Below are 112,476 nucleotides of genomic sequence, written 5' to 3' on the forward strand. Positions count from 1 at the left end.
AGGACGATCGTGCCGGTTACCGCGATCCCGAGCGCTGCCGTCGTCAACACGCCCTCCGCCGCGTCGAGTTCGGCCACCGACAGCGGTGGCTCGTCCCGCAGTACCGTCCATCCGCCGCCCTCGGGAAGCAGCCCGGCCGGGAAGCCGTCCGGGACGACGAGGGTGCGCAGGCCGCGCGCGGCCAGGCGGGCGGCGACGGTCACGCGGGCGTCGGCGTCGGTCGTACGCGTCACCGTCGCCCGGTAGTCCGCGACGCGCGCGGCGAACTGCGCCACCGCGTCCGGCTCGGCGTGCGAGCGGCGGTAGTCGCGCGGTACGGGTACGTCGTCGGGGCCCTCGGACGCCGGTACGTCGGCGAGGGCCGCCCGGATCCTGCCCAGAACGGTGTCGCGCGTGGTCACTTGGAACCTTCCCTTCCGCCGCGCGTCCGGCGCCACCACGCCCGCAGCGATTCCTTCGGCGGCACGGCTGTGTCACGGGTCCGCGTCCAGCGGCCGAGTGGCCCGGGCAGGTTGCCGATGGTTCCGCGCCGGGAGACCAGGCGGGCGGCGGGGTGCGCGAGGCGCTGGACGGCGGACAGTTTGACGGGCGAGGAGAGCACGGACGCGGCGGCCTTCATGACCAGGGCTTCCGGGGTCGGGACCCGGCCCTTGGCACGCTTGGCCTCCACCACCTCCGCCCGCAGATGCACCAGCACCTCCGGGATATTGATCTTCACCGGGCAGGCGTCGTAGCAGGCTCCGCACAGCGTCGAGGCGAACGGCAGCGACTCGGCGTGCTCGACGCCGACGAGCTGCGGGGTCAGGACGGCGCCGATCGGGCCGGGGTAGACCGATCCGTAGGCGTGGCCGCCGGTCCGCTCGTACACCGGGCAGACATTGAGGCAGGCCGAGCAGCGGATGCAGGCGAGTGCCTGGCGGCCGACGGTGTCCTTCAGCGTGGCCGTACGGCCGTTGTCGAGCAGGACGAGGTGGAAGTCCTGCGGCCCGTCGCCTTCGGTCGTGCCCGTCCACATGCTGGTGTACGGGTTCATGCGCTCGCCCGTCGACGAGCGCGGCAGCAACTGGAGAAAGACCTCCAGATCCTCGAAGGACGGCAGCACCTTCTCGATCCCCATGACGGTGATCAGCGTCTCGGGCAGCGTGAGGCACATCCGGCCGTTGCCCTCGGACTCGACGACGCCGACCGTGCCGGTGTCGGCGGCGGCGAAATTGGCGCCGGAGACGGCGACCTTGGCGCGCAGGAACTTCTCGCGCAGATGAAGGCGCGCGGCCTCTGCGAGGTCGCGGGGGCGGTCGGTGAGGCCTTCGGGGGCGGGTCGCCCCCACTTCCCCATTTCGCGCCGGAAGATGTCGCGGATCTCGGCCCGGTTGCGGTGGATGGCGGGGACGAGGATGTGGGAGGGGCGGTCGTCGCCGAGCTGCACGATGAGCTCGGCGAGATCGGTCTCGTACGCGGAGACGCCTTCCTCGGCGAGGGCTTCGTTGAGTGCGATCTCCTGGGTGACCATGGACTTGACCTTGACGACCTCGGTCTGGCCCGTCGCTTTGACCAGGGCGGTGACGATGCGGTTCGCCTCGGCGGCGTCGGCCGCCCAGTGGACCTGGCCGCCCGCTTTCGTGACGGCCTCCTCCAGACGCACGAGGTGGTGGTCGAGGTGGCGGAGGGTGCGGCGCTTGAGGGCCTTGCCCGCAGTGCGCAGCTGCTCCCAGTCGTCGAGTTCGGCGGTGACGGCGAGCCGTTTGTCGCGGATGGTGCCGGTGGCCTTGCGCAGGTTGGTGCGCAGCTGGGTGTCGGCGAGGGCCTCGCGGGCGGCGTCCGGGAAGGACGGGGCGCCGAGCCAGACGACGTTGTTGCTGTCGGTCACGGTCCGGTCGTCCCTTCCGTCGAGGCGAGGATTTCGGCGAGGTGGCGGGTGCCTACGCCCGTACGCAGCCGGTTCAGGCCGCCGCCGATGTGCATGAGGCAGGAGTTGTCGCCTGCCGTCAGGACGTCGGCGCGGGTGTCGAGTACGGCGCGCATCTTGTCGGCGAGCATGGCGTTCGAGGTGTCGGCGTTCTTGAGCGCGAACGTACCGCCGAAGCCGCAGCAGCTGTCGGCGGCGGGCAGCTCGACCAGGTCGATGCCGCTGACCGCGCGCAGGAGCTGGAGCGGGCGGTCACCGACGCGGAGCATGCGCAGGCTGTGGCAGGTGGGGTGGTAGGTGACGCGGTGCGGGAAGTGTGCGCCGACGTCGGTGACGCCGAGTACGTCGACGAGCAGCTCGGACAGCTCGTACACCTTGGGGGTCACCGCTTCCACTTGCTCGACGAGCGCGCTGTCGCCGTACTGCTCCGCGACGACGCGGTGGTAGTCGCGAACCATCCCGACGCACGATCCGGAGGGGGCGACCACGGCGTCGTACTCGCCCTGCGCGAAGACGTCGGCGAAGCGGCGGACCATCGGGAGCGTCTCGGGGCGGTAGCCGGTGTTGAAGTGCATCTGGCCGCAGCAGGCCTGGGCCTGCGGGAACTCGACGGTGTGGCCCAGGCGCTCAAGGAGCGAGACCACCGCCTTTCCCGTATCCGGAAACATCGTGTCGTTGAAGCAGGTGATGAACAGAGCGATTCTCATGCGTGTCCGTCTCATGCTTGTCCGTCCTCCGCCAGGACCGGGTATGCCCGCGCCCAGCAACCATCAGCGCGCTGTTCCTCCCACCCTGCGCAGGCACGCGTCACGCAAACATGGCGCCCTCGTCGACGGCATCGCGACGGAGGGGTGAATCCGGAATCGATCGGCTCAGCCGGGCGACGACCGGAGACGGCGGCATCCTCAACGCCGGGACACCTCCTCAACACGAGCGTCACCGCCAACACCGGCGGAAACTGCCGTCCGCCCGGAAGCGTCCCGGGCTGCACCGGCTGACGGCCCCGTACCGCAGCAGAAAGGCCCCCACGAGAGTGGGGGCCTTCGACGTTCCCGCAGCCCGTCCACGGCGCGTTCACGCAGCGTGAAACGTTTCTGCAGGGACTGCAGGGAGTGGGGCGGGTGGGACTCGAACCCACGGCCGACGGATTATGAGTCCTTTGGTGATTGTGTCGGCCCTTGTCGCTGTTGCCTGATCTTCGCCGTTTTCCCAGGTCAGAGGGCATTCCTGTGATTGGCCTTTGTAGATCCTTCGCGGTCTAAGTCGGTCCTTGTGTCCCCTCGCTGTCCCCTGAGTGGGCCCACGGGGGGACGCTGGAGCTGCCATCCCATCAGTCATGCCAGCTCACCGGGGTGGATAGCGACTCGTGCGCAGCGGAGTGCCTTACCGACGCGAAGAGGCTCCGACCCCTTGACCGGGGCGGAGCCTCTTGGCCGTTTGCGCAGGCCAGACGTGTGTTCCTCAGACTATCGGGTCCCTCCGTTCGACGGCAGCTCAGCTGCTCCGCGCGGGGCGCCCCGGTTATGCCCACGCCCGTGCCTGGGAGGCGCGCATGGGTGCACTCCCCGCAGCCGCTGGCGCTCCCCCTCGCAGCTGCGCCCTTCCGGCAGCGACGGCCGACGGCAAAAACGCTCTCCTCACGCCGCCGCTTCTTGCGATGCTTATGTGTATTGGAACTGCACGTGGAGCCGACCTTGATCATTCTCGATACCTGCACTATCCGGAGCGCCGGCCTGCGCTCCAGCAGCGCCGACCTCCTGCGCACCATCCGTCGGTCAGGCGTCGAACGCGTCGCTGTCCCCTGGATCGCGATGGAGGAACTGGCTGCACAGAAGTCCATCGAGTACCTCGCGGCGTCAGAGACGGCCATCCGGGCCCTGGAGGCCCTGGAGAAAGCCAGTCCCTGGGACGTGCCCAAGGTTGGGGCCCTTGACCCGGAGGGCGTCCGGGAGCACTGGCGCCAGCAGTGGGGTGAAATCGTGACGGTCCTCCCGACCAGCCTCGCCGCCATGCAAAAGGCGATGATGCGGGAGGCCAACGTCCTTCCGCCGTGCAAGCTGAAGACCGACGGGTCCAAGAACGCCAAGCCGGTGAAGATCGGCGGCCGGGACGCGGCGATCTGGCTCACAGCCGTTGAGTACGCCCGGGAGCACCCGGACGAGACGGTGTACTTCGTCAGCGAGAACCACAAGGACTTCACCGACGGTGTCTCTGGCTACCCGTACCCCATGGATCAGGACCTCGACGGCATCGAGGGCCGGTTCGTACACCTGACGAGCCTCAACGACCTCGTCGCCCGCTTCGCTAAGCCGACAGACGTCGACGAGGCACGTGTGGCGGCGGCGTGCGACCTGCCCGACGTGCAAGAAGTCGTCGCGGACGATGCTTACAGCCGCTGGACCATGCTCTTCGATCCCTACGCTCCCGGATTCGAATGCACGTGGGCCAGCCCGGAGGGCAGCCACACGGGATGGGCCAGCGGCTGGTTGGACCTAAGCGGGGTGAAGGTTCGGCGCACGTCCCTCACCGACGTGAACGCCTACCGGATCGGCGATCACGTGTGGGCGACCGCCAACGTCGGCTGGGAACTGGGCGGGTTCACGCTGCTCGACGAGGACGAGTTCGTCCATGCCGTCACCCACTACGACACACGCGTCCTGGTGTCTCTCCAGGACGGGGACACGGCCCTGACGGTCATCCGCGGTGACAAGCCGCGCGCTGTCGACTACGACATCAGCACGCGCGGGGAGGGGGAGCCCATCGACGGCGGGCGGATGAAGAGGGCGCTCAACAGGCTCCAGTCCCACATAGAGGAGAGTCTGATGCTGACGCTGGACCAACTGGTGCGTGACTATCGGGACCAGCCCAGCACAGCCCGGCTCCGCAACCTTCTGATCCGCGCCCTGAACGAGCGCGGCCCGGGTGTCACGCGCCTGGATGCTGACGGCTAGCGCATCCTCGACACCGATCGGCAGCCTCCTCGTCAGCGGCTGATACGCCGTCCGTACGCCGCCGCTGCGCCCCTCGGCGCAGCGGCGGCTGGGGGTGCTGGTGGGCCACTGTGCTATTTCGGCTCCGGGGCAGACTGTTGCGCTTCCTGGGCCGGGGTAGCGGGGGTGTCCGTTGCCTTGTCGTCGCTGCGGTCGCTCTGGTGGTCGCCGTCTTCGTCGCTCACCGGCGCGTTAGCTTCGCTGTCCTGGTCGTCGGCGGGGTCGTCTTCGTGTGCCTCGGTTCTGAGTTCGGCGGGTGTGGCGTTCCGCTCGGCTGTGATGTCGGCCATGGCTTCGTCGAAGGCGGTGATCCAGGGGCGGTGTCCGACGTAGAAGGGCTTCTGCTCGAAGGCGGGAAGCAGCTTGTCGTCGAGGGCCTCGGTGATGAGGTCGGCGGGTTCTCTGCCGTTGGCCTCGTCGTCGTTGGCCTCGTCCGCGTCTTCTACGAGGGATATGGCGGCGTGGTAGTGCCTGCCTTCGGCGAGCCGTCCGGCGAGGTAGGTCTCGTGGGCGGCCTTGTCGGCGTCGTCGGCGGGGGGCGGGGCGGCGTTGCCGGTGATCCAGAGTTGGACGGTGGTTCCGCCGAAGATGGGGCGCAGGCCGATGCGGCGGCCGTCGGGGTGGAGGAGGTGTGCTGCGCCGTCTGCGGGGGCGTCGGGGTCGATGGCCCATCCGCAGGCGAGGGTGTTGGCGACGGTGTGGCCGGTCTCCTGGACGGCGGCGTCGGTGATGAGCATGGGGTCTCCAAGAGGTCGTTGTGGTGCGCTGCCCGCCCCTTGTCGGGGCGGGCAGCTGGGGTTGGCTATCGGCCGCCGCAGCCGGCGTGTCCGCAGCCGCCGCAGAAGCCGCGGCGGTTGCAGGCGCAGGGGCAGGGGCCGGTGGTGTGCTTCATGGGTGTTCCTCTCGTCGTGGGGGACTTCCCCGTCCCTCCTGTGCTTTAATTCTATATGCGTTAGGGGTGGAGTCAAGATCGCCAGCGAAGAATCTCCCCCACCCGGCGAACTATTTACGCAGGTCAGGTGGCATGCTCGACCGTCTCCAGCAGCGCCTCGGCCTTGCGTATCGCTGCCAGGACGGCGGCTTGCCCGCGCAGCTCGTCCCGGCGTTCGTACGCCTCGCGCCGTTCCTTCAGGGCCTGGCCGGTGGGGTTGGCCTGGTGCAGCACGTCTCCGCCTGCGACGACCACGTTCGGCCCAAGTCCCCACAGGATGGCGTTGACCGCAGCTCCGGCGGCAGCCAAAGGGTCGATGTCGGTCATGCTCCAGACGAAGTCGGCGGGGTCCAGGTTGCTGTGGCGCAGCACCTGCGCCGCCGCGCGGAACATCCCGCCGGTACCGCTTGTCGGCTCATCGAAGGTCATTCCCGGCTTGACGTCCATGTCGTCGAGGAGGAGGTGAGCCATCATCTCGCTGACTTCGGGAGGCGTGTGGTACTCAGCGAGGGCGTTGGCTGCTCCGGCTGATCGCATGACGGTGATGAGCGTGCCGAGTATGTCGGAGGTGGCGTTGAAGTACGGGTTCTCACTGCCGGTCAGGTGGAGCAGCCCGTTCTTGATCGCCGCCTCCACGACGGCGCGGATCGCTTGTGCTCGGCGACGTGGAGGGTGCTCGTCCTGGAGCCACGCGTGGAGCGGCATGGCCCTGTCGATGAGGTCCGGCCTCGTGATCCACCAGTACGACCAGCATTCGCTGAATGCGGTGATGAGGTCGGCGTCGCCGAGGGCGAGCCACCAGTCGGCAAGGAGCGGCGCGTCCGGCCCTTTGAGAGGCCACAGGGCGATGGCCGCGACGGTACCGATGGGGATCTTGATGTCTTCTCCCCCGTGTGCTCCGTGCCATGCCGCGCTGACCGCTTCCGCCAGGGCGACGGCGGCGGCGTGATCATTTCGCTCGGTCGGCACGTACCTGCGTGGTTTGGCTTTACGCGAGGTCTCTTCGGTGGGCTTGGGTTCCGGGCGGCGAGGTTCGGAGACCACCGGCTTGATGGTGACGGGCGGGGGCGCCGGCGGGAGGTCGGCGATGCGACTGGTCGGGCGGGCGGCGAATGTGGCGGGGATCTTGGGTTGTTCGGCCGCGCCGAACAGGTCGAGTTGTTCCACGACTGGGCTCCGTTCGGATATGCACTGGGACAGGCGGCCCCGGGTGGTGAGCCGGGGCCGCGGCGGTCAGTTCTGGGCGCGGCGCCTGCCGCGCAGCAGGCCGGTCAGTTCGTCGGGGTGGTGTGCGTCGATGTGGGCGGCCTGGCGGAGCATGTCGCGGAGTTCGTCGACTGTGGCGCTGGTAAGCACGTCGGTCAGGGTGTGGTCGCGCTGCCAGTCCGGCCGGTAGGGGTAGCCGACGCCGAGCATGTATGCGACCCGGAGTACGGCGCGGTCGGCTCGCTCTCGACTGAGGCCGTAGGGGGCGGTGAGGGCGTACATGAGGGCCTGGTTGCCCATGGGAGCGGATTCGGGGACGGCCGCCAGGGCTTCGGCGACGGTGATCAGTTCTTTGCGCAACTGCTCATGCCAGCCCTGTATGGCCTCGCTCACGCGTCCGGCGTGAGTGAGGGCGGAGTAGAGGTAGAGCGCACGGAAGTGGTCGGTGGCGACGGTGATTTCGAGGTACCTGGTGCGGCTGATACCTGCGGCCGTAATGGCGCGGTGGTTGGACTGCCGCACGACGTGGCGGACGGCCTGGGCGAGGCCGTGGGACGCCTGGGCTGCGCTGAGGCCGTGCTGCTGGCGGGCGTTGTCGAAGAACGCGTTCCATCGGGGGTTCATGACCGGCTCCAAGAGGTCGTGTGTGGTCGGGTTGGCCGCTGTTGTGGCAGCAGTTCAGGCCAGGTAGATGGCGGTGAAGTCGTCCATGTGCTGGGTCGCGTGGTCCATGAGGGTGCGGATCTTCTTCGTGTCGCCACGCAGGAACAGGGCGACGTCCAGCAGGTCGGCGTAGGCCACGTAGTGGAGGAGTTGGCGGTAGTGGTCGAGGCTGACCGGTTCGAGGGCGTCAGGGCGCAGCGCCCATGCGGCCGTGACGGCGTTGTCGACGAGGTAGTGGGCGGCGTGGAGCTCGTCTTCGTCCGGCGCGCGGGTGAGCAGGATGAGGATGACGTCGCTGGTGTGATGTGCGGGGATGGTCAGGTGGACGGGGCCTCGGCGTCTGGACATGTGCGCGCTCCTTGGGTGTGGGTGGGGAAGGTGACCCTCCCCTCTGCTTTAATTTTATATGCATTTAGGGGAAGGGCAAGATCGCCAGCGAAAGAAATCCCTGGCGAGCGAGGGTTTTTCAGCGACTAGTCGAGACCGACGACCAACGGCCAACATCCACGGCGCCAGCACTGGGCGCCGTGACGGCACCGTCGCCGAGCAGAGCGGTCACTGGAGCTCCCCGACGGTGCGCGGGGCGGGGCCGCGCGGGTTGCGGGGCAGGAGGATGGCGCGATCGCGCTCGTCGACCAGGGGGTGGACGTAGTAGAAACCGGGCGGGTGGCGCCGGTCGTTGGCCAGCATGGCCAGCTCGTTCGCATAACGCTCCACGGACTTCCACAGCGGGCCGATCCGACCATAGAGGCTGCTGAAGTCGTGAATACGCCGCCCCTCCAGGTCGTGCAGGTACCAGAGTTGAAAGATCTCCGGCCCGTCGTCACGGCCCCAGATGCCACTGGCGCTCGTCATCGTGATGGTCTGCACGCGCGGGTCGACCTCCGCGACGACGGCCGCCAGCCTGACGAGACAGGCACGGGCAAGTTGCCGCCTCGCCTTGCAGACCGCTTGGTCACGTGGGGCGCAAGGGTCGCCATGAGGCTCACCCATCGAAGGATCCTTCCTATTGATTGTTCCGCTGCCAGGCCGCCTCCGCTGGCGGCCCATGGCCGAGCCGGACCGCTCGATCCCTCGGCGGCCGGTCACGGTGTCGACCGGCGGCCGAGGGGGCTCGCGGGGTCAGGCCGGGCGGAGGTGCTCGTGGAGGTTGAGGAAGATGTTGATGACGGAGGCGAGTTCGACTCCGGAGTGGGGGCGGCTGCCGAGGGAGTCGGCGACCGGCGCGAGAAGCGCGATCAACACATCCAGCACGGCATCCGGGACCAGGCTGCTCCAGGAGTCGAAGTCCATGCCCTCGACGGAGCGCAGCCATGCGGTCTGCATGACGTCGTTGATCACCCGGGTGACCGCCTCCACCTCGCCGGGCAGAAGGTGAGCAACCTGGAGAGTGCGGTCGAGGATGGTCGTGCTGGCGAACGTTCCGGCCACGGTGACTCCTTCGCGATCGGGCGGGCTTCCCCCTCCCTGATGCTTTAATTCTATATGCACGAGGCAGAGGGTCAAGATCGCCAGGGAAATTCTTCGAGCTATTTCCGCAGGTCAGTGGCTGTATCCGGCTCAAGCTCCCGAATGTGGAGCACAAGCCTGCTGCCGTCCACGATGTGACCGATGCGCATGTCCGGTCCGAGCAGCCGCGTGTGGTCGTCGTCGGGAAGGATCCCGCGGTCCACCAGCCCGTCGACGCAGGCTTTGAAGCTGGGATACCAATTGGCTGCGTCGCGCCGCTGGTTGTTCGTGGGGTGCAGGACTCCGATGATGTGGGCGCGCTGCATGTGCGGTATGCGCTGGGCTGAGGCCCAAGCTGCCCGGCGCAGCACCTTCGTGCGGTCCGCTGTTTGGAAGCGGTTGAGACGCTGGTTGGCGTTCAGCAGCAACAGCCTGGGCGGCAGCGCGACAGTGAAGCGGCGGCCGGGCATGGCTCCTGGTGCTGTCGCCATGGCGTCGAACCAGTCCGCCGGCGGCTGCTCTCCGCCGACAGCCTTCATGAGGTGTTGTGTGACTTCTTCGTGTGTCACTTGCGTGGTTCTTCCTGTGTGGGGGCCGCCCCGGAGTCCGGGGCGGCCGTTTCACGTGGTTCCTCGAGGCGGGGTCAGAAGGGTGGTTCGTCGCTGTACTGGGTGGGTCGTCTCCGGCCGAGCGGGATGACCAGTCGCCGAAGGCGGGCGGTGCACGGGCAGAGCCCCCAGCAGCCGTCTTCGGAGCCGTAGCCGTCGGCCTCGTACCAGGCGCCCTTGCCGCTGCACTCCCGGCAGGAGGGAGCTGCCTGCTGCTCCACGACGAGCGACCGGTCGTCGAAGTACAGAAGCCAGCGGCCGAGCAGCCACCCGGAACCTGTCAGCCCCGTCACGCGTCGCGCCCGGCGGGCGGGTAGCCGGTGAGCTCGATGGGTGTGGTGCCGTAGAAGCCGTACGTCTTGCGGCGCCTGACCTCACCCTCGGCGGTGTGCCGCGTGTGGGAGTCCGGATCGTCGCTGCCGATGATGTTCGCCCAGCGTTCGTAGACGCCGTCAGCGGGTTCGTGCAGGTGGAGTCGGACCCCGAGGCCGTGGTCGCCGCTGTCGGTGAAGACGGTCGCGAGTTCGACCGACGGTGCGGGAAGAGTGGGGTGGGTCTGGGATATGAGCGCGACGGCGGCCAGCGGGCCGAGCAGTTCACGCGTGGTCCGTTCCTCGGAGCGGGCGGGCATGTGTCCTCCGGTGGTCATGTCAGGTCGCCGAACGAGAGCTGTTCGCCGCCGATGAGCGCGGGTGTGTCCGAGATGGATGCGAGGTAGCGGGCGTGGAAGGAGGCGCAGTTGTCGCACTGCTGCTCCACGGCTCTGCGGTGGGCGCGCGCTCCGGCTGCGCTTCCGCACGCCTTCCGGTTGACCGGGGCGGGCAGCTCGCTGTGGTGGGCGGTGGCGAGTTGGCCGATGATCTGGCCGTCGAACCACAGTCGGCCTCCGCACACACCGGTGAACCCGCACTTGTGTGGTCGTACGTGGGCGATGCACTGCGCGCGCAGAGGGCAGGCGGCGCACAGGCGCAGCGCCGGGCCGCACTTCTCGCGTGTGAGGCGCGGGGTGGGCGGTTCGTCTCCGGCGCCCGGTGCCAGTTCGGGCCGGTCGCGGCAGGGGGCATTGGTGAGGTCGAGCATGGTTCTCCTTGACCCCGGTCACAGGACCGGCTTGAGGCGCTCGCCGATCCACCGCGCGACGTTGCAACTGACGGCGTTTCCGGCCTGCATGGTCTGTTCGGCCTGGTTGCCGTAGACGACGTACTTCTCCGGGAACCTCTGGCCGAGCAGCTGCTCGCGGGGCTTGAGCATCCGGAAGTAGCAGTCCTCGATGGCGGGCGCGCTGCGCACGAGGGCGGCCGAGTCGCGGGTCGACAAGGTGTGTACGGATTCGGCGGCGGTCTTGGGGGATGACTTGCGGTAGGGGATGACGAGGGTGTTGCGGCCGGTCTCCTGTGACGGCGCGGTGTCGGGCACGACCAGGCCGTGGTGGTTGCCCTTGGCGGTGATGCCGGCCATGGGGTTGGTTACCGGGTTGGAGGTGGAGTTCCTGCGGAACTCGACGATGAACGGCTTGGTGGTGACGAGGGCTTCGCTCTCGCGAGTGAGGCGCGTGCGCAGTGGCACGTCGACCGGCGCCGGTTCGGTGTTCCAGCTACCGCCGGTGGGCACGAGTAGTGCGTCACCCTGCTTCGCGGTCCGGGTGGGCAGGGGGCGGTCCTCGACTGCGTAGGCGCGGTCGGTGCCGTCCCTGCCGTGCGTGAGTGTGATGGAGCTGGGACGGTGGGGGAACTTCACGAGCCCTGCCGCGATGCGCGCCATGGTGGTCGGCACGAGGGGCTTCTTGCGGTCGCCGATGCGGGTGCCGATGTCCTGCCAGTTGATGATGTCGGCAGCTGGTCTTACGTACGGCTCGACGACGGTCCTGCCGCACCGGCTCTGCGGGCATCGGTAGTCATAGTCGCGGCGGTACTTACCGACGCGGACATTGCTCTGGAACCAGCTCTGGACGGCGGGCACATCCTCGCCGCAGGAGGGGCAGTACGCGGGGGGACGCGGCTCCAGATCGGGCTTGCGCATGGACTTGCGGGTGAAGACGCAGTACAGGCGGTCGCGCCACTGCGGGGCTCGCAGGTTGACCTCGTCGCCGACGTGCGCGCTGCTGACGGACACGATCTGGACCCGGTAGCCGAGCTTCTCCATGGCGTCGAGCCACACCGGGAAGAGGAGCCAGTCGCTCGCGAACTCGATGACGTTCTCGACGATGACTGCCTTGAACCGCTTCGCTTCGGCGGCGCGTACAACGCACCATGCGGTCACCCGCGTGCGTTCGAACGCTTCCTTGGTGAGAGCGTCCCAGTCGTGCTTCTGCTCGTCGTCGAGCTGGTCGAGGAGATCGAGCTGCTTGCTCTCGCGTCGGCGGCCGCCCGCGGGGCTGATCTCGGTGCAGATGACGGAGGCCCACAGCACGTCCGCCTTCGGCAGATGCCGCATGGGCAGGCCGGATATGTCGATGGTGAGGTGGTCGGCGTTGGGGTGGTTGGCAGCGTGGGTGTCGATGGCGAGCTGCCAGTGGTTGATGCCGAGGATGAGTTCGTAACCGGCTTCAACGAGGCCGGTGCTGCTGCCGCCGGCGCCGCACAGCATGTCGATGACTCTGTTCACGGGTGGTGCTCCAAGAGGTCTACGGCTGGTCCCGGCCCCGCGTGCGGGGGCCGGGACGGTGAGGGTCGGTCAGTGGACGCGGAGGCCGCCGAGGTCTCGGGCGCGGCGCAGGAAGGCGGTCCACCGGCCCCACGTGAGGTCGCCGACCGGCATCTCTGCGATGGCGTAGTTCGGGTGGACCTCGTACGCGGCAAGGGCAGCCGAGAGTTCCTGCGGGGTGATGAGACGTCCCTCGTTGAAGTGGAGCTTGAACGACGGGATGCCGGTCGGCTCGGGCTCGGCCCAGTCGCGGACGGCGAACCAGTCCTCCCGGTACTTCGCGATGGCCTGCTTGGTCGCCTCACTGGCGTCGTTGCCGAGGGCGAAGTCCCCCTTGGTCAGGCCGTACGCGGTCAGCTGCGGCCATGCGGGCATCGGGGTGTCGGTGACCATCCCGAAGTTGGCCATCACTTCGAAGGCGTGGTGCCCCGTGGTCCAGCCGAAGCGGAAGTAGTGCTCGTCGCCTTCGCGGGGGGTGCCGTCGGGGTTCTGGATGTAGGTGTCGTAGCCCATGGGTGGCTCCAAGAGGTCGAGGGGCCCGGCCTCCTCTTCGGAGGCCGGGCGGGGAGGTCAGTGGTGGGGTGCGTGCTGGCCGTGGTGCTGGCCGCAGTGCGTGCAGCGCGGTCGCCGGTTGCGCATGTCGATGCGGACCTCGTGAAGGAGGAAGGCGCCGAAGGCGACGGCCCAGGCGCAGGCACCGGCCAGGACCCACGCCACGGCGGTCACCGCTTGCTCTCGTTGCGGCGAGCGGGGCAGGGTTGGGTCAACTGAGCGATCGCGAGCACGACGCCGTTGGCGTCGTTGGTGGCGCGTGCGTTCTCCAGGGCCGCTTGGACGCGCGCTCGCTCCTCGTCTGTCTGCGGGTGAGCGATGACGCACCAGCACGTGGCTGTGGCCTCGGCGGGCTGCTCGCTCGGGTTGGTCTGCTCGGTCATGCCGGGACCAGACCGTCGAAGCGGAGGTAAACGGTGCGAACGGCGTCTCCGCGCTTCCACACCGTCAACGGCCAGTCCGTGCCGCCCTGTTCGTGGATGCACTGCCAGTCGTTCTCGGACAGGGCGTGGGTCTCGTAGCCGTACTGCTTCACAGCCTCGTGGCGGTCGGTGAGGGCGAGGCACAGCACGCGGTGCTCCGGGCGGTGATGGGCAGTCACGCCCATCAGGCAGACGGACATGCAGTCGCGCAGCGTCGGCGCGAGCTTTCGTTCCGCGACGTACGCGGTGATGGCGAGGAGCATCGGGGCGACGTGGTTGCCGTTGGTGGCTTGGTCGCCGTCCTGGGTCGAGTCGTAGACGACTTCGTGGAATGTCGGGTTGTCCTGGTGCTGCCGGACAACTTGGAAGCCCTCCAACTCGGTCGGGTCCAAGGGCAGGTCCGTGACGGACGCGATCCACAGGTGCGAGCCGTCTGCAAGGTCCACGGTGATCCCGAACTCGCCGCCAGCGGCCTCCACGTTCGCCACGAGGGGCAGGCGGCGCAGGGGCGTAATGACGGGCTCGTAGGCGTGCCACAGCTTGAGCCACAGCGGGTCGTTGGTGTTGTTGTGGTCAGGCATGGGCGCGAGTCGGTTGATGTCGTGCGTCACGTGTCTCTCCAAGAGGTCGTGTGCCGTAAAACTCTACAGAGTTACGGCCTATCTCGACAGATGCGTCTGCTCGATGCGGGCCCAGGTCAGGGCAGGATGCGGCCGTTCTCCCTTTCGCGCTCACCTCGGGCGATGGCCGCAAGGCGGGTCACCTCGGCGGCGCGGCTCGTCAGCTGGGTCGCGAGGTGCTGCGCTTCGTGGGCGACCCTGCGCGCCTGCATCACGGCGTAGTGGTTGGCGCGGTGGTCGAAGTGGAGTTCAGCACCGCCGAGTTCATCCAGAAGCTGGTTTACGAGGTCGTCCCGAGCGTGCTCGCTGCTGCCGAGACCATCGAGGTCACGTTCACATTCGGCCGCCTTGTCGAGGTCGGCGATCGCGACCAGCACGTCCCCGATCCCCTCGGGGTCCTCGTAGTACAGGTCAGCGAGCGCCCGCAGGATCGGGTACACCTGCTCGCTGCCATCGAGGATCACGCGACCCCCGCGTCGCCGCCTGAGCTTGGGCAGTTGACTCATGCCGAATCTCCTTTCAGGAGAGGAGCTCTTCCCCCTCTCTCATGCTTCAATTCTATATGCAGCCGTAGGGGTGATCAAGCTTTCTGGCAACTTAATAAAGTTGTGATCTATCTTTTGGGTTTGACTATGCCCTCACGAGCCCGCCGGACCGCCTCCGCTTTGGCCTCGGCTCGCTCCTCAACTTGCTGAAGCCGCTGCTCCCGTTCGGCATGCCAGTTGAGCCACCACTGCCCGTTCTCCTGGTTCTCCTCTACCTTGCGCGCAGCCACCTCCCGTTCGCGCTCCGAGCGCGGATTCGTGCCGCAGCCCCGGCATGACGCGGCGGGCTTGCCTCGATGCCGTGAGCACCCGCCTGCCTTCTTCGGCTGCTGCTCAGATGGTGCTGGTGGTGAGGCGGCAGCGGGCTCCCCTGCGGCGTCAGCCGCGGGGGTAGGGGGGAAAGGAAGGGAAGAGGAAGGAACAGGGAAGGAAGGGGTTCCATCGGTGAAACCCTCTGGGTTCCCCGCATGAAACCCACTGGGTTCCAACGGTGGAACCCACTCTTCGGGCTCCTCAGGGTTCCCCGCGTGGAACCCAGGTGCTTCTTGGGGGCCTTCGCGCTCGCGCCGGCGGGCAGCATCCCTCTCCTCGACGTCCTCGTGGGTCATGGCAGGCGGGGTGGGAGCCGCCCGCTTCACGTCGGTGCGCGCCTTCCGGGGGTTCTTGGGCGCTGCCTCCCTGGCCGCCAGTCGTTCCTTGAGTTCGGGCGTGGTGGGCGTCTTGGGCACGGCTATGGGGAACACGCGGTAGACAGCGGACCGACCCGCTTTGCCGGTGTGCACACGCTCCACCAAGCCCTTGCCCACGAGTTCGGTGACGATGGTGATGGCTCGCTTGGTGGTGACGCCCACCCATGCCGCCAGTCTCGTCAGGCCGGGACGAGCGAGCCGCGTCTCGTCGTCGGCCGAGTCGCAGAGCTTCATCATGGCCAGCTTCTGGCTAGCGGTGACTACGTCGTGGGGCAGGTAGGCGGCGGCGATCATGAGCTGGATGGACATGCGGTCCCCTGGAGCAGCGTTCGGGCAGGTTGGAGCGCCCCGCCCGGTGGCAGCCGAGCAGGGCGATTGAGAGGCAGGGACTTAGGCGGTGGGCGAGACGCGGATGATGGCTGGTGTCTTTTTGTTCGTCTTCCGAACGGGGACGGCCAGTCCCGCAGCCTTGAGGTTGCGGATCATCTTCTCGGTGTCCGGCGCCATGGGGACGGGGATGTCAGCCAGTTCGTGCAGGTCGACCATGGCCTCAACGTCCGTCTCGTCCTTCGGATTACCACCGCCCCACGACAGCTCGTTGAGGCCGTAGATACCGGCGGGTGACTGGTCCAGTCTCTTGCGGGCGAACTTCTTGATCTTGTCGCCCTGAGCGACCAGCTCATGCCCGCGCACATAGTCGGCAAGAGCCTGCTCGGTGTCCTTGTCGTTGTGGATGAGCGCGGTCTGCGGCGGGGCGCCCGGATTGGTGCCCGGCCAGCAAGCCGTGCGAAAGGGGCAGTAGTCGCAGATGGCATCCAGCCCAGGGCCGTCGAAGTCACGACGCATCTCCTCCGGGTGGCTGGTCTCCCTTACCCGCTCGACCCACCATCGGGCCTCTGCGGCTCGCTGGGGGTCGTAGTCGATCTCCTGGATGTGCTCCGCACCGTTGTCCCGGTTGATGAAACGGAAGCGGATACGGCGGACGTCGAGCGGGCCCATCCGTGCCAGGTATCGCTGGCCGGGGACGTCCTGGAAGCCGACCATGGCCAGAAGTCCGGCGTACAGGTAGACCTGGCGCAGCTCCGCTTCGGTGGCGCCGTACCTGAGGACTCGGTCCCAGAGGTAGGTGGACTTTGTCTTGATGTCCTCCACGGTCACCACGTCGGCGGCCACCTTCGGTCGGTGGCGCCGAGGCAGGCGCGCGGCTGTGGCCTCATCCAGCTGGACGACGTCGATGTGCCCTCGGATCGTTTCGTCCTGGACGCTGCGCTCGACGAGCCATCCGTACTCGGTACGAGCGGACTCCAGCAGGCCCGTGTGGATGTAGGTGCCGAGGATCGCCGCCTTGGTGTCCGGCTGGTCAGTACGAGGGGTGCTGTGCAGGATGTACGCGGCGCGGCGGCCGCACACAGTGTCGGACGCGCCGAGTTGCGTCTGCTGGGAGCGTGGGCGGCGTGCGTCGACGTCGTGCGCGGCGTCCCATATGGACGGTGAACGCTCAAGGGTTGTGGTCATGCGTCGTGCTCCAAGAGGTCTGACGGGTCGGGCCGTCGGCATGACCGACGGCCCGAGGGGGTCACTGTTCGGCGTCGGCGTCCTGCTGCGCCTTACGGGCTGCGGCGGCGCGCAGTTTGTCGGCGTCGGTGGGTGGCCTATCGCCCATCTGCTTGGGCTCCGCGTTGAGTTCGGCCGCCCTCCGCTCGGCGGCTCCGCGAACGGTCAGGATCTCCTCGTGGGTCAGCCTGTTCGCCGGGTCGGGGACTGCGCGCCACAGGGCCTCCAGGGCCGCTGTGTCCGTCTCGCCTTCGATACGCTTGAGCCATGGCCCAACACGGTCACCTGCCAGTTCGGGCATGATCCGGGGCTGGCTGTCGACGGAGCAGCCCAAGCCGTTGAAGACCAGGTCCTCGATCGAGAAGTCCTTCAGCTTCATCGGCTTCTTTGGCTCGACGCGGAGCCTCAGCGAGCGAACCTTGATGACCTGAGGGTCCTCGTCGCGCTTCAGACGCACCCAGACGGTGGAGTCGAACCCCAAGTCCTTGTGGGCGGCGACCTTCCACTCGGTGCGCTTCGGGATCGGGTTACCGTTGTCATCCAGCGCCGAGACCTGCTTACCGCGCGCCAGGATGATCGCGATGCCTGGCAGTGTGCGCAGCAGGTACATCACCCGCTGCCACCGCTCCACCGAGTCGTTCCACAGGTTCATCGTCGGATCGACCGGCGCGTCCGGGTCTTCCTGGAGCATGGCCCGGTTCTTGCGCGTGCGTCGGGCCCGCTCGTGGGTCCAGTTGGTGAGCATGCGCCACAGCGCGGATCCGGAGTCGATGGTCAGCACCACGGGGGGCTCGCCGGCGGCGGCCGCGCGGCGGGCCTCGGCATGGACGGCCTCGATCTGCTCCAGGATGTCGCGGTAGGTGCCGTCGTGCTCGATGATCAGGTAGTGCGCGCCTTCGATGGCTGCGTACTCATCGGCCGAGCCCTCGTCGAGGTCGATCCAGTACATCTGGCCGATCTTCTCGCTGGCGCTGAACTCGGCTGCGCTGTAGGTCTTCCCCGCCCCCTCCTCTCCCTCGATGAGGATGAGAGGCCAGGGCACCGCGCCGGTTGGCTTGCGGAGCTTCAGCTTCGGGGCGGACGGCCCGTTGCCGTTCGCTGCTTTCGTCACGGTCGTGCTCCAAGAGGTCGTGTCAGTCCGTACGCAGTGCACGGACCTCGAACAGGGGCGACCACTCCGGGTGTTCGTCGACGAGGAGTCGCACGTACCGGGAGCGGTAGCTGTTGTTCAGGCGGAACTCGTCACCGCGGGTGGCCTCGCCATAGCGGTAGCGGAGGAGTTCGAAGAGCATTCCGATGCCGACGCGCTTCCAGCCGTGCTGGGCGCATTCAGCCGTCATCCGCTCCAGCGCCCGGTAGACCCATGGGTTGAGGGCGTGGAAGCCCTCGAACCGCTGCTGGATCGACTGGGTGTCTCCGCCTGCGGGCTGCCTGACTCGCGGGATGTCTCCGATGCCGAACAACGGCGGCTGGTCCAGAACCGACATGCACGCCCCCTCATATTCTCAACTCTTTAGAGTTGGAACCTATCTTCGGGGATGGCGGTATGTCGACCTCGAAGAGGACGAAGGGGGCGCCCGAGCGGACAAACGGCGGGCAGAGCGCGAAACGGCGACCCCGTGAACGACCAGCCGCATCAACACCCCCTCCGCCAGGACCAGCAACCCGCCTTGCGCTCTAATTCTATATGCATATAGGGCATAGGTCAAACGTAACAACGCTCTGACCTGTGGTTATTCGACCTTCCTGGCGGCAGGACCACGTGGGACGATCACCGCACCGGGGCCCGCGTACGTCCCGGCTCGGAGGGCCTCAAGGACCTGCTCATCGATCTGCCACGCAACTGACCGCGCACCCGCCTGGAGTGCGGGGGCGTCCTCTACGATGCCGTCGAGCAGCCAGATGGGCGTGCCGGACAAGGTGTAGTCGGCGGGCCGGAACCGTCCACTGTCCTGCGCCTTGTTCAGCAGCTGCCGGGACGAAAGGCCGAAGAGGCTTACGACCTCCGCAGGCCCTACGAGAGGCGGGAGTTCGCTGACGTTGTGCACCCAATAGCCGGGGTCCTGGGACCTGATCACTTCGGCCAGGGCTTGTTCGTTGATGTGCTTGGGGCGTGGGGTCATCTCGCCGAACCTCTTGACGAAGTCCAGGAGCCAGTAGGGGGATCCGCTGATGATCTTGGCGTGGCTGTAGTCCAGCACATGGTCGCGGCTGATCCACTGGCTGACCTGCAACCGCTTGACGCCGTAGATGTCGGCGAACTCCTTGCCGCCTGCCAGGTACGGCTTCTTCCCCGCCGGCCTGTCCGTGCTCGTCACCCTTGCCGTCCCCTCAGTCCGCAGCCTTTGCATATAGATAGTAACCGGGGCGGGCGGCGGCTCTAGCATGCTGGGCAGTTGCTACAGTATGTGGTCCAAGAGGTCGGAGGCCCCCATCGTGAGATGGGGGCCTTCTTCCTTTCTGGGGTAGCGAGGTCAGTTGCGCGCGTACTCCGGCGGCCGCGCGAAGCCGAGGAGCCATCCGAAGCGCGGCGACAGGTACTTCTCAGCGAGCCGGAACACGGCGTAGTAGACGAAGATGCACAGCGGCGTCAGGACGCCCGTCAGCGCCGTAGCGTCGAGTTCGAGCCCGTAGCGGGTCGACAGGGCGAGCAGCCAGCCGCCGAGGGCGGGGATCGCTGTGCGGAGCAGCGAAGCGTACAAGTTCATGTCCGTGCCTTTCGGTTGGGGGATCAGGAGAAGAGGCGTCGCCAGGTCTCCGGGCCGGGATAGCCGTCGGCATCCGAACCGGACCACTTCTGTGCGCGCTGGAACGCCCGGACGTTCAACCGGTCGGCCTCGCCCCAATCGCGGGACGGTCCGACCTTGTAGTGGGAGCCGAAGCCGCGCTTCACAAGCTGTCGACCGAGCGCGAGGATGCTGTCGTTGCTCTTACCGGGCCCGAACGCTCCCTTGCCGGGGAACGGCGGAGCGGTGGGGGTGGGTTTCGGCTTCCCGCCGCCGGGCCAGTCCGGCATCGGACCAGGGTCGTTGTGGCTGTTCTCCGGCACTTGGCCGTGGCCGTAGTGACCACCACGGGACGCCCATATCCGGCCGCTGCGGTTCGCCGTCCAGGTCGGCTTGCCCATCGGCCAGTCGTCGGGGACGCCCCAACTGCGCGCCCAGGCGAGGATCTTGTCGAGCCCCTTTGCGGGGGTGTCGCGGACGGTGGCGTACGCCTTCCCGTTGACCCGGCAGTGAGGGAAGAAGAGCGTCTCCACCTGAAGGACGACTCGCCCCGCCCGGTTGGTACGCGTACCGCCCGGCGCATCCACGACGCTCTTACTGCGCGAGTTCGCCGGATAGAACTGGGCGATCCGGCCGGTGAACGGATCCCACAGCAGGTGCGGCGCGGACGCCCGCCCGGCGCCGGTGAAGTAGCGGACGAGCGTGTCGAACGGCACAAGGTCGGCCGGCTTGGCCGCAGATGCGTTTCGGTCCCAGGTGATGTGCCAGAGCACCTTCGGGGCGTACTGGGTATCGGTCGGTGCCGTGTCACCAAGCGGATGCCGCTCGGCGCCGGGCAGCCACAGATCGGGCATGGCGCGTCCTGCTTCTCCCCCGCGCCAAGATGACGTTCTACAGACCGAGCGTTGCCAACAGCGCGGCGACCACCACAGCCACCACGATGGGCGCGATCAGCGCCGACACCGCCAACCGGCGGTTTGTCCGCGCTTCTTGCTGCTCGTCTTCATGCTGCTGTTTGAGGGCTCGTACCTCGCCTTCCAGTCCTTCGATGCGCAGGTCAGCCGCCCGCTGGTCCGCGGCGTACACGTCCTTCGTGACTGTCTGATCCATGCGCGTATTGAAGGCCGCGAAGTCCGACCGCAGGTCATCGCGAAGCTGCTGGATGGCGCGCAGCAGCTCCCACGGTGTGGGGTCCTGGGTGGGCGCGGTCACGTCGAGCCTCCACGTAGTGTTCCCGCACCGTTGATCAGTGTATGGCGACCCATGCGACGCCGGAGCCGGCTTACTTGCGATTGATCGCCTACGAGTGGGGGCACATGGCGTTGATAGGGATCCGCGATTTTGGCTCTGCCCGGAGATCCGTGAATCTCCCGTGAGAAGTCGTCTCACTGGGCGAACCGGAGGCAGGGGGCAATGCCGTCGCGGTGGGTCGCTGCTCCCAAAGCAAGGCTGCGTCACTGGGCAGTCTGCGCGCCATCCATGCAGGCCGGTCTGCTGGTCTGACAAGGCTGCACGTTGGGTAGGCAGGGTTGCGTGGCGCCACACCGACCGATCATGATCATTCCCGTGTGGGCGCCCCGGGCACCACATCGGTCCTACGAAACATGGAGAAGCTATGGCGACCGGCATCGTGAAGTGGTTCAACGACGCGAAGGGGTTCGGTTTCATCACCCCGGACGAGGGGGGCGAGGACCTCTACGCCCACTTCTCCGCGATCAACATGCCAGGCTTCAAGTCCTTGAAGGAAGGGCAGCTGGTGTCATTCGACATTGTGAACGGCCCGAAGGGGAAGCAGGCATCCAACATCCAGTCCGCCTGACTCTCCAGCGGTCCGGCCTGCTTGGTAATGAGGTGTACGCCCGCTTCCCCCTGGCTCACGAAGGATCTGTCCGCTGGCGTCCGTGAGCTGTAAGCGAACGCCGAGGCGTGCCTGCTGAGCATCATGCTCGGCAGCTCGCCACGATCGGCTGAGCAACGGCAACGTCAAAATTCGTCGCTATGCGCCTTTGACCTCAGTAGGGAACGAAGGCAGCCCAGGTCACCGCGTGCAGCACGGTTCACTTGTTGGCCTGCCACAGTTGCCGACCGAGGTCGTTCACGAAACCGCGGACAGAGCCAATTCCAAAGAGCCCTATCAGCGTGTAGGCCCCGCCGCGTATCCCCCGTCGCAGCGGGGTCTTCTCGTGCACGAGGGTTACGTTCCGGCCAGCGGCAAGCGTAATCTCAGCCACCCGGCAGAGGCCCTCCCCGCATCGGACCAACTGCCGTGGCAGCACGCCGCGCCTCTCCCGAAGATCCGCGTGCCGATTCGAGGCCCCGCCCGTCCCCACCCCCTCCGGCGGGGCCTCTTCGCGCCTGACCACCAGCTACGCAAGGCGCGTCACCTGCATGTAGGAGCCGATAGCCAGACGCGCTGCTGTTGCGTTTGAGACGTTCTGGGCCCACGACAGCGCGAGCGTTCCGGCGGTGGTCGTGGTGATGATGCCGCTTTCTACCGCATGAGCCAGGTTCGTGGCGTGGTTGCGGGTGCCGTACACGACTGTCGTGGTGGGCGCGTGGACGCCACTACGCATGGACAAGTTGTCGGCGTTGGCTTCCGTCGCGGTGCTGCCCGGACCGAGGACGCTGCGGTTGCCTGTCGCTCCCGTCGGCACTACCCAAGCCGTCTTGAACGCGGCTGCGGACAAGGCGGCGTAGTGCAAATGGAACTCCACCAGGTATCGAGCGTTCGCCTGGAGCTGCACCGTCAGGTGTGGGTCGGCAACCAGTGCCACTGAAGATGCCCGGTCGGTGTTGGTGGGCTTGTAGATGGGGACCGGCACGTTCATGCCAGTCACCGGTCCGGCTGCAGCTACCCCGCCGGCGGCTGACACGTGCCCGGCCGCAGAGACTGCGAAGCGGTCCTCTCCCCCGACGGCAAAGCGGGCGAGCGCCCCGGTGTGGGTGGTCCTGGCGGCCACCAACAGAGCAGTGAACGCCGAAGCGGGCGGCTCGATAAGTACCCGTCCCTCGTCAAGGAAGAAGAGACCGGGGTCTATCTGGAAGAGGGTGGGAGGCCCGGCAGCTTCCGTGTCCACGATGCCTGTCACGACCCGTGCCGGCTCAAGTGCGAGATAGCCGCCCTTGCTGACCGTAGTGTCGCTCTCACGCACGCGCAGGGCAACCCACCTGTTAGCCGCTCCGTCGGCGCCCATGCGATTGGCCCATCGCCAGTCGGAGACCTCTCCGTCGGAGAAGGGACCGCTGGAGACAACCAGTCCTGGCCGGTTGTCGTTGCCCATGGCGTTCACGCTTCCAGCGGTGGCGCCTGCGCTGTTGAGGAAGTCGAGAACGGGCAGTTGCTGCGTGGGGTCGACGAGGATGGCGTAGCCGCTGGCAGCTGTCGCCTTGACGGTTCCGTTCTGGATGTCGACGGTGCTGCCTTGCTCGTTGTAACTGTGAAGGCTGCCGCCCGTGATGACCTTTCCGGTGATCGCATCTGCTGCGAGGGCGTCCGCAGTGACGCTGCCCGCGACGAGGTTGTCCGGCCCGACAGCGCCGGTTCGCACCGCTTCGATCTGCACGGCGTCCACCTCCATGACGGCAAGGGAAGCTGCCGCCTGGGAGGTGTAGTTCAGCCAGAGATACGGGACGACATAGCGCACATCCGCATGCAGTCTGCCCGGCGTTCTCAGATCGGGGTTGGTGCCAGCGTCACCGTTCTCACCCAAGGCAGCCCTGCCCTGGACGTAGCCGACGTAGGTCGTCCAACCGTCGGCTACCGGAAGGGGCGCGTAGGAGGCTGCCGGGTAGCAGTGCGAGATAGGCGAATCCTCACCGTTCCGATTCACCAGGCGGATGCCGTCGGATGCGATGCCAAGGACGCCGACGTACACGCTGTCCGGGCCGGTTGTCGGCTGCGCCATGGCGCGGATGCGTGCGCTGACCCGGTACAGCGCGGTGGGATCGTAAGGCAGTGGGGTGTTTCCCCGGATGCGTACGAACCCCGACGCGCGGCCGACGGTCCCTCCGGTTGCGGCGTCACTCACTCCAGAGACGTGCGTCCACTCCGCGCCAGGTCCCTTTCCGGTCACCGTCCAGGAAGCAGGATCACCGAGGGTGTCGGTGAATCGCTGCAAGGTGGAGTCCGCGAGGGCTCCTGCCACCTTGTCCAGCCCTACGGAGCCAGCTGCGAGGTCACCGCCTTGAGTCTTCCTGGGCGCAGCCGCGACGGCATCGGAGGCAGCGCCGGGGATGCCGGAGGTGTTCAGGGCGACCAGACGCACCCACAGCCCGTCGTAGCTCTGCCGGGCTATGGTCACCGAAGCCCCGGAGCCCGCTTCAATCGTTGCAGCAGGCTTACGCACGTCCGGCGACACGTCGGCAGAGGCGAGCAGGTGCACTTGGACGCGGGCCAGGTCCAAGGGTGCGGCCATCGCATCGGCGAACTCGCCGTCCCAAGTGATCTTGAGGCCAGCCAGTGCCGGTTCGACGACGGGTGCCGTCGGCATTGGCGGCGGCGCCCCGTTGACGATGACCACTCCGGTGGTGCCGTCGGGCTGCTGCCCAATCACACCTCGGATACCGCCGTCGTCGTCGTGCACATTGATGGCGCCGCCTTCGATGCTGCTGTAGGCGAGTTGCGCGGTGCGTGAAGTGCGGGCCAGCTGCCGCTCGACCTGTGCAAGACGGGCGGCGAACTGACTGATGGTGTCGGTCAATTTCAAGCTCCGTATGTGAATCGGTCAGCGCGCTGGAGCTGCACCACGGCCTGCTCCTGGTTCTCGCCGTTGGACGGCTTGATCTGCCATCCCACGATGCGCGCCCAGCCGTCGAAGTCATGCCACTGGTCGTGCAGACGTAGCCGCACCTCGTCGCCGATTTGGAAGGAGCCGATCGGGGCGGCCGGGTGATCGCGTAGCACCACCTCGGTCACCTCGCCGATCACCTGTCGGCCGGTGCGCTCAGTTCGGGCGCGGGCGGCGAGCCGGTCGTTGCCCTTCTCCGAGGGAAATTCGGCGACGTGCTCCAGGCGAAGCCGCCCGTCTCGAACGGCGTCGATTGCGCGCCGCCGGCTGCGGCCCTCGCCAGCGCCGAGCGCGATGACGACCTGGGCGTAGGAGTCGGCGTCGTATTCGACCGGCACGGACGAGGCGATGTTGATCCCGCTGGTGAACGCGATGTCGGTGCGTCTCGTGCCCAGGCGCGGCCACCCGAGGCGGATGCGAGCTGTCGGCAGCCCTCCTGGGCCCCAACTGACGGTCTCGGTCCACTCGGGGGCCGACTCGACCGCGGTCATGTCATCGATAACGGAGCCGAGGGTGGGCGCCTCCCACCAGTCGACGGCGTACGGCTCGGCGGGCGTGCCGACCCTGGCCTTCGAGGTGGTGGCATCAACGGCGACACGCAGGTTGCCGTCCGGCTGCTCCTGGCCGTAGGCCCACACGTCTCGTATGACCTTGCATGGGTCAGCGTGTACGTACGGCCCGCGGCCGCCCAGATTCCCGTGGAGATCATGGCGCCGATGCGGGTAGGACCCGAACCCTGCTGCTTCGATGCGTAGCTGTTGGCCCTCCGGGTCGGCCCGCCACACGATGCCGCCCCACAGCAGGCTCTTGTCCCGTTCGGCGAAGATCAGGGACGTGCCCGGATCGACATGGGCTCGCGCCAGGTGGGCAAGTCGTGGCTCGACGACAGCAGTCAGACTGCCTGGTCCGGACAGCTCCGGACCGAACTCGACCTGAGACAGAGGAAGGTCCGGTGCGAGCAATGAGCCTGTGAGCGCGTGCTGCGTCAGGTAGCGGTAGGAGGGCATCACACAACGCCCTCAGTGAATTCCACATCCAAAACGAAAGTGGTGGCCCCGTCGACCCCCAGGTCACCGGTCTCGCTCTTGTACATGTAGGTGTCGAGGTAGACCGGCAGGACTGTGCCACGCAAGCCCGTCGGCAGGAGCAGGGTGTCGGCCATCACTACGGTGTTCCTTCGGGTGTTGTTGCCCTGGTCGTCATCGATGGCGATGTGCTGGCCGGTGACTCCGCCGATGACGTTACGCATGAGGGCGAACACATCAGCGCGCCGAAGGGCAAGACCAGCGATCATGGTGATGAGCTTCACCTGTGTCGCCCACGGCGGCACAGTGACGTACCACCGCGCAGCGGTGGGCCATGTGTGCCACTTGTTATCGGAGTAGCCCAGCGTCGACGAGGCGCTGGGGAAGGCCGTGAAGAGCTGACGACTACGCCGAGGGTTGGCGATAGTCCGCAGATCCTTGATCATCGCAGCGGTGATGGTGCCGGTGTTGCCAGGGATGTCGAGCCGTGCCAGGGGTATTGCGGTAACCCCAGCCGGTGGGGCGGTCGCGTTCGCGGACACGCCACTGATCACGTGGAAGTAGCCGATGTCCTGAGTCGCCGGGTTGCGTGTCCCCTCATACTCGGGATCCTCGACTCTCAGCGTGATGAGGTCGGAGCGCGCGGAGGCACCAGTCGGAACGATCGGGACCACGGCGTCCCCAACGTTGTACTGGGTGTAGCTGCCCTGGCCCCAGCTCGCTCCTCGCACGACGGCTGAGCCGTCGCCGACACGAACGCCGGCGCCAGGAGTCGTGAGAGGGCTGACCTTGAGGTCGTTGCCCTCGGTCACGCCGGAACTGCCGCGTGCGAGGTCTTGGATCATCATGCGCATCGCGCGGGCGGGGTGCGTTCCGCCGTGAACCATCATCGGGGGCTGGATCAGCGCCATGGGGTACTCCTCTTCACAGTGCGGTGTAGGCGTTGCGCCACGAGACAGTGAGGCGGCAAGTGTTCGTGTAGTCGGTGGCGGTCCACCGGAGTTCTGAGCGGCCGGTGGGAATCTGGAACAGGTCCAGTCGGCTGGTTGTGGACAGGGCTGACTGCGCACTGCCAGAGCCATTGCGCAGCACCCAGCGGCGCCCCGGCCGGGTATCGATGTCGACGTACTCCCCCTCGCTGAGGGTCATCGACAGCTCCAGAGCGCGCCCGGTCTCGACGATCCACAGCCGCGGGTTGGTGACCGGCCCGGTGATGCGGATGGTCGGATGGGCGGGCAAATCACCGCTGTTCGTCACCCAGCCGGGCCGCGCTGCCGGGTTGGCGACCCCGGTACTGATCGGGGCTACCAGCGGTGCCTTGAACCCAGGGACGTTCTGAGAGATGTCCAGCGGCATGATCAGCGACTGCTGCACGTCGTCGTGGAAACGCGGATCGGTGGCGGCGAACTCCAGCTCCAGTGGGATCCAGCCGAAGATCGTCTTAGCGGTCGAGATGGCGTCTGCGCGTCGAACCCGTCCGTACAAACGACGGACGTCCCGGCCGGGCCACTTCAGGCGTAGCACCGCCAAGGCTCCAGCGGCCTTACGCACCGAAGTGGTGGCCGCCGCCTCGTGCAACCGGGCCAGCGCATCCGCCGCTGCTGCCGGATCACCGGGCGTGCGAATCGCGGCTTCGATGCGCACCGTCCGCCGACCGTAGAAGTCGACACCCGGATACGCGCCGTCGTCGACCGGACTGTCGACGTCCTGGGTGCGCAGTTCGGGCGCCCCGAGGCCGGTGACATCGGAAACCGCATAAGGGGTGTCCGGGCCGAGGAGTAGCCCAGCAAAGTCGATCTGCCAGTCCTTGGTGGGGTTCGCCATCAGATCCGACCTCCTCGCTGCGCGTTGCGCAGCCGACGCATGATCTCCGCGCCGAACTCACCCGCACTGTCTCTGTCGCTGCGGGCGTTCACGGTGACCGGCATGTGCTCGATGAGCGCCTTCGGCTGCTCGCGGACAACGACGACCTGCACTCCCGCCGGCCGCGCTTCCACCAGACGTCTGGGGCCTGCCTCCGTAGCGGGCGTGAGCCGGTAACCGAACCTCCGGGCGACATCAGCGAGAACCGTGGTCGCCGAGCCCCGGGTCCCGGCCCCGAGCGGGATGAACGCCTCGCCCTTCGTGGAGGGCTCGGCGAAGCGCACGATGCCGTTGCTCGTGGCGTACAGGCCCGGGGTGAGAATGCCGCCCGAGGCATACGCCAAGCCCTTGTTGGCCTTAGCCAGGTCGGACAGGAACGTAGTGCCCTTGCCGCCGAGGGCATTGCGGATGCGGTCCAGGGCGAGGTTGGAGATCTCGATGACGCGGTCTTCGGTCAGCCCGGTGGTTTCAGCAACCTTGTGCAGGCCGGTCTTGCTGTTCTTGACGGCCGCGACGATCGCCACGAGGTCTGGAAGGTCAGCATCTGGGACGGTGCGGTTTGCCGCACGGGCCTGGTCGTTGGCGGCCTTGGCCTTCTTCCTGTCCCGGACCGCCTGTGATGCCAGCGCCTCCGCGTCTCCGTCTCCCTGTTCAGCGAGCATCTTGGCCAAGTCGCCGTAACCTGAGGCGGCCAGCTTCGACAAGTTCTTCTCAAATGTCGTCTGGTCCTTTACCGCAGCGCGCAGTTGGGTGGTGAAGTCACCGAGCGACGCTCGGGCGATCCCTGCCAGCCGCTCAAGATCCTTGGCCATGGTGTTGATGTACTTCGAACTGCCATTGGCCATCTTCCGGGTGAGCTCCACGCCGTCCTCGCCCATGGCTTCAAGGGCGTCGGCGACCTCCTGACCAGCACGGCGCGCGACCGTCGCAAGGTCAATGCGCCACGCAGCGGCCCTCCGGGAAGCTTTGCGAAGGTTCTGCTCGAACAGGGCTAGGTCGAAGACTTCCTTGTCCTTCGCCTTTCCCTTGCCCTTGACCTTCCGTACGGACCGGGAGCGGATCGACGACGCTGATTCCAACTCCGGAACGTCACCGGGGCTGTATGACCAGTCCGTCAAGCCGCCGTTGGCGTACCAAGTGACGTCGCCGCCGAAGCGCCTGACGACCTCTTCCACGATCGCTTTGGAGCGTGGCCGCTTGGTCTGGCTTAGGGGTACATATGCCTCTCCACCTGTGGAGGGCTCCGCCCACACCCGCCAGGCTCCAGCGGGTGCGATCTGCGCAACGTGCTGTTCCCGCCGCACCCCTCCATTGGCGTAGAACTCCAGCACGCTACCTTTCGCCTGCCTCGTCGGTGCCTGCACAAGGTCGGGGACGCCGTTGCCATCCTTGTCGTGAGGCAGCGACTTGCGCCTGTACAAGATCGGGATAACAACGGGCGGCGGTTGGTTGGTGGTGACGCTCACGGTGATCGACTTCGATCCGGGGATCTCCTGGACCGAAAGACCGATGGCGTCGAGGCTCGCCTTCACCGCAGCCATGTCGCCGGACAGCAGAGCGGAAGTGAGTGCCTGGGCGGCAGCGGTTCCCTTGGTGGATGCCGCAAGTTGAATCAGCGACAGCGCACCCGACCACTCCATGTTGGCCGAAGCACCGGCTTGCTTGAACGCGGTGACGACGTTGGACAGGTCCGGCGCCTCGATGGGCATGTCGGCGCCGAAGGTGTACTGAAGCTGGGTGCGGACCGCGTCCAGGTCGCCTTTGAGGAGGTTGCTCTTCAGGGCTTCCGCCGCCTCCTTGCCACCGCGGGCCGCCACGTCGGCGAGGAGCTTCATGCCCTGCTGCATGGTGGAGCGGGCCTCTTGGGGCAGCTGCTTGGCCGCTCGTCCCATGTCGGCCAGTGCCATCTGCTGCATGGCGGCGGACAGCTTGCCGGGGTTGTTCGTCGCGGAGGCATCCGCCCACGCCCGCGCGATGTCCTTGCCGTACTTCTCCGCGATGGCAGGCAGCTGCTCCAGGCCCGCGCGGAACGCGGGAGTGGAGCGGGCCGTGCCCTCCTGGATGATGCTTTCGAGCTCGTCGGCGACCTTCGTGCCGCCCTTGTCGAGTTGCCGGACCAGCTCGTCCAGCATGGGGGCCGCATCGACTCCCAGCTTGGCGAAGTGGTCCACCAAGTCCAGTCGGCCGGCGGCTGCGAGCTGGCCAAGATTCTTCTGCCAGTCCCGCTGCGCGGAGAGCTGCTTGCTCAGTTGCTCGAGGTAGTCCTTCAAGCTGGCTTTGGCCGAGTCGGCGGAACGCCCTGCCTTCCGGTTGGCCTCCGCAACCTGCTCCTGTGCGGCCTTCCATGCCTTCGCGGGATCGACGACGTCCGCCAGGGCCTTGCCCATGGCTTCCATCTCTTCGGTGAACTTCGGCGCACCGTTCTTGTCCGTCGGAAGCTGGACCGTGAGGTCCCACAGACCGGCCATCTCCAGCCGATTGTTCTTGATCTTGGAGTTGACTATCTCCATGTTCGCGGCGAGCTCGGCTTCCTTCTTCACCGCGTTGCTCCACACGCCGTGCTGCTTCTCCAGCACCTTGCGGGCGCGGTCGAAGGAGATGTCGTAGGTGTAGGTCCTGCCGGACACTTCCCAGGAGCCCGCCTTACGCGCCTTGAGCTCGTCCAGGAGGTCCTGATACTTCTTGCCACCGCTGGTCAGAGCATCAATGGCCTGCTCGACGCTGACTCCGGCATCCTTGAGTTTCTGCACGTCGCCGCTGTCGGTGAGCTGCTCGGTCAGCTTGCGCAAGCCTGCGCCCTGCTCGCCTTCCTCACGCTCGGCTCGTAGCGCCGTAACAAGCTCCTCGGTCGCCGCCTTGGCCTCTTGCTTGGACGCCGAGTACGCCGCGTATGCGGCGACACCGATCGTGAGGATGGCAGCCAGACCGCTAACGGCAAGTCCGGCACCAGACAGAACGGCGGGAAGAACGGCACCGCCGGTGCGAGCCGCCGCCAGCTGGGTGCGGAATGTGGCCAGTTGCAGGCCGAGCTTGGTGAACGCCGCGCGAGCCAGGAGGCCAGCGGCGGCGAGCGCCAGCAGTCCACCAGCGAAGGACTTAACGGGGCCCGGAAGGTCGTTGATGGCCCCGGCCAGGACGCTCAGGTACTGGCCGATCGTCTGTAGTACGGGCAGCAGAGCGCGGCCCATGTCGATGCCGAGCGCGGTGACTTGGTTTCGGAAGAGGGACCACTGTCCGGCAGTGGTGTCCATCTGGATCTCGTATGCCTTGTGTGCGGCGCCCGCCCGCTGGACCTCGATCGCAATGCCCTTGTATGTCGAGGCGTAGTTTTCGCCATCGGCTGCCGACAGTGCGAGCATCGCGCGGGTGGCGCGGATGTCCTTGAACATGTTGGCAATGGCGTCGGCGCTGCCCTTCGTGACGCCGCGCAGCTTGTTGACGACGACGTACAAGCCGTCCTGCCGGATGGCTGAGGCGACGGACTCGTAGCCGAGATCCTTGATGGCGTCGCGCATCTCCCGAGTGGGCTTGACCATCCGGGTCATCATCATGTTCAGGGCCGTCGCGGCTTCAGCCGCAGGGATACCAGCAAGGGTGATCGCAGCGAGCGCGGAGCTGAGGTCATCGAACTCCACACCCGCGGCGGCGCCCATGGGAACTACGTCGCCAAGCTGCTGTGCCAGTTCCTCAAACGAGACGACGCCCAGGTTGACCGTCTGGAACATCGTGTCCATAACGTCGGCGGCCGCCGAAGCGGGCATGCCGTACGCCTTCAGGACACCGAGCAGCGCGCGGGACGAGGTCTCCGTCGTCGTCAGGCCGGCAGAGGCACCCTTGGCCGCGACCTCAAGGATGCTCATGGCTTGCGCGCCGTCGAAGCCAGTGGAAACGATCTGGTACAGACCGTCGGCCAGCTGCTCCGCCGTCTGCGGCAGCTCGGTCGACAGCCGGACGATCTGATCGGTGAACTGGGCGACGTTCTCGCTGGTGATCTGCTGCGAGATCGTCATCACGTTGGCCATCGCCCGCTCCAGCTGAATGGCGTTGGCCACGCCGACGCCGAGGACGGCGCCGAGCACGAGTCCTCCCTGAGCAAGCGTCGCGGCGCGGGCGTTTGCCGCCGCCGCAACCTGTGCTTCGGCACGCGCTACCTGGCGCGCGGATGCCTGGGCGCTGCGCGCGGCGGCGCGCTGCGCATCGTCCCTGGCAGTCACAGCGGTCCGGGCGCGTGCTTCGGCGTCGGCCAGCCCGACAGATGCCCGCTGCGCCCGTCCGCTCGCCCGAGTCGCTGCCTGCTGCGCCGTGACTGCCCTGGCTTGGGCGGCTGCGTGAGCCTGGGTCGCGCGATCGGCGGCAGCCTGGGCGGCCGCAGCAGTACGTGCGGCAGCCTGTGCGCCGCGTCCGGCTGTGGCCTGGGCGCGTGCCGCCAGGGTTTGGGAAAGTGCCTGAGCGCGAGCCGCTCGCTCCCCGGCCAATACGGAAGCGGTCTGGGCCTCCTGGGCTCGCGTGGCCAGAGACGTGGCCAGAGCCTGCGCCCGGTGACCACGGGCGACGACCTGCTGCGCGGCGGCGGCTCGCTGCGTGGCCTGCGCAATCCGCCCCTGCGAGCGAATCGTTTCTGCCGAGGCCGCAGCCTGCGCCCGGGCAAGAGCGTCCGTCGCGGTCCGCACTGAGCCAAGGCGGTTGCCCAGCCCAGCCAAGCCCTGGTCGAAGCCACGCAGTTGACCGGCTGCACCACGTAGACCAGCGGTGAGCCCACCCGTGTTGGCCATCAGGTTGACGTAGAGGTTGTATGCGCCAGCCACAGCGTCAGTCCTTCCGGGGCGTGAGCCCGATCCTCATCCCGCGCCCCTCCGGACCCTCCGGAATCTGCTCCCGTTCCATCTCGATCAGCTCGCACCCTGGGCAGCGGTGCGGCTCTGGCACATAGGCGAACCGGTCGCCACCCAGCGCCTCGTCCCACTCGGCCGCCCGCGTACCGCAGCCGTCACACAGGGCCTTCGTGAACGCGGAATAGGCCATCGCCTTGGCTCGGTCGAGTGCCGACCACCGTCCGTCGCCTGCGCCTGAGAATTGGCTGTGCGGGATGCCGTACGCCGCGCACAGCTCCATCTCGGCCCGGAACGCGTGGTCAGTGATCAGCCTTTTCCCAGGTCCGCTCGCATCGTCTGGTTGACCAGAAGGGCGGCCGTGAACAGAGCCTTGGCTTCCGAGTCCGGCCATACGTCCAGGAGCTCTTGGGCGTCGGACTCGGTCATGCCAGCGACTTCAGTGCCTGCCTCATCGCACTCGATGTGGCAGGCAGCGATTAGGGCAGCAGGGAAGGTCTCGACGTTGTACTCCATGCCGGAGTCAGCCTGCGCCTCCGTCGGCGGATGATCCTTGAGCAACTGCTCCCACACCGGGCGGGGCAGGGCTCGGAAGGTGAGAGTCAGCGTCGCCTCTGCGAGAGCACGCTGCGCGTCGTCCAGGGCGCCAGCGGCGGCCAGCACTGCCGGGCGGCCTTGCACCCAGTCTTCGCGCTGATCCTCCGGCACAGCCTGGTCGATCGATACGCTCTGTGCTTCGGTGCGCGACCGTGCCAGTCCGAGGGCTGCTTCCGTGACTGCTGCCTTCAGGGCCAGATCGTCCACGATGGACAGCGTCCGCTCGGGGAGCTTGCGAGCGCGGAGGCGTGCCATTTTGGCGGCCCAGTGCGGATCACGGGCAACGGCAGCCGGCGGCGGGGCGATTGTGGACATGCGGCGCTCCCCGTCAGGCTGCGGCTGCGGCCGGAACGGCAGCGTCGAGGACGGGCTTGTCGGTGATGCCGAAGCTGACTTTGAACTTGGCGGGCTCCGTCGCCGTGGTGTAGCTGGCCGACCGGCTGCCGACTCGCACAGGGAAGATGTCCATCGACTTGCTACCCGCGACGTCACCCTTGCGAAGGATGACCACGAATCCTTCAACACCCTTCGAGAGCAAGGTCTCCAGGGTGTCGTCGACCCGGTCCTCGTAGAACGTGAAGGCGCTGTTGTCGGCCTTGTCCTCGCCAGGAATGTTCGAGGTGAACTCCGAGGCCATGTCCGGGGTGTCGATCGGCGCGTTCTCCAGCGCCCACCCCTCGATGTCGCTGATCGCGCCGGACAGCGTGGTGGCGTTCGTGTCGGACAGCTCGGTGCGGATCGGGATGTTGTTCTGTGCTGCGATCTGCTTGAGGAAGTAGAACTTTGTGACACCGCGGCGCATGAACCGCTGTTGTGTGGTGCTCACTGACTCTCGCTCTCCGGGGACAGCCCCGAGAGCGCGCACCGGAGGCCCGTCCCCAAGTCGTCGCACAGTGCGAACGGTGAAAGGGGAATCGGCCCGTGCCGGCGAACTTGGCCGGGCGTCCGCGAGGGGCCTCCGCGGTGAGGGTGCAGTACGGATCAGGAGTTGAGCGTGGTCACTTCGATCACATACCGCTGTACGTAACTGTATACGCCGCTCGCGACAGTGACGCCCTCCTCCTTTTCCAAGGTGCGCTGCATGACTGCGCATCCAGGAACCGTCAACTCCGAGGAGTAAGCTCCGCTCGTCTTGCGCGCGAGCACGGCTGCCCTGACCTTGTCTGCCATCCATTCAGCCTGCTCAGCCGTCCCGGCAACACAAGTCACCTGCAGTAGCACGCGTGCGTCCGCATCCGGTTCTCCGTACGGCGGCCCACCGGTCGTAACGCCGAGCGGATACAGCACGGTGTAAGGCAACTGGGTGCCAGAGGGGGCACTTGAGGCTGTGGGCGCAGTGCCGTAGCCGCAGCTACGTGCGGTGGCAGCAGCGAGCATGCGCTGCACGGCCGTCGATACTTCACGTCCTGATACCGGCATCTACTCCTCCTCGCTCTCACTGATGCGACTGACGATCACGTTGGCGTCCAGGTCGGACAGGGCATACCGCAACATGCCCGCGCGGTCCCATGTGGCCATGTCCTGTGGCGATGCACCGATCAACAGCCCTATCTCTCCGTCGTCGTCGACGACCTCGGCGCACAGCACCAGCCTGGGACAGCAGGCCCATGCTGTGTTGTTGGCACACGTCGGCCACTGCCTGGTGCAGCGCGTTGCTCAGCGAGCTCACAAGCCATCTCCGACCGAATCGGCGAGAGCCGCGACAAACAGAGGCCGAATCTCCTCGACGGCTGGGCCGACATGGGGAAATGGGGGCTGGTTGTAAATGCGTCCGAGACTGTCCGCGCCAACGAAGCCGTACTCAAGCCGCCGGGCCTGCGGCTTGTTCGTGCCGACCGTGGCCGTCACCGTCACGCCATCAGTGGAGAGCTCGTGCGTCCAGCTCCGGCGGTAGTCCCCGGTAGGGGCGTTCGGCCCCGGCCTCCCGGACGCCTTGGCCTTGATCCTGGTCTCCAACAGCATCGCGTGGTGCTGCACCACTGACGCTGTCTCCGCCAGCGTCCGCACCGCGCGGCCGTCCAGCTCGGCGGCAATCTGCGCCGCGTTGCTGTAGGCGCCGGCACGGGGGTGGGCGTTCGGGTGTGGATTACGGGGCGATGCCACCGGTCGACTCCTCGGGCTCGTCAAACTCCCCCCGCGCCCACTGCTGCAACTGGGCAAGCACCGCTGCCGTGTAGCCGTGCTCCCCACCGCTGAGGTCCACACGATTCATCGCGGCACGCTCCAGCAGCGAGGCGTCGATGGCCGAGAGGAACCGAGCGGCCGCCTCCCCCGGGTCGAACGGCTCACCAATGGCGACGCGCGCACATCCATCGAAGTCGGCTGTCGTCCTCGCCGGCGACAGCTGGAGAACGACCTGAGCGGGCTGCCCGGCAGCCTGGTGCACCGCGTACCCAGAGACGTAGCGCGAGTAGTCGACGTCACCGATCATCAACGAGCCTGTTCTGCCGCTCGTGGATATACGAACGTGCCGGACGTCGGACGGCTGGGTGTCCGTGATCTCCATGCATCGAGCGTATGCGCGGTGCCGGACACCCCCAGCCGCTACGACGGCGCGGTGACCTCATCCAGACGGGTCACGCGCACCAGCTCGACCGTGGACGCCTCGGACGGATCGAGGACCTGCCAGACGCGCCCAATGGTCGCCGAGTTCTCGGACTTGGCGACCGTCACCTCAACTCGGTCGTACCGCGCAGGCACCGGGGCCGCGAGCGGAGTAAGCAGCCGATACCAGGAAACCGTGTCATCGAGCCATTGACGTCCGACGATGCCTTCTGCGGTCACCTGACCGTGCCCAGAGAGCACCGCTCCGGGGCCCTCGTAGATGACGTCGACAGGCACGTTCCCGAGCAGGCCGGTCACCGGATCGAGCGGCGCACTACCTGTGGGTCGGGAGATCTTTACCGTGTCCACGAGCAGCTTGCTCTCCAGCTGCGCGCGTACCTCCTCGGGATCGATGCTGGTCGTCATGCCGTTGCTCCCGTTCGCTGGGTGTTCTGGTCGACCCAGGTGGTCCTGACGACGCTCAGCGTCGAGGTCTCGCTGATGTCGACGACGCGCCAGGTGCGGCCGATCGCCGCTTCGTCGTCGGCCTCGACGACACTGACGCTGTCCTCGCGGGAGGCAACGGGCGCCGCCAGAGGAGTGAGCAGTCGGTAGCGGGACGGTGTGTCGTCCACGTACGCCTGACCGGCCAGGTGCAGGACGACGGACGGTCCACCGGTTGGGAAGACGGCCCCCGGCCCCTCGTACACCATCACCGGCGGGCCAGGCTCGTACTGGCCGGTGTCCGGGTTGAAGACCGGCTCGCCCTTCCGCTCGATGCGGACCTTGTTGGTGAGGATCTTTCTCTCGACGATCGCGCTGACGGCCCCCAGAGTCAGCCCTTCAGACGGCGCGTTCATGCCTTTGAGCCTAAGCGCGATCTCTGACAGCTCAGCCGTGTAGACGATCGAGTAATTCCCCAACTTCAGCTTCTTCGTCCCCACAGGACCCACACGGAGATGACGGTGCCGAGAGCGGGCGCCCGAGGAATAGCAGAAAGCGTCCTTGCCCAAAGAGTTGGACTTGGTTTCGGGGCTCGATCCTGGCAGGGCCCTGGCATCGCCAACGCGAGGCTTTCCCGGAACTGCGGGCTGCCCAGGTGTTCTTGTGCCTTCCAGCCAATTTCGCTACGGACAGTGTCTAGTTCATTGCTTGGTGTATCCGATTGGTGGCGTGCCGGTCTAGGTTCGCTGCGGCATGGGCGGGATGCCCCATGCCGACCGCTGTCGGGAAGGGCTGCATATGCCGAAATCGCACACCACGTCCGCCGAGCGCCTGGACAACCTGCGAGCCACACTGTCAGGGGCCCGCGCAGACACGCGCGCGAGCCGCCGGATGCGGCTCAGCCGTGGCAGCAACCTGCTGACCGGGGTGCTGCTGCACGCCGCCGCCCGCCTGGACGAGGACCTGGAACTGACCGACCTCGAACAGCGCCTGGTCAATTCCCTGCGTAGGGTGCTGCCCGACGAGGAGATCGCCGCCTGGGGCCGGGAGTACAAGGAGCAGGTGGCTGCCCGCGGGTCCGTCGACCTCTTCCCGGCCGCGATCGCCGACCTGCCGGTCAAGACCGGCTTCGCCCTGGCCGACCTGGTCGCCGCCGTTCCCGGTCTGGCCGAGGAGATCCTCGCCCAGCCGAACGTGGCGGTCATCGACGTCAGCCAGCCGCCCGGCCCGGACGGCTACGACACGCAGGAGTTCACCACCGCGCAGGCCGAGTACGGCACCGCCGTCACCATCCTGACCGGCCCGCCGCTGCCCCAGGAACTGCGCGCGGCGCCGATCCCGGCCAGGCTTCGACTGTCTCGCTTCCGCTGCGAGAGGCAGGCCACCGACTCAATCTTCAATCCTGCCAACGAGATCTACTGGGTCACCAGCGCGGGCAGCGACACCGGCGCCAAGACAACCTACGACTCGGGCGTCTTCAACGACATCTACACCGGCTCCCAGCGCACATTCGATGGCGACGCCTACCTGTTCAACGGCAGCGTGCGGCATAACCTGACCTGGCACATCCAGTGCTGGGAGCAAGACGACAGCGACACCGCCTTCTACCGGGACCTGCGCAAGGGCCTGGAAGACATCGCCGAATACTGCATCGACGCCGCCGTCCAGCTCACCGAGGACGGCGACGACGACGCCGAGGGCGGAGCCGGCCTCGGCGCCCTGATCGCGCTGGCCGCCGCGCTGCTGGCCTGGCTGGTCGGGCTGATCACCAACCAAGACGACATGGTCAGGGAACGCACCTACGGCATGGACAAAAGGGCGCTGTACGCCCTGCTCAACCAGCCCGGACGCGAGGACTGGTGGAGCTTCGACGGCGGCGCCAATGGCCGCCACAAGCTGTGGATCCAGTGGGCGGCAACCAAAGGCGGCCAGGTACACGCCGCAGTGCGCCGCAACGCCACCCACACCTACCTCTTCCACGGCGACCAGGTCGTGAAGTACAACACCTCCACCGAGCGGCTCGACCAAGGGCCCCTGCCGATCAGCGACGCCTTCCGCGCACTGCGCGGCACCCCCTTCGCCCGCCCCACGACCGCGGTGGAACTACCCAAGATCCCAGCTCCTTGGGTCACCAAGGGCCTCATCACCGACACCGGAACCGCCGATGACCGCATCTGCCTATTCTCCGGGGCCGACTGCCTGATCTACCGCATCGACAGCAACCGCATCGAAGCCGGCCCACTCCCCATGAGCCAGCTCTTCCCCGCCGCCAAACTCTGGATCTTCGCCTTCGTGCCCGAGGCGGTCTGCCGGATCAACAACGACGAGGTATACCTGTTCTGGGGGGAGCACTACCGGCGCTACAACCAGGCCAACGACACCATCGGCGGCGAGACCAGCATTGCCGCCGGCTGGCCCGGCCTGGCCGCCGCCTCAGTCCCCCCGCACGTGATCGCCGCCGTACAGAAGGACGCCGGCCGCTACTACTTCTTCCAAGGCACGCGGTACGTGCGCTACCGGGCCTCCGGCGAAGCCGTCGAAGCCAAGCACAGCATCCTTGACGGCTGGCCCGGCCTGAAGAACACCGACTGGTGACCCACCCCACGGATCCGTAGAACTCCCCAGAGGCGCCGCCCCTGCAGCGATTGGCATAGGCAAATCTGGGCCCGTGTGACTTCGGCCCTCACGACCTGATTGTGGTCGAGGGGGCCGACGTTGCTGTATCACCGGGCGGCCCGAGAGTTGCGACGTTCCCCTGGCCACTACGGAGTCAACTCCGTGCTCCCCATGGGGACGCTCAAGAAGTTCGGGCTGGGGAATTACACGAACTTCCACCGGCCGCCTATGGTCATGCGCTGGCGCTGTAGGTCTGGCCCGCACCGCGCTGAGGGCGCCAACAAGCCCGGGTCGCAGCCCCGGACCTCCGTAAGGAGCATCGGCGCTCCGGCTGCTTAGGGCCGGATCAAGCCTGTCCCTCTGGACGGGGCCCGAACCCGCGACGACATCGCGGGTGGGAGATCGGCCACTCCGCTGCTTCCTCCACGCTTCGGAGTGTCCGGTTCGCCTTGTCCGGGTCCTGGTGGCTGGTCCAGCCACAGTCAAAGCCGTCGAAGACCTCGACGTAAGCCACCCCTGCCTGACGTGTGCGGTTGAGTGTGCCCGCGTTGTAGGCCACCGCGCTCTTGGCGAGGGTCGCGGCTTCCGCCCAGGCCCGCACCGGAACGTGCGCACCGTTCCGGTAGACGACGTGAGTCAGCTTGTGCTCGGCCGCCAGCCGGTCGGCCAGGTTCTTCGCGGCCTGCCTGGCGGTCATGTTGCCCGCCGCGAGCAGCGGTACCTCGCGGCGGGCTGCCGCTCGGGCGGCGCGGTAGAACTTACTGGCCATGCGCTCCGCCTCCTGGGAGCGGCGCAGGAAGTCGCCGTAGGAGTCGGCGGCCAGGGACAACAGGGCGTCGCGGTGGAACGTGGTCCAGGTGAAGTTCAGGCCGAGCTCGCGTGCGGCGGCAAGCGCCCCTTGCTCATACAGGTGCGGCAACTGGCGCTGCACGAATGCGGCGGCCTCCTGGCCAACTTCGCGACGGAACACTTCGATCGCCCTCTTGAACTCTTCCAGAGTGATCACAACGTGGCGGCCGCGGGGCTGCCGCTCCATGGTCTCCAGTACGCGCCGCTGCCGGGCGGCGAGCCGCTGCCACGCTTCTTCGAGCACCGCGCCGACACGGCGCGCGATCTCGTCCGGATCCCCAGGAGTCAGCGGGGGCCACGCGTAGGCCACGCTCACCGGCTCCGATGGGCGGGGACGATTGGCGCGGTCACCAGGTCGACGCCCGGCTCGCCAGCGGCCGGATCGTCAGGTGCGGGGATGTCGGGGAGCGCGGTGATCTGCCGTTCCAGTCCGGCAAGGTTGTTGCTCTGGTCGATGGTGACCACGCCATCCACGGTCATGCGCAGCGGTTCCGCCAGCAGGCGGGCCCTTCGCTCCGACAGGACCTCGCCGGCCACGAGGCGGGCGCTGCCAAGGCGCGCGTAGCGGGTTGAGAGGTGAGCCTGATCAGTGGACGGGCCGAGCTGTGCGAGCAGCCACGCGAGGACAGGAGTGTTCACGGGTGTCTCCAGCAGGAATGGGAGACCACCGGCCCTAGATGGGGCCGGTGGTCGGGGGTGTCACTCGGCGGCCTGGGCCTTCCGGCGGCGCGGCCGCTCCGGCTCCGGCTCCGGCTCCGGCTCCGGCTCCGGCTCCGGCTCCGGCTCCGGCTCCGGCTCCGGCTCCGGCTCCGAGGCAGCGTCCTCGGTCGCGGCCTGCTCGTCGACGAGCCTGGGATCGTCCAGCGTCAGCGCCTCCGGGTCTTCCCCCGCGAGCGCCGGATCGTCCAGGGTCATGGCCTCGGGCTCCCACGCGTCGGGGTGGGTGATCAGCTCAGCGACCGCCTGGTCCGGCTCGTCGCCTGGCTGAAGGATCACCGGCTCGTGCGTCGCCGGATGGACCAGGTGCACGGCCGCGCGCAGTCGGCGCCCCATCACAGCACCTTCGCCACGAGGTGAGCTCGCGGGTCGTGCATGACCGGCATGGCAGAGGCGTTGACCTTGGTCCAGATGCGGATCGGGTCAGCGTCGACGTCCCGGGTGACGACGATGCCGGGAGCCTCTTCCCGCTCGATCTCCGGGTTCTTGCCGGACGACAGGACGATGGAATCCGCGTTCAGTCCCCACTGCACGTTCGCCCACTTCTGGCGCTGCGGCGGCACGTAGATGTACCGGTCGTCCGGGATCGGCTTGACCCACACGCCATCGACGCGGACCTGCCCCTTGTAAAGGCGGATAGGCGGCAGACCGTACTCGATGCGCACCGAGTTGACCTGATCCGGGGTGAGGGAAGAGGTCGGCGTCGTCGACGGGTTGACCGACTTGTAGTAAGCGGCACGGTAGGCGTTGTTGGCCGCCCACGTGTTCACAACGCGGCGCGAAGTCAGGGCGAACTCCGGGCTCGGAGAGCCGATGTCCTCCAGGTACTGGAGCCAGCCGAGTTCGTCGCGGATCGCGTCCGCCGTCGGGTCCGACCACAGCTTGGGAGCGGTCGGCATGTTCTCGGCGGGGACACCGAAGTCGACCTCGGTGATGTAGTTGTTCTCGTTGACGGTCAGCTTGCCGTCCAGCAGAACGTCCGCGGCCGCGAGCTCGATGCGGCCCTTGGTCGCCTCCACGTGCCGCTCGGTGTCGTTGTAGAGGTTCTTCACCAGCCGCTCGGCATCGGCACCCCGCTGCATCTCGTCGAGGATGATCTCCTGCTCGCTCACCGTGAGCTTCTGCGAGATGACGGGCAGGCCGCCCTTGCGCGTGGTCTCCCACGCTTCGCGGGTCGCGATCGGCGCCGAGGCGTCGTACGCCCGGAACTTCGCTGCGTTTACGTAGCGGCCGGAGTCCGTGATCTCCCACAGGGTGCTCTGGAGCTTGAGGTCAGGGAAGACGGCTCCCTCACCCGTGGTGAGCGTCCACTCCGCCGGCGTCGGCACCGCGCGGGCGAATACCGTCAGATCGCGGGTGGTGACGTCCTTGATCAGGTCTTGAAGGGACATGGTTCAGCAGCTCCTTACACGTACCGGATCAGGGCGTTGGTGGTCGTCACATCGGCAGGGTTGAACCCTCCGGGGACCTTCGCTGCGCGGACGGTGCCGTGCCACAGCAGCGCGATTGGGACCTTCGTCGCGGTCGGCGCGAATAGGGTCTCGGCCATGACGTGACCGGCCAGGACCTGGCGGCCGTCGGTCGCGGCCTTGTCGAACGGCCCGAACAGCCCGCTGGCGGTGATCTTCCCGACCGCTACACCGGACTTGAACAGGCTGTACGGCTGCCCGGTGTCGGTCGACGGCGTGTAGTGGACGCCGCTGGTGAACTTGGAGATGTCGAGCGTGATCGTGTCGGTGTCGTCGGTGCCGTGTCGGCCGCCGAGCCACTCGATGTTCGCCGTGACGCTGCGCTGCGTCGTGATCGGCTGAAGCATGGTGAAGCCCCTCCCAGGGACGCGATGGCGGTATCCGCGCGCTCACCAACAGGTGGCGCCGTCCACGAGATGGGAGGGGCGTGGTCCCCAAGTCCGGCCATATCCCGCCGGTGGGAGAGGCGGATAGGTCAGGCTGTGACGTACCCGCGCCGTCTGGCCATGTCCAGCCCAGCGGATCCAGGCTTGGGCGGCGTACCCCCACGCGAGGGCGGACCGCCGGCGGGCGAGCCACCCGGCGCGGGCGGCACAGTCTCCTGCACCTGCCCGAACAGCTCGGGGCGACGCTCCTTCAACTGCTCGGCGGCCGCGGCAACTGCCTCCTCGTCAGCCTCGGGCTGATCGGCCAGAACCCGCTCGACCAGGACCACGGCGTCGTCCAGGTCCTCACCGCTCGCACCCAGCCCAGCCAGCACAGCGCGTCGTACGGCCGCCCGCTCCCTCGCAACGGCCTCAGCGATGCGCTGCTCGGCCTGCCGCTCCCTCTCGACGGCGGCCTGCTCACGGCGCTCCACGTCGGACAGCGCGGCCTGCTCTGCCTCACGCTGCTGAGTGACGAAGTCGACCAGTGCCTCGGAGTTGTCGAACCCCAGGTCACCCAGGAGCTTCTTCACGGCCGCGCGGCCACCCTGGGTCTTCTCGCGGGCCAACAGCCGCGACAGGTCCTCCTGAGTCACCGTGGCGGCAGGCGGCGTGCCCTCATCACCCGGATCGTTGGAAGGGTCCTCGGCGGAGGCACCGAGCATCGGGTAGATCGGCCGACCATCACGCCGGTACCCAACCGGCACGAGCGGCGAAGGAAGCGAGCGGCGCGTCATGCGTGAACCATCCAGTGGTCTCCAGCGCCCCCGCACCGACGATCAGTCTACCGACCGGGCTGAGTGGGCCGTTCCCTGATCGGGCCGTATCGCTACGCGACACAGGACACCCGCATCCTCGACTGTCAAGGCATGCGCAAGCCTGCTCTGAACCGGCACACTGCCGACATGGATGCAGGGGGAGTCGCGCTTGTGGGCGCCATCGCTGGCGTTGTGGGTGCAGCCGTCGGGGCAGGAGGCGCGGTCACCGCCGCGCGGGCAGCTGGCAGGCAGCAGGGCTTGCAGTGGCGCAGACAGATACGTCGTGACGCATACGTCGCCTACCTAGGAGGAGTACATGATCTGTACCGACGGCTAGATGTCCTGGCCAAGAAGGCTCGCACTGCGGCGGATCAAGAGTTCTGGGAGGAGGTCTCCCAAGCCCGGACGCTGGTGAGCGAATGCGAGAAGTTGCGGCTGGTCGTCGCCTTGGAAGGTACGGGTGACGTCAACGAATCTGCTCTGGAACTGTGGTGCGCCCTCAGCGAGTGGTTCAAGGAGATCCGGCGTGCTGATTACGGCGATCCATCCATCGCTGCCAACTCAGACGGCGTCTTGAGGGGGTGTCGGCGGGCTGCTACTTCCGCATTGGAAGACGTGCACTCTCAATGCCGACAGGTGTTGGACGCTGACATGCGTTGACACGTCGAGTGGTGCCAACTTCACCTTGCGGCAAGGCACCACTCATCGGTCGATCACGCACCGCCAGCGTCACGAGGAAGACTTATCAGCTGCGTTGCCGCTCAAGGGCACCTTGGGTACCTCCGGATCTGCCTCGGGAAGCCCGAGGTAGGCCCGGACGGCGGCGTTGTCACCCGTGGCGTCTGCGAGCCGGGCTGCGGCCTCGAAGGCCCGAGCCTGAATGCGTTCGATCTCCTGCTGCGAGTCCTCAATGGGGTAGCCAGCGTCCTGGAGCATTCGCACGCCGGTCTCCACGGAGAGGATCCCTGCGCCGACGCCCTTGACCACCTCGTCGAGAACGGCGGCCCGGTCGGTTGGCGTGTGCGGTCCCCACATCAGGCGGGCGGGGAAGGATTCCCCCGCGGGCCAGCCTTCGGCCTGCCCTGCCTGGTGGAGGCGCTGCACCATGCGCAGCAAGATCGCGTACTTGTGGTCTCGTGCCAGGCGCATTGAGCCGACGAGTGCGTCCAGCGGCCCAAGCGCGAGCTGGAGGGCGTAGCCGGAGGGCAGGGCGGTGGGGTCGAGGGTTCCCAGGCCGGCGGCGGTGATGCGGCTGTTGGCAGCGATCCGGTCGAGGAGGTGGTCGACGCGGGAGCGGAGCTCGGCGAGCTGGGCGGAGGTGTCGAGGACGTCCATGCGGCCGCCGTCGTTGAGCTGCCATACAGTCCCGGCCTTGACCTTCACGGGGAGCGGCTGTCCGGTGGTGCGGTCGATGGGGAGGCGGGCTCCGGCGAGGCCGATGATCGGGGAGCCGGTGGTGGCGCTGGCGGCGGAGGAATCGGTGTCGGTGGCGGACAGTTCGTCGAGAGCCTGGAGGACGGTGGCCAGTGTCGGCTTGCCCCACTGGTCTCCGGAGTGGGGGATGTTGTTGGTGATGTGGATCAGCGGGATGAAGTCCACGCGCAGGTCGAGGCGGTCCAGCACTTCGCCATCCGAGCGGACCCGGTACGTGGCTTTGTGCATGGGCAGGTCGTACAGCATGTCCGAGTGCTTGAGGTCTTCCAGTAGCCATTCGGCGTCGGTGAGGTAGCAGGTGTACACCGATGGCCTGCCCGGCGCCCACGGGTAAGCGCGCGTGATCACGCCGCTGTCGGAGTGCAGCGAGTCACCGCGGGCGAGGACGGCCGACCCGTCTTCGGCGTAGATCGGCTCGCGGATCGGCTGCCCGCCCTTGGTGGCGCCGCGCTTGGTAGCGGGGCCGATGGGAGCGAGTTCATAGGTGATTCGGCGGAGCCTCGCCTTTGTGCCGCGCCGCACGTCCTCCGGTATCTCCCACACCAGATGAACCCTGGACGGGAAGTCGGCGCTGTCCTGATCGCCGTCGTCGGGCCACTCAGCGAAGTACAGGCCAGGATCCCAGGTGCGCAGCAGTACGCGCCCCTTGGCGGGCTCCCACGCGAGGGTGTAAACGGCGTCTCCGAGGAGGATCGCGGTGCGCTCGGCCTGCTGAAGCCGCAGCGGCAGCAGCTCCTTCTCCGCCCACGCACGCAGCTGCTCCTGAACGGCGGCCGCCGCGGCCTGATCGGCTGTCGGCTCGCCCTCGGCATGCTCCGCACCTGGCACGGTGATGGTCTGCTCGGCACCAAGGAGGTAGCCGAGTGCGGTGTCGACGAGCTTGCCCGCGTCTCCGAGCTCGCGCCGCTCCTCGCCGGCCGTGTCGTCCCCGGTGATCGCGGCGACCTGTCCGGCCTGGTTCGAGTCGTAAGCGGCCAGCAGTCGGTACGCGGACAGCCGCCGCAGATCCTCGTCCGGCACCCAAGACGACGTCAGCTCGGACCAAGCGTTGCTGCCCGGTCGACGCGGATCGGCCATGACCGGCTTGTAGTCCAGCCAGCTCCAGACGTCCGTGATCAGTTGGCGCAGGCCCACAGTGCCCTCCCAGGCAGTCGGCCCCGCGCCTTGATCAGGTTACGTCGATGGCGCCTGTGGGTGCTGTGATCCGTTCAACCGACGCTAGGACGGCTGTCGGACACATCGGCGCGGCATCTGGGCCGTGTCGAGAGGCGATCTCTGCGTCAGGTAGGTCCCGCCCTCGATGGAGGGCAGGCACAGAGTCCGCGCGCAACGCTGGCTGCAACCTTTGGCGTCTCGCCGCCACGATCCTCAAGCGAGCGGCCAAGCACCAGGAGCCGTGAGACTCATTTCACCTCTCCACCATTGGTCACCTGCGGCTGCTCGCTGACAACTTTGAGTGATAGATCGAGGTCATCGTTTTGCCCGGTTTTCGATCACGCTCGGAGCGCCCCAGACCGGGCGTTTCGCACGGCACTGAGGGATAGGGTGGGGGCTTCCCACGACCTGCCTCGGAGGTGCCTGCCCGGTGTCCGACAGCTTTGTTCACCTGCACAATCACACCGAATACTCGATGCTCGACGGTGCGCAGCGGCTCAAGCCGATGTTCGCCGAGGTGGCGCGTCAGGGCATGCCCGCCATCGCGATGAGCGACCACGGCAACATGTTCGGTGCGTACGAGTTCCAACAGGTGGCCAAAGGCTTCGAGGGCGTCAAGCCGATCATCGGCATCGAGGCGTACGTCGCCCCGTCCTCGCGCCGGAACCGCAAGCAGGAGTTCTGGGGCCCCGGCGGCGTCAGGGCGATGTCGGATGACGGCGAGGGCTCGAAGGATGTCAGTGGCGGTGGTCGCTTCACCCATATGACGATGTGGGCGCAGAACGTCAAGGGACTGCAGAACCTGTTCTATCTGTCGACGGAAGCGTCGTACACGGGCCAGTTCCCGGCCGGTAAGCCGCGCATGGACATGGAACTGATCTCCGAGCATGCCGAGGGGATCATCGGGACGACCGGCTGCCCCTCGGGCGCGATCCAGACCAGGCTGCGTCTGAACCAGTACGACGAGGCCCGGGAGATCGCGGGCCAGTACCAGGACATCCTCGGGAAGGAGAACTACTTCCTGGAGCTGATGGACCACGGCCTGGACCTGGAGCGCAACGTCCGCGGGGGCCTGCTGCGCCTGGCGAAGGAACTCGACATCCCGCTGCTGGCCACCAATGACGCGCACTACGTCCTTGAGGAGCATGCCGACGCGCACGACAACCTGCTGTGCATCGGCGTGGGTAAGAACAAGGACGACCCGGGCCGGTTCAAGTTCAACGGCACCGGTTACTACCTCAAGACCGCCGCCCAGATGCGGGATCTCTTCTCCGAGATCCCCGAGGCGTGCGACAACACTCTGCTGATCGCGGAGCGCATCGAGTCGTACGAGTCGGTCTTCGAGAACGTCGACGAGATGCCGAACTTCCCCGGCGTTCCCGAGGGTGAGACGCAGGAATCATGGCTGCGCAAGGAATGTCTCAAGGGCCTCGCCATGCGCTACGGCGACCCGATCCCGGCCGAGGTCCTGGAGCGGTTTGAGACCGAGATGAAGGTCATCGGCCCGATGAACTTCTCCAGCTACTTCCTCGTTGTCGCTGACATCTGCCAGTACGCCCGTGACCAGAAGATCCCCGTCGGCCCTGGCCGTGGATCGGCGACCGGCTCAATCGTCGCGTACGCCACCCGCATCACCGAGCTGTGCCCGCTGGAGCACGGTCTCCTCTTCGAACGGTTCCTGAACCCCGAGCGCATCAACCCGCCGGATGTCGACCTCGACTTCGACGACCGTCACCGCGACCGGATGGTGCGCTACGTCGTCGACAAGTACGGCGACGAGTACACCGCCATGGTGAACACCTTCGGCAAGCTCAAGGCCAAGAACGCGATCAAGGACACGTCGCGGCTCTTGGGCTACCCGTTCTCGCACGGTGAGCGGATCACGAAGGCCCTGCCGGCGGATGTGATGGGCAAGTCCATCCCGATCAGCGGGATCTTCGACGAGAGCCACCCCCGTTACGGGGAGGCCGGCGAGATCCGGGCGCTGTACGAGAACGAGCCGGACGTCAAGAAGGTCATCGACGGAGCCAAGGGCGTCGAGGGCCTGATCCGTAATACCGGTGTCCACGCGGCCGCAGTCATCCTGTCGAAGACTCGACTCACCGACCGTATTCCGCTCCACATGCGCGCCAAGGACGGCGTCAAGATCACCGGCTTTGACTACCCCAGTTGTGAGGACATGGGGCTGGTCAAGATGGACTTCCTGGGGCTTCGGAACCTGGGCGTGATCGACCACGCGATCCAGAACATCCGGGAAAACCGCGGCGTCAACATCACCACCGATACGGTCCCGCAGGACGGCGCCAAGCCGATCCCGCTGGATGACACCACCACCTTCCAGCTGCTGGCCCGCGGCGACACCTTCGGTGTGTTCCAGCTCGACGGCGGCGGCATGCGCACACTGCTGAAGCTTATGGAGCCCACCCGGTTCGAAGACATCGCCGCGGCCCTTGCCCTCTACCGTCCCGGCCCCATGGCGGCGAATGCGCACACGAACTACGCGCACCGCAAGACCGGCCGCCAGGAGATCGAACCGATCCACCCGGAGCTGAAGGACGCCCTGGAGCCGATCCTGGGCAACACCTTCCACCTGCTCGTCTACCAGGAGCAGATCATGGCCATCGCCCGGCAGCTCGCCGGCTACACCCTGGGTGGCGCCGACCTGCTGCGGCGTGCGATGGGTAAGAAGAAGCCCGAGGTGCTGGCCGCGGAGTGGGACAAGTTCTCCGACGGCATGATGAAGCAGAACGGCTATTCCGAAGAAGCCACCAAGGCTCTGTGGGACGTCATGCTCCCGTTCTCGGGCTACGCGTTCAACAAGTCCCACACCGCCGGATACGGGCTCGTCTCGTACTGGACCGCCTACTTGAAGGCGAACTACCCGGCCGAGTACATGGCCGCGCTCCTCACCTCGGTAGGGGACGACAAGGACAAGGCAGCGATCTACCTGGCCGACGCCCGGAAGCTGGGTGTTCAGGTGCTCCAGCCGGACATCAACGAGTCCGTCGCCAACTTCACCGCCATCGGTGACGACGTACGGTTCGGGCTCCGTTCGGTGCGTAACGTCGGTGAAGGCGTCATCGAGTCCCTGGTGGCCTCCCGCAAGTCCAAGGGCAAGTACACCTCGTTCCCCGACTTCCTCGACAAGGCCGACATCGGGGCCCTCAACAAGCGGGCCGTTGAATCGCTGATCAAGGCTGGCGCCTTCGACTCGCTCCAGCACACCCGCAAGGGGCTGTCGGCCGCGCACGAGGATGCCATCGACGCGATCATCCCGGTGAAGAAGCAGGCCGCGATCGGGCAGGACGACCTGTTCGGTGACCTCGGCGGTGATGGCGACGAGCCGGTCTTCGGCCTGGACTTCCCCATCGACGACAGCGAGTGGCCGCGCAAGCTACTGCTGGCCGCAGAGCGCGAGATGCTCGGCCTGTACGTCTCGGCGCACCCGCTGGACGGCACCGAGCACATCCTGTCCCGCAACCGGGACACCACGATCAGCGAACTCCTCGGCTCAGGCCGCACGGAAGGTGTCGTGCAGCTGTCCGGCCTCATCACCAGCGTGGACCGCCGGGTGACCAAGCAGGGCAACCACTGGGCGATCATCAACCTCGCGGACCGTGACGGCGCGATGGAGATCCTCTTCTTCCCAGCCACCTACACCCTCGTCCAGCACGCCCTGATCCCTGACTCCGTCGTCTCCGTCCAAGGACGCCTCAACGACCGTGACGGGGCGGTCAGTATCTTCGGGCAGGAGATTCAGGTGCTTGATGTCTCCTCGGCGGAGAGTGGCGGCCGGCCACCGGTCATGCTGTCGTTCCCCGCCCACAAGATCAACGATCCGACGGTCGCCGAGTTGAAGCGCATCCTCACCGCGCACAAGGGCGAGAGTCCGGTACGGATGCGGGTCCATACGCCCGCGAAGACCGTCTTGTTCGAGCTGGGTTTCCTGGTGGACCCGACCTCGGTGGCCTCCGATATCAAGGGCACTTTCGGTCCGGACGTCTGGATGGGCGTGGCGTGAGCGTCCAGGAAGAAGAGATCGTTCTCCAGCTCGCCGATCCTCCGAACTGTCCGCCGTGTGGAGGGCCGGGGCTGCTCTTGGCCCAGTTCCCGCACTCGTGGAAGAACGCCCGTGGCGAGGACGTGAACGGCCTTCGTGAAGCTGTGCTGTGCCCCGCGTGTGACTGCGGTGAACCGGCCGCTGATGAGCTGTTGGCGTTGTTCGCTGTAGACGACCAGGTCGGGCTGTCCAACTTCGAAGTGTTCGGCGAGCTCGTCGCGGCTTGGGTGCAGTCCGTACGGCATCGCATTGTGGACGAGGAAGCTCTCGGCGCCGAGTACGAACAGTGGAAACGCGGCGAGCTGTAGCCCCGTGTCCCCGGCCCCACAGGGCCGGGGACACGCCTGAAGGTCAGATCAGGGCGTGGTGCAGGCGCAGTACGTGCGCGACCATCTCGTCGCGTGCCGCGGGCTGTTGATGCTCCAGCCGTACGGCAGCCGCCGACAGCTCGTCCGCGTCGACGAACCCGCCGTCGATCAGCGGAGACCCCGAGTCCAGCATCGCGCGGATCGCATCCGGGCCGAAGCGGGCCAGGGCCTTCTGCAGTACCTCGTGGAAGTTCTCCCGCAGCGGGGGATGTGTCACCTCCAGGTCGAAGCCAAGCCGTTGCAGCCGGAAGCGGGCCAAGCGTTTGTTCCGGCGCCATGAGAATGGCAGCCACTGGCCAAATCGCCACATTGCAGGGTCTGCGAGGGGATACAGCGGCCACAGCCCAGCCCGCAGGTACATCGGTGCGCCGCAGGCCAGGGCTCGCAGCGTGGAGTCGGAGATCGGCGGGGCTGGGGGAATTCCGCTCTCCTGGTCCCGTAGCGCCTCGAACGTGCTGGGTGTGAGCCAGCGGGGGACATCGGCGGAGGTCAAGGGCGGGTGTGGTTCTGGCGGAAGGCTCAGCATCTCGTCACCGCCGACTCCGGCTGCCGCCCAAAGCATCCCGTCGGCCTTCCACTTGGCCAGCAGCGTGCCGTGTCCGGCGATGTAGATCTCCTCGTGCGGCCCCAGCGGAATGCCCAGAGCATGTTGGGGGTCCATCGGCAGGTAGTCAGCTGCGCGCAGGGTCGTGTCCCGGAACCCGGCGTAGCGGATCATTGCCTCTCGGCGCTGCTTCTGCTGCTCGCCGGCGGCGCCTTCCTGCAGGAGCGCGCCGCTGACCAAAGTGGGCCCGTGGCGGATGCTGAGAGACATGGCCACGTTGCTGCTGTCCATCCCCCCGGACAGCTCGATCGCGGTCCGCTCGGGCAGGTAGTGATGGTCTGCTAGTACGGCGTCGAGGATCTGTTCGTAGCCATCGAGGACCCGAGCGTCAGGGGCGAGTTCACGGGGCTCGTCGTGGCGGGCTGCTTCGGGCAGGTACACCGTGAGTTCGCCGTCGTGGAAGTGCGCGCTGGAGCGTTCGGAGAGCAGGTGCACCGCTTCCCATGCGGTGTGGGTGCTGTAGTGGCCGGTCAGCGCCAACAGCCGGGTGATCTCGACGGGATCGAGGCGCTGATGCGGCATCACCTTGCGCAGGGCCGTGATGTCCCAGTGCGCGTGCAGCGCGGTGTGGTGTGCCGTCAGGTAGACGGGGGCAGGGCAGTGGGCTCCGGTGCTGACCGTGACGCCCTGCGGAGTGATCTCGATGAGGTGGTGCGATCGTGCCCATGCGCGGGCCTCCACAACGGCCTCGTTGTAGGCCCGCTCGCTAACTGGCCGTGGCGAGGCGGGGCCGTGGGCCTGCTGTCCAGGAAGCCGCTCGCGTACCTGGAAGACCACACGCTGGCTGTCCCGGGCGGCCCAAGTTTCCAGCGCGGGGTGATCGTAGGGGGAGATCCAGGATGAACCGCTACGCCAGCGATCACTGATCCACTCCCATGACGTATCGGGCAACGTGCTGTCTATCCGCATGCTCAGCATCAGCCGCTCCTTGTGTCGGAGAACGGGACGGGGCCCCTCTCACGAGGGGCCCCGTTGAGGACGAGAGGATCAGTCCTCGGAGGTGCGCTGGTCACCGTCGCCCGACGGCTTGCGGTGCCGAGATTCGGCGGTCGGCACGCTGGTGCGGGCCGAGGTGGTGAACAGTTCGTCCAGCTCGCGGAGCTTTGCTTGGGCGTTCATCCCATTCCTCCTTGATGAGTTGTTCTGCGAACGTGCTGGGACTGTGCGCACCCTGCGCAAGGGGCGGAGATCAGGGCTCGTCGTCGTTGACGCGCTGGTCGGCGGTGCCGGAGGGCTTGCGGTTCCGGTTCACAGCGGTCGGCTCGATGGTGCGGACCACCGTCGTGAACATGCCGTCCAGCTCACGGAGCGTCGCTTCGGCGTTCATGGCTACCTCCCTTCTCGCATCTCGTCGGGCAGGAGGCCGGGTGGCTTCCCTGGGCTCGCGGCTGTGGTCCCTCACGGGCACGGTGGCCGCGGCCAGGTGGGAGGCCAGATCGTGCGCCGCATGTACGTGGTAGCCATCACTTCTTTCCTCTCCTTCTGACAGACGGGGCCTCTTATTCCGCCAGGGGCCACGACAGGGTGCTTTCATCCTTCTCGGCAGCGCGCGCCGAGGGCACGGGCATGATCAGAGATGACCGAAACGCGCTGTCACCGTCTCGGCGTTGACCAGAGGTGCAGTTCTTGCCGCTCGATGGCCCGGGCCCGTACCTCCGGCCCACCGAGCGGCCGTCTAGGTGGCTGCGGAGCGCAGCGCGAGGAACGCCACCCGTCCGCGCACGTCGTAGCGCACTGAGTGCGACCACCCGGGAGTGAGGTTGGCGATCTCCCGTTCCGTCATCCCACCGGGTTGCGTGGTGTCCCCTTCGATGACTGGGATCACCACGTACATCTGTCCGCCGGGACGGAGCCAGAGGTCGCGGACACGGCGTATCCATGCGGTCGGCTCGTTGAGGAAGGGCAGGACGAGACGGCACACCACCAGATCTATGCCGTGTCTTGGCAGACCGGGAGGGTCACCCTTGTTGAGATCGTGGTGCAGATAGCGCACTCCCGGTAGAGGGGTGCGGCGGGCAGCGTGCAGCGCCGTGCTGGCAAAGTCAAAGCCGGTGACGTCGTAGCCGAAGCGGTGGAGCTGGCGGCTGAAGGCACCGTTGCCACAGCCGACGTCCACGGCGATGCCACCACTCCGTACGGGGAAGTTGCGGGTGAACTGCATCAGCTCGGTGTCGTTGATCACGTAGTAGCTGCGGCCGTCCGCTTCCCAGGCGTCCCAGACCGCTGCGGATGGGCTGCTGTTCGCGGTGGGCGTCATGCCGCCGTCCTTTCGAGGAGGCCCGTGTCACGGTGCTCGCTGTCGTCGGCCTGGTCCGTCTCTGGTTCGCGGGCATGTCGTCGCCGCACGGCTTCGTGGGCGGTGGCGAAGGGTGGCAGGCCGACGCTGGCGCGGCGGGCGTCGAGGTGTTCCGGCTCTCGGACTGGCAGTACCTCCACGCCGGCGTCCCCGTAGCGGTGCTGGGTGCCATAGACCTGGCGCTGCCCGGCGTTGATGCAGCACCGGTCGTACAGGTGCGCCCACTGCTGGATGGTTGCTTCTCCCCGCTCGACGGCGGTGGCGATGAGCCGGAGGGCCAGACGCTGAAAGTCGGTCTCTTGGTCCGCATGCAGGGCGATCTGCCAGGCCGCATCGGCGGCGTACTCGCCAACCAGGCTTCGGCCGGGCCAGCCGTGCTTCTCCACGACACGTCGCAGAACGGAGGCGTTGGAGTGGTCGCCGTGCCGCCCCATATCGATCTCGAGTTGGCTGAGCTGTCCGCGGGTGAACTTGCTGCGGTATTGGCGTGCCGCTTCGGCACGGGCGAGCAGATCACGAGCGATGTCTGGCCGGTGCGGTTTCGTCGTCATGGTCACGCTCCGAACTGGAGGGCTGTCACGAAGCGGCGCGCTGTCCGCACGTTGAGGTCCCCCAAGGTCATCTCGGCCTCCTTGTTGCAGCGCAGGCAGTCGGGGTGGAAGTAGAGATCCAGGAAGCCCCCGCGGGTGGCGGCCTTGAAGGCACTGCTCAGCCGGTCGAGGACCTGCTGTCCTTCGGGCCATTCGGTGAGGTCCAGGGGCGAGTCCCGCTGGGGCGGTGCGCCCAGGACGCACGCGAGGCGGTCCGCTGTGGCCAGCGAGATGTCACCGAGATGGATCTTGCCTCCGTATACGGCCGGGTCCGGCATGTCGAGGCCGTGAGCGCGGAAAGCGGAACGCAGCGCCTCGGCGGTCTTGAAGGCGCTCTTCATGGCCTTGCGGATCAGCCGGGCAAGCTCCAACGCCGTATTGGCGTGGATGTCGTTCAACCCGATGTACCCCGGCCGCTCGCTGCCCATGGGAATCGGCGAGAGCGCCTTCAGGCCAGCAGCGTGCAAGGCGCGGTCCAGTTCGATGGCGGCTTGTCCGGTCTGTTCACGCCGGGACTGCCTGGTCTCGCTGGAGGTGACGGGCTCGTCGGACTTCGCGGTGGCTTCGGATTCGGTGGTCGTGACAGTCATCGGTTCTCCGAGCAGCGTTGCGTGGGCGGGGGACGAACGGTGCGGCATCGCCGTCACGGCGGCGCACCGATAGCCCCAGCCGGCGCTAACCTCCGCTTGGGCCGAAGAGTGTTGGAGCAGCTGTCTACGACGGGAAGGACGCAGATGGGATAAGCGGTCCAGTTCCAGCGGCCGTCCGGTGTCGGGACGGTGAAGGTGTACGGCCTTCCCTGACGCAGTTCCTGGACGGCGGCTCCGACGGCCTGGTGGTTGCCGAGCCACGCCCAGGCGAGCACGAACGTCGGGCGGTCGTCCAGTTCGGGGAGGGTCTCCCTGACTGATTCGCGCATCCAGTCGATGGCGCGGCCCGGGTAGGGAGTGGTGGCGTTGCGGGGTTCGAGCTGTTCGCGGCGGGGCCCGTCATAGTCGCGTTGACACCAGTAGGTGCGAGGCAGCAGTTGCGTCATGCCGACCACCCGCTCTGAGGGTGGGGCTCACTGAACGCCGCAGGCGGTTCGTCGTCTTCGGCGGTGAGCATCTCCAGAAGATCCAGAGTCGTCAGGGCCAGAAGTCGTAAGTGCGCACGGTCAGCGACGAAGTCTTCAGCTCTTTGCCGACCTCGAAGGCTGTAAGCGCGGTTGATCACAGTGGTCATCTCAGCGTCTGGGTATCCGCTCGTACGCCAGCAGGCGATGTTTACGAGCCGGTCCAGCATTCGGCTCATGCGCTCGGCACGACGGAGCGCGTCGGGGACCTCGTCGTTGGGGAGTTCATCAGGTCGCCCTCGAACGATGCTCACGAGTCGAACCAGCACTCCGCGGCGCGGCGGCTTCTGCCGCCTGGTGCCACTCAGCCCCGTGGGCCCGGCAGCGGCACCGAGGATCACGTCGAGGTCGTCGTCCAGGTCCTCGTCGTTGAGGAAGGCGTCGTGCAGCCTGTACATGACTCTCGCCGTGGTGCTCAGGCTTGAGTCAGCGTGCCCGGCGCGGAGGGGCGGCGCGGTGCTCATGCGGCGGTCCCCTCGGTAGCGGCACGGAACTCGATCCACACGTCCTTGCCTTCGCGCGTTGGGTCAGCTCCCCAGGCATCGACTGTGCTGCTGAGCAGGAACATGCCGCGCCCGCTCTCGGCGAACCAGTCCGGCTCACGAACGACGGGGAGGGCCGGGCTTTCGTCGCTGACGACGATGCGCACACCGGAGGACGAGGTCTGGAGGACAAGGACGCAGGCAGCGGAGCCCGCGTGCCTGTGCACATTGGTGAGCAGCTCCGTTACGCACATCGCGGCGGGCGGGACTAATTCATCCCGGCCCCAGTACCGCAGGTACGCGCCGACGATCCGTCGGATGCGCGCGAAGCCCTGGGGGTCAACGGCGAGTTCTTGTCGGTACTGCTGCGTGCCTGCTTCTGCCATGACGGTCATGGCTCCTCCAGCGCCCTGATCGGCGCATAGCGAACGGGCCGACGCTCTGTGACCCCCCAAGCGCCATCTGTAACGTACAACAGGGTGGACCCGCCTATGTTGGGTCCGCAACCTGTTCGAGCTACAAAGTTGCAGATTCGCATGAAGTTGGTCTAGCACCCTGGCATATGACCTTCATTGGAGGGGCTGTGTACGCCACACTGGTGCCCAACACGTCTGTAAAGGGAGCCAAGTTGCCAAGCCATCCACGACCGACCGTGCGGCGCCGCAGGCTCGGCGGTGAGCTCAAGCGGCTGCGAGAAGCCGCCGGCATCAAGATGGAACAGGCCGCCGAGCGCATCGGCGGAGACAAGTCCAAGATCTCCCGACAGGAGAACGGCCGCCAAGGGGTCAGCAAACTGGAGGTCTAAGCCCTGGCCGACCTTTACGGCGTCGAGGACCAGAAGCTCCGGACCGCTCTGATCACGATGGCTCGGGAAGGCCGCCGCAAGAGCTGGTGGGCCCAGTACAGCGACATCCTTCCCGAGATGTTCCAGGAGCAGTTGAGCATCGAGTCAGACGCGGTCCGCATCCTTCTCTTCCAGCCGCTCCTTGTCCCTGGCCTCCTCCAGACGCGCGAGTACGCCGAGGAATCCATCCGGGGAGTGGAGAAGACCGCCTCCGACGAGCAAATCGAGTCGTATGTCTCCGTACGGATGGGCCGACAGGAAATACTGCGCGAGAACGCTCCGCAGGTCGTCTGCCTCCTGGACGAGGCGGTACTACGCCGCACGGTTGGAGGGCCCAAGACCATGGCCGCCCAGCTCCAGAAGCTGATCGAACTGAACAACCCCCCGAGGCTCTCGATTCAGGTCATTCCGTTCGGGCAAGGCTGGCATGCGGGCCTCGACGGCGCCTTCAGCATCTTCAGTTACCCCGACCCCATGGATCTGGACGTGGTCAGCCTCGGGTACCTCGACGGGTCTCTTTATCTGGAGGAGGATGGTCCTGTCGAGCGGTACCAGCTAGCTTTTGACCAACTCCGAGCTTCAGCTCTACCGTCACGACAATCCATGGATCTGATCTCGCAAACGGCGCGAGATCTGAACAAAACTTGAGGCAGGCACCAGATGATGCGGCACGACCTCCCCGAGGACAAGTGGCACAAGTCCTCCTACAGCAGCGACAACGGGGGGCAATGCGTCGAGAAGCAGATGACTGCGGACCGTCGCGTCGGCGTCCGGGATAGTGCGTTCCCCGCTCTGGGCGCCCATGTGTTCGGTGAAGCCCAGTGGCAGGAGTTCGTCTCAGCCGTGCAGATCGGCGCCGTCTGAGGTGAGCACCGATACCAGCGGGAAGGACGCTCTCTACGCGCTCGACCTGAGCGAAGTCGAGTGGGTAGGTGCGCCTGGGAGCGATCCGCACGACCGCGTTGAGATCGCACACCTGCCCGAAGGTGCCGTGGCCATGCGGAACTCTGCATGCCCGGAGGACCCACCGCTCCGTTACACGGCGGCTGAGTGGAAAGCATTCACCCTCGGCGTTCGCGACGGCGAGTTCGATGTCGAGACGCACCACTGACGACGAGACGAAGGAGAGCCAGTGACCGACCTGCGAGAACTGGAAGGCGCGTTCTGGCACAAGAGCAGCCACAGCGGCACAGACAACGGATGCGTCGAGCGTGGCAAGCTCCGCACCGGCCGCCAGGCCGTACGAGACACGAAGGATCGTGGACGAGGCGCCCTCGTCTTCGACGCGGACATCTGGCAGAACTTCGTCAACGGCGTCCGGAACGACGCGCTCTGACCCCGGTCCTTCGGAACAACGCGGCCGAGTGGAAAGCATTTGCCCTCGGCGCTCGCGAGGGAGAGTTCGACGTATAGCCTTCCGAACCGAGCCCTCTGCCTCTCCGGAGACAGGGGGCTCGTCGCTGCGTAGGGCCAGCTTCGACCTGGGAGTCCGCGCCCCGACTCTCGACATTCACCTCCCCAACAGACGTTGGCATACGTAGAGTTCAGGCCACCGGCTGTAATGCAGCGTGCGGCAGGGCTCGGCCGTTGCGCAACCGACCGCCGATGGACGGCAACGCGGAGGAACGATTCACCATGACCAGGCTTACCAACAGCATCAGCGGCGGCGTCCACCACGGCGTCACCATCCAGGGCGGTGACTTCGCGAACCTCGACTTCGCGTCCGACGGCACGAACGTCTCCATCAATGGCCGCACCGCCACCCCCGACTCTGACCCGCAGGACACGGCAGCGCAGGTGGCCGAACTCCGCGCTGAACTCGACCGGCCCGGACCGCGCCTGGCGGTACTCACCAAAGGTGAGTCGGCAGCCGTCTACGCCCTCCTCGCCCTGGTCGCTGGCACACACCCCGAACTCGACCCCATCGCGGAAGAACTCGCCGGGCGGATCTCCACGAGGGCCAAGGAGTACGAGAGCTGAGCGGCTAGGGCCTGTCCGACGGATCTTGTGACCATCACGGTCTTGGCTCGTTGGCATGCCCATGGGGCGGGGAGATCTCACAGGCAAAGAGTGGGCCAGGCTGAAGCTGCATCTGCCGAAGTCCGGGCAGCGTGGGGGGCGTTGGGGCAGCCATCGCAGGATCATCAACGGGATCCTGTACCGGAACCGGACCGGGGTGCCGTGGCGGGATCTGCCTGCGCGTTTCGGCAAGTGGAAGACCGTGTACGAGCGGCATCGGCGCTGGTCAGCGGATGGCACGTGGGACAGGCTCTTCGCGGCTGTCCTGGCCGATGCTGACGCGGAAGGCCGCATCAACTGGTCGATGGTAAGCGTGGACTCCACCTCCTGCCGGGCCCACCAACACGCCGCCGGAGCACGCAAGAAGCCTCCGCGGCTACTGGGAAAAGACGCGCGCCCCGGCAGCACCGCCCCGACGAGGGACTCGGACGCTCCCGGGGCGGCCTGACCTGCAAGATCCATCTCGCGGGTGAGGGCGGGCGCCGCCCACTGGCCCTGCTGATCACTCCGGGCCAGTGGGGCGACGCCCCGCAGTTCATCCCGGTCATGGAGCGTGTCCGTGTCGCCCGGCTGGACGGTGGGCGTCCCCGGACTCGGCCTGACCATCTCGGCGGAGACAAGGCGTATTCCTCCCTCCGCAATCGTCGCTACCTGCGACGACGCCAGATCAAGCACACAATCCCCGAACCGAAGAACCAGCGGGCCAACCGCCAGCGCAGAGGCAGCAGGGGTGGTCGGCCCGCCGGCTTCGACAAGACGATCTACAAGCGCAGGAACGAAGTTGAGCGAACGATCAACGCACTGAAGAACTCCCGGGCCGTGGCCACGAGATTCGACAAGCGCGCCTACATCTTCCACGGCACCGTCACCCTCGCCTCGATCAGACTCTGGCTCCGCCCATGATCCGCCGTTCGGACGCGTTCTAGAACGTCGCCAGCTTCCGCACCACAACGTCGGCTGCCCTTACATAGCGATCCGGCTCGCCCAACTGGGCCCGCCCCAGTGGTCCTGCGCTCTCGCTATGCGCGACGAGCCTGAAGATCAGTGCACGGACCAGCATTTGCAGCCAGTCAGGGTGACCGCTGCCAGCCGTCAACAGGTCAGACGGGAGGTCGAACCACAACAGGCCGTCTGCAACCACGATGGCCTCGGCAAATACCGGGGGCCGCCAGTATGGGGAAAAGTCGATCACAACCGGCGCTTGATCCACAGCGAACAGCACATTGCCCGTGAGATCGCCGTGGATGAGTTGAGCTGCGTCCTGCTTCACCGGGCGCCTCAGCTCCAGCAGGGTCGAGAACGGTGTGGCGAGGTCGTCAATTACGTCGATGGCCTGCTCGCCCCACGCGACTCGGTCGGCCACTGCCCAGGGATGTACCTGCCGGTCAAGGAAGTCGGGCCGCGGCAACTCTCGCAGAGCGGTGTGGAAGGCGCGGCCGGCGCTGAGCACACCGGTCCAGTGCCCCTGCGGGCCAGGTTGACCGGTCAGGAACTCACTGGCAGTCCAGCCGTCCACGACGCTTCGCCCGTCGGCGGCCCGCAGCGGCAGCGGAACGCGGAAGCCACTGCATGACGCCAGCTCCTCGAACAAAGAAGCCGCCCACTCGACCTCGTTGTCAGGGCCCTCAGCAGGCTTGAATACAAACCCGCCGATGAGAACGCTTCGGCCCTGCCCACCGACCAGCGGGACAGCCGACCCCTTCACACCGAAAGCATCAAGGACGGCAGGGGCTGGGACGGCATTGCTCGGCAGCTCAGTCACGCCGGGCATCCTGCCGACATCACCTTGCCCAGCGCACCTTGTTTTCGCCCAGCTGCCCCATCCTGCACACAGGCGGCCGACAAGATCCGTCGGACAGGCCCTAGGGCTCGGGCATCTCGGCCTCCGCTACGGCGTCCGCGTAGCCGGGGGTGCCTGGCGTAGGGAAGGTCGAGCAGATGCTGATGAAGGTGTCCTGAGCTCCGGGCGTCTCCTCCTTCAGCCCGAGATCGGACCACCGCGTCTTGCACTCGTCCTCGGTCGGTGTCGATGAGGAGCGCGGAATGCCGTACGAGATCTTCTGCCGCTGGATAGACAACGCCTCGCGACTCCCCAGTTGCCCAGCCTCTTTCAGGTGGGCATAGTGCGCGTCGCGCTTCTCCTCGAAGGTCGGCGACGGCGCTGGCTTGGCACAGCCGCTCAGGCTCGTCACCAGCAGTGCGGTCGCGCACAGCGCGACTGGCCATTTCCCCCTGGTCCCCATGATCGGGAGGCTAACAGCGTGCGGGCCGGACCGTTTCTTGATCGGGCCGTTTCGGCAACGCCCGTCCACAGGGCGGTGGATATCCACAACTCCCCGACAGCACGAGGGCGTCTCTCGTAGTGTGAACAGCTGGGTACACCGAACTCCCTCGCCTTCTCGGCAGGTTGTACACAGGCACCGTTTGCCGAGAGAAGGTGCCGTGAAAGTGAGGAGAGTTCGGTGTTACGAGGAACGGGGAAGCGACGTCGTCCCGATCCGCCCAGTGATGGGAAGTACGGTCGGCTGACTCTGTGGGCCTTTGTCCAGATCTTGATCTGGCTCATTGACCGCTAGCCAACCGACCGTCTCCCGGCGACACAGCAGGACCTGCTTCCTACGGCGAGGGTCCTCTGCGTCTCAGTCGGGCTGCCGGTTCGCCGGTGGCCCGACGCCACACTCATCGTTGGGCGTCGCATTCTCGCCCTGGCCATGAAAACCGAAGGCGCTCACGGCACAGTTTTGAAGGTAGCGCAGAAGGTCGCGCGAGGTGACCACTTAGATGACATCTAAGTGGTCACCGTCTGCCGTCGAACCGATCGTCGTGAGTGCTGGCGGGCAGGGTATCCAGCTGGTCGGGGTCGGCGAGTTCCGTCAGGCCGTGTACAGCGGCGTCCATGCGGTCGGGGCTGTCCATGCCTTCGACCCAGGTAACCATCTGGTCTTCGAGCTCGGTGTAGTCGCCGACGTGATGGACGAGCTGCTGTTCGTAGAGCTGAGCGACGGGTGCAGCGCGAAGGCGCTTGCCGACCTTGGCGGTTACCTCGAGGACCATGGGCATGAGCAAGCCGCGGGTGATCCCGTCGCGGCGCAGTTGCTCCCATGCCTGAGTAATGACCTGGCGGGCCATGTCTCCGCCGTAATTCTTCTCGACCACGATGGCGTCGGCTTTGAGCTCCAGCGCAAGACGGCAAGCGGCGAGGCCCCAGTCGTTGGCGCCCATGGAGCCGGAGCGGTCGGCGAGCAGGTAAAGATGGCGGTCGAAGTCGCGGCCGACGCCGATGATGCCGGTTTCGTCACCGACGGTGGACTCTCCGCCGGCGGGGTCGACGGCGACGACGATGCGGGCCATGTCGAGGCCGGAGAACTGGACGGCGTTGATGCGGGCGCTGTCGATCCATGCGCGCTGCCATACGCCGCCCTCCGGCGGGCGGGGCTTTTGCATGTAGAGCGCGCCCCATACGCGTTCGCCGACGCGCTTGCGGGTCTTGGCGTGGTGGGCCGTGTCGAAGCGTTCGGGCCAAAGCGGTTCGCCGGCGGCTCGGCCGAGGGGGTCGTCTGGGGAGTCGGCGAGGGCTGGCAAGTCGATGACTCGCCAGGCGTCGCGTTCGGTGGCGAGGATGCGTCCGGCGAGGTCGTCTTCGTGCCAGCGGGTCTGGATGAGGCAGATCGCTCCCTCTGGTTCGAGTCGGGTCTGCAGGACGGAGGTCCACCAGTCCCAGGCGCGTTTGCGCATGGTCGGGGAGTCGGCGTCGGCCATGTCCTTTACTGGGTCGTCGACGATGGCGATGTGCGCGCCGCGTCCGGTGAGGCCGCCGCCGATGCCTGCTGCGAGGAGTCCGCCTTCGCCGCCGTCGATGTCGAAGCGGTTGGCGGCGCTGCTTCCGGGCTTGAGGTGGATGCTCAGCTCGTCGCCCCAGGTGATGAGGGCGTCTCTGATCCACCGGCCGTGGTCGTCGGCCAGGTCGGAGGAGTAGGAGGCGATCATCATGCGATGGCCTGGGTTGCGCCGCAGGTACCAGAGCGGTGCCCAGCGGCTGGCCCGTCGGCTTTTGCCATGCCGCGGGGGCATGGTGAGCATGACGCGATCGGCTCGCCCCTCCGCCATGTCGATGAACGCTTGGTCGATCAGGTCGAGGTGCGGGGCCTGCATCTCGCGGCCGCCGGTGAGCACGGCCGCGAGCGCACCCGGCGACCGGTCCATGGCTATCTGCTTCTCAACGCGCACAAGCTGGCCCCGCAGCTCGGGTGAAGCCTCGGCGGCGATGGCGCGGCGCTGAGCTGCGGGCAGCGTCCGGTAGTGGGCCAGGAGTTCGCTGTGATCGCGGGCGGGCATTAGGGCGCGTCCGGGGCTGTGAGCGCGATCAGCGCATCGAGCTCGTCCGCCGTGGCGTGCTCAACGTGGACGGGCCCCCCGCCCGGCCCGGACAGCTCGGCCTTGGTCGGCTTGTCGAGGCCGAGGAGCCGCGCCCTGCGCTCCATGATGCGAAGCGTCCGGTCGATGGCGGTGAGGTCCTGGTCGCGGACGGCCTTCTTGTACGCGACGAAGAACAGCCGATCCAGACGATCGGCCTCCAGCTGTCGCATTTCGTCGACGTCGGCGTTCAACTCGGTGCGCCGCTCGTCGAGGGCCTTGCGGACGTCACGACAGGCGGCGTGAATCAACGCCTCGTCTGTGGGCGGCTCTTGGCCCTTCTGGTACCGCTCGATGCCATAGCCCTGGGGGTAGGCGACGCCATCGGAGTTGATCGCGGGGTCGGCGGCCAGCTTGCGCGCGATGGTCAGCCAGTCCACGCCGGCGAGGCGCAGGTCGATGGCGTCCGAGCGGCGGCGTGCGATCGCCGCACGCTTGGCCTTGTCGGGGCGTCCCACGGCGGGGGTCCTCCACAGCTCGGGTGCGCCCCCGCGCCCGGAAACCATGATCGCACTAGCCAAGAGGGCTCGGCCCTGCCCCGAGGCGTCGGCTCGCGTTCTTGAATCCGCCGAACGAGACCTGTGGGTGCGTTATCGTGCTGGCAACAAGTCGGAGTCCAGGGGCAGCCAGCTTTTCAAGCGGAAGGCTGCACTGGACTCGCGTTACTGATGGACCGAGCGGATCCGGTGACCTGCTCAGCCCGTCAGCAACGCATGGACAGAGCGAACCAGGCTTGCCCAACGCTCCGGGGAACCTGCAAGACCTGAGTTTCCAATCGCCGGCACGGAACTCAGTTCAGCCACTCGATGTGGCCGAACTGAGCGTGCCCGCGCAGTTCGGCCTCAGCATGAAAGGGAAGCCGAACGGTGGACTCGACTGTCGTCCTATGGATCTTGGCGTGGGCCGGAGTGCTGTCTGTCCTGCTCTGGGTTGTCCGGGGAGTCTTGGACCAACTGCTGCCCGTGATCGACTCCTGGCGCCGCCTGCGTAATGCGCTTCGTGGGAACGGCGACCCCCCGGACCATCCCGAGAATTCCGCCGACGAAGACTCTGAAGCGCAGGCTACGGCCGGGAGCTCGGAGCCTGAGTCTGGCTCCGAGCCAGAGCGGGCATCACAGCAGTGACATCTGCTCGCCCTCGTCCGGCCGTCGAGGCGGCACGTACTCCGGTGGGGCGTCCGGCGCGTTGCGGTTCTGCCGCAACCACCAGGCGAACTGGTAGTTGCGGCAGGTGCGGTAGCGCATCGATCGGCGCAGCGGCTCGTCTTCGGGGATGGAGTGTTCGCCCCAGCCGGTGATGGGGCGGGCGTTGGTGAGGCTGACGAGGAGGCCCGGTACGAGTGCCGGGCCTTCCCAGTGTTCGCCGGCGGCGGGCTCGAAGGCGAGGTGCGCGTTGGCTGCCCAGTTCCAGGGGATGGGGAGCGCGCACAGGTACCAGGCGAGCGGCGGGTTGGCGACGGAGAGGTTCACCGTCTGGTTGCGGCGGGCGGGGTCGACGCGGGGCCGGTCGGGTTGCCCGAAGGCTCGCAGGCAGTGCTGGTCAAGAGCAATGTCTCGTATCCCTGCCAGCCACATGATTCGGTACTGACTTCTCGCCTGTATGCGCACTTGCATTTGGTCCGACATTCCGCGCCTTTCGCTTTCCGTCAGCCCATTCGGGCCGCATTTCTTTTCAATACCAATTTTATCAAATTTCCCACCAATTCCAGATGTCGCCCATGCCGGAAGTCATTCGGATAAGGCATATTGAATTCCTCTTCGAATGCCTTCCGGTAATCGGCTTCGGGTAGCGGCAGCGGGGCGCGACAAACGGCCTTGATGTTGGAGCCGTGGGGGTCGCTGACCTGGACGTCTCCGAAGTACCGGCGCAGGAGGGCTTCGAGAGTGGCGGGGGTGTGGAAGCGGAGTTTCTGCCACTTCCCCTTCACGAAGTTCATCTCGACGTTGTCCTCGTCGAGGAAGGACATGCGGGTCGTTGCGGCCTGAGAGGTGACGCGCTTGGCTTGCTCGTCGCGGAGTTCGCGCTCCAAGTTACGAGTGCCGAGGCAGACGACTCCGTCGGCGGCGCACAGGGCGTTGACGGTGGTGAGGACGTGGTGCTGGTATTCGAGGCTGGTGGTGGCGTTGATGACGGAGTCGAGGACGACGACTTCGTACAGGCCGTTGGCGCGCAGGTCCCTGTCGATGTCGCGGATCATGCCGACGACGGCTTTGATGTCGACGGCGTACGAGCCGGGGGTGCACCGGTAGGGCTCGTAGTCATGGACGTTAAAGCCCTTGGCGCGGAGGTGCTTGGCGTAGTCGCCGTAGCCAGCGCCGAAGTCGACGACGCGGTGGGTCGGCTTGAGCCAGGGCACGACGAGCTGGTCCCAGGTCTCGGACCCGTAGGACAGCTTGCCCTGCTTGGCCTTGGAGGAGAACTGTCGGAGTCGCTTCGGCTGGACGATGTGCTGGTTCCACACCGGGGCCTTTTCCTCGATCGCGGACCAGTCGTACACGCCGTATTCGCCAGTGAGGTCGGCGTGGAGCTGCGCCGCTTCCGAGGATGGGACAGTCCAGGCGAGGATGTCGAAGCGTGAGGCTGCGGCGACGACGGCGTACTCGGCGTTGAGGACGATGCGGCCCTGGTCGTCGATGACGACGCTGCCCCACGGGCCGTGGCCGGCGGTCATGTGGCCGATGGCGTTGATGAAGGACAGGTTCTTGCGGTCGGCGACGCGAATGGTCTGCCAGGGAATCCATGACCAGGTTCCAAGGTCGCCGGGCTCGGCGTACACGACCGACGCTTCGGTCTCGACGCGGTTGTGCAGAAGGTTGAACTGGATCTCGTCCTGGAGCCGGACTTTGGTGCCGAGCATGACGGCAGGGGTGTGGGTCAGGCCGATGGCCTTGAGGCCCTTGGTTCGCTGGTGGCCCGCGACGAGGGTGCCGTCAGCGTTGAGGATGACCGGCTTGACGACGCCGTGGCGGCGCAGCGATGCCTGGAGGCGCACGAAGGCGTCTTCGCTGAGGCGGCGCGGGTTGTAGTCAGCGGGGCGCAGATCGTCGAGCGGGTACGCCTCGTGGAAGGTGGTGGTCGGTCCACTGTTCATGAGGTCTCGGTCTCCTCGTGGGCCTGCTGGAGGAGGTGCCAGCCGAAGCCGAGGTCGCTGTTGGTGTCGTCGACGAACTGGCTGTAGATGGCGGTGAGCGTCTCAACCTCTTCGGATGTGATCCGTACGCGGGTGGTCGACCACTGGAGGTAGCCCCACTGGAGGTAGTCGACGGTGGCTGCGGCGCCGGTACCGGCGCCGTCGCTGGGAAGCGTGATGGGCTCGGGCAGGCTGTTGTCGTCGAGCAGTTCGTCCAGGGAGTCCTGGTCGTAGCCGGTGCCGTTGAGGTCGGGCAGTTCGGCGAGGATCTCGGCCAGGAGCGCGGTGTCGTATCCGGCGAGGTCCGAGGTTCGGTTGTCGACGATGACGATGCGCGCGGCTGTTTCATCGTCCACGTCGACCCACGTGGCGGCGATGTGCTCCCAGCCGAGTTCGGCGGCGGCCGCGTAGGTGTGATTGCCCGCCAGGATTTCGTTCGGGCGTCCGGTGTGGGTGCCCCGGTTGACGACAATCGCCTTGTACTGGCCGTTGACGGTCAGGCTCTTGGCGATGGCGGGGATGTCGCCGTTTCGGGGGTTGCGGTGGTACGGCTTGAGGTCCTGGGTGGGGACGACGAGCGACTGAAGGTCCTCGGGGATGTTGGCGGGCGTCGCGGTCACGTGGCGGTTCCCTCTGTGTAGGCCGTTCCCCGCGCCCTACCGTCGTCCACAGTAGACGATCACCTGGTGGCCTCCGCTCGTGCGAACCCTGCCTGGTGGAGATGCGTGCTGTCGCCGTCTCTCTCAGGCTGGGGGTATGGCGCAGGCACCGGTGATCGTGTTTCCGCCCCTGGGTGACGGCGGTAGACGCGTCACGATCGGGGGCGAGAAGGTCGGGTTGGCGAAGGGGCGGGGGGACCTGATGGAGTTCCTGCGTCGCGCCGGTCTCGATCCCGACAGCGTCAGCCTTGAGGATCCGGGGCTGATCGAATGGCGTGGAGGCGGCCCTGACGAGTGGGGCCCGGCCGCTGGGCAGGGCTGACCTCGTCCAGAAGCCGGTCCAGGGATGCGCTGTATGCCTCGGCGCGGGATCGCTGGTAGTCGGCATCGGTGGACAGGGCAGTCGGTGTCTCCGTGGCGCCGCCAGTAATGAGGAAGAGGTGCTGCCCCTCAGGCGTGGCGGTGTCGATGGCATCGATGCGGGCGGCGACGGTGGGAGCCGGGGTCGGTATCAGCCACTCGGCTGGCTGTCGCGTTGCCTCCTCAGTACCGGTGGCCGGCTGAGCGGCCTGTATGAGCTGCTCAACCCCTGCACGCAGACGGGCGGCTTCGTCAGCTGTGAGCGCACCGCCCTCCGCCCGGTCGATGAGGTTGCGGATCTGGTCGGCCGTCACAGGGAGGTTGGTCATCGAGTTCTCCTGCGGTGTTGCATTTGCACGATCCCTGCTACGACGCAGGCAGGAACGTGCAGGACGAGGATGGCGTAGAGGAGGGGCCACCCGCCTCCCACGACGATGAGGGCCCATACGGCTACGGCGGTGGCCGCCACAAAGAGGGCGGCCACCGCGAGGCGAACGAGGCTGATCACCGGTTGTTGCACCCGCAGATGCCTGAGGGGAGACACCAGGAGTCGCAAGCTCGGCACCATATGGCACCCGGAACGGGCGGGGTGCGCTCAGGGCTGGGCTGCTCGGGCTTGGTAGTGCTCATGCTGCGCGTCTCCTGCGTGGTCGGCATACGGCTTGCTCGATTTCGGCGATGCGCTTTTGCACCGCTTCCGGGTCCGGCTTCGGCTTCAGGCGCTCGGGCAAGTGCCCGTCGCGCTCTTGGAGCAGCCGGAGGTACAACTCCAGGTCTTCGGGGTCTCCTTGGAAGTCGCCCGCGTCCATCTGGCTCCTTGTGCACGGGAACCCGCCCCCAGGAGAGGGCGGGTTCGGTCGTGGTCGTGAGGTCTGCGGCGTCCGGTGGTCCCGCGTCTGGGTGCGGGACCGGCGCCTGACGGGTAGGGCGCGGGGGATTTGCCACCCGTCAGGCACCGAAGGGATGCCGCATGCCACGGCGTGTTGGCGGGCCGGTGCCTCGGCTAAGGCCGTTCCCGATCAACATCGCGACCGTACCACTCTTCAGAGTTGGGATCTATCTTTCGATGGGATCACCCCCGCGCCCGCCGAACGGACGGGCCTACTCGAGGCTCTCGAAGGGGGGTGTGCCGCAGCTGTCTGTGTCGTCCGGTGCGAACAGTCCGGTCTGCATGGCCGCAGGTCTTGTGCTGAAGTGCTCGGGCCGTGCGCGAGCCCAGTTGCGTGGTGGTCGAGGCGGAGGGAGCTGGTCGCGGACGGGGAGGCGCACGAGCACCGTCCGCATGGACGTTCCCGAGTGCTTGAACGCCTCCTCCGGCAGTTCGTCGATGGTCCCTCGCGCCTCCCTGATGCGGGCTCGGAAATCGGTGCTGACCTTGTCGTTTCGGAACGTGATCCCGGCCGACATGACCGCGACGACTAAGCCGCCCGGCTTCACGAACCGTTCGGCGCGGATGACGTGCCGGATGTCCTGCTGGTTGGCGAAGGGCGGGTTGAGCAGGGCCCGTTCGTAGCTTCTGGTCACCGGCTGCTGGAGGAAGTCTCCGGTCGTGACGCTGCGGGAGTAGCCGCTGGCACGCAGGTACTCCGCGCGGTCGGGGTCGATCTCGATGCAGTCGACGACGGCCCCGAGGTCGGCTGCCCGTTCCGCGATGGCGCCCCTGCCGGCTGAGGGTTCCAGCACCACCATGCCTGCCGCGAGTTCGGATGTGGCCAGGAGTTGGTCGACCACGAGTGGCGGCGTGGGGAAGAAGCCGCGTTCCGCGTCGGTGGTGACTTCGCCCGTTGCGAGGAGGCCAGCGATGGCCTCGGCCGCGTCGACCGGGAACAGGTGGGCGCCCTTGTGGCGGTTCCACACGCCTCCGACGGCACTGAGGGCCAGGTTCACCCGCTCGTACAGCTTGCGTTCGAGCTGCCCTTGAATGGTCATGGCCTTGCCGTTTGTCTCAGCCGCGCGAATGACAGCGAGGACATCGGTTTCTATCCGCATCGGTGTATCCCTTCGGTCGTCGTCTGAGGCGAGTCGTCGCCCTTCGTGGACAGGGCGGCCTGTCGCCGCAAGGGGCGGGCGGCCAGCCGGGGTTCGGCCGCCCGCCCTGCGGGGGCGGTCAGGCGGAGGCGAGGGCGGGCTCGCGGTCCTGCGCGTCAACCTCTTCGGCGCCTTCACCCTCCTGTTCGGCGTCCGGAGCCGCGTCGGCCTGCGGCTGCCCGGGAGCGGCCTCGGGCTCCGTGCTCTCCGGGGACTGCTCGCCGCCTTCTTCGTCCTGGGCGCTCCCGCTGACGTTCGCCTCGTGCGCTCGCGCCGCCTCGGCGAGGTCAGGGGCCTGGGCGGTCGGGCTTACGACGAGCTCGGCGGCGTCGGCGTGGGCCTTGGCCTGGCGCAGGTTCCAGCGGGCCTTCTGGACCGCTTCAGCAACCCGGTCGATCTGCTCCAGGCGGGCACCAACCTCACCCTCCAGGTGGCGGGCGAGGTCCTCCGCCTTCATCTTGCCGATGTCGGCGAGCAGGCCGCAGATCTGCTCGATCCGGTCGAGGTCGGTGCGGGTCTTGGCGCGGGCCGTGCTCTGCGCCGCCTTCTCCTCCGCACTGACCTCCTCGACCTCCACCATGGACTCCTGCTGCGCCTTCTCCTGCTTGCGCATCGCGTAGGCGACGTGGATCAGCTGGTTGTCGCTGCCGTTGAAGTCGCCCTTCTTCCACTTGTCGAAGAGGTTCTTCTGACTGTCCCGGCTCAGGGCGGCGGCCTGAACGGCCGCGGCGGTGCCGATGTGGCCGTCGTCGACGGCCTGGGCGAGCTCGGGGCGCAGGTCGAGGAGCGCCAGTCGCTGGGTGACGTACGGGGTGGACTTCTTGAAGTCCTTGGCGACGGACTGGACGGTGGCTCCGTCCTCCAGGTCGAGGACCTTCTTGTACCCGCGGGCCTCCTCCAGAGGCGTCATGTCGGCGCGGGTGATGTTCTCGGTCATGGCGCGCTTGAAGGAGTCGAGGTCGGTGATCTCCTCCTCACCCTGCGGCAGGAGGACCTTCGCCTCGATGGTGATGTTGCCTGCCATCTCATTGGCGCGGTAGCGGCGCTCGCCGGCGACCAGTTCGTACCCGGCTTCCCCCTGGAGCTTGCGGACAACGACCGGCTGAAGGAGGCCGTACTGCTTGATGGAGTCGGCCAGCTCCTGCAGGGCAGTCTTGTCGAACTTCTCGCGGGGCTGGCCCTCGTTGCGGCGGATCTGGACCATCTTCAGGGCGGCGTACTTGTGCTTCATGTCGGTCTCCAAGAGGTCTGTCGAGTGGGGACCCTCCCCCCTCTTCATGCTTTAATTCTATATGCATTGTGAGTGGGGGTCTAGATCTCTAGGAAAGTTTTTGCTGGTCAAACGCCTGGGGCGGACCTCCAGTTGGAGGTCCGCCCCTTCACCCGCCAAGCCCCATCGCTAACGCCTCGGAAGTCGACTCCTTGACCGCATCGATCTTGCCCGGATCCACGATCGCGAGCGCCCCCAGGGCGGCGAGTGCAGCTACATCACCAAGCTGCGCATACTCCGCCCCTCCGGCTTCCTCCAGCACGGCACGCACCCGTTCCGGATCTACGATCACGCTTCGCCCTCCCCGGCCCGTCCGGCCTCTTCCCCTGAGGACACTTAGGTCCCCGCACACACAAAGTTGCGGCACACCTTTAGGTCGCGGAAAGACGCGGGCCTCGTTCTCGCACACGGAAGAAGCAGGCGGCCTTCGCGAATCCGCGACGATCTACCTCGACTGTTACTGATCTTGCTCTGCGGCGTTACGTAATGTCAACCTACACAAACAATAGACTGGACGGGTTCCCACGCCACCCAATCAGCGCCGTCCACGGAGGACTTGACCCCATGCATCGCGGCCTCCCAGCCTCTCTGACCAGCAAGCTGGCCTTGCTGCGTCTCAGGAGCCGGAAGCCTGGCGGCCGACCCCCCAGTACGCGGGCCATCGCGGAAGCTTCAGCGGAGACTGTGGGTGGAAAACCAGCCATCAACTACCAGTCGGTCAACGACTATCTGAACGGCGACAAGGACAACCCGACCGCCAGCCAGATCATCGCCCTCGCACGCGCCTTCGACTGTCCGCCAGCTTATCTTTTGCCTGGATACAACGATCTGACGGCCCTCACCGTCCTTGATAAGCACCCTGAAACCAGAGAGGCACTGCGGCTCGTCCACGATCTTGGCAGTGTCGGCGCCGCCGAACTGCTGGAAGCAGCACGCGAGATCCGACTCCGCTACGGCAAGGACGACCTGGAGGTCCCGGCGGTTCCAAGGCTCGAAGAGAGCGACGAACCACCGCGGCCAGGTCGTCCCCGGCGCCGGCGACTCAGCTTCACCGAAGCAGCCCAGAGGGCTGTTTCTGACTTGGAAGGACCTTGAACCACCCATGGACGCCATAGTCTTCGGCCTCTGTACGCTCGTCGGCGTTGTGGGCACGACCCTCAGTGCTCGCGAAGCCTGGCGGCAGCGGTCAAGGCCCGAGTACCGCGTGGCGCGGCTTGCTCGCACGATCGCGTTCGGCGTGTGCTCCCTCGGCGTCGCCCTGGCCGTGCCCGTTCTGGCCGACCTTCTGGAGCAGGTCACCAATGTGGACAACGCCGGGAAGCTTGGCGCCCACATCTGCGCGGTGCTGTGGTGCGGCAGCCTGCAACTGATGCTCGTCGACTGGTCCTACAACCAGGACGTGATCAAGGCCAGCCTCTACAGCCGTATCGCTCTGGCGGTGACGGTCTTCGCCGCGATGATCCCCCTGTTCGTGGCGACCACCCGCAAGGGCCTGGAGTTCACCACGGCGTTCGCCATCGAACCAGGGGTCACCGTCTATCTCTTGGTCTACCTCGGCTACGTCGCATTGACGTGTGGGGAGATCGCATTCCTGTGTTCAGGCATGGCTATGTCGGCTTCCCATGCCGGGCATCGTTGGACGGCATGGGGCCTTGGTACATCGGCTGTCGCAGCTGTCCTTGGCGTGATGTATGCGTTCAGCAAGGGCAGCTACCTGGTCCTTCACTACCTGCGCCACCCGTGGCCGCTGCACATTGAGGAAGTGGTCTCGCCGCTGCTCGCCGGACTGGCGGTGGTCGCGCTCATCACCGGTCTCACGCTGGCGATGGTCGGCAGGCGTATCGCTGCCCGAGCCTCTATACCTGTCTCATGACGGTTCAGGTGAGCTTGCGCCAGTGCAGTGCGACGCGTTCGGTCGTGACCTCGCGAACGCCTTGCTCGCTCGCGGAGAACAGCTCCACCTTCTCGATCAGCAGCCTGGTCAGCGCACGACGGGATCCAACGGGAGCGCGGTTCCACCAGCGCACCAGGTCCTTGGTGTCCTCGGGCATGCTGAAGGAAGCCATCTGCTCGGCGTAACGGAGGCGTGAACGCAACGCCTTCAGCTTGCTGTCGATCTCCTTATGAGCTTCCTTGAACGCCGCCAGTCGGATCTCACCCAGCGCATACGGCTCGGCGAGATCCTTCCGGCGCTGCTCCAGTGCGCTGATCTCCTTGCCAAGGTCCTTGACCAGCTTGGCAACGCGCTCGCGGGCAGCTTCGATCTTGGCCCGGATACCGGGCTTCAGGAGTTCGGCAACCACGCGCTCGGCCACATACGTCTCCAGGAGCACAGCGTCGACGCGGACCTTGCCGCACCCCCCGCGCCCATCCTTCTCTGCCGGGCGACAGCGGTAACCGGGGCTACCCGAGTTGGCACGAGAGCCGGTCAGTGGCTGGGCGCAGTACCCGCAATCGCTGGTGCCGCTGGTGAGCATGTAGTCGTACGCGGGGGCCCTGTCGGCGGCCTGCTTGTCCGGGGGGTCGAGGACCTTCTGTAGGTCCTCGAACTCTTCCCTGGTGATGGAGCCCGGGTGACCTGCGTCGACAAGCTCGCCGTCATCGTCATAGCGGCACCCAGCGATCGCCGGATTCCTGAACAGGCGACCCAGCGTCATGGTCACGAAAGGCTTGCCCAGCGTCCCGACGTGGCCTTCCTCCGTCATCCACGCAGCTACGTCAGCGGTGGATACCCCCGGCTGCATCCGCCGGCTGACGGCTTCCCGCAGGACATCTCTCTCACTGTCGCGAAGCCGACGCTTGGAGGTGTCGTCGAAGCTGTAAAGCCGAGGCATGCGGTCCCGTCCGTCTCTCTCTGCGCTCCCCCAGGTCAGCGCGAATCATAGGCCAGCAACACTGCCAGTGCGACGGCCTAGCTGATACCTGCCGATGGGTGGGGAAGGCGCTTACTCCCGAAGCGACGGCTGGACTCCCAAGGCTGCCCAAAGGCCAGCCGTGGGCACCTTCACCGTCTGCCCCAGCGACAGCACCTTCACAGGGAAGGTGCCGGTTCGTATCAGCTCGTATGCCTTGTGTGCACTGATACCCAAGGCTCTCGCTGCCGTCACGACGTTCACAGTCGGCGGCAGCTCAAGCAGTTCCTCCAGGGTCATGTTGCGGCCCTTGGAGTTCCTCGTTGCATCCGTCATCTCGTTGTCGCGTTCTCCCCCACGCCAACTCACTTACGAGGATACGGCAACTCTTCAGAGTTACGGCATGATGACCCAAGATCTACACGAAACGACACGGGGTGTTCACAGCCGGAATGAGTTCTGCCCGCTGCAGCCCCGAGGGGAGAGGGGATGTTCGACCCGAGTTACTACAGGCGCTGCCAGTGCAAGGAGCCCGTCACCGACTCGACGGGAACGCCAGTTCTCAAAGACGACGGCGCGCAGAAGATGAGGGACATCGGCCTCACCTGTCCCAAGCTGGGGCGCAAGGGCCACGGCACCTGGTACTTCTACTTCGAGGCCGAACCCGGCGAGGGCGGCAAGCGCGCGCGTGTCCGCCGCGGCGGCTTCACCAAGCTGGATGACGCCAAGAAGAAGGCGAAGGAGCTGTACGACGCCGCCTCGGCCGGCACCGATGTGCTGTCCGACGAGAAGTGCGGAGACTTCTTCCTCCGGTGGATCAAGGCCAAGAAGTCGCTGGCCCGCACAACCCGCCACGGCTACGAGGAGCACATCACCAACTACCTGCTCCCTCACCTCGGGCACATCAAGCGACGCGACCTCAAGGTCCGCCACCTCGACAAGATGTACGACGCGATCGAGAAGGAGAACGCCGAGCGGATCCTCCACCGTCTGCGCGTCGATCAGCTCCAGAAGGACCGCGACGACGCGCACCAAGCCTGGGTGAAGACGGCGGGCTACGCCAAGAAGGAGGAGCGCCGCACCGCCCGCCGAGCCTTCCTCGACGCGAACGCTGCGCTCCGCGAGGGCAAGAAGGGGCTGCGGAAGACCACCTCCGCCGCCACCATGCACCGCATCAACGACACCCTCAGCTCGGCTCTCTCCTGGGGGATCAAGCGCGAGCAAGCCTTCTCTAGGAACTGGGCACAGCTCGTGGAGCTGCTGCCCGTCACCCGGCCGAAGCCGCTCGTCTGGACACCCGAGCGCGTCGAGCACTGGAAGCACACCGGCGAGAAGCCCGGCCCAGTCATGGTCTGGACGCCGGAGCTCACCGGCCAGTTCCTAGACTTCGCCAAGGACGACTGGCTCTACGAGCTGTGGCACAGCTTCATCTTCCTCGGCCCCCGCCGCGGCGAGATGGCCGCGCTGCCCTGGACGGAGGTCAGCACCGATGCCCTCTGGCTGCGGATCTCCCAGCAGATCGTCGAGGTCGCCTACAAGCTGTACGGCGAAGCGCCGAAGGCCGACAGCGTTCGCACCCTCTCCCTGAGCCTGGAGTCCGGCGACAACCTCGTCAGCTTCCGCGCCAAGCAGGAGCAGAAGCGCCAGGAATGGGCCGACGCCTACGTCGAGAGCGGCCACGTGTGGACGCACGAGAACGGCGAGGCACTGCACCCGGACTGGATATCCCGACGCTTCACACGCCTCGTGGAACTGTCCGGCCTACCGCCGGTCCGCCTCCACGATCTCCGTCACCTCGCCGCCACCCTGTCCCTGCTCGCCAAGAACGACATCAAGGTGGTCCAGGAGAAGCTCGGCCACTCCTCACGACAGATCACCTCCGACACCTACACCAGCGTCCTGCCCGAGATGATGCGGGCCGAGGCCGAATCCGTGATGTCCGTCGTCCCCCGCGACATCGCCTACGAGGTACGCACCCCACTGAAGATCCCCGAGGCGGCCTGGCAGGCCGACGTCGCCGTCTTCTTCGCCCACGGCGCACGCCGGTCAGGTGACGCCTGGGCCGTTGGAGCGCAGAGGCAGCCGGACTCCGATCTCCTCGGCATGATCACCCTGACCGGACGGGGCCAGGGCGACGCCGCCAACGCGGCAGTGAAGTGGGTACGCGATCACTGCGCCGCGAACGATCTGGAGCTGGTTCGGGTCGAGAACTTCAACGACCGCTACCCGGAGGAGCAACAGTCGGACTTCTCGCTCACACGCTTCACTATCGCCCGCTCCGAGTCCCCGGGCCTGGACAACTGGGCGCTGCCGACGGGCCTGCCACCCGCAGCGTCCCGGACCGCAAGCCGGGCCTCGAAGAAGGGGCGCCGGAAGGCGGCGTGACGGTCCCTGTGTCCCCCGAACCGGTCCCTTGTCCCCTGTGTGTCCCCTGGATCTTGATCCAGGCAGGTGAACGGGGGTCGCCGCGCTGGCACGGCGACTCTCGTTCGTGCGTTTGCGCAGGTAGAAACGTTTCTGCGCGACCACTGCGTGGTGGGGCGGGTGGGACTCGAACCCACGGCCGACGGATTATGAGTCCGCTGCTCTAACCGGCTGAGCTACCGCCCCTTACGGCGCGTCGCGCACATTTGTGCGCGCCGTCTGCCGCAGCATAGCCGCTCATACGATCTCCTGCCTCGGATGGTCGGCAACACACGACCATGAGGACATCAGTGCTGCCCGCGCGGTTCCAGGAGATGCGAAGGAGATACGAAAAAGGACCCCTGAGGGGCCCTTTTCCTTGCCGCTCCCCCGACTGGACTCGAACCAGTAACCCTCCGGTTAACAGCCGAATGCTCTGCCAATTGAGCTACAGGGGATCGCGCTCCCCCGACTGGACTCGAACCAGTAACCTGCCGGTTAACAGCCGGCTGCTCTGCCAATTGAGCTACAGGGGATTGCTGCGTTGCACCGAACGTACCCACCGGATGGCGTCCCGGAGGGCGTGTGCTCGCTGCGACACATACATTAGCGCAAGCAGGGGGGTGCTCCGCCAATCGGTATCGCCCCGGGTGATCACAGGTGCCCACGGGTAGGCGGCCAGCACAGCCCCACGGTCCGAGACGCCCCGGATTCAGGGGACCGCCGACGCAAAGGAAGGGTGGCAGCCATGCGCTACCGGCTCGCATTCATCGCCGGACTGGCCCTGGGGTACGTGCTCGGGACCCGCGCCGGACGTGAGCGCTACGAGCAGCTGAAGAAGTCCGCGCGCCAGATCTCGCAGAACCCGGCCGTGCGCAACGCCGCCGAGTCAGCCGCCCACCAGAGCCGTGACATCGCGGGCAAGGCCTTCCACACGGTCAGCGACAGGGTCGGGGACAAGGTCCCCGGCTCCGTGACCGAGCGGGTTCGGTCACTGCGCGAGCGCGGCCAGAACGCCGAGGACGACTGGGGTACGACAAACACCTAGCCGCGCGGCACGAGCCGACGCCCGCATGCGGCAGAATCAGGCAGCATGGGGATAGTCGCCGGCTTGGACAGTTCGTCTGGTTCTACACGCATTGTCGTGTGCGATGCGGATACGGGTGCCGTGCTGCGGCAGGGCTACGCCCCGCACCAAGTGGAGGCCAAGGCCACCGAGGCCGATCCGCAGGTGTGGCTCCTGTCACTGGGCGAGGCCGCCGCCGGCGGGCTGCTCGAAGGCGTACGGGCCATCGGCGTATCCGCGCAGCAGCACGGCCTGATCACTCTCGACGCGCACGGTTCGCAGGTACGTCCGGCCCTGCTCGGCAATGACAAGCGGGCCCAGGTCGCGGCCGCCGACCTCGTCGACGCGCTCGGCGGGCGCCAGGCATGGGCCGAGGCCGTCGGATCGGTACCGCAGGCCCCGCAGCCGGTGGCGAAGCTGCGCTGGCTGGCGCGGCACGAGCCCGAGTCGGCGCAGCGCACCGCCGCGCTGATGCAGCCGCACGACTGGCTGGTGTGGCAGCTGCTCGGGCGTCCGGCCCGCAGGACCACCGACCGGGGTGCGGCATCCGGCACCGGTTTCTGGTCGGCGGCCACGGGTGCGTACCGGCCCGATCTGGTGGAGCTGGCGCTGGGGCACCAGGCCTCGCTGCCCGAGGTGATCGGTCCTTCCGACGCCGCGGGGACGACCCCCGAGGGGCTGCTGATCTCCGCCGGGACCGGCGAGACGATGGCGGCGGCCTTCGGGCTCGGTGTGGCGGTCGGTGACGCCGTGGTGTCGCTGGGGGCGTCGGGGTCGGTGATGGCCGTGCACCATGAGGCGCTGGCCGATTCGAGCGGGCTCATCACGTCGTTCGCGGACGCCACCGGGATGCATCTGCCGGTCGTGCACACGCTCAATGCCGTACGCGCGCTGCGGGGCACCGCCGACCTGCTGGGGACGGATCTGGAGGGGCTTTCGGAGCTCGCCCTGAAGTCGTCGCCGGGGGCATACGGGCTCGTACTGCTGCCGTACCTGGAGGGGGAGCGTACGCCGCAACTTCCGCACACCGCCGGGACCCTGAGCGGGCTGCGGCGCGAGTCGATGAAGCCCGAGCACCTGGCGCGGGCGGCCTTCGAAGGCATGCTGTGCTCGCTGGCCGACGCGTTGGACGTGCTGCGCGGACGCGGCGTGGAGGTGCGGCGGGTGTTCCTGCTGGGGGCGGCCGCCGAGCTGCCCGCGGTGCAGGCGGCGGCGCCCGCGATCTTCGGTACGCAGGTGGTCGTGCCGCAGCCCGCGGAGTACGCGGCGCTGGGCGCGGCCCGGCAGGCAGCCTGGGCGCTCGGCGTCGCGCAGGGCACGCTGGCTCCGCACACCCCGCCGGCCTGGCAGGGGGCGGCGGCGCAGGTGCTGGAGCCGGGCGAGGAGCTGGCGATGGGGCAGGCGGTGCGGCAGCAGTACGGGGCGACGCGGGACCAGATCCATCCCGGAGCGTTTACCTCCGGTTCCTGAGTCTTGACCCGGGGTTGGGATTAACCCTTGGAGTTCCCCGGGGGCGGTGGCAGAAGATGGGGTGACCCCACGATCTTGCCGACCGAGAGACTGCGCGTGCTCCTGAGACTCCTGCGTGCCCATCTGGGCCCGTACAGAAAATCCATAGCCCTGCTGGTGCTGCTGCAGCTGTTGCAGACCTGCGCCACCCTCTATCTGCCCACCCTGAACGCGGACATCATTGACAACGGTGTCGTGAACGGGGACGCGGGCTACATCCTGAAGTTCGGCGCTCTCATGATCGCCGTCAGCGTGGTCCAGGTCTTCTGCAACATCGGCGCGGTTTTCTACGGTGCGCGGACCGCCGCGGCGCTCGGGCGGGACATCCGCGCGGCGGTCTTCGAGCGGGTGCAGAGCTTCTCCGCCCGCGAGGTCGGGCAGTTCGGTGCCCCCTCGCTCATCACGCGCACCACCAATGACGTCCAGCAGGTCCAGATGCTGGTGCTGATGGCGTTCACGCTGATGGTGTCGGCGCCGATCATGTGCGTGGGCGGCGTCGTCATGGCACTCGGGCAGGACGTGCCGCTGTCGGGTGTGCTGCTGGCGGTCGTTCCCGTACTCGGGATCTCGGTGGGTCTGATCGTGCGGCGGATGAGGCCGCTGTTCCGCGCGATGCAGGAGCGGCTCGACACCGTGAACCAGGTACTGCGCGAGCAGATCACGGGCAACCGCGTGATCAGGGCGTTCGTACGGGACGAGTACGAGAAGGACCGCTTCCGCGTCGCGAACACCGAGATGACGGAGGTGTCGCTGTCCGCAGGGCGGCTGATGGCGCTGATGTTCCCCATCGTGATGACCGTGGTGAACATATCCAGCGTCGCTGTGGTCTGGTTCGGCGCGCACCGGATCGACAGCGGCGGGATGGAGATAGGCGCGCTGACGGCGTTCCTCGCGTACCTGATGCAGATCGTGATGGCCGTGATGATGGCCACCTTCATGTTCATGCAGGTGCCGCGCGCCGAGGTGTGCGCCGAGCGCATCGAGGAGGTGCTGGACACCGCGTCGAGCGTCGTGCCGCCGGCCGATCCCGTACGGGAACTGCGCGCGCGGGGGCAACTGGAGCTCCGGGGCGCCGAGTTCCGCTATCCGGGTGCCGAGGAGTCCGTACTCAAGAACATCGACCTGGTGGCCAGGCCCGGCGAGACGACCGCGATCATCGGGTCGACGGGCAGCGGGAAGTCGACGCTGCTCGGGCTCGTACCGCGGCTGTTCGACGCGACGGACGGCGAGGTGCTGGTCGACGGTGTCGATGTACGGACGCTCGAACCGGCGTTGATGGCCAGGACGGTGTCGCTGGTGCCGCAGAAGCCGTACCTGTTCTCGGGGACGGTCGCGACGAATCTGCGGTACGGAAAGCCGGACGCCACGGACGAAGAGCTCTGGCACGCGCTGGAGGTGGCGCAGGCACGCGAGTTCGTCGAGCAGCTGGAGAACGGGCTGAACGCGCCGATCGCGCAGGGCGGCACCAACGTGTCCGGCGGGCAGCGGCAGCGGCTCGCGATCGCGCGGACGCTGGTGCAGCGGCCGGAGATCTATCTGTTCGACGACTCCTTCTCGGCGCTGGACTACACGACCGATGCGGCGCTGCGGGCCGCGCTGGGGCGGGAGACGGCCGAGTCGACGGTCGTGATCGTCGCCCAGCGCGTGTCGACGATCCGCGAGGCCGACCGGATCGTGGTCCTGGACGAGGGCCGGGTCGTGGGGACGGGACGCCATCACGAGCTGATGGAGAGCAATGAGACCTACCGGGAGATCGTGCTCTCCCAGCTGACGGAGGCTGAGGCGGCATGAGCGGGCCTGGTGGACGGATGATGGCGGGCGGCGGGCCGACCGAGCGGTCCATGGACTTCAAGGGCTCCGGGAAGCGGCTGCTGCGGCAGTTCGCCCCGGAGCGGATCACGCTGTGGTGGATGCTGGGGGCCTGTGTGCTCAGCGTCGCGCTGTCAGTGGTCGGTCCTAAAATTCTTGGCAGGGCGACGGACCTGGTCTTCGCGGGGGTCGTCGGCCGGCAGATGCCGGAAGGGGGCAGCAAGGCACAGGCCATCGACGGGCTGCGGGAGAAGGGCGACGACGGGCTCGCCGACATGCTCTCGGGGGTGGACTTCGTTCCCGGGCAGGGCATCGACTTCGGCGCGGTCGGCGACGTACTGCTGCTGGTGCTCGCGGTGTACGTGGGCGCGGGGCTGCTGATGCTGGTGGCGACGCGCCTGTCGATCCGGGTCATCAACGGGACCGTGTTCCGGATGCGCGAGGACATTCAGGCGAAGCTGTCGCGGCTGCCGCTGAAATACTTCGACCAGCAGAAGCGCGGCGAGGTGCTGAGCCGGGCCACGAACGACATCGACAACATCTCGCAGACCATGCAGCAGACGATGGGCCAGCTCATCAACTCCCTGCTGACCATTGTGGGTGTGCTGGCGATGATGTTCTGGATGTCGCCGCTGCTGGCGCTGGTCGCGCTGGTGACCGTGCCGCTTTCGGTGGTCGTGGCGGCGAAGGTGGGCAAGCGGTCGCAGCCGCAGTTCGTGCAGCAGTGGAAGACCACGGGCAGGCTGAACGCGCACATCGAGGAGATGTACACGGGCCATGCGCTGGTGAAGGTCTTCGGGCGGCAGGACGAATCGGCCGAGGCGTTCCGCGAGCAGAACGACGCACTGTACGAGGCCGGGTTCAGGGCGCAGTTCAACAGCGGGATCATGCAGCCGCTGATGTTCTTCGTGAGCAACCTCAACTATGTGCTGGTGGCGGTGGTCGGCGGGCTCCGGGTCGCTTCGGGCACGCTGTCGATCGGCGATGTGCAGGCGTTCATCCAGTACTCGCGGCAGTTCTCCATGCCGCTGACGCAGGTCGCCTCGATGGCGAACCTCGTGCAGTCCGGAGTCGCCTCGGCCGAGCGGATCTTCGAGCTGCTCGACGCGGAGGAGCAGGAGCCCGATGCGGCGGACGCCGAGCTTGCGCGGGAGCCCGAGGGGCGGGTCGCGCTGGAGGAGGTCTCCTTCAGGTACGAGCCGGACAAGCCGCTCATCGAGAACCTGTCGGTGAAGGTCGAGCCGGGGCAGACGGTCGCGATCGTCGGCCCGACGGGTGCGGGCAAGACGACACTGGTGAATCTGCTGATGCGGTTCTACGAGGTGACGGGCGGGCGGATCACTCTCGACGGCGTCGACATCGCGAAGATGGCGCGCGAGGACCTGCGTTCGGGCATCGGGATGGTGCTCCAGGACACGTGGCTGTTCGGCGGCACGATCGCCGACAACATCGCGTATGGCTACCGCCATTGCTCCGCAGACGGCGCGTCCCGCGACGTGTCGCGGGCGGAGATCGAGGAGGCGGCGCGGGCCGCCCACGCCGACCGGTTCATACGGACGCTGCCCGACGGGTACGACACGGTGATCGACGACGACGGGTCGGGGGTGAGCGCGGGCGAGAAGCAACTCATCACGATCGCACGGGCGTTCCTGTCCGACCCGGTGATCCTGGTCCTCGACGAGGCGACGAGCTCGGTGGACACCCGTACCGAAGTGCTGATCCAGAAGGCGATGGCACGGCTGGCTCACGGCCGTACCAGCTTTGTGATCGCGCACCGGCTGTCCACCGTCCGGGACGCCGACGTGATCCTGGTAATGGACAATGGTTCGATCGTTGAACAGGGGACGCACGGCGAACTGCTGGCGGCGGAGGGCGCGTACGCGCGGCTGTACGCGGCGCAGTTCGCCCAGGCGGTGGCGGAGGTGGACTAGGCGGGGTGCGGGTGGCCGCTGCTCGGGGCCTCCACCCCGCTCCTTCCCGGCTGTGACATGTGCGGCTGCCGCCGCGTGGGGCTTCGCCCCGGTCAACGGGAAGGGGCGGGTGGGGAAACGCCCCGCGCAGCGGCCGCCCTAGTCCAGATAGCCGCGCAGCTGGTCGGCGAAGGCGTGGTCCCGGAGCTTGTTGAGGGTCTTGGACTCGATCTGGCGGATGCGTTCACGCGTCACGCCGAAGATCCGGCCGATCTCCTCCAGGGTCCGGGGCCTGCCGTCGGCCAGCCCGTAACGGAGCTGGACGACCTTGCGTTCGCGCTCGCCGAGCGTGGACAGCACCGCCTCCAGGTGCTCCCGCAGGAGGAGAAAGGCCGCGGACTCGACGGGTGACGCGGCGTCACCGTCCTCGATGAGGTCGCCCAGTGCCACGTCGTCCTCCTCGCCCACGGGCGCGTGCAGCGACACCGGCTCCTGGGCGAGGCGCAGGACTTCACTGACCCTTTCGGGGGTCAGTTCCAGTTGGTTCGCGACCTCTTGGGGCGTCGGCTCGTAGCCCCGCTCCTGGAGCATCCTGCGCTGGACGCGGACGACGCGGTTGATCAGCTCGACGACATGGACCGGGACGCGAATGGTGCGTGCTTGGTCCGCCAGCGCGCGGGACATGGCCTGGCGTATCCACCAGGTCGCGTACGTCGAGAACTTGTAGCCGCGGGCGTAGTCGAACTTCTCCACGGCGCGGATGAGGCCGAGGTTGCCCTCCTGCACCAGGTCGAGCATGGTCAGGCCGCGGCCGACGTACCGCTTGGCGACGGACACGACGAGGCGCAGATTCGCCTCGATCAGGCGGCGCTTGGCCATCCGGCCCATGACCACCAGCTTGTCGAGATCGACGGCGAGCTGCGAGTCCAGGTCGGGGTAGCTGCTGAGCCGCTCCTCGGCGAAGAGGCCGGCTTCGACCCGGCGGGCCAGGTCGACCTCTTCCGCCGCGGTGAGCAGCGGGATACGGCCGATCTCGCGCAGATACTGCCGGAAGAGGTCGGAAGACGGCCCTCCGGTGTCGGTACGGGTACTGCGCCGCTGCTCGGGCACGTCCGCCGGGTCCTCGACGAGGACTTCGGCCTCGGCCTCGGCCACGGCTGGCTCAACGGCCTCGGCGCTCTCGGCGCCCTCGGGGTGATGTTCGCCCCGGCTCTGCAACGGGACCGTGGCTACGACGTCGGGCTCGACGCCGACACCGGTCAAGGTCTGGGTCTGGGTCTGCACGGGGGCGACCTCCAGGGTGATCGCTGCCGGTTCGGGGGCGTGCGGCAGCGGGACGGGAGCGGCGACCGGGCCGCCGTCCGTCCCGTACACAATGAGCGGAACCGCGGGTGATTGAGGCCCACTCGGCGTGGGCCGGCCGCGCTCCGAGGACTCAGGCACCGCCACCCAGTGTGGGGTACGACACATCACTGCTACGAGGGGCGTGACGTGACTTTTTGAGTCCGGTCCGTTACTGCGTGATTACAGACCATTCCTTCCCTTGCTCCGGGGAAGGAATCGTCAGAGCGCGGCCGCGCCGTTGTTGCGCAGGGACTGGGCGTACTGCTGGAGGACCCACAGCTCGTTCTGTACGGCCGCCAGGTGTTCCGGGTCGGCGTGCGGGCCGGCGAGGCGGGCCAGCGTGCCCTGGACGTCCAGGATGCGGCGGTCCACGGCGCGCAGACGGACGCGGATCAGCTGCTCGCCCGCGTAGATCTCGTCGACGGTCTTGCGCAGGATCGCTTCGACGGCGAGCTCGGTGACCAGGGCGCGCACCGTGTCGTTGGGGGCCGCCGCGCGGACCCGGGCCAGATAGTCGGAGGCGTCCTGCGCGCCCTGTTCCGCGCCGCCCGCCTCCTCGATGACTTGGCGTACGGCGGCGTACGGCGGGGCGGTGAACTCGTCGGCCCCGTACGCGTCGAAGGCCGGGGAGACCAGCTCGGGGCGCTGGAGGGCGAGCTTGAGCAGCTCGCGCTCGGTGCGGTGCGCGGGGCTGCGCAGATTCAGCGCGGGGCCGGTGGGGACGACGGGTGCCTGTGCCTGATGCGGGCCCGCGGTACGAGCAGGGGCCGGGCCCCGGCCGCCGCGGTCGCGGGCCCAGCGGGCCAGCTGGGCGACGCGCTTGACCACGAACTGGGTGTCGAGGATGCCGAGGATGCCGGCGAGCTGGACGGCGGACTCGTGCTGGATCGCGACGTTCTTGATGTTGGCGACGATCGGCGCGGCTTCGTCGAGCGCGGCGGCCCGCCCGGCCGGGGTCTCCAGGTTGTGCCGGGACACGACGTGCCGGATCGCGAACTCGAAGAGCGGCGTGCGCGTTTCGACCAGGGACGCGACCGCCGCGTCGCCCTTGGCGAGGCGCAGGTCGCAGGGGTCCATGCCGCCGGGGGTGATCGCGATGGAGGTCTCGGCGGCGAACTTCTGGTCGTCCTCGAAGGCGCGCAGCGCGGCCTTCTGGCCGGCCGCGTCGCCGTCGAAGGTGAAGACGACCTCGGCCGAGGCGTTGTCCATGAGGAGCCGGCGGAGGATCTTGATGTGGTCGCCGCCGAACGACGTACCGCAGGTGGCGATGGCGGTGGTGACGCCGGCCAGGTGGCAGGCCATGACGTCGGTGTACCCCTCGACGACCACCGCCCTGCTGGTCTTGGCGATCTCCTTCTTGGCCAGGTCGATGCCGTACAGGACCTGGGACTTCTTGTAGATCGCGGTCTCTGGGGTGTTCAGATACTTCGGCCCGTTGTCGTCGTCGCGCAGCTTGCGCGCGCCGAATCCGACGACCTCGCCCGTGATGTCGCGGATCGGCCACATCAGCCGGCCGCGGAAGCGGTCGATGGGACCGCGGCGGCCCTCCTGGGAGAGGCCGGAGAGGGTCAGCTCCTTGTCGGAGAAGCCCTTGCCGCGCAGATAGCGGGTGAGGTGGTCCCAGCCGGCCGGGCTGTAACCGACGCCGAAGTGCTGGGCGGCGCTCTGCTCGAAGCCGCGCTCGGCCAGGAACTTGCGGCCGATCTCGGCCTCGGCGGAGTCGAGCTGCTCGACGTAGAACTGCGCGGCGGCCTTGTGCGCCTCGACCAGGCGAACGCGCTCGCCGCGCTGGTGCGTGGGGTTGTAGCCGCCTTCTTCGTAACGAAGAGTGATGCCCGCCAGTGCGGCGAGGCGCTCGACCGTCTCGGAGAAGGAGAGGTGGTCGATCTTCATCACGAAGGCGATCGTGTCGCCGCCTTCCTGGCAGCCGAAGCAGTGGAAAAGACCCTTGCTCGGGCTGACCTGGAAGGACGGGGACTTCTCGTCGTGGAAGGGGCACAGGCCCTTCAGATTCCCGCCGCCGGCGCTGCGGAGCTGGAGGTACTCGGAAACAACGGCGTCGATCGGGACCGCGTCCCGGACCGCCTTCACGTCGTCATCGTTGATCCTGCCTGCCACGCGTGAAGTGTACGGCGGTGCTCGGACACTCCCGTCGGCCGAGCGTCAGCCGAGCAGTGCGGTGAGTGGCACGGACGGGTCCGACAGGGCGTCGGTGTTGATCTGCGCCCCGGAGCGGATCAGCTCCTGGATCGCGTCGGTGACGTCCCACACATTCACGTTCATGCCCGCGAGGACCCGGCCGCTCTTCAGCCAGAAGGCGATGAATTCGCGCCTTCCTGTGTCGCCGCGGACGACGACCTGGTCGTACGAGCCGGGGGGCGCCCAGCCCGAGTACTCCAGCCCGAGGTCGTACTGGTCGGAGAAGAAGTATGGGATCCGGTCGTACGAGACCTTCTGGCCCAGCATCGCGCGGGCGGCGGCCGGGCCGCTGTTCAGGGCGTTGGCCCAGTGCTCTACGCGCAGCCGGGCGTCGAGGAGCGGGTGCTGTGCGGCGGCGACATCGCCGGCGGCGTGGATGTCCGGGTCGGAGGTCCGCAGGGCGGCGTCGACGGCGATGCCGCCGCCGTGCGCGCGGTCGACCAGCGCGAGGCCTGCGGCCTCCGCGAGCGCGGCACGCGGGGCGGCGCCGATCGCGGCAAGGACGTCGTGGGCGGGGTGCTCCTCGCCGTTGTCGGTGCGGGCCGCGAGGACCATGCCGTCCTGGCCGACGATTTCGGTGAGGCGGGCGCCGAAGCGGAAGCGGACGCCGTGCTCGGTGTGCAGGTCGGTGAACAGCTGGCCGAGCTCGGGGCCGATGACCTGGTGGAGGGGGGTCGGCTCGGGTTCGATGATGGTGACCTCGGCGCCGTAACCGCGCGCGGCGGCCGCGACCTCCAGGCCGATCCAGCCGGCCCCGGCAATGACGAGGTGTCCGTTGTCGCGGCCGAGGGAGGCCAGCACGCCGCGCAGCCGCTCGGCGTGGGCGAGGCGGCGCAGGTGGTGGACACCGGCGAGATCGGTGCCGGGGATGTCGAGGCGGCGCGGCTCGGAGCCGGTGGCGAGCAGCAGCTTGTCGTACCGGACGGAGGTGCCGTCGCCGAGCCGGACCGTCTTGGTCTCGCGGTCGAGGTGGACGACGGACTGCCCTAGGTGCAGTTCGATGTCTTTCTGGGCGTACCAGGCGGGCTCGTGGATGAAGACGCTGTCGCGTTCCTCCTTGCCGGTCAGGAAACCCTTGGACAGGGGCGGGCGTTCGTAGGGATGGTCACGTTCGTCCCCGATGAGGATCACCCGGCCGGTGAACCCCTCGCTGCGGAGCGTCTCGGCGGCCTTTGCCCCCGCCAGTCCCCCACCGACGATGACGAACGTCAGATCTGCGTCGACCACTTGGTGCCTCCTCTGTGCCTGCCCTCACGCTACGCCGCCGTCTTCGAGCGTCCCGCACAGAGCGTGATGGCGGAAGAGGGGGTTAGGCCGTGGGCGTGTCGCGGAGGGGGCACAGGGGCGGCGGGACGGTGGCCGCGGACGTCTCCCCCGTTGACTGCCCGCAGCCACCACGCGACAAGGGTCACGCCGATATGGACGACGTGCGGGGCTTTCGTGCACAACGCAAAGGGAACGCACGGTTCCGGCGGCCGGTGACTACGCTCGTACGGACCGGAGTTGCGCAAGAGGACAGGTCGACAGCGCGCGGGACGAGGACGGGGCGTGGGGAACGCATGTTACGCATCCACTTCGGCACCGAGGATCTGAACCGGCTGCGAGTGGCCGCTCGGCCCGACCCGCTGTGGGAGATCGTGAACAGCCTTCACCTGCTGCAGAACCGGCAGGGTGCGCTGGTCTTCGACCCCTGGCGGCGTGAGGTGCGCGCGGCGATCGCCCGCGCGGGTCTCACCCGGACGGTGGCTTCGCTGCACCGGCTGTGCCCGTGCGCGGCCTACCTCCCCGATTTTCTGACGCCGGGCCGTGGCATCCCGGATCTGGAGACCGGCCTGGACCAGGTGCTGTCCACGCCTGCGGCCAGGATGAGCGCGGAACTCGGACGGCTCTTCGCGAACGGTCCTGTGCCCCCGGTCGCCCGGCGGCTGGCGGAGGGCGACGTGGAGGCGCTGGAGCGGCTGGGCGATGCGCTGCGGCGTTACTACGCGGTGGCAGTAGAGCCGTATCTGGATGTGATCACGTCTGCGCTGGACGCCGACCGTCCCGTGCGGGCGGAGGCGGCTCTGTCGCACGGGCCAGAGGGGCTGCTGGCCACCTATCAGGATTTCGCCTGGCGTGACGACGGGGTGCTGGAGAGCGGCTATCCGGTGGACAAAGAACTGGAGCTGCGCGGGCGTTCGTTGACGATGATCCCTTCGTTCTTCTGCATCCGGCACCCCGTCGCGCTGGCCGACGAGGAGCTGCCGCCGGTGCTGGTCCATCCGGTGACGCCGGACCCAGGGTGGCTGGCCCTCGCCCGGGCGCGCGGGGCGGGCGGTTCCGGCCGTCCCGGCGGTCCCGGTGCGAGGGGGGCCGAGCTGCCGGTGGCCCAGCTCATCGGCCACACCAGGGCGGAGGTCCTGGAGGTGCTGGAGCGGCCGATGACCACGACGCAGCTCGGCGGTGTGCTGCGGCTGACGCTGTCGACGGCGAGCCGGCACGCGACCGTACTGCGGGAGGCCGGTCTCGTCACGTCGGAGCGGCGCGGCAGCCGCGTCGTGCACCGGCGGACCGGACTCGGGGACGCGCTCATGAACGGCGGGGTCCGCGCGTCGTGATCCGGGCGTGCAGGGAGCGGGCCGCGGCGTCCGTGAACGATCCGATCTGGTCGACGATCACGCGCTTACGTGCCCGGTCGTCCGGCGCCGCGTCGAACAGGGCGCGGAACTGCGGGTCCAGTCCGTCGGGTGCGCGGGCCGTGAGCGCCTCGGCCAGCTCGGCAATGACGATGCGCTGGTCGGCGCGGAGCCGCTCCTGTTCGTCGCGCTGCATGACGTAACGGTCGGCCACGGCCTTGAGGACGGCGCACTCGTTGCGCGTCTCGCGCGGTACGACCAGCTCGGCGCCGTACCGGGTGAGCCTGCCCGTTCCGTACGCCTGGCGGGTGGCGCCCTCCGCCGACAGACAGAAGCGGCCGATGAGCTGGCTGGTCGCGTCCTTCAGGCGGGCCTGGGCGACGGCGGACCCGTCGTATCCGTGCGGCCACCATTCCTGGTCGAGGAGGCGGTCGAGGGCGGCCGCCAGCTCTTCCGGATCGGTGTCGTCCGGGACGTATCTGCCGACCGCCACGGCGAAGATCTCGTGGCGCTCGGGGTCGGCCTGCAGCAGGTTCGGGTCGAGGTGGCCGGCGTGCAGGCCGTCCTCGAAGTCGTGCACGGAGTACGCCACGTCGTCGGACCAGTCCATGACCTGGGCCTCGAAGCACTGGCGGTGGGCCGGGGCGCCTTGGCGGACCCAGTCGAAGACGGGCAGGTCGTCCTCGTAGACCCCGAACTTCACCGAGCCGGGGTCGGTGGGGTGGGCGCCGCGCGGCCACGGGTACTTGGTGGCGGCGTCGAGGGAGGCGCGGGTGAGGTTGAGGCCGACGCTGACCATGTCGCCGCTCTCCCGTGCGCGTACGAAACGCTTGGGTTCCAGGCGGGTCAGGAGTCTGAGCGACTGGGCGTTGCCCTCGAAGCCGCCGCAGTCCTTCGCGAAGTCGTTGAGTGCCTGTTCGCCGTTGTGCCCGAAGGGCGGGTGGCCCATGTCGTGGGAGAGGCAGGCCGTCTCGACGAGATCCGGGTCGCAGCCGAGTGCCGCGCCCAGCTCGCGGCCGACCTGGGCGCATTCGAGGGAGTGGGTGAGGCGGGTGCGGGGGCTGGCGTCCCAGACCTGACTGCTGGAGCCGGGGGTGACCACCTGGGTCTTGCCCGCGAGGCGGCGGAGCGAGGCGGAGTGCAGTACGCGGGCGCGGTCGCGCTGGAAGGCGGTCCTGCCGGGCCGTTTGTCGGGCTCGGCGGCCCAGCGCTCGGTGGCGGCCGTGTCGTACAGGGGGTCGGCCTCGTCGTGCGGGCTTCCGGGGTGCGGGCTTCCGTCGTGTGGGGAGTCGTATGCAGTGCCTTCCATGCACCGACAGTAGACGGAGCCGGTGACAGTCGGGGCTCAGGCGGTTGCCAACTCGCGCCGGATCGCCCCGGAGCGGGCGGCGAGGGCCTGGTCGTAGCGGAGCAGGAGGAGCCGGGCCATGGCGGGGTGGGCGCCGAGCGGGGCGGCCGCGACCCCCGGTGCGGCGGCGATGCTCTGGGCGGCGAAGCGGCCCGGAGCGGCGAAGTACGAGGCGACGGCGACCCGGTGGCGGCCGCGGGCGGCGAGGGCGCGCAGGGCCTCGGGGACGGTGGGTGCGGCGGCGGACGCGTAGGCGGGCACGACGGGGACGCCGCCGAGGCGTTCGCTGAGCATCGCGGCCGTACGGCGGGTGTCGGCGGCCGAATCCGGGTCGCGGGAGCCCGCCGCGGCGAGGACGACCCCGCTTCCGCGGTTCGCGGCGTCCGATGCGCGCCAGCCGGCCTCGATGAGGCGGGCGTACAGCGCCTCGACGAGGAGCGGGTGCGGGCCGAGAGGGGCGGCGATTCGCGTACGCAGGTGAGGCGCGGTGGCGGCGGCCTGCGGCAGGTCGTACTTGACGTGGTAACCGCGGCCGAGCAGCAGCGGTACGAGTACGGCCCCGCCGCCGTCGGGCAGGCCGGAGAGGGTGTCGGGCAGCAGCGGCTCGTTCAGCTCGATGTGCCCGAGCCGTACGTCGAGCCCCGGCCGCAGCTCGCGGACGCGCTCCAGGAGCGCGGTGACGGTGCGCAGTGCCCCGGGGTCGCGGCTGCCGTGGGCGACGGCGACGAGGGCGGGCCGGGGCGGCGGGGGCGGAGGCGGTTTCGGGGTCATCGGCCGACGGGTTCCGTTCAGGGAGACGAGCTTGAGCTGGGTGCCGAGCTGGGCGGTGATGCGGGTGAGCAGTTGCGCCGTGCTGTCGAGAGGAAGTGGCTCGCGGTGTGCTGCGGACTCCTTCATGAGCCGATACTGCCGGGCGCAGGTTGCAGCGTCGTTGCGCGAGGGTGACGGGTCTTTTCCGTGGCCTCACGGCGGGGGTGGGGGCGGTGTCAGGGCCGAGGCAGGTGCTGGGGCGAGGGCTCGGGGGCTCGGTGCTGGTGCGTGGGCTGCCCGGGCAGCGACGAGGCGGGGAGCTGGATCCCGAACAGCTCCCGGCACTCCTCCAGCCCCGTCACCTCCACCCGTACTGTCCGCTTCGCCTCCCAGTCCGCCCGGGTCAGCCTCAGCCGGCGTACCGTCCTGGCCTCCCCCCGTACCGAGTGCACCTCCAGGCCGTCCGGGCGGTAGCCGAGCTTCTCGGACACACGCAGGGATCTCGGGTTGTCCGTCATCGCGGCGGACGTGACATGCCGTGCGCCGAGGCCCTCGAAGGCCAGGTGCAGCGCCGCCGCCCGCATCTCCGTGCCGATGCCCTGCCCCTGGTGGGCCCGGCCGAGCCACGACCCGGTCTCGCCCTCCCTCGTGACCGCGAAGTCGTCCGTCATGAAGTCCTGCCGGCCGACCGTCTTCCCCTCGTGCCGTACGGCGAGGCTGAGCGTCCACTTCTCCGGGCGCCACGTCGCGATGGTGCCCAGCAGGTGCTGGAAAGTCGCCCGGGCCCGGTCCTGCGGTGTGCCGTCCGTCCACGGCACGGTGAACGGCATGGACGCCTCGTCGTGCACTCCGTCGGCCGCGACGGCGGACAGTTCGGCGAGCAGTTCGTCGTCCGGAAGTCTCAGCTCCAGACGGGGTGTCGTGATCCGTAATCCGTACAGGGGCCAGAATTGTGTATCCATGGCGGGATCATTTCAGTCGGGGGGCAGGGAAAGACATGCAATTTCCGGTGGCCAAAGCACAGTGGTTGAAAGGCTGTTGGGCGAAACGGCCGAACCTCGTACCCCGGTCCCGGCGTGCCCAGCGGCGTACCGTCCAGGCCGTCATGCTCGCCTCGGTCCTCGCGCTGGCGCCCGCGACATGGATGCACGCCGTTGCGGACAGCAGGGTCAGGACGACCGCCGACGCCCCCGCGCAGGACGTCGCCGTCGTCTTCGGGGCGGGGCTGTGGCGGGGCGGTCCCTCGCCGTATCTGGCGCACCGGCTGGACGCCGCCGCCGAGCTCTACCGGACGGGCAAGGTGAAGGTCGTGCTGGTCACCGGCGACAACAGTCGGGAGGAGTACGACGAACCCGACGCGATGCGCACGTATCTCACCAAACAGGGTGTGCCTGACGGGCGCATCGTCAGTGACTTCGCGGGCTTCGACACCTGGGATTCCTGCGTACGAGCCAAGAAGATCTTCGGGGTCGAGCGGGCCGTGCTGGTGAGCCAGGGATTCCACATCCGGCGGGCGATCGCGCTGTGCCGCGCGGCGGGCATCGAGTCGTACGGCGTCGGGGTCGACGCCGTACGCGACGCGACCTGGTACTACGGCGGCGTACGGGAAATCCTCGCGGCCGGCAAGGCTGCGCTCGACGCCACGGTCAAGCCCGATCCGGTCTTTCTTGGGCGCCAAGAGCCGGGTGTGACCGATGCGTTGGCAGGGGCATCGGGCCGCTGACAGACTGACCGCATGTCTTCTGCTGCTGCCGCTTCAGTCGATCTGAGTAACAAGGTCGTCCTCATCACCGGCGGGCCCGCGGCCTCGGCGCCGCCGCCGCGCAGGCAGTCGTCGACGGTGGCGGAAAGGTCGTCGTCACCGACGTGCTGGAGGAGGAGGGCGCAGCGACCGCGGAGAAGCTGGGGGACGCGGCCCGTTTCGTACGGCCGGCACCCCCATGGGGCGGGTCGGCGTACCGGAGGAGATCGCGGCCGCTGTCGTGTTCCTTTTGTCCGACGCCGCGGCCTATATGACGGGGTCCGAGCTGGCGGTGGACGGCGGCTGGACGGCCGGGATGACCGTCCGGTACCTCACGGGCCAGTAGGCGCGGGGCTGAGCGCGGCGTACCGGGGGTGTAACCCGCAGCACCCGCCGCCGTAACACCGCCGCCGCACGCTGGGCGGTATGCCCCGCACTCCCGCCGCACCGACCGCGCCCCCCATCGCGACCGACTCCTCCACCGTGACGCCGACCCACTGCCCGTACTGCGCGCTCCAGTGCGGCATGAGCCTGCGCGCCGCAGAGAGCGGCGTGGAAGTCGTCGAGCGTACGGACTTTCCCGTGAACCGCGGTGCGCTGTGCGGCAAGGGCCGTACCGCGCCCGCTGTGCTCTCCTCCCGGGTGCGCCTGACCGAGCCGCTGGTCCGACGCCCCGCCACAGGCAGGCTCGAACCGGCCACCTGGGAGGAGGCCCTGACGAAGATCGCGGAGGGACTGGGTCGTACACGAGAGGTGTACGGGCCCGATGCGGTCGGCGTCTTCGGGGGCGGCGGGCTCACCAACGAGAAGGCGTACGCGCTCGGGAAGTTCGCCCGGGTCGTCCTTTCCACGTCGCAGATCGACTACAACGGGCGCTTCTGCATGTCGTCCGCCGCTGCCGCCCACCAGAAGGCCTTCGGCCTCGACCGTGGCCTGCCCTTCCCGCTGGAGGACATCCCGCGCACCGGCTGCGTGATCCTCGTCGGCTCGAATCTCGCCGAGACGATGCCGCCGGCGCTCAGGTACCTCACGGAGCTGAAGGAGAACGGCGGCACGCTCATCGTCATCGATCCGCGCCGTACGCGGACGGCCGAGCAGGCGGACCTGCATCTCGCGCCGCGCCCCGGCACGGACCTGGCGCTCGCGCTGGGGCTGCTGCACATCGTCGTGTCCGAAGGCCGTACGGACGACGCCTTCATCCAGGACCGTACGGGCGGGTGGGAGGAGGCCCGGTCGGCGGCGATGGCGCACTGGCCGGAAATGGTCGAGCGCATCACCGGTGTCCCGGTCCCTCAGCTGCGCGACGCGGTGCGGATGTTCTGCGACGCGGAGACGGGCATGGTGCTGACCGCGCGCGGCCCCGAGCAGCAGTCCAAGGGCACGGACACGGTGGGTGCCTGGATCAACCTCTGCCTCGCCACGGGCCGCGCCGGGCGGCCCCTGTCCGGTTACGGATGCCTCACCGGACAGGGCAACGGACAGGGCGGCCGCGAGCACGGTCAGAAGGCCGACCAGCTGCCCGGCTACCGCAAGCTCACCGACCCGGCCGCTCGCGAGCACGTTGCGGGGGTGTGGGGCGTAGACCCGGACAGTCTCCCGGGACCGGGCCGCAGCGCGTACGAACTCCTCGACGCCTTGGGCGGCGACGTCAAATCCCTCCTCCTTATGGGCTCGAATCCGGTCGTCTCGGCGCCCCGTGCCGCCCACATCGAAGAGCGCCTGCGCTCGCTGGACTTCCTCGCTGTGGCGGACGTAGTCCTCTCAGAGACGGCGGCGATCGCGGACGTGGTGCTGCCGGTCACCCAGTGGGCGGAGGAGACGGGCACGACGACGAACCTGGAGGGACGGGTGCTGCTGCGGCGCAAGGCACTGGACCCGCCGCCCGGCGTACGCACCGACCTGGAGGTACTGCACTCCCTGGCCGCGCTCCTGGGGCACGAGAAGGGCTTCCCTTCCGACCCCGAGGAGGTCTTCGGGGAACTGCGCCGCGCCTCGGCGGGCGGCCCGGCGGACTACTCGGGCATCTCGTACCGCCGGATCGCGGACGAGGACGGCGTCTTCTGGCCGTGCCCGGACGACAGCCACTCCGGTACGCCCCGCCTCTTCCTCGACCGTTTCGCGACCCCGGACGGGCGAGCCCGCTTCGTCCCCGTAACCCACCGCCCCGCGGCGGAGGAGACGGACGCGGAGTACCCGGTGATCCTCACGACGGGCCGGGTCGTGTCCCAGTACCAGTCCGGCGCCCAGACCCGCCGCGTGGACGAACTCAACGCGGCTGCCCCTGGCCCCTTTGTCGAGCTCCACCCGCGGCTGGCGGAGCGCCTGGGCGCGGCCGAGGGGGACCGGCTGGCGGTGGTGTCCCGCCGCGGCCGGGCCGTCGCTCCGGCCAGGATCACGGAGGCGATCCGCTCGGACACCGTCTTCATGCCGTTCCACTGGCCGGGCGAGGGCCGCGCCAACACGCTGACGAATCCGGCGCTGGATCCGACGTCGCGGATGCCGGAGTTCAAGGTGTGCGCGGTACGGATCGAGCGGGCGCAGGACTGATCACCGTACGGCCGTCTCCTCCGCGACCCAGTCCAGATACTCGGCACTGCCGCGCACCACGGCCGTGGCGATGACTTCCGGGGTGTCGTAATCGTGCGCGCCCTTGATGTACGCCTCCAGCTCCTCGTACCGCCCGCCCACGGTCTTGAACGACACCTGCCACTCCTCGGCGGTTTCCGTCTCCCCCTGCCACCGGTATACGGACGCGATGGGGCCACCCACTTGCGCACAGGCAGCAACCCGCGCATCCACGGCCCCGCGCGCGAGCGCCAGGGCTTTTTCGCGGCTGTCGGTGGTGGTCAGTACGGTCAGCCACTCGGCCACTGTCACGGTCGTTCTCCTTATGAATCGGCTGTGCGTGAATGGGCTTCTGCCGGGCCGGTCAGGCGGCGAAGGCGCCCGCCGGTGAAGTCATCCTCACGGATGAACGACACGGTCCCGGCGTCCTGACCCTCGCCCCGCTTCCCTACAGCCGCTCAAGCCACAGCGGCAAATTGCGAGGCATGGAGCCGGGCGTACGCGCCGTCCGTGGCCAGCAGTTCGTCGTGCGTGCCCTGTTCGACGATCGCGCCGTCCTCCATCACCAGGATCACGTCGGCATCGCGGATCGTGGACAGGCGGTGGGCGATGACGAAGGAAGTGCGGCCCTTCCGGAGAGAGTTCATGGCGCGCTGGATGAGGACCTCGGTGCGGGTGTCGACCGAGCTGGTCGCCTCGTCCAGGACCAGGATCGACGGCTCGGTGAGGAACGCCCGGGCGATTGTGAGGAGCTGCTTCTCGCCCGCGCTCAGGTTGGCGCCCTCCTCGTCGATCACCGTGTCGTACCCGTCGGGCAGGGTGCGGATGAAGCGGTCGGCGTACGTGGCCATCGCTGCCTCGACGACGCGTTCGCGCGGGACGTCGCCCGTGATTCCGTATGCGATGTTGTCGGCGATCGTGCCGCCGAACAGCCAGGTGTCCTGGAGGACCATGCCGATGCCGGAGCGCAGGTCCTCGCGGGTCATGGCGGCGATGTCGGTGCCGTCGAGGGTGATCCGGCCGCCTGTCACCTCGTAGAAGCGCATGAGGAGGTTGACGAGGGTGGTCTTGCCCGCGCCCGTGGGGCCGACGATGGCCACCGTCTGGCCCGGCTCGACGTTCAGGGTCAGGTTCTCGATCAAGGGCTTGGCCGGCTCGTAGCGGAAGGCGACGTTCTCGAAGGAGACCTTGCCGGTGATACGGGCGGGGCGCTGCGGTGAGGAGGGCGCGGGGGGACTCCTCCTCGGCGTCGAGGAGGTCGAAGACGCGCTCGGCCGATGCGACGCCCGACTGGAGGAGGTTCGCCATCGCCGCGACCTGCGTGATCGGGCCGTTGAATTCGTACGAGTACTGGATGAATGCCTGGATGTCGCCGATGGTGAGGGATCCGGAAGCGACTCGCAGGCCGCCAGTCACCGCGATCAGGACGTAGTTGAGGTTGCCGATGAAGGACATCGCCGGCTGGATGACGCCGGAGATGAACTGGGCCTTGAAGCTGGATGCGTACAGCGCCTCGTTGTGTTCGTCGAAGGTACGGATCGCTTCCTTCCGGCGGCCGAAGACCTTCACCAGCGCATGGCCCGTGTACATCTCCTCGATGTGGCCGTTGAGCTTGCCGGTGACCGCCCATTGCCTGACGAACTGCGGCTGCGCGCGCCTGCCGATGACTGCGGCGCCGAGCACCGACACCGGCACGGTGGCCAGCACCACCAGGGCGAGCAGTGGGGAGATCCAGAACATCATCGCCAGTACGCCCACGATGGTCAGCAGTGCCCGCAGCATCTGCCCGAAGGCCTGCTGCATGGTCTGCGTGATGTTGTCGATGTCGTTGGTCGTGCGGGAGAGGACTTCGCCGCGCGGCTGCTTGTCGAAGTACGACAGGGGCAGCCGCGCCAGCTTCGTCTCGGCCTGCTCGCGCAGCCGGTAGCCGACGCGTTGCACGACCACCATCGCCAGCCGCAGCTTCACCCAGATGAAGAAAGCCGACCCTGCCGTCACCGCGAGGGCGGTGGCGAGGACCTCCGCCACCGCCCGGAAGTCGATGCCGCCCGGTCCGGTGGCGCCCGCCACCACGAGGTCGGTGGCGTGGCCGAGGATCTTGGGGCTCAGTACGGCGAGGGCCACGGCCGCGACGCCCGCCGCGAGAAGGACGAGGAGCAGGGGCCGCTCGGGAGCCATCGACTTCAGCAGGCGCAGGCCGGAGCCCCGGAAGTTGAGAGACCGTTCGAGGGGCGGGGCGGCGGGGGCACCGGGGATGCCGCGCTGCGGGGCCGGACCCTTGCGCTCGGGGACGGTACGGGCGGTGCCGGGGGTGCGGTCCGTACTCATGCGGCTTCCTCCTCCGAGATCTGGGAGAGGACGATCTCCCGGTAGGTGTGGTTGTCCCGCATGAGTTCTTCGTGGGTTCCGGTGCCGACGACGCGGCCCTCGTCGAGTACGACGATCCGGTCGGCGCCGCGGATGGTGGAGACCCGCTGGGCGACGATCACGACGGTCGCATCGGCCGTCTCCCTGGCGAGTGCGGCCCGCAGCGCCGCGTCGGTGGCGTAGTCGAGGGCCGAGAAGGAGTCGTCGAAGAGGTAGATGCCGGGCCTGACGACAAGCGCCCTGGCGATCGCCAGGCGCTGGCGCTGGCCGCCGGACAGGTTGCTGCCGCCCTGCGCGACGGGCGCGTCCAGACCTTCGGGCAGAGCCTCGACGAAGCCCTTGGCCTGTGCGGTCTCCAGCGCGTGCCACAGCTCGTCGTCGGTGGCGTCCGGGTTTCCGTACCGCAGATTGGATGCGATCGTCCCGGAGAAGAGGTAGGGCTTCTGCGGAACGAGGCCGACCGTGCGGGACAGCACCTCGGGGTCCAGCTCCCTCACGTCGACACCGCCCACCCGCACCTCGCCGCCCGTCGCGTCGAACAGCCGGGGGACGAGGCCCAGCAGCGTCGTCTTGCCGCTGCCGGTGGAGCCGATGACCGCTGTCGTACGGCCGGGACGCGCCGTGAGATCGACGCCGCGCAGGACGGGCTCTTCGGCTCCCGGGTAGCTGAAGTCGGCGCCACGGATCTCCAGTTGGCCCCGGCCGGCGTGCAGTGCGGTGACGGGCTTTGCGGGCGGGACGACGCTCGGCTCGGTTGTGAGGACTTCCTGGATGCGTTCGGCGCTCACGGCGGCGCGCGGCACCTGCATCAGCAGGAACGTCGTCATCATCACCGCCATCAGGATCTGCATCAGGTAGCTGAGGAAGGCTATGAGCGAGCCGATCTGGAGCTCACCGGAGCCGATGCGGTGTCCGCCGACCCAGATGACGGCCACGGTCGCCAGCTCCCAGACCAGTACGACCGCGGGCATGGTCAGCGCCATCAGGCGGCCGGCCCGCAGGGCGACACCCATCAGGTCGGCGTTGGCGTCGGCGTAACGGCGCTGCTCGTGCTCGTCCTTGACGAAGGCGCGGATGACGCGAATGCCGGTGATCTGCTCCCGCATCATCCGGTTGACCTTGTCGATGCGCTTCTGCATGCCGCGGAACAGCGGCGGCATCCGGCGGATGATCAGGCCGACGACCCCGGCGAGCAACGGCACGAAGAGCAGCAGCAGGGCGGCGAGCGGGACGTCCTGGTTGACGGCCATGACGATGCCGCCGAGGCACATCAGCGGCGCGGCGACCAGCATGGTCAGGCCGAGCACCGTCAGCATCTGGATCTGCTGTACGTCGTTGGTGGTGCGCGTGATGAGGGAGGAGGCGCCGAAGCGGCCCACTTCCCGTACGGAGAAGTCCTGCACCCGGGAGAAGACGGCGGCGCGCAGATCACGTCCTAAGCCCATCGCTACGCGGGCTCCGAAGAAGACGGCGGCCGCGGCGGCGAGGATCTGGAGGAGGGTGACGACGAGCATGACGCCGCCGGTGGCCAGGACGTAACCGGTGTCGCCGGTGAGGACACCGTTGTTGATGTTGTCGGCGTTGAGGGTGGGCAGGTAGAGGGTGGCGAGGATCTGGGCGAGCTGGAGCACGACGACCAGGGCAATGGTCCTGGCGTAGGGGCGCAGCCGGCCGCGCAGCAGTCGGATCAGCATGACGCTCGGCCCTCAGCCGGCGTACGGGCGGACGGACTTGGCGTCGCGCAGGGCGTGCGCCCACCAGGTGAGCTGGTTCAGCAGGGCTTTGGCGGCGGTGTTGGGGGCCGACGGGTCCCTGTGGCTGCCGTCCTCGTCGAAGTGGGCCCATGCGCCGTGGAAGCTGACCGTTTCGCGGATGGTCGTGGCGTGCATCTCGGCGAAGACCTGGCGCAGCTGCTCGACGGCGCGCAGGCCGCCGGACATTCCGCCGTAGGAGACGAAGCCGACGGGCTTGGCGTGCCACTCGGGGCCGTGCCAGTCGATGAGGTTCTTGAGGGCGGCGGGGAAGGAGTGGTTGTACTCGGGGGTGAGGACGACGAAGGCGTCGGCGGCGGCGAGGCGCGGCGAGACCTTCGCGAGAACGGCCTTGACGTCGTCGGAGGGGCTGAAGGAGAGGGCGGTCGGCAGGTCGATGCCGGCCAGGTCGATCACGTCGATGTCGAGCTCGTCGTGCTCGGTGGCCCGGGAAACGAACCAGTCGGTGATGACGGGTGCGAAGCGGCCCTCGCGATTGCTGGCGACGATGACGGCGACTCGCAGGGGAGCGGCGTTGAGCTGGGCGGATTCAACGGATTCAACGGATTCAACGGATTCAAGCGTGGATTCAGTGGTGGATTCAGTGGTCGAATCAGTGGTGGATGCGTTCGTGGTGAGGTCCATGCGGCAAGACTCGTACCTCAACCAAGCTTGAGGTCAAGCTGTCCCGGTGAACTGTTTACGGTGGTCGCATGACTACTGCTCACGTGCCCTACATCGAGATCGACGGCCGCAGAGCCACCACCGCCGACGACCTCATGATCCCCACATTGTACGGCGGTTACGGCCACTTCACCGCGATGCAGGTCAGGGACCGCCGCGTGCGCGGACTGCGGTTGCACCTCGCGCGGCTCGCCGAAGGCACCCAGGAGGTCTTCGGAGCCGGCCTGGACGAGGAGCTGGTGCGCGAGCGGATCCGGCACGCGCTCGAAGGGGCCGGGGTGCGGGACGCCGCGCTGCGGGTGTACGTGCTGTGGGCCCCCGACGCCGCTGCCGCCACCCTGATGGTCACCGTCCGCCCGCCCGTCACGATGCCGCAGGCTCCGCAGGCCCTGATGTCCGTCCCGTACGTACGCCCCGTGGCGCACGTCAAGCACCTGGGCGGCTTCGCCCAGACGCACTACGGCAAGCTCGCGCAGCGTGCGGGCTTCGACGAGGCGCTGCTGACCGGCCCCGGCGGGGAGGTCGTGGAGGGCGCGATCACCAACATCGCGTTCTACGACGGAACTTCGGTCGTCTGGCCCGACGCGCCGGCGCTGCGCGGCATCACGATGGCCCTGCTCGAACCCCGCCTGCCGGAGGCGGGGCTGGCCTCGGTGCGGCGGCGGGTGACGCTGGACGGGCTCTCGGCGTACCGCGCGGCCTTCGTCACGAACTCGCAGGGGGTCGCTCCGGTGCGGCGTATCGACGACACGGAGTTCGCGGTGGACGAGCAGCTGATGAAGACGGTCATGTCGGTGTACGAGACGACTCCATGGGACGTCATCTGAGGCCGGTGATCGTCCGCTGTGGTCTGCGGTCGTGCGCGGTCGGCTCCGTCACCCGTTTCGGGGCGGAGCCGGTCCCGCCCGCCGACGCGCTGCGGCCTTCCGAGCCCGTACACCCGCCACCATCGAGTGTGTGTGGTGTACGCGCATCTGACAGGGGCGCTAGGACCACTGGTCGAAGGCAAGCTTGGCGACCAGTGAGAAGACCACAACCAGCAGCACACCCCGTACGAACTCGCTGCCCTTCCTGAGCGCCATCCGTGCCCCGGCCATCGCGCCCGCCAGGTTGAACACCGCCATCAGCGCGGCCAGCTGCCACAGGACCGTCCCCTGATAGGCGAACATCGCGAGGGCGCCGGCGTTGGTGCAGACATTGACGATCTTGGCGTTGGCGGACGCGGTGACGAGGTCGAGGTGGAGCACCGCGGTCAGGGCCAGCACCAGGAACGTTCCGGTGCCGGGCCCGAAAAGGCCGTCGTAGAAGCCGATGCCTCCGCCGACGAGGACGATCGCGCTGACGGTACGGGCCCGGGTGACCGGGGTCCGCTCCTCACCGGCGGCCCTGCCGAAGGCCGGCCGCAGCAGCACGAATGCGGCGACCCCGAGCAGCACCACCATGATCACTGGGCGCAGTACGTCGCTGCTGATCCCGGCGGCGAAGAACGCGCCCGTCATGGAGCCCACGAGGGCCATGAGACCGACCCGTACCGCCGTCTTCACCTCCACCGGCGCCTTGCGGACGTACGTCACCGCCGCGCCGGAGGTACCGACGATGGCCACCGCCTTGTTGGTGCCCAGGACGTGCGCGGCGGGCACGTTCGGGAGGCCGAGCAGCAGCGCGGGCAGGAGCAGCAGCCCGCCGCCGCCCACCACCGCGTCGATCCAGCCCGCCGCGGCAGCGGCCAGGCACAGGACAACGAGCATGGTCAGCGATATCTCAGGCATGATCGCGACCCTATGTGAAGGTCACGCACCCGCATCCAGGTAGCGGAGCACCGCCAGGACCCGGCGGTGGCCGCGACTGGGGCAGGGCCAGGGCGGCGTACAGAAGAGCAGTGGCGGCGGCGCGGAGACGGTGCATGGGAGCCGACCTAGAACTGGTGGATCACGGGAACGGAGAGAAGTGCGCAGACCAGGGCGACACCGGCGGCTATGCCGGTGGTCCGCAGGAGGCCGGAGCGGTCCGCGCCGAGGAAGCCCGATGCCAGCCGCACCTGGAGTCCGGTGAAGCCCTTGACGACCCAGGGCGTGAGGAACAGGAACGTCAGCCCGCCGCCGCCGGCGTGCACCGCCCACGCTCCGGCCATGGTCGGGCCGTCCCAGGACTGGGCGGGGTCGTTGTCCGGCCGCAGCGGGAAGCCGAGGTTGATCGCCACGACCATCCAGAAGTAGAGCGTGACCGTGACGGCGACGAGGTTGAGCGGCGCGCTGATCACCGCGTGGGCGAGGGCGAGCGCTCGGCCACGCATACCCGGCGCACCGACTCCTCCCGCTCCGGCCTCTCCTACTTCCACGCCCAGCAGCCGGCGGGCGAGCCCCCGCTGGATGCGGGCCGCGGGACCGCCGACGAGCGCGATCGGTATACACAGGAGACCGACGGGGAGGGCAAGCACGACATACGCCGTGCGCCGCCAGGTCCTGGCCCGGAACGGCTCGCGGAGGATCACAGCCGTACGGCTGGTGGCGGTTGCTGCGGCGGGTTGGCGCTCGGTGATGTCCATGCGTTCAGAATCCCCGTCGCACGCGCCCGTTTCGATCGTGCCTGTACGGAACTCCGGGGTTCGGTTTGCCCCACCCCCCGGCGCCACCCGGGTCGCCGCCCCCGGGCGTCGCCGCCCCCGGAACAGCGCCCATCCCCCGTGCTGCGCCCCTCGCCCCTCACAGCCAGAAGCACACCGCGCTGAGCGCAGTGTTCCTCGCGGGAAACAACTGGGATGCGGCCGGGTAACACCGCCCCCGCAGGCTACGGTCATGAGCAAGGACATCGTGGTGATCGGCGGCGGGACAGCAGGGGCCAGGCTGGCCCGGCAGCTGGCCCCCTCTGCCCGCGTCACCGTAATCGGCGAGGAGGACCACGCCCCGTACAACAGGGTGCTGCTCGCCGAGGTCCTCGCCGGGCGTTACGGCCCCGAGGTCGTCGCACTGCCCGAGACGCCCGTACGGCGCGGGGTACGGGTGGTCCGTATCGACCGCGCCGACAAGGTGGTCCAGTGCGACGACGGCAGCGTCGTCCCGTACGGAACGCTGGTCCTGGCGACCGGATCCAACCCCGTACTCCCGCCCCTGCGCGGCCTCGGCAACGATCTCCCCGACGGTGTCCACCCCTTCCGCACCATGGACGACTGCCTCGCCCTGGCAGCCGCCGTGCGCGAAGGCACCCGTGCCGTGGTCATCGGCGGCGGCCTCCTGGGTGTCTCGGCGGCCCGTGCCCTCGCCGAACGGGGCGCCCAGGTCGTGCTGGCCCAGCAGGGCGAGCACCTCATGGAGCGCCAGCTGGACACGGCGGCGAGCGAGCTGCTGCGCAGCCATCTGGAGACGCTGGGCGTCGAGGTCCACACGGAGTGCCGGGTACGCGGCCTGCGCTGCGAGGGCGGAGCGGTGCGGGCCGTGGAGCTCGCCGACGGTTACGCCCTGGACGCCGACCTCGTCGTCGTCGCCTGCGGTGTACGCCCCCGGGTCGGCCTCGCACGGGCCGCGGGCCTGGACGTACGCAACGGCATCGTCGTCGACGACGAGCTGCGCACCTCGGACCCGGACATCCGCGCCATCGGCGACTGCGCCGAGCACAACGGCCGCGTCTACGCCCTCGCGGGCCCCGCCATCGAGCAGGCCGACGTCCTGGCCACCCTGCTTGCCGGCTCCCCGGACGCCTCTCCGGCCGACTTTCCGGCCCCCTCCTCGGATGCCTCCCCGGCGCCCGCCCCGTCCCCCTCGGCCCGCTACACAGGGACCCGCGCCCTCACCCGTCTCACCCTCAACGGCTCCGGCCCCCTCGACCTCGCCGCCTTCGGCGAGACGACCCCGCTCCCCGGTGACGACGTGGTCCGGCTCACCGACGCCACCCGAGGCGCGTACCGCAAGGTCGTCGTCCGCGGGGACCGGCTGATCGGCGGAATTCTGCTGGGCGATCTCGGCGCCGTCGGCGAACTCGCCCGTACCTGGGAGGGCGACGAGCCGCTCCCCTCCTCCCCCTTGTTCCACCTGCTTGGAGGCTCCTGAGATGTCCACACCCACGATCGTGGTCGTCGGCCACGGGATGGTCGGCCAGCGTTTCCTGGAGGCCCTCGCCGAGCGGGGCGTGACCGGCCGGGCGCGTGTCGTCGTCCTGTGCGAGGAGCCGCGTCCCGCGTACGACCGCGTGCAGCTGACCTCGTATTTCTCGGGCCGTACCCCCGACGAGCTCTCCCTCGTAGAGGGCGACTTCATCACCCGTAACAACATCGAACTGCACCTGGACGACCCGGCACAGAGCGTCGACCGCGCCACCCGCACAGTGACCTCCCGGGCGGGCCGCACCTTCACCTACGACACGCTCGTCCTTGCCACCGGCTCGTACCCCTTCGTACCGCCCGTTCCCGGCAAGGATGCGGAGGGTTGTTTCGTCTACCGCACCATCGAGGATCTGCTGGCCATCGAGGAGTACGCGAAGAACTCCCGGGTCGGCGCCGTCGTCGGCGGCGGGCTGCTCGGCCTGGAGGCGGCGGGCGCGCTCAGCGGTCTCGGCCTCGACACCCACATCGTGGAGTTCGCGCCCCGTCTGATGCCCGTCCAGGTCGACGAGGGCGGTGCCTCGGCCCTCCTCCGTACGATCGAGGGAATGGGTCTGACGGTCCACACGGGCGTCGGCACACAGGCGGTCACCACCGGCGACGACGGCACGGTCGACGGCATGTCGCTCTCGGACGGTTCGACCCTCGCCACCGATCTGGTCGTCTTTTCGGCGGGCGTACGCCCCCGGGATCAACTGGCCCGTGACTGCGGCCTGTCCGTCGGCGAACGGGGCGGCATTTCCGTCGACGAACAGTGCCGTACGTCCGACCCCTCCGTCTTCGCGATAGGCGAGTGCGCCCTGGCGGCGGACGGCAAGGTGTACGGCCTGGTGGCACCCGGCTACGAGATGGCCGAAACGGCAGCGGCCACCATCGCCGACGAAGCGGACGAGGCAGGAGCAGGCGGGGCCAAGGCCTTCACCGGCGCCGACATGTCCACCAAGCTCAAGCTCCTCGGCGTCGACGTGGCGTCCTTCGGCGACGCCCACGGCACCGCGGACGGCTGCCTGGACGTCGTGTACTCCGATTCCCGCTCCGGCGTCTACAAGAAGCTGGTGGTCAGCCCGGACGGCGCCCTGCTCGGCGGCATCCTGGTCGGCGACGCCGACGCGTACGCCATGCTGCGCCCCCTCACCGGTACCGTCCCGCCGGTCGCCCCCGAACAGCTCATCGCCCCCACCGGAACCGGCGTCTCCCTGGGCCCGTCCGCGCTCCCCGACGACGCTGTGGTCTGCAACTGCCACAACGTCACCAAGGGCGCCGTCACCGCCTGCTCGACGCTGCACGAGGTGAAGAAGTGCACCAAGGCGGGAACGGGCTGCGGCAGTTGCGTCAAGCTGATCGGCCAGCTCCTCCCCCAGTCCGGCGACAAGGGCCTGTGCGGCTGCTTCCCGCACACCCGCTCCGAGCTGTACGAGATCGTGCGCACCCTGCACATCACGTCGTACGCCGCCCTGCTCGACTCCCACGGCCGTGAAGCGGCCCGTGGCGGCGACGGCTGCGAGACCTGCAAGCCGACCGTGGCATCCATCCTGGCCAGCCTGAGCAACGGCCACATCCTCGACGGCGAACAGGCCGCCCTCCAGGACACCAACGACCACTTCCTCGCCAACATGCAGCGCAACGGCTCGTACTCCATCGTGCCGCGCATCCCGGGCGGCGAGATCACGCCCGAGAAGCTGATCGTGATCGGCGAGGTGGCCCGCGACTTCGGCCTCTACACCAAGATCACGGGCGGCCAGCGCATCGACCTCTTCGGCGCACGCGTCGACCAGCTCCCCCTGATCTGGACCCGTCTGGTCGACGCCGGCTTCGAGTCGGGCCACGCGTACGGAAAGGCGCTGCGCACTGTCAAGTCCTGTGTGGGACAGACCTGGTGCCGTTACGGCGTCCAGGACTCGGTCCGTATGGCCATCGACCTGGAGCTGCGCTACCGGGGCCTGCGCGCCCCGCACAAGCTGAAGTCGGCGGTCTCGGGCTGCGCCCGCGAGTGCGCGGAGGCCCAGTCCAAGGACTTCGGCGTCATCGCGACCGCGAACGGATGGAACCTGTACGTCGGCGGCAACGGCGGGGCGACACCGCGCCATGCGGACCTCCTCGCCCAGGACCTGTCCGACGCCGAACTCGTGCGCCTCATCGACCGGTTCCTGATGTTCTACATCCGCACCGCCGACCGCCTGGAACGCACGGCCACCTGGCTGGACCGTCTGGAGGGCGGCCTGGACCACCTGCGGGACGTGATCGTCCACGACAGCCTGGGCCTGTGCGCCCAGCTCGAAGCCATGATGTCCACGCACGTGTCCAACTACCGCGACGAATGGGCCGAGACGATCAACGACCCGGAGCGGCTCTCCCGCTTCGTGTCCTTCGTCAACGCGCCCGACGCACCGGACCCCTCCATCCGCTTCGTCCCCGAGCGCGACCAGATGAAGCCGGACCTGACCATCCTCACCCTCGAAGGGACTCGCGTCGGATGACCCTCCAACTGCTCCTCGAAGACGACTGGTTCACGGCGTGCGAGGCGGCCGCCCTCACGCCGGGCCGCGGAGTGGCGGCCCTGCTGCCCGACGGCCGCCAGGCCGCGCTCTTCACCGACCGTGCGGGCCGCGCGTACGCGATCGACAACCGTGATCCGTTCTCCGGCGCCCAGGTCCTCTCCCGGGGCCTGATCGGCTCCGTGGAGGGCCGCGCCTTCGTCGCGTCCCCCCTCCTCAAGCAGCGTTTCGACCTGGAGACAGGGCGGTGCCTGGACGACGAGACGGTCACGGTGGAGACCTTCACCGTACGGCTCGCAGGTTCCTGACCGGTCGTTCCACATTCGAACGCCGGTCGTACGCTGGGGCCATGACGACTGGCTGGAAAGCGAGCGACATCCCCGACCAGAGCGGCCGTACGGCCGTGGTCACCGGGGCAAACAGCGGCATCGGACTCGTGACGGCGCGCGAACTGGCCCGCCGGGGCGCGCGCGTCGTCCTCGCGTGCCGCAGCGAGGCCCGCGGCAAGGAGGCCGTGGCCCGGATCGTCAGGGAGGTCCCGGACGCGGCCGCCGAGTTCGCGCCCCTCGACCTCGGCGACCTGGGCTCCGTACGCGAGTTCGCGAGCTCTTATCCGTACGACCGCCTCGACCTTCTCGTCAACAACGCGGGCGTCATGGCCCTGCCGTACGGAAAGACCGCCGACGGCTTCGAGACCCAGTTCGGCGTCAACCACCTCGGGCACTTCGCCCTCACCGGACTGCTGCTCCCGAAGCTGCTCCGTACGCCCGACGCCCGCGTCGTGACCGTCTCCAGCGGCCTGCACGCCCTCGCCAACATCGACATGGGCGACCTCAACAGCGAGCGCGTCTACCGCCGCTGGATCGCCTACGCCCGTTCCAAGTCCGCGAATCTGCTGTTCACCCACGAACTGGCGCGACGGCTGGCCGCCGCCGGCTCCGACGTCGTCGCTGCCGCCGCGCACCCCGGCTACGCCGCCACCAATCTCCAGACCGCCGGCGTGAAGATGGAGGGCCGCAAGGGCGCCCAGCGCCTCGTCGAGTTCGGCAACCGGATCATCGCCCAGCCCGCCGAGTCGGGCGCCCTGCCCACGCTGTACGCCGCCACCGCGCCCGGCGTACGGCCCGATTCGTTCACCGGCCCGAGGATCCAGGGCCTGCGCGGAGCGCCCACACGGTCCTGGCGGGCCAAGTGGACGCTCAACGACATCGCGAGTGAGCGGCTGTGGGTGGCGTCCGAGCAGCTCACCGGGGTGTCGTACCCCGGCTCCCTCAATTCCTAGCTCCTCAGCAGTCCCGGCGAGAGACCGGGCGCTCAGCCCTGGGAGCCCTCGCCCGCTACGGCCGCCGGGTCCATCCAGATGACCTCCCAGGTGTGGCCGTCGGGGTCCTGGAAGGAACGGCCGTACATGAAGCCGTGGTCCATGGGCTCGTTCGCCGGGGAACCGCCGGACGCGAGGGCCGTGTCGGCCAGCTCGTCGACCTTCGCGCGGCTCTCGGCGCTCAGCGCGAGGAGGACCTCCGTGGTCGTGCGGGTGTCGGCGATCTCCTTCTTCGTGAACTCCTTGAAGCGCGGCTCGGTGAGCAGCATGGCGAAGATGGTGTCGCTGATCACCAGACAGGCGGTCTTGTCGTCACTGAACTGGGGGTTGAACGAGAACCCGAGCTTGCTGAAGAAGGACTTCGTGGTGTCGAGGTCCGTCACCGGCAGGTTCACGAAAATCATCTGTGCCATGAGCTGTCTCTCTTCTCTCGTTGGCGGTCTCTCGTTGTCGGTCGATGGGTAGACCCGGGGGCCCCACGAAACTCATCGCTCGAACCGAAACTCGCACGAAGAAATCCTCTCGGCGACTCCGGACCCGGCCCCCGGACACCCGCCTCCCGCCTTGCGGCGGCACGGGCCGCGGCCTAGCGTCGGGCCATGAGCAGCGCCTCCGGCAAGAAGATCACCGAGAAGCTGTCGGGCGACGCGCTGAGCGCGTCGACGGGCCGGGACTGGGACGCGTGGTTTGCCGTGCTCGACGCGTGGCAGGCCACGGCCCGCACCCACACCGAGATCGCCCGCCACCTCGTCGAGACGCACGGCGTCCCCGGCTGGCACGCCCAGTCGATCACCGTGGGGTACGAGCAGGAGCGCGGCATGCGCGAGGTGGGCCAGTCCGGTGAGGGCGACTGGCAGGTCTCCGTCAGCAAGACGGTGAACGCGCCACCGGAGCGGGTCACCGATGCGTTCACCGACGCCGCCCTGCGCCGCCGCTGGCTTCCGGCCGGTGAATTCACGCTCCGCACCCACCGCCCGGCCAAGTCGGTCACCGCGGACTGGGAATGGGGGTCCCCCCTGCTCGAGCGGAGTCGAGAGCTCGGGGGAGGCACGAGCCGCATCTCGGTGTATCTGACGCCCAAGGGACCGGAGAAGACGCAGGTCGGCCTGGGCCACACGAAACTCGCGGACGCGGACGCGGTGGAGGCGTACAAGACGTTCTGGAGGGACCGCCTGACCGCCCTCAAGACCCTGCTGGAGAGCTGACCGGTCGGTTCTGGCCAAAGGGTCGCGCGCAACAGGCCGACAGCAGACGCTTCCGCTTCATCGGTCGTTGATGCACCGTCAATCCGGGACTCCTAGGTTCCGGAAGCGCACCCCCCGCGACCCCGCCGCCCGACCGGTGCGGCAGGGACGGTCACGATCCCCTGGAGTGATCAAGTGGAACGTCGTAGTTTCCTGCGTGGAGCGGTCGTCGGCGGCACGGCTGCGGCATTCGGCTACACCCTCATGCAAGGTGCGGCCTACGCGGCACCGGCCCAGCCGGGTCCGGGCCCGTACGGAGCGCTCGGCGCGGCAGACGCCAACGGCATCCAGCTCCCCAGCGGCTTCACCAGCCGGGTGATAGCCCGGTCCGGCCAGAAGGTCGGCTCCACCGCCTACACCTGGCACAACGCCCCTGACGGCGGCGCCTGTTTCGCCGACGGCACCGGCTGGATCTACGTCTCCAACTCGGAGATCTCGTCCACCGGCGGCGCGGGCGCGGTCAAGTTCAACTCGTCGGGCACCATCACCGGTGCATACCGGATCCTGTCCAACACCAACCGCAACTGCGCCGGCGGGGCGACTCCGTGGAACACCTGGCTGTCCTGCGAGGAGGTCAGCACCGGGTACGTCTACGAGACCGACCCGTGGGGCGTGAACGCCGCCGTCCGCCGCGCCGCCATGGGCCGCTTCAACCATGAGGCGGCCGCCGCCGACCCGGTCCGCAAGGTGATCTACCTGACGGAGGACGCGTCGGACGGCTGCTTCTACCGCTTCGTCCCGTCCACCTGGGGCAACCTCTCCTCCGGCACGCTGCAGGTCCTCAAGGCCGGTACGGCCACCTCCGGCAGCTTCACCTGGGCGAACGTGCCCGACCCCGACGGCTCCCCCACCCCCACCCGCGACCAGGTCTCCGGCGCGAAGCTCTTCAACGGCGGCGAGGGCTGCCACTACGCCAACGACACCGTCTGGTTCACCACCAAGGGCGACAACCGCGTCTGGCAGCTCAACCTGACCGCCAGCACCTACGAGCTGGCCTACGACGACTCCCTGGTCGTCGGCGGCGGCGCCCCGCTGACCGGCGTGGACAACGTCACCGGCGCGTCCTCCGGCGACCTGTTCGTCGCGGAGGACGGCGGCAACATGGAGATCTGCATCATCACGCCGGACGACGTGGTCGCGCCGTTCCTGCGGATCACCGGCCAGTCGAGCTCCGAGATCTGCGGCCCGGCCTTCTCGCCGAACGGCACGCGGTTCTACTTCTCCAGCCAGCGCGGTACGAGCGGCAGCTCGTCCGGCGGCATCACCTACGAGGTGACGGGCCCCTTCCGCAGCTGACCGGCTCAGCAGGCCCAGCACCCGCACCGCATCCGGGCACGGGCGCGTCGCACCTCACTGCGGCCCGCCCGTGCTCGGCACTGCCTTGGCCCACTGCGCCCGTGCCCGGCACTGCCCGCCCTCTACTGCCGCACCCGCCCGGCGACACACCCCTCCGCCACGTTCGGCGAGGCCGTCAGCGCCTCCGCCGGGGCCCCGCCCCGCAGCAGCGCCGCACCCAGCGGCGTCATCGTGTGCAGTACGGAGTTGCCGTGCCGCAGGGTGACGACCAGGCCGGCCTCGCGCAGTACGCACGCGTGCTGGCTCGCCGAGGCCAGCGAGACGCCCGCTCTGCGGGCGAGTTCACTCGTCGTACAGCCGCCTCCGATGGCTCCCAGGACCGCCGAGCGGGTGTGTCCGACGAGGCGGCCCAGGGAGGTGCTGGGGGCGTCGGCGGGGGCCGGGGCGCCGGTGTCGGTCACGGGGTAGACCAGGACCGGGGGCAGGTCGGGGTCGCGGTAGACCACGGGGGTGCCGCGGCAGAAGAAGGACGGCTGGAGCAGCAGACCGCGGCCGTCCAGGTGCAGATCGCGGTCGACCGGATAGTCGGCCTCCAGGACCGGCGGGCACCAGCGCAGCATCGGCGGGAGGGTGTCGAGGAGTTCGTCCGCGCCGCCGTCGAGCAGGGCGCGGCCGCGGACCGCCCGGTCCGCTTCGATACGGGCCTGGATGTACGGCCAGTACGGCTCCACGGCGGCGCGGTGGTATCCGCGCAGGGCGCCGGTGAGCCGGCCGACGGCGTCGCTGCGGCCGTCCGCGAGCGGGGTGAGGCGCACCGGCGGGGAGGAGCGGTCCTGGGACGGGCACGTACCGTCCGACCGGTGTGCGGCGGCGAGCAGGCCGATTTCGGCGCGCAGCCGATCGGGGGCTGTGGCGCGTACGGCTTCGAGGCCCGCGTCAATGCCGCTCAATCCTTCACGCGGTGTCAGGAAATCCGGGAAATAGCCCCGGTTCGGCACCAAGGCGGCCAGCAGTCGTGTTTCACCATTCAACCGAGTACGGGATTCCTGACGCCATTCTCCGAAGACCTTGACGCCACGCCGGTCTCGCAATCGGTGAAAACTCAGAATCGTTTCCCACAGCGCATCGGGCCGGGGAGCCAGCCGTATACGGGAAAGGTCCACACCTGAGAAATGGACTCGTAGCACCGAAACCCCATCTGTTGCATCCGCAATCGCCCCCGCAACTGAGTATGCATGCCATCACAGGCCGTCACCAAGGGCTTTCGGCCACAGTTGAAACGCATCGCGGCAGCCCTGCGCCAACCGAAATGCTGTTCCCCGTCGGGCACGAACCAGAGCCACCGGAAAGACACAGTGAAGGCCGTGGGGGGCTTTGCTGCGTCTGGCGGCGGTCGGCGAAGGTTGCGGCTACGTGTCGGACAGAGGTATCGGGATGCGGTCGGCGGGTGGGGATCCGACGACCGCATCCTGCCTCTGCTTTCAGGAAAGAATGGCGTAATTCAACTCCTGTTCGGCGACCCCCGGGAGACCCCGGTGACGGCACGTTCACCAATGCCGCAAGGGAACCAACAAAAGCGCACCCGAAGCACCGCAGGAAAAGCCGAAGTGGCGACACCTCCGCACGAGGTGCCGCCACTTCTGTGTATCGCCGTATCGATGGCCCGATGTATCGACGTATCGATCTGCCTACGTATCGGTGCATCGCCGGAGCCGCCGCCGGTTCGGTTGAGGGTGGGGTGAACCGACGGCAGCTCCGGTGGCCCGGTCGGGTGCCCGGTCTAGCGCGAGTCGCTGCCCGAGGACTGCGCCGCCGCGCGCCCCGCTTCGAGTCGCGCCACCGGGATCCGGAACGGCGAGCAGGACACGTAGTCCAGGCCCACCTCGTGGAAGAAGTGCACCGACTCCGGGTCGCCGCCGTGCTCGCCGCACACGCCGAGCTTCAGGTCGGGACGCGTCGCGCGCCCGGCCTCCACGGCGCTGCGTACGAGCGAGCCGACGCCGTCCCGGTCGATCGTCTCGAACGGGGAGACCCCGAAGATGCCCTTCTCCAGGTACGCCGTGAAGAAGCTCGCCTCGACGTCGTCGCGGGAGAAGCCCCACACGGTCTGGGTGAGGTCGTTCGTACCGAAGGAGAAGAACTGCGCGGCCTCGGCGATCTGGCCCGCCGTGAGGGCGGCGCGCGGCAGCTCGATCATCGTGCCGATGGTCAGCTTGAGGTTGGTGCCGGTGGCGGCCTCGACCTCGGCGATGACCTTGTCGGCCTCCTCGCGGACGATCTCCAGCTCCTGGACGGTGCCGACGAGCGGAATCATGATCTCCGGGCGCGGGTCGCCCTTGGCGTTCTTGCGGTGCGCCGCCGCCTCGGCGATGGCACGGACCTGCATCGCGAAGAGACCCGGGATGACCAGGCCGAGGCGTACGCCGCGCAGACCCAGCATCGGGTTCTGCTCGTGCAGCTTGTGCACGGCCTGCAGGAGGCGCAGGTCGTTCTCGTTGGCGTCCTTGCGGGACTCGGCGAGCGCTACGCGCACCGACAGCTCGGTGATGTCGGGCAGGAACTCGTGCAGCGGCGGGTCCAGCAGCCGCACCGTCACCGGCAGTCCGTCCATCGACTCGAACAGCTCGATGAAGTCGGCCTTCTGGAGCGGCAGCAGCGCACCCAGCGCCTGCTCGCGCTCGTCGTCCGTGTCGGCCAGGATCAGCCGCTCGACGAGCTCGCGGCGCTCACCGAGGAACATGTGCTCCGTACGGCACAGGCCGATGCCCTGGGCGCCGAAGCGGCGGGCGCGCAGGGCGTCCTCGGCGTTGTCGGCGTTGGCGCGTACGCGCAGGCGGCGGACCCGGTCGGCGTACGCCATGATCCGGTGAACGGCGGCGACGAGCTCGTCGGCGTCGTCGGCGCCGGCGTGCATGCGGCCCTCGAAGTACTCGACGACCGGGGACGGTACGACGGGTACCTCACCGAGGTAGACCTTGCCGGTGGAGCCGTCGATGGAGACGACGTCGCCCTCCTCGACGACGATCCCGCCGGGGGCGGTCAGCCTGCGGCGCTTGGTGTCGACCTCGATCTCCTCGGCGCCGCAGACACAGGTCTTGCCCATGCCGCGGGCGACGACGGCGGCGTGCGAGGTCTTGCCGCCGCGCGAGGTCAGGATGCCTTCGGCGGCGATCATGCCGTCGAGGTCGTCAGGGTTCGTCTCACGGCGGATCAGGATGACCTTCTCGCCGGAACGCGACCACTTGACGGCGGTGTACGAGTCGAAGACGGCCTTGCCGACGGCCGCGCCCGGCGAAGCGGCGATGCCGCGCCCGAGCTTCTCGGTCTTCGCCTCTTCGTCGAAGCGCGGGAACATCAGCTGGGCGAGCTGCGCGCCGTTGACGCGCTGGAGCGCCTCGGCCTCGTCGATGAGGCCCTGGTCGACGAGCTGCGTGGCGATGCGGAAGGCGGCACCGGCGGTGCGCTTGCCGACGCGGGTCTGCAGCATCCACAGCTGGCCGCGCTCGATCGTGAACTCGATGTCGCAGAGATCCTTGTAGTGGGTCTCCAGCGTCTCCATGATCTGCATGAGCTGGTCGTACGACGCCTTGTCGATGTTCTCGAGGTCAGCGAGCGGCACGGTGTTGCGGATACCGGCGACGACGTCCTCGCCCTGCGCGTTCTGCAGGTAGTCGCCGTAGACGCCCTGGTGGCCGCTGGCGGGGTCGCGGGTGAACGCGACGCCGGTGCCGGAGTCGGGGCCGAGGTTGCCGAAGACCATGGAGCAGATGTTGACGGCCGTGCCGAGGTCGCCGGGGATGCGCTCCTGGCGGCGGTACAGCTTGGCGCGGTCGGTGTTCCACGAGTCGAAGACCGCGTTTA

At 68.0% G+C, this 112,476-nt stretch carries 114 protein-coding genes, 3 tRNA genes and 2 pseudogenes (2 of these 119 cut by a window edge); 31 read left to right on the forward strand and 88 right to left on the reverse strand.

Annotated features, from left to right (window positions below; genetic code table 11):
* The 3 genes in view from PXH83_RS07355 to PXH83_RS07365 are tightly spaced (each overlapping or abutting the next) and all read right to left on the reverse strand, a layout consistent with a single transcriptional unit that may run on beyond the window.
* Window positions 1-401 carry the 5' portion of a LutC/YkgG family protein gene (locus tag PXH83_RS07355; protein ID WP_274557976.1) on the reverse strand. It extends 238 nt beyond the left edge of the window, so the window shows 401 of its 639 coding nt (coding positions 1-401); its start codon is at window positions 399-401; the stop codon falls past the left edge of the window.
* Window positions 398-1,867 carry a LutB/LldF family L-lactate oxidation iron-sulfur protein gene (locus tag PXH83_RS07360; RefSeq protein ID WP_274557978.1) on the reverse strand — a complete coding sequence of 490 codons (1,470 nt, stop codon included), beginning with the start codon at window positions 1,865-1,867 and terminating at the stop codon, window positions 398-400. The genes PXH83_RS07355 and PXH83_RS07360 overlap by 4 nt, the downstream gene beginning before the upstream one ends.
* A complete protein-coding gene (locus tag PXH83_RS07365; protein WP_274557980.1) occupies window positions 1,864-2,613 on the reverse strand; it encodes a (Fe-S)-binding protein in 750 nt (249 codons plus the stop codon). Before PXH83_RS07365 ends, PXH83_RS07360 begins: the two co-directional genes overlap by 4 nt.
* Before the next feature lie 987 nt (window positions 2,614-3,600).
* On the opposite strand from PXH83_RS07365, the gene PXH83_RS07370 reads away from it, so the two are divergent.
* Complete coding sequence (locus PXH83_RS07370) at window positions 3,601-4,857, forward strand: PIN domain-containing protein (RefSeq protein ID WP_274557982.1); 1,257 nt, start codon at window positions 3,601-3,603, stop codon at window positions 4,855-4,857.
* A gap of 113 nt (window positions 4,858-4,970) precedes the next feature.
* Here PXH83_RS07370 and PXH83_RS07375 read toward each other — a convergent pair whose 3' ends face one another.
* From PXH83_RS07375 to PXH83_RS07490, 24 genes are all read right to left on the reverse strand, one after another.
* Window positions 4,971-5,633 (reverse strand): hypothetical protein, encoded by a 663-nt coding sequence (locus tag PXH83_RS07375; RefSeq protein WP_274557984.1) that lies wholly within the window; start codon window positions 5,631-5,633, stop codon window positions 4,971-4,973.
* A gap of 278 nt (window positions 5,634-5,911) precedes the next feature.
* Window positions 5,912-6,994, reverse strand: coding sequence for an N-6 DNA methylase (locus PXH83_RS07380; protein WP_274557987.1), 1,083 nt, complete (start codon window positions 6,992-6,994; stop codon window positions 5,912-5,914).
* A gap of 66 nt (window positions 6,995-7,060) precedes the next feature.
* A complete protein-coding gene (locus PXH83_RS07385; protein WP_274557989.1) occupies window positions 7,061-7,657 on the reverse strand; it encodes a hypothetical protein in 597 nt (198 codons plus the stop codon).
* A gap of 54 nt (window positions 7,658-7,711) precedes the next feature.
* A complete protein-coding gene (locus tag PXH83_RS07390) occupies window positions 7,712-8,044 on the reverse strand; it encodes a hypothetical protein (RefSeq protein WP_274557992.1) in 333 nt (110 codons plus the stop codon).
* 207 nt (window positions 8,045-8,251) lie between these two features.
* Window positions 8,252-8,689: a hypothetical protein gene (locus PXH83_RS07395; RefSeq protein ID WP_274557994.1), complete on the reverse strand. Its 438-nt coding sequence runs from the start codon at window positions 8,687-8,689 to the stop codon at window positions 8,252-8,254.
* A 129-nt stretch (window positions 8,690-8,818) separates the two neighbouring features.
* Window positions 8,819-9,127, reverse strand: coding sequence for a hypothetical protein (locus tag PXH83_RS07400; RefSeq protein WP_274557997.1), 309 nt, complete (start codon window positions 9,125-9,127; stop codon window positions 8,819-8,821).
* Window positions 9,128-9,225: 98 nt separating this feature from the next.
* Window positions 9,226-9,684, reverse strand: a complete 459-nt coding sequence (locus PXH83_RS07405) for a hypothetical protein (RefSeq protein WP_274557999.1) — start codon at window positions 9,682-9,684, stop codon at window positions 9,226-9,228.
* Between the two features lie 104 nt (window positions 9,685-9,788).
* Window positions 9,789-10,046 carry a hypothetical protein gene (locus PXH83_RS07410; protein ID WP_274558000.1) on the reverse strand — a complete coding sequence of 86 codons (258 nt, stop codon included), beginning with the start codon at window positions 10,044-10,046 and terminating at the stop codon, window positions 9,789-9,791.
* A complete protein-coding gene (locus PXH83_RS07415) occupies window positions 10,043-10,384 on the reverse strand; it encodes a hypothetical protein (RefSeq protein WP_274558001.1) in 342 nt (113 codons plus the stop codon). Before PXH83_RS07415 ends, PXH83_RS07410 begins: the two co-directional genes overlap by 4 nt.
* Before the next feature lie 14 nt (window positions 10,385-10,398).
* Window positions 10,399-10,833: a hypothetical protein gene (locus PXH83_RS07420; protein ID WP_274558002.1), complete on the reverse strand. Its 435-nt coding sequence runs from the start codon at window positions 10,831-10,833 to the stop codon at window positions 10,399-10,401.
* Between the two features lie 18 nt (window positions 10,834-10,851).
* The gene (locus PXH83_RS07425; protein WP_274558005.1) at window positions 10,852-12,357 is read right to left on the reverse strand and encodes a DNA cytosine methyltransferase; all 1,506 of its coding nucleotides are present in this window, start codon (window positions 12,355-12,357) and stop codon (window positions 10,852-10,854) included.
* 69 nt (window positions 12,358-12,426) lie between these two features.
* Entirely contained in the window at window positions 12,427-12,909 is a 483-nt protein-coding gene (locus tag PXH83_RS07430) for a hypothetical protein (RefSeq protein ID WP_274558007.1), read from the reverse strand.
* A 57-nt stretch (window positions 12,910-12,966) separates the two neighbouring features.
* Complete coding sequence (locus PXH83_RS07435; protein ID WP_274558009.1) at window positions 12,967-13,122, reverse strand: hypothetical protein; 156 nt, start codon at window positions 13,120-13,122, stop codon at window positions 12,967-12,969.
* Window positions 13,119-13,331 (reverse strand): hypothetical protein, encoded by a 213-nt coding sequence (locus PXH83_RS07440; protein WP_274558012.1) that lies wholly within the window; start codon window positions 13,329-13,331, stop codon window positions 13,119-13,121. Before PXH83_RS07440 ends, PXH83_RS07435 begins: the two co-directional genes overlap by 4 nt.
* Window positions 13,328-13,981, reverse strand: coding sequence for a hypothetical protein (locus PXH83_RS07445; protein WP_274558014.1), 654 nt, complete (start codon window positions 13,979-13,981; stop codon window positions 13,328-13,330). Before PXH83_RS07445 ends, PXH83_RS07440 begins: the two co-directional genes overlap by 4 nt.
* An 86-nt stretch (window positions 13,982-14,067) precedes the next feature.
* Window positions 14,068-14,496 (reverse strand): hypothetical protein, encoded by a 429-nt coding sequence (locus PXH83_RS07450; protein WP_274558016.1) that lies wholly within the window; start codon window positions 14,494-14,496, stop codon window positions 14,068-14,070.
* Window positions 14,497-14,603: 107 nt separating this feature from the next.
* Window positions 14,604-15,533, reverse strand: a complete 930-nt coding sequence (locus PXH83_RS07455; protein WP_274558018.1) for a helix-turn-helix domain-containing protein — start codon at window positions 15,531-15,533, stop codon at window positions 14,604-14,606.
* A gap of 81 nt (window positions 15,534-15,614) precedes the next feature.
* Window positions 15,615-16,739, reverse strand: coding sequence for a PD-(D/E)XK nuclease family protein (locus PXH83_RS07460; protein WP_274558020.1), 1,125 nt, complete (start codon window positions 16,737-16,739; stop codon window positions 15,615-15,617).
* Between the two features lie 61 nt (window positions 16,740-16,800).
* Entirely contained in the window at window positions 16,801-17,889 is a 1,089-nt protein-coding gene (locus PXH83_RS07465) for an AAA family ATPase (protein ID WP_274558022.1), read from the reverse strand.
* A gap of 22 nt (window positions 17,890-17,911) precedes the next feature.
* Entirely contained in the window at window positions 17,912-18,265 is a 354-nt protein-coding gene (locus PXH83_RS07470) for a hypothetical protein (RefSeq protein ID WP_274558024.1), read from the reverse strand.
* Window positions 18,266-18,511: 246 nt separating this feature from the next.
* Entirely contained in the window at window positions 18,512-19,096 is a 585-nt protein-coding gene (locus PXH83_RS07475; protein ID WP_274558027.1) for a hypothetical protein, read from the reverse strand.
* Between the two features lie 156 nt (window positions 19,097-19,252).
* Window positions 19,253-19,486: a hypothetical protein gene (locus tag PXH83_RS07480; RefSeq protein WP_274558029.1), complete on the reverse strand. Its 234-nt coding sequence runs from the start codon at window positions 19,484-19,486 to the stop codon at window positions 19,253-19,255.
* Window positions 19,487-19,509: 23 nt separating this feature from the next.
* Window positions 19,510-20,358, reverse strand: coding sequence for a peptidoglycan-binding protein (locus tag PXH83_RS07485; RefSeq protein ID WP_274558031.1), 849 nt, complete (start codon window positions 20,356-20,358; stop codon window positions 19,510-19,512).
* A gap of 37 nt (window positions 20,359-20,395) precedes the next feature.
* Entirely contained in the window at window positions 20,396-20,716 is a 321-nt protein-coding gene (locus PXH83_RS07490) for a hypothetical protein (protein ID WP_274558033.1), read from the reverse strand.
* A gap of 403 nt (window positions 20,717-21,119) precedes the next feature.
* On the opposite strand from PXH83_RS07490, the gene PXH83_RS07495 reads away from it, so the two are divergent.
* Window positions 21,120-21,323 carry a cold-shock protein gene (locus PXH83_RS07495; RefSeq protein ID WP_274558035.1) on the forward strand — a complete coding sequence of 68 codons (204 nt, stop codon included), beginning with the start codon at window positions 21,120-21,122 and terminating at the stop codon, window positions 21,321-21,323.
* Between the two features lie 547 nt (window positions 21,324-21,870).
* On the opposite strand, the gene PXH83_RS07500 is transcribed toward PXH83_RS07495, so the two are convergent.
* The 13 genes from PXH83_RS07500 to PXH83_RS07560 form a co-directional block, all read right to left on the reverse strand.
* A complete protein-coding gene (locus PXH83_RS07500) occupies window positions 21,871-24,204 on the reverse strand; it encodes a hypothetical protein (RefSeq protein ID WP_274558037.1) in 2,334 nt (777 codons plus the stop codon).
* A gap of 2 nt (window positions 24,205-24,206) precedes the next feature.
* Complete coding sequence (locus PXH83_RS07505; RefSeq protein WP_274558039.1) at window positions 24,207-25,298, reverse strand: hypothetical protein; 1,092 nt, start codon at window positions 25,296-25,298, stop codon at window positions 24,207-24,209.
* Entirely contained in the window at window positions 25,298-26,227 is a 930-nt protein-coding gene (locus PXH83_RS07510; RefSeq protein ID WP_274558040.1) for a hypothetical protein, read from the reverse strand. The genes PXH83_RS07505 and PXH83_RS07510 overlap by 1 nt, the downstream gene beginning before the upstream one ends.
* A 13-nt stretch (window positions 26,228-26,240) precedes the next feature.
* The gene (locus tag PXH83_RS07515; protein ID WP_274558041.1) at window positions 26,241-27,140 is read right to left on the reverse strand and encodes a phage distal tail protein; all 900 of its coding nucleotides are present in this window, start codon (window positions 27,138-27,140) and stop codon (window positions 26,241-26,243) included.
* Window positions 27,140-31,984, reverse strand: coding sequence for a phage tail tape measure protein (locus PXH83_RS07520; protein ID WP_274558042.1), 4,845 nt, complete (start codon window positions 31,982-31,984; stop codon window positions 27,140-27,142). Before PXH83_RS07520 ends, PXH83_RS07515 begins: the two co-directional genes overlap by 1 nt.
* Window positions 31,985-31,988: 4 nt before the next feature.
* Window positions 31,989-32,201, reverse strand: coding sequence for a hypothetical protein (locus tag PXH83_RS07525; RefSeq protein ID WP_274558043.1), 213 nt, complete (start codon window positions 32,199-32,201; stop codon window positions 31,989-31,991).
* 116 nt (window positions 32,202-32,317) lie between these two features.
* On the reverse strand, window positions 32,318-32,812 hold the full coding sequence (locus tag PXH83_RS07530) for a hypothetical protein (protein ID WP_274558044.1): 495 nt from the start codon (window positions 32,810-32,812) through the stop codon (window positions 32,318-32,320).
* Window positions 32,813-32,933: 121 nt separating this feature from the next.
* On the reverse strand, window positions 32,934-33,431 hold the full coding sequence (locus PXH83_RS07535) for a phage tail tube protein (protein WP_274558051.1): 498 nt from the start codon (window positions 33,429-33,431) through the stop codon (window positions 32,934-32,936).
* A gap of 155 nt (window positions 33,432-33,586) precedes the next feature.
* The gene (locus PXH83_RS07540) at window positions 33,587-34,024 is read right to left on the reverse strand and encodes a hypothetical protein (protein ID WP_274558054.1); all 438 of its coding nucleotides are present in this window, start codon (window positions 34,022-34,024) and stop codon (window positions 33,587-33,589) included.
* Between the two features lie 246 nt (window positions 34,025-34,270).
* Complete coding sequence (locus tag PXH83_RS07545) at window positions 34,271-34,708, reverse strand: HK97 gp10 family phage protein (RefSeq protein ID WP_274558056.1); 438 nt, start codon at window positions 34,706-34,708, stop codon at window positions 34,271-34,273.
* Window positions 34,692-35,111, reverse strand: a complete 420-nt coding sequence (locus tag PXH83_RS07550; protein WP_274558058.1) for a hypothetical protein — start codon at window positions 35,109-35,111, stop codon at window positions 34,692-34,694. Before PXH83_RS07550 ends, PXH83_RS07545 begins: the two co-directional genes overlap by 17 nt.
* Before the next feature lie 38 nt (window positions 35,112-35,149).
* On the reverse strand, window positions 35,150-35,575 hold the full coding sequence (locus PXH83_RS07555; protein WP_274558060.1) for a DUF6093 family protein: 426 nt from the start codon (window positions 35,573-35,575) through the stop codon (window positions 35,150-35,152).
* Window positions 35,572-36,009, reverse strand: coding sequence for a DUF6093 family protein (locus tag PXH83_RS07560; protein WP_274558062.1), 438 nt, complete (start codon window positions 36,007-36,009; stop codon window positions 35,572-35,574). Before PXH83_RS07560 ends, PXH83_RS07555 begins: the two co-directional genes overlap by 4 nt.
* 382 nt (window positions 36,010-36,391) lie before the next feature.
* Between PXH83_RS07560 and PXH83_RS07565 the strand changes: the two genes are divergently transcribed.
* Window positions 36,392-38,188, forward strand: coding sequence for a hemopexin repeat-containing protein (locus tag PXH83_RS07565; RefSeq protein WP_274558066.1), 1,797 nt, complete (start codon window positions 36,392-36,394; stop codon window positions 38,186-38,188).
* Between the two features lie 367 nt (window positions 38,189-38,555).
* On the opposite strand, the gene PXH83_RS07570 is transcribed toward PXH83_RS07565, so the two are convergent.
* From PXH83_RS07570 to PXH83_RS07595, 6 genes are all read right to left on the reverse strand, one after another.
* Window positions 38,556-39,368, reverse strand: a complete 813-nt coding sequence (locus tag PXH83_RS07570) for a hypothetical protein (protein ID WP_274558068.1) — start codon at window positions 39,366-39,368, stop codon at window positions 38,556-38,558.
* Window positions 39,369-39,370: 2 nt separating this feature from the next.
* On the reverse strand, window positions 39,371-39,697 hold the full coding sequence (locus PXH83_RS07575) for a hypothetical protein (RefSeq protein WP_274558071.1): 327 nt from the start codon (window positions 39,695-39,697) through the stop codon (window positions 39,371-39,373).
* Window positions 39,698-39,757: 60 nt separating this feature from the next.
* Window positions 39,758-40,111, reverse strand: coding sequence for a hypothetical protein (locus PXH83_RS07580; RefSeq protein ID WP_274558073.1), 354 nt, complete (start codon window positions 40,109-40,111; stop codon window positions 39,758-39,760).
* Window positions 40,111-41,166: a major capsid protein gene (locus tag PXH83_RS07585; protein ID WP_274558076.1), complete on the reverse strand. Its 1,056-nt coding sequence runs from the start codon at window positions 41,164-41,166 to the stop codon at window positions 40,111-40,113. The genes PXH83_RS07580 and PXH83_RS07585 overlap by 1 nt, the downstream gene beginning before the upstream one ends.
* A 14-nt stretch (window positions 41,167-41,180) precedes the next feature.
* Window positions 41,181-41,591, reverse strand: coding sequence for a head decoration protein (locus PXH83_RS07590; RefSeq protein ID WP_274558079.1), 411 nt, complete (start codon window positions 41,589-41,591; stop codon window positions 41,181-41,183).
* A 128-nt stretch (window positions 41,592-41,719) separates the two neighbouring features.
* Window positions 41,720-42,406, reverse strand: coding sequence for a hypothetical protein (locus PXH83_RS07595; RefSeq protein WP_274558081.1), 687 nt, complete (start codon window positions 42,404-42,406; stop codon window positions 41,720-41,722).
* 132 nt (window positions 42,407-42,538) lie between these two features.
* Between PXH83_RS07595 and PXH83_RS07600 the strand changes: the two genes are divergently transcribed.
* Window positions 42,539-43,087 (forward strand): hypothetical protein, encoded by a 549-nt coding sequence (locus PXH83_RS07600; protein ID WP_274558083.1) that lies wholly within the window; start codon window positions 42,539-42,541, stop codon window positions 43,085-43,087.
* A gap of 69 nt (window positions 43,088-43,156) precedes the next feature.
* On the opposite strand, the gene PXH83_RS07605 is transcribed toward PXH83_RS07600, so the two are convergent.
* Window positions 43,157-44,995 carry a phage portal protein gene (locus PXH83_RS07605; RefSeq protein ID WP_274558085.1) on the reverse strand — a complete coding sequence of 613 codons (1,839 nt, stop codon included), beginning with the start codon at window positions 44,993-44,995 and terminating at the stop codon, window positions 43,157-43,159.
* Window positions 44,996-45,446: 451 nt separating this feature from the next.
* On the opposite strand from PXH83_RS07605, the gene dnaE reads away from it, so the two are divergent.
* The gene (gene dnaE / locus PXH83_RS07610) at window positions 45,447-49,037 is read left to right on the forward strand and encodes a DNA polymerase III subunit alpha (protein WP_274558088.1); all 3,591 of its coding nucleotides are present in this window, start codon (window positions 45,447-45,449) and stop codon (window positions 49,035-49,037) included.
* Complete coding sequence (locus PXH83_RS07615) at window positions 49,034-49,384, forward strand: DUF6300 family protein (RefSeq protein WP_274558090.1); 351 nt, start codon at window positions 49,034-49,036, stop codon at window positions 49,382-49,384. Before dnaE ends, PXH83_RS07615 begins: the two co-directional genes overlap by 4 nt.
* Window positions 49,385-49,427: 43 nt before the next feature.
* On the opposite strand, the gene PXH83_RS07620 is transcribed toward PXH83_RS07615, so the two are convergent.
* The 9 genes from PXH83_RS07620 to PXH83_RS07660 form a co-directional block, all read right to left on the reverse strand.
* Window positions 49,428-50,825, reverse strand: coding sequence for a hypothetical protein (locus PXH83_RS07620; RefSeq protein ID WP_274558092.1), 1,398 nt, complete (start codon window positions 50,823-50,825; stop codon window positions 49,428-49,430).
* A 210-nt stretch (window positions 50,826-51,035) separates the two neighbouring features.
* Window positions 51,036-51,167: a hypothetical protein gene (locus PXH83_RS07625; RefSeq protein WP_274558094.1), complete on the reverse strand. Its 132-nt coding sequence runs from the start codon at window positions 51,165-51,167 to the stop codon at window positions 51,036-51,038.
* A 70-nt stretch (window positions 51,168-51,237) separates the two neighbouring features.
* Window positions 51,238-51,375, reverse strand: a complete 138-nt coding sequence (locus tag PXH83_RS07630) for a hypothetical protein (RefSeq protein ID WP_274558097.1) — start codon at window positions 51,373-51,375, stop codon at window positions 51,238-51,240.
* Window positions 51,376-51,723: 348 nt separating this feature from the next.
* Complete coding sequence (locus PXH83_RS07635; protein WP_274558098.1) at window positions 51,724-52,305, reverse strand: class I SAM-dependent methyltransferase; 582 nt, start codon at window positions 52,303-52,305, stop codon at window positions 51,724-51,726.
* Window positions 52,302-52,895 carry a DUF6624 domain-containing protein gene (locus PXH83_RS07640; protein WP_274558099.1) on the reverse strand — a complete coding sequence of 198 codons (594 nt, stop codon included), beginning with the start codon at window positions 52,893-52,895 and terminating at the stop codon, window positions 52,302-52,304. The genes PXH83_RS07635 and PXH83_RS07640 overlap by 4 nt, the downstream gene beginning before the upstream one ends.
* A gap of 2 nt (window positions 52,896-52,897) precedes the next feature.
* Entirely contained in the window at window positions 52,898-53,524 is a 627-nt protein-coding gene (locus tag PXH83_RS07645) for a hypothetical protein (protein WP_274558100.1), read from the reverse strand.
* Between the two features lie 53 nt (window positions 53,525-53,577).
* On the reverse strand, window positions 53,578-53,970 hold the full coding sequence (locus PXH83_RS07650; RefSeq protein ID WP_274558103.1) for a hypothetical protein: 393 nt from the start codon (window positions 53,968-53,970) through the stop codon (window positions 53,578-53,580).
* Window positions 53,967-54,512, reverse strand: a complete 546-nt coding sequence (locus tag PXH83_RS07655; protein ID WP_274558106.1) for a hypothetical protein — start codon at window positions 54,510-54,512, stop codon at window positions 53,967-53,969. Before PXH83_RS07655 ends, PXH83_RS07650 begins: the two co-directional genes overlap by 4 nt.
* On the reverse strand, window positions 54,509-54,916 hold the full coding sequence (locus tag PXH83_RS07660) for an ATP-binding protein (RefSeq protein WP_274558108.1): 408 nt from the start codon (window positions 54,914-54,916) through the stop codon (window positions 54,509-54,511). The genes PXH83_RS07655 and PXH83_RS07660 overlap by 4 nt, the downstream gene beginning before the upstream one ends.
* Window positions 54,917-55,158: 242 nt before the next feature.
* On the opposite strand from PXH83_RS07660, the gene PXH83_RS07665 reads away from it, so the two are divergent.
* From PXH83_RS07665 to PXH83_RS07700, 7 genes are all read left to right on the forward strand, one after another.
* Window positions 55,159-55,335 (forward strand): helix-turn-helix domain-containing protein, encoded by a 177-nt coding sequence (locus PXH83_RS07665; RefSeq protein ID WP_274558110.1) that lies wholly within the window; start codon window positions 55,159-55,161, stop codon window positions 55,333-55,335.
* A 117-nt stretch (window positions 55,336-55,452) separates the two neighbouring features.
* On the forward strand, window positions 55,453-56,022 hold the full coding sequence (locus tag PXH83_RS07670; RefSeq protein ID WP_274558113.1) for a DUF5753 domain-containing protein: 570 nt from the start codon (window positions 55,453-55,455) through the stop codon (window positions 56,020-56,022).
* Window positions 56,023-56,034: 12 nt separating this feature from the next.
* Window positions 56,035-56,238 (forward strand): DUF397 domain-containing protein, encoded by a 204-nt coding sequence (locus tag PXH83_RS07675; protein ID WP_274558115.1) that lies wholly within the window; start codon window positions 56,035-56,037, stop codon window positions 56,236-56,238.
* Window positions 56,177-56,485, forward strand: a complete 309-nt coding sequence (locus PXH83_RS07680; protein WP_420803127.1) for a DUF397 domain-containing protein — start codon at window positions 56,177-56,179, stop codon at window positions 56,483-56,485. Before PXH83_RS07675 ends, PXH83_RS07680 begins: the two co-directional genes overlap by 62 nt.
* A gap of 21 nt (window positions 56,486-56,506) precedes the next feature.
* Entirely contained in the window at window positions 56,507-56,710 is a 204-nt protein-coding gene (locus PXH83_RS07685; RefSeq protein ID WP_274558120.1) for a DUF397 domain-containing protein, read from the forward strand.
* 299 nt (window positions 56,711-57,009) lie between these two features.
* Complete coding sequence (locus PXH83_RS07695; protein ID WP_274558122.1) at window positions 57,010-57,354, forward strand: hypothetical protein; 345 nt, start codon at window positions 57,010-57,012, stop codon at window positions 57,352-57,354.
* 61 nt (window positions 57,355-57,415) lie between these two features.
* Window positions 57,416-58,296, forward strand: a protein-coding gene (locus tag PXH83_RS07700; RefSeq protein WP_274562716.1) for an IS5 family transposase whose coding sequence is annotated in 2 segments (ribosomal slippage) — window positions 57,416-57,773 and window positions 57,773-58,296 — 882 coding nt in all. Because the reading frame shifts where the segments join, the coding sequence is not laid out codon by codon here.
* A gap of 19 nt (window positions 58,297-58,315) precedes the next feature.
* Here PXH83_RS07700 and PXH83_RS07705 read toward each other — a convergent pair.
* From PXH83_RS07705 to PXH83_RS07765, 12 genes are all read right to left on the reverse strand, one after another.
* Window positions 58,316-59,155: an aminoglycoside phosphotransferase gene (locus PXH83_RS07705; RefSeq protein ID WP_274558125.1), complete on the reverse strand. Its 840-nt coding sequence runs from the start codon at window positions 59,153-59,155 to the stop codon at window positions 58,316-58,318.
* Window positions 59,156-59,255: 100 nt separating this feature from the next.
* Window positions 59,256-59,636 carry a hypothetical protein gene (locus PXH83_RS07710; RefSeq protein WP_274558128.1) on the reverse strand — a complete coding sequence of 127 codons (381 nt, stop codon included), beginning with the start codon at window positions 59,634-59,636 and terminating at the stop codon, window positions 59,256-59,258.
* Between the two features lie 553 nt (window positions 59,637-60,189).
* Window positions 60,190-61,728 carry a terminase large subunit domain-containing protein gene (locus PXH83_RS07715; protein WP_274558130.1) on the reverse strand — a complete coding sequence of 513 codons (1,539 nt, stop codon included), beginning with the start codon at window positions 61,726-61,728 and terminating at the stop codon, window positions 60,190-60,192.
* Window positions 61,728-62,264, reverse strand: coding sequence for a hypothetical protein (locus PXH83_RS07720; protein ID WP_274558132.1), 537 nt, complete (start codon window positions 62,262-62,264; stop codon window positions 61,728-61,730). The genes PXH83_RS07715 and PXH83_RS07720 overlap by 1 nt, the downstream gene beginning before the upstream one ends.
* Before the next feature lie 654 nt (window positions 62,265-62,918).
* Window positions 62,919-63,380: a hypothetical protein gene (locus tag PXH83_RS07725; protein WP_274558134.1), complete on the reverse strand. Its 462-nt coding sequence runs from the start codon at window positions 63,378-63,380 to the stop codon at window positions 62,919-62,921.
* 71 nt (window positions 63,381-63,451) lie between these two features.
* Window positions 63,452-64,897, reverse strand: a complete 1,446-nt coding sequence (locus PXH83_RS07730; protein ID WP_274558136.1) for a methyltransferase domain-containing protein — start codon at window positions 64,895-64,897, stop codon at window positions 63,452-63,454.
* Complete coding sequence (locus PXH83_RS07735; protein ID WP_274558139.1) at window positions 64,894-65,556, reverse strand: ParB N-terminal domain-containing protein; 663 nt, start codon at window positions 65,554-65,556, stop codon at window positions 64,894-64,896. The genes PXH83_RS07730 and PXH83_RS07735 overlap by 4 nt, the downstream gene beginning before the upstream one ends.
* A gap of 281 nt (window positions 65,557-65,837) precedes the next feature.
* Complete coding sequence (locus PXH83_RS07745) at window positions 65,838-66,284, reverse strand: hypothetical protein (protein WP_274562988.1); 447 nt, start codon at window positions 66,282-66,284, stop codon at window positions 65,838-65,840.
* 297 nt (window positions 66,285-66,581) lie between these two features.
* The gene (locus PXH83_RS07750; protein ID WP_274558142.1) at window positions 66,582-66,764 is read right to left on the reverse strand and encodes a hypothetical protein; all 183 of its coding nucleotides are present in this window, start codon (window positions 66,762-66,764) and stop codon (window positions 66,582-66,584) included.
* A 292-nt stretch (window positions 66,765-67,056) separates the two neighbouring features.
* Entirely contained in the window at window positions 67,057-67,884 is an 828-nt protein-coding gene (locus tag PXH83_RS07755) for a class I SAM-dependent methyltransferase (protein WP_274558143.1), read from the reverse strand.
* A gap of 178 nt (window positions 67,885-68,062) precedes the next feature.
* Window positions 68,063-69,214 (reverse strand): ParB/RepB/Spo0J family partition protein, encoded by a 1,152-nt coding sequence (locus tag PXH83_RS07760; protein ID WP_274558146.1) that lies wholly within the window; start codon window positions 69,212-69,214, stop codon window positions 68,063-68,065.
* 148 nt (window positions 69,215-69,362) lie between these two features.
* A complete protein-coding gene (locus PXH83_RS07765) occupies window positions 69,363-69,545 on the reverse strand; it encodes a hypothetical protein (RefSeq protein WP_274558148.1) in 183 nt (60 codons plus the stop codon).
* 392 nt (window positions 69,546-69,937) lie between these two features.
* Here PXH83_RS07765 and PXH83_RS07770 point away from each other — a divergent pair, with 392 nt between their 5' ends.
* Window positions 69,938-70,348, forward strand: a complete 411-nt coding sequence (locus PXH83_RS07770) for a helix-turn-helix domain-containing protein (protein ID WP_274558151.1) — start codon at window positions 69,938-69,940, stop codon at window positions 70,346-70,348.
* 7 nt (window positions 70,349-70,355) lie between these two features.
* Entirely contained in the window at window positions 70,356-71,126 is a 771-nt protein-coding gene (locus tag PXH83_RS07775) for a hypothetical protein (protein WP_274558153.1), read from the forward strand.
* A gap of 4 nt (window positions 71,127-71,130) precedes the next feature.
* Here PXH83_RS07775 and PXH83_RS07780 read toward each other — a convergent pair whose 3' ends face one another.
* Window positions 71,131-72,087, reverse strand: a complete 957-nt coding sequence (locus PXH83_RS07780) for a recombinase zinc beta ribbon domain-containing protein (protein ID WP_274558155.1) — start codon at window positions 72,085-72,087, stop codon at window positions 71,131-71,133.
* 111 nt (window positions 72,088-72,198) lie between these two features.
* Window positions 72,199-72,405, reverse strand: a complete 207-nt coding sequence (locus tag PXH83_RS07785) for a DNA-binding protein (RefSeq protein WP_274558158.1) — start codon at window positions 72,403-72,405, stop codon at window positions 72,199-72,201.
* 189 nt (window positions 72,406-72,594) lie between these two features.
* On the opposite strand from PXH83_RS07785, the gene PXH83_RS07790 reads away from it, so the two are divergent.
* On the forward strand, window positions 72,595-74,490 hold the full coding sequence (locus tag PXH83_RS07790; RefSeq protein ID WP_274558160.1) for a tyrosine-type recombinase/integrase: 1,896 nt from the start codon (window positions 72,595-72,597) through the stop codon (window positions 74,488-74,490).
* 148 nt (window positions 74,491-74,638) lie between these two features.
* Here the strand turns inward: PXH83_RS07790 and PXH83_RS07795 are convergent.
* The 3 genes from PXH83_RS07795 to PXH83_RS07805 all read right to left on the reverse strand — a co-directional run bounded on the left by PXH83_RS07795 (window position 74,639) and on the right by PXH83_RS07805 (window position 75,044).
* Window positions 74,639-74,715, reverse strand: a tRNA-Ile gene (locus tag PXH83_RS07795).
* A gap of 178 nt (window positions 74,716-74,893) precedes the next feature.
* A tRNA-Asn gene (locus PXH83_RS07800) sits at window positions 74,894-74,966 on the reverse strand.
* A gap of 5 nt (window positions 74,967-74,971) precedes the next feature.
* Window positions 74,972-75,044: transfer RNA gene (locus PXH83_RS07805), tRNA-Asn, on the reverse strand.
* A 212-nt stretch (window positions 75,045-75,256) separates the two neighbouring features.
* Between PXH83_RS07805 and PXH83_RS07810 the strand changes: the two genes are divergently transcribed.
* From PXH83_RS07810 to PXH83_RS07825, 4 genes are all read left to right on the forward strand, one after another.
* Window positions 75,257-75,556 carry a YtxH domain-containing protein gene (locus PXH83_RS07810; RefSeq protein WP_214917166.1) on the forward strand — a complete coding sequence of 100 codons (300 nt, stop codon included), beginning with the start codon at window positions 75,257-75,259 and terminating at the stop codon, window positions 75,554-75,556.
* Window positions 75,557-75,601: 45 nt separating this feature from the next.
* The gene (locus tag PXH83_RS07815) at window positions 75,602-77,044 is read left to right on the forward strand and encodes an FGGY family carbohydrate kinase (protein WP_274558168.1); all 1,443 of its coding nucleotides are present in this window, start codon (window positions 75,602-75,604) and stop codon (window positions 77,042-77,044) included.
* A 96-nt stretch (window positions 77,045-77,140) separates the two neighbouring features.
* On the forward strand, window positions 77,141-78,874 hold the full coding sequence (locus tag PXH83_RS07820; RefSeq protein ID WP_274562717.1) for an ABC transporter ATP-binding protein: 1,734 nt from the start codon (window positions 77,141-77,143) through the stop codon (window positions 78,872-78,874).
* Entirely contained in the window at window positions 78,871-80,823 is a 1,953-nt protein-coding gene (locus tag PXH83_RS07825) for an ABC transporter ATP-binding protein (protein ID WP_274558170.1), read from the forward strand. The genes PXH83_RS07820 and PXH83_RS07825 overlap by 4 nt, the downstream gene beginning before the upstream one ends.
* Window positions 80,824-80,961: 138 nt before the next feature.
* Here PXH83_RS07825 and PXH83_RS07830 read toward each other — a convergent pair whose 3' ends face one another.
* The 3 genes from PXH83_RS07830 to PXH83_RS07840 form a co-directional block, all read right to left on the reverse strand.
* Window positions 80,962-82,245 (reverse strand): RNA polymerase sigma factor, encoded by a 1,284-nt coding sequence (locus tag PXH83_RS07830; RefSeq protein WP_274558172.1) that lies wholly within the window; start codon window positions 82,243-82,245, stop codon window positions 80,962-80,964.
* A 120-nt stretch (window positions 82,246-82,365) separates the two neighbouring features.
* The gene (gene dnaG / locus PXH83_RS07835; RefSeq protein ID WP_274558174.1) at window positions 82,366-84,264 is read right to left on the reverse strand and encodes a DNA primase; all 1,899 of its coding nucleotides are present in this window, start codon (window positions 84,262-84,264) and stop codon (window positions 82,366-82,368) included.
* A gap of 45 nt (window positions 84,265-84,309) precedes the next feature.
* Window positions 84,310-85,572 carry an NAD(P)/FAD-dependent oxidoreductase gene (locus PXH83_RS07840; protein ID WP_274558176.1) on the reverse strand — a complete coding sequence of 421 codons (1,263 nt, stop codon included), beginning with the start codon at window positions 85,570-85,572 and terminating at the stop codon, window positions 84,310-84,312.
* Window positions 85,573-85,904: 332 nt separating this feature from the next.
* Here PXH83_RS07840 and PXH83_RS07845 point away from each other — a divergent pair, with 332 nt between their 5' ends.
* On the forward strand, window positions 85,905-86,942 hold the full coding sequence (locus PXH83_RS07845) for a winged helix-turn-helix domain-containing protein (protein WP_274558178.1): 1,038 nt from the start codon (window positions 85,905-85,907) through the stop codon (window positions 86,940-86,942).
* Here PXH83_RS07845 and PXH83_RS07850 read toward each other — a convergent pair.
* From PXH83_RS07850 to PXH83_RS07860, 3 genes are all read right to left on the reverse strand, one after another.
* The gene (locus PXH83_RS07850) at window positions 86,914-88,269 is read right to left on the reverse strand and encodes a deoxyguanosinetriphosphate triphosphohydrolase (RefSeq protein ID WP_274558180.1); all 1,356 of its coding nucleotides are present in this window, start codon (window positions 88,267-88,269) and stop codon (window positions 86,914-86,916) included. The genes PXH83_RS07845 and PXH83_RS07850 overlap by 29 nt on opposite strands.
* A gap of 36 nt (window positions 88,270-88,305) precedes the next feature.
* On the reverse strand, window positions 88,306-89,205 hold the full coding sequence (locus PXH83_RS07855; RefSeq protein WP_274558182.1) for a sirohydrochlorin chelatase: 900 nt from the start codon (window positions 89,203-89,205) through the stop codon (window positions 88,306-88,308).
* 89 nt (window positions 89,206-89,294) lie between these two features.
* Entirely contained in the window at window positions 89,295-90,020 is a 726-nt protein-coding gene (locus PXH83_RS07860) for a GNAT family N-acetyltransferase (RefSeq protein ID WP_274558184.1), read from the reverse strand.
* Between the two features lie 143 nt (window positions 90,021-90,163).
* On the opposite strand from PXH83_RS07860, the gene PXH83_RS07865 reads away from it, so the two are divergent.
* The 3 genes and pseudogenes from PXH83_RS07865 to PXH83_RS07875 all read left to right on the forward strand — a co-directional run bounded on the left by PXH83_RS07865 (window position 90,164) and on the right by PXH83_RS07875 (window position 93,346).
* Entirely contained in the window at window positions 90,164-90,781 is a 618-nt protein-coding gene (locus tag PXH83_RS07865; RefSeq protein WP_274558187.1) for a SanA/YdcF family protein, read from the forward strand.
* Window positions 90,782-90,989: 208 nt separating this feature from the next.
* Window positions 90,990-91,145, forward strand: a pseudogene (locus tag PXH83_RS07870) (SDR family oxidoreductase); the annotation flags it as partial.
* 80 nt (window positions 91,146-91,225) lie between these two features.
* Window positions 91,226-93,346, forward strand: a complete 2,121-nt coding sequence (locus PXH83_RS07875; RefSeq protein ID WP_274558190.1) for a molybdopterin oxidoreductase family protein — start codon at window positions 91,226-91,228, stop codon at window positions 93,344-93,346.
* Here PXH83_RS07875 and cutA read toward each other — a convergent pair whose 3' ends face one another.
* From cutA to PXH83_RS07895, 4 genes and pseudogenes are all read right to left on the reverse strand, one after another.
* Complete coding sequence (gene cutA, locus PXH83_RS07880; RefSeq protein WP_274558192.1) at window positions 93,347-93,676, reverse strand: divalent-cation tolerance protein CutA; 330 nt, start codon at window positions 93,674-93,676, stop codon at window positions 93,347-93,349.
* Between the two features lie 146 nt (window positions 93,677-93,822).
* Window positions 93,823-95,692: pseudogene (locus tag PXH83_RS07885) on the reverse strand (ABC transporter ATP-binding protein).
* Entirely contained in the window at window positions 95,689-97,425 is a 1,737-nt protein-coding gene (locus PXH83_RS07890; RefSeq protein WP_274558194.1) for an ABC transporter ATP-binding protein, read from the reverse strand. Before PXH83_RS07890 ends, PXH83_RS07885 begins: the two are co-directional and overlap by 4 nt.
* Before the next feature lie 12 nt (window positions 97,426-97,437).
* The gene (locus PXH83_RS07895) at window positions 97,438-98,127 is read right to left on the reverse strand and encodes an NADPH-dependent FMN reductase (RefSeq protein WP_274558196.1); all 690 of its coding nucleotides are present in this window, start codon (window positions 98,125-98,127) and stop codon (window positions 97,438-97,440) included.
* Between the two features lie 68 nt (window positions 98,128-98,195).
* On the opposite strand from PXH83_RS07895, the gene PXH83_RS07900 reads away from it, so the two are divergent.
* On the forward strand, window positions 98,196-98,993 hold the full coding sequence (locus PXH83_RS07900; RefSeq protein WP_274558197.1) for an aminotransferase class IV: 798 nt from the start codon (window positions 98,196-98,198) through the stop codon (window positions 98,991-98,993).
* A 159-nt stretch (window positions 98,994-99,152) separates the two neighbouring features.
* On the opposite strand, the gene PXH83_RS07905 is transcribed toward PXH83_RS07900, so the two are convergent.
* Together PXH83_RS07905 and PXH83_RS07910 are read right to left on the reverse strand one after the other, a co-directional pair.
* On the reverse strand, window positions 99,153-99,935 hold the full coding sequence (locus PXH83_RS07905; protein WP_274558199.1) for a TSUP family transporter: 783 nt from the start codon (window positions 99,933-99,935) through the stop codon (window positions 99,153-99,155).
* A gap of 146 nt (window positions 99,936-100,081) precedes the next feature.
* Complete coding sequence (locus tag PXH83_RS07910) at window positions 100,082-100,711, reverse strand: sensor domain-containing protein (protein ID WP_274558201.1); 630 nt, start codon at window positions 100,709-100,711, stop codon at window positions 100,082-100,084.
* Between the two features lie 250 nt (window positions 100,712-100,961).
* Between PXH83_RS07910 and PXH83_RS07915 the strand changes: the two genes are divergently transcribed.
* Genes PXH83_RS07915 through PXH83_RS07930 form a run of 4 tightly spaced genes read left to right on the forward strand, consistent with a single transcriptional unit; the run spans window position 100,962 to window position 106,036 of the window.
* On the forward strand, window positions 100,962-102,209 hold the full coding sequence (locus tag PXH83_RS07915) for an NAD(P)/FAD-dependent oxidoreductase (protein WP_274558203.1): 1,248 nt from the start codon (window positions 100,962-100,964) through the stop codon (window positions 102,207-102,209).
* Window position 102,210: 1 nt separating this feature from the next.
* Complete coding sequence (gene nirB / locus PXH83_RS07920; protein ID WP_274558205.1) at window positions 102,211-104,736, forward strand: nitrite reductase large subunit NirB; 2,526 nt, start codon at window positions 102,211-102,213, stop codon at window positions 104,734-104,736.
* Entirely contained in the window at window positions 104,733-105,062 is a 330-nt protein-coding gene (nirD, locus tag PXH83_RS07925) for a nitrite reductase small subunit NirD (protein WP_274558207.1), read from the forward strand. Before nirB ends, nirD begins: the two co-directional genes overlap by 4 nt.
* Window positions 105,063-105,103: 41 nt before the next feature.
* A complete protein-coding gene (locus PXH83_RS07930) occupies window positions 105,104-106,036 on the forward strand; it encodes an oxidoreductase (protein WP_274558208.1) in 933 nt (310 codons plus the stop codon).
* Between the two features lie 32 nt (window positions 106,037-106,068).
* Here the strand turns inward: PXH83_RS07930 and PXH83_RS07935 are convergent, their stop codons facing one another.
* Window positions 106,069-106,488, reverse strand: coding sequence for a VOC family protein (locus PXH83_RS07935; RefSeq protein WP_274558210.1), 420 nt, complete (start codon window positions 106,486-106,488; stop codon window positions 106,069-106,071).
* 186 nt (window positions 106,489-106,674) lie between these two features.
* Between PXH83_RS07935 and PXH83_RS07940 the strand changes: the two genes are divergently transcribed.
* Together PXH83_RS07940 and PXH83_RS07945 are read left to right on the forward strand one after the other, a co-directional pair.
* The gene (locus tag PXH83_RS07940) at window positions 106,675-107,280 is read left to right on the forward strand and encodes a hypothetical protein (protein ID WP_274558212.1); all 606 of its coding nucleotides are present in this window, start codon (window positions 106,675-106,677) and stop codon (window positions 107,278-107,280) included.
* Window positions 107,281-107,454: 174 nt separating this feature from the next.
* Window positions 107,455-108,615: an alkaline phosphatase PhoX gene (locus PXH83_RS07945; RefSeq protein WP_274558214.1), complete on the forward strand. Its 1,161-nt coding sequence runs from the start codon at window positions 107,455-107,457 to the stop codon at window positions 108,613-108,615.
* 122 nt (window positions 108,616-108,737) lie between these two features.
* Here PXH83_RS07945 and PXH83_RS07950 read toward each other — a convergent pair whose 3' ends face one another.
* Both PXH83_RS07950 and ppdK read right to left on the reverse strand, forming a co-directional pair.
* Window positions 108,738-109,802 carry an ArsR/SmtB family transcription factor gene (locus tag PXH83_RS07950; protein ID WP_274558217.1) on the reverse strand — a complete coding sequence of 355 codons (1,065 nt, stop codon included), beginning with the start codon at window positions 109,800-109,802 and terminating at the stop codon, window positions 108,738-108,740.
* 593 nt (window positions 109,803-110,395) lie between these two features.
* A protein-coding gene (ppdK, locus tag PXH83_RS07955; protein ID WP_214917413.1) for a pyruvate, phosphate dikinase crosses the window boundary here: on the reverse strand, window positions 110,396-112,476 show its 3' portion. 661 nt of this gene lie beyond the right edge of the window; only the last 2,081 of its 2,742 coding nucleotides appear in the window; its start codon lies beyond the right edge, outside the window; the stop codon is at window positions 110,396-110,398.

Source organism: Streptomyces spiramyceticus, assembly GCF_028807635.1.
Taxonomy (GTDB): domain Bacteria; phylum Actinomycetota; class Actinomycetes; order Streptomycetales; family Streptomycetaceae; genus Streptomyces; species Streptomyces spiramyceticus.

Coding starts and splice junctions, on each gene's coding strand:
- PXH83_RS07365 (WP_274557980.1), bottom strand. CDS start 2,613: ATGAGAATCGCTCTGTTCATCACCTGCTTCAACGACACGATGTTTCCG.
- PXH83_RS07375 (WP_274557984.1), bottom strand. CDS start 5,633: ATGCTCATCACCGACGCCGCCGTCCAGGAGACCGGCCACACCGTCGCC.
- PXH83_RS07385 (WP_274557989.1), bottom strand. CDS start 7,657: ATGAACCCCCGATGGAACGCGTTCTTCGACAACGCCCGCCAGCAGCAC.
- PXH83_RS07390 (WP_274557992.1), bottom strand. CDS start 8,044: ATGTCCAGACGCCGAGGCCCCGTCCACCTGACCATCCCCGCACATCAC.
- PXH83_RS07395 (WP_274557994.1), bottom strand. CDS start 8,689: ATGGGTGAGCCTCATGGCGACCCTTGCGCCCCACGTGACCAAGCGGTC.
- PXH83_RS07405 (WP_274557999.1), bottom strand. CDS start 9,684: ATGAAGGCTGTCGGCGGAGAGCAGCCGCCGGCGGACTGGTTCGACGCC.
- PXH83_RS07415 (WP_274558001.1), bottom strand. CDS start 10,384: ATGCCCGCCCGCTCCGAGGAACGGACCACGCGTGAACTGCTCGGCCCG.
- PXH83_RS07420 (WP_274558002.1), bottom strand. CDS start 10,833: ATGCTCGACCTCACCAATGCCCCCTGCCGCGACCGGCCCGAACTGGCA.
- PXH83_RS07430 (WP_274558007.1), bottom strand. CDS start 12,909: ATGGGCTACGACACCTACATCCAGAACCCCGACGGCACCCCCCGCGAA.
- PXH83_RS07440 (WP_274558012.1), bottom strand. CDS start 13,331: ATGACCGAGCAGACCAACCCGAGCGAGCAGCCCGCCGAGGCCACAGCC.
- PXH83_RS07450 (WP_274558016.1), bottom strand. CDS start 14,496: ATGAGTCAACTGCCCAAGCTCAGGCGGCGACGCGGGGGTCGCGTGATC.
- PXH83_RS07455 (WP_274558018.1), bottom strand. CDS start 15,533: ATGTCCATCCAGCTCATGATCGCCGCCGCCTACCTGCCCCACGACGTA.
- PXH83_RS07460 (WP_274558020.1), bottom strand. CDS start 16,739: ATGACCACAACCCTTGAGCGTTCACCGTCCATATGGGACGCCGCGCAC.
- PXH83_RS07470 (WP_274558024.1), bottom strand. CDS start 18,265: ATGTCGGTTCTGGACCAGCCGCCGTTGTTCGGCATCGGAGACATCCCG.
- PXH83_RS07480 (WP_274558029.1), bottom strand. CDS start 19,486: ATGAACTTGTACGCTTCGCTGCTCCGCACAGCGATCCCCGCCCTCGGC.
- PXH83_RS07485 (WP_274558031.1), bottom strand. CDS start 20,358: ATGCCCGATCTGTGGCTGCCCGGCGCCGAGCGGCATCCGCTTGGTGAC.
- PXH83_RS07495 (WP_274558035.1), top strand. CDS start 21,120: ATGGCGACCGGCATCGTGAAGTGGTTCAACGACGCGAAGGGGTTCGGT.
- PXH83_RS07505 (WP_274558039.1), bottom strand. CDS start 25,298: ATGCCCTCCTACCGCTACCTGACGCAGCACGCGCTCACAGGCTCATTG.
- PXH83_RS07510 (WP_274558040.1), bottom strand. CDS start 26,227: ATGGCGCTGATCCAGCCCCCGATGATGGTTCACGGCGGAACGCACCCC.
- PXH83_RS07515 (WP_274558041.1), bottom strand. CDS start 27,140: ATGGCGAACCCCACCAAGGACTGGCAGATCGACTTTGCTGGGCTACTC.
- PXH83_RS07525 (WP_274558043.1), bottom strand. CDS start 32,201: ATGGCCTATTCCGCGTTCACGAAGGCCCTGTGTGACGGCTGCGGTACG.
- PXH83_RS07540 (WP_274558054.1), bottom strand. CDS start 34,024: ATGCCGGTATCAGGACGTGAAGTATCGACGGCCGTGCAGCGCATGCTC.
- PXH83_RS07550 (WP_274558058.1), bottom strand. CDS start 35,111: ATGGAGATCACGGACACCCAGCCGTCCGACGTCCGGCACGTTCGTATA.
- PXH83_RS07555 (WP_274558060.1), bottom strand. CDS start 35,575: ATGACGACCAGCATCGATCCCGAGGAGGTACGCGCGCAGCTGGAGAGC.
- PXH83_RS07560 (WP_274558062.1), bottom strand. CDS start 36,009: ATGAACGCGCCGTCTGAAGGGCTGACTCTGGGGGCCGTCAGCGCGATC.
- PXH83_RS07565 (WP_274558066.1), top strand. CDS start 36,392: ATGCCGAAATCGCACACCACGTCCGCCGAGCGCCTGGACAACCTGCGA.
- PXH83_RS07580 (WP_274558073.1), bottom strand. CDS start 40,111: ATGGGGCGCCGACTGCGCGCGGCCGTGCACCTGGTCCATCCGGCGACG.
- PXH83_RS07585 (WP_274558076.1), bottom strand. CDS start 41,166: ATGTCCCTTCAAGACCTGATCAAGGACGTCACCACCCGCGATCTGACG.
- PXH83_RS07590 (WP_274558079.1), bottom strand. CDS start 41,591: ATGCTTCAGCCGATCACGACGCAGCGCAGCGTCACGGCGAACATCGAG.
- PXH83_RS07595 (WP_274558081.1), bottom strand. CDS start 42,406: ATGACGCGCCGCTCGCTTCCTTCGCCGCTCGTGCCGGTTGGGTACCGG.
- PXH83_RS07600 (WP_274558083.1), top strand. CDS start 42,539: ATGCGCAAGCCTGCTCTGAACCGGCACACTGCCGACATGGATGCAGGG.
- PXH83_RS07625 (WP_274558094.1), bottom strand. CDS start 51,167: ATGAACGCCCAAGCAAAGCTCCGCGAGCTGGACGAACTGTTCACCACC.
- PXH83_RS07630 (WP_274558097.1), bottom strand. CDS start 51,375: ATGAACGCCGAAGCGACGCTCCGTGAGCTGGACGGCATGTTCACGACG.
- PXH83_RS07635 (WP_274558098.1), bottom strand. CDS start 52,305: ATGACGCCCACCGCGAACAGCAGCCCATCCGCAGCGGTCTGGGACGCC.
- PXH83_RS07640 (WP_274558099.1), bottom strand. CDS start 52,895: ATGACGACGAAACCGCACCGGCCAGACATCGCTCGTGATCTGCTCGCC.
- PXH83_RS07645 (WP_274558100.1), bottom strand. CDS start 53,524: ATGACTGTCACGACCACCGAATCCGAAGCCACCGCGAAGTCCGACGAG.
- PXH83_RS07650 (WP_274558103.1), bottom strand. CDS start 53,970: ATGACGCAACTGCTGCCTCGCACCTACTGGTGTCAACGCGACTATGAC.
- PXH83_RS07655 (WP_274558106.1), bottom strand. CDS start 54,512: ATGAGCACCGCGCCGCCCCTCCGCGCCGGGCACGCTGACTCAAGCCTG.
- PXH83_RS07660 (WP_274558108.1), bottom strand. CDS start 54,916: ATGGCAGAAGCAGGCACGCAGCAGTACCGACAAGAACTCGCCGTTGAC.
- PXH83_RS07670 (WP_274558113.1), top strand. CDS start 55,453: ATGTTCCAGGAGCAGTTGAGCATCGAGTCAGACGCGGTCCGCATCCTT.
- PXH83_RS07675 (WP_274558115.1), top strand. CDS start 56,035: ATGATGCGGCACGACCTCCCCGAGGACAAGTGGCACAAGTCCTCCTAC.
- PXH83_RS07680 (WP_420803127.1), top strand. CDS start 56,177: ATGTGTTCGGTGAAGCCCAGTGGCAGGAGTTCGTCTCAGCCGTGCAGA.
- PXH83_RS07695 (WP_274558122.1), top strand. CDS start 57,010: ATGACCAGGCTTACCAACAGCATCAGCGGCGGCGTCCACCACGGCGTC.
- PXH83_RS07710 (WP_274558128.1), bottom strand. CDS start 59,636: ATGGGGACCAGGGGGAAATGGCCAGTCGCGCTGTGCGCGACCGCACTG.
- PXH83_RS07715 (WP_274558130.1), bottom strand. CDS start 61,728: ATGCCCGCCCGCGATCACAGCGAACTCCTGGCCCACTACCGGACGCTG.
- PXH83_RS07725 (WP_274558134.1), bottom strand. CDS start 63,380: ATGTGGCTGGCAGGGATACGAGACATTGCTCTTGACCAGCACTGCCTG.
- PXH83_RS07730 (WP_274558136.1), bottom strand. CDS start 64,897: ATGAACAGTGGACCGACCACCACCTTCCACGAGGCGTACCCGCTCGAC.
- PXH83_RS07745 (WP_274562988.1), bottom strand. CDS start 66,284: ATGACCAACCTCCCTGTGACGGCCGACCAGATCCGCAACCTCATCGAC.
- PXH83_RS07750 (WP_274558142.1), bottom strand. CDS start 66,764: ATGGACGCGGGCGACTTCCAAGGAGACCCCGAAGACCTGGAGTTGTAC.
- PXH83_RS07755 (WP_274558143.1), bottom strand. CDS start 67,884: ATGACCATTCAAGGGCAGCTCGAACGCAAGCTGTACGAGCGGGTGAAC.
- PXH83_RS07760 (WP_274558146.1), bottom strand. CDS start 69,214: ATGAAGCACAAGTACGCCGCCCTGAAGATGGTCCAGATCCGCCGCAAC.
- PXH83_RS07775 (WP_274558153.1), top strand. CDS start 70,356: ATGGACGCCATAGTCTTCGGCCTCTGTACGCTCGTCGGCGTTGTGGGC.
- PXH83_RS07780 (WP_274558155.1), bottom strand. CDS start 72,087: ATGCCTCGGCTTTACAGCTTCGACGACACCTCCAAGCGTCGGCTTCGC.
- PXH83_RS07785 (WP_274558158.1), bottom strand. CDS start 72,405: ATGACCCTGGAGGAACTGCTTGAGCTGCCGCCGACTGTGAACGTCGTG.
- PXH83_RS07790 (WP_274558160.1), top strand. CDS start 72,595: ATGTTCGACCCGAGTTACTACAGGCGCTGCCAGTGCAAGGAGCCCGTC.
- PXH83_RS07810 (WP_214917166.1), top strand. CDS start 75,257: ATGCGCTACCGGCTCGCATTCATCGCCGGACTGGCCCTGGGGTACGTG.
- PXH83_RS07815 (WP_274558168.1), top strand. CDS start 75,602: ATGGGGATAGTCGCCGGCTTGGACAGTTCGTCTGGTTCTACACGCATT.
- PXH83_RS07825 (WP_274558170.1), top strand. CDS start 78,871: ATGAGCGGGCCTGGTGGACGGATGATGGCGGGCGGCGGGCCGACCGAG.
- PXH83_RS07845 (WP_274558178.1), top strand. CDS start 85,905: ATGTTACGCATCCACTTCGGCACCGAGGATCTGAACCGGCTGCGAGTG.
- PXH83_RS07850 (WP_274558180.1), bottom strand. CDS start 88,269: ATGGAAGGCACTGCATACGACTCCCCACACGACGGAAGCCCGCACCCC.
- PXH83_RS07855 (WP_274558182.1), bottom strand. CDS start 89,205: ATGAAGGAGTCCGCAGCACACCGCGAGCCACTTCCTCTCGACAGCACG.
- PXH83_RS07860 (WP_274558184.1), bottom strand. CDS start 90,020: ATGGATACACAATTCTGGCCCCTGTACGGATTACGGATCACGACACCC.
- PXH83_RS07865 (WP_274558187.1), top strand. CDS start 90,164: ATGCTCGCCTCGGTCCTCGCGCTGGCGCCCGCGACATGGATGCACGCC.
- PXH83_RS07875 (WP_274558190.1), top strand. CDS start 91,226: ATGCCCCGCACTCCCGCCGCACCGACCGCGCCCCCCATCGCGACCGAC.
- PXH83_RS07890 (WP_274558194.1), bottom strand. CDS start 97,425: ATGCTGATCCGACTGCTGCGCGGCCGGCTGCGCCCCTACGCCAGGACC.
- PXH83_RS07895 (WP_274558196.1), bottom strand. CDS start 98,127: ATGGACCTCACCACGAACGCATCCACCACTGATTCGACCACTGAATCC.
- PXH83_RS07900 (WP_274558197.1), top strand. CDS start 98,196: ATGACTACTGCTCACGTGCCCTACATCGAGATCGACGGCCGCAGAGCC.
- PXH83_RS07905 (WP_274558199.1), bottom strand. CDS start 99,935: ATGCCTGAGATATCGCTGACCATGCTCGTTGTCCTGTGCCTGGCCGCT.
- PXH83_RS07910 (WP_274558201.1), bottom strand. CDS start 100,711: ATGGACATCACCGAGCGCCAACCCGCCGCAGCAACCGCCACCAGCCGT.
- PXH83_RS07915 (WP_274558203.1), top strand. CDS start 100,962: ATGAGCAAGGACATCGTGGTGATCGGCGGCGGGACAGCAGGGGCCAGG.
- nirB (WP_274558205.1), top strand. CDS start 102,211: ATGTCCACACCCACGATCGTGGTCGTCGGCCACGGGATGGTCGGCCAG.
- nirD (WP_274558207.1), top strand. CDS start 104,733: ATGACCCTCCAACTGCTCCTCGAAGACGACTGGTTCACGGCGTGCGAG.
- PXH83_RS07930 (WP_274558208.1), top strand. CDS start 105,104: ATGACGACTGGCTGGAAAGCGAGCGACATCCCCGACCAGAGCGGCCGT.
- PXH83_RS07935 (WP_274558210.1), bottom strand. CDS start 106,488: ATGGCACAGATGATTTTCGTGAACCTGCCGGTGACGGACCTCGACACC.
- PXH83_RS07940 (WP_274558212.1), top strand. CDS start 106,675: ATGAGCAGCGCCTCCGGCAAGAAGATCACCGAGAAGCTGTCGGGCGAC.